Source organism: Curvibacter cyanobacteriorum (genome assembly GCF_028649475.1).
Taxonomy (GTDB): Bacteria; Pseudomonadota; Gammaproteobacteria; order Burkholderiales; family Burkholderiaceae_C; genus Curvibacter; species Curvibacter cyanobacteriorum.
This window is the reverse complement of record NZ_JAQSIP010000001.1, coordinates 55,303-167,908: the sequence shown is the minus strand read 5'-3', so window position 1 is coordinate 167,908 and position 112,606 is coordinate 55,303. Positions and strand designations below refer to the sequence as shown.

Annotated in this window: 101 protein-coding genes and 1 tRNA gene (2 of these 102 running past the window's edge); 47 read left to right on the top strand and 55 right to left on the bottom strand. The window is 67.2% G+C overall.

All coding sequences use genetic code 11. The annotated features are described in order from the left end of the window. Positions 1–343, top strand: the 3' end of a protein-coding gene (locus PSQ40_RS00760; RefSeq protein ID WP_273947945.1) for a LysR family transcriptional regulator. 557 nt of this gene lie to the left of the window's left edge; the window shows 343 of its 900 coding nt (coding positions 558–900); its start codon lies beyond the left edge, outside the window; the stop codon is at positions 341–343. 295 nt (positions 344–638) lie between these two features. Here PSQ40_RS00760 and PSQ40_RS00755 read toward each other — a convergent pair. The 7 genes from PSQ40_RS00755 to cysS form a co-directional block, all read right to left on the bottom strand. Beyond that, a tRNA-Ser gene (locus PSQ40_RS00755) sits at positions 639–731 on the bottom strand. A gap of 37 nt (positions 732–768) precedes the next feature. Next, a complete protein-coding gene (locus PSQ40_RS00750) occupies positions 769–2,037 on the bottom strand; it encodes an aspartate kinase (protein WP_273947938.1) in 1,269 nt (422 codons plus the stop codon). Positions 2,038–2,136: 99 nt separating this feature from the next. Further along, positions 2,137–3,084 carry a tRNA lysidine(34) synthetase TilS gene (gene tilS / locus PSQ40_RS00745; protein ID WP_273947935.1) on the bottom strand — a complete coding sequence of 316 codons (948 nt, stop codon included), beginning with the start codon at positions 3,082–3,084 and terminating at the stop codon, positions 2,137–2,139. 71 nt (positions 3,085–3,155) lie between these two features. After that, positions 3,156–5,015, bottom strand: a complete 1,860-nt coding sequence (locus PSQ40_RS00740; RefSeq protein ID WP_273947933.1) for a methyl-accepting chemotaxis protein — start codon at positions 5,013–5,015, stop codon at positions 3,156–3,158. Between the two features lie 161 nt (positions 5,016–5,176). Further along, a complete protein-coding gene (locus PSQ40_RS00735; protein ID WP_273948813.1) occupies positions 5,177–6,154 on the bottom strand; it encodes an acetyl-CoA carboxylase carboxyltransferase subunit alpha in 978 nt (325 codons plus the stop codon). A gap of 93 nt (positions 6,155–6,247) precedes the next feature. Continuing rightward, a complete protein-coding gene (locus tag PSQ40_RS00730; RefSeq protein ID WP_273947932.1) occupies positions 6,248–6,940 on the bottom strand; it encodes a DNA-3-methyladenine glycosylase family protein in 693 nt (230 codons plus the stop codon). Positions 6,941–7,011: 71 nt separating this feature from the next. Next, on the bottom strand, positions 7,012–8,391 hold the full coding sequence (gene cysS, locus PSQ40_RS00725; protein ID WP_273947931.1) for a cysteine--tRNA ligase: 1,380 nt from the start codon (positions 8,389–8,391) through the stop codon (positions 7,012–7,014). Between the two features lie 184 nt (positions 8,392–8,575). On the opposite strand from cysS, the gene PSQ40_RS00720 reads away from it, so the two are divergent. The 6 genes from PSQ40_RS00720 to PSQ40_RS00695 all read left to right on the top strand — a co-directional run bounded on the left by PSQ40_RS00720 (position 8,576) and on the right by PSQ40_RS00695 (position 13,903). Then, positions 8,576–9,694 carry a nuclear transport factor 2 family protein gene (locus PSQ40_RS00720; protein WP_273947930.1) on the top strand — a complete coding sequence of 373 codons (1,119 nt, stop codon included), beginning with the start codon at positions 8,576–8,578 and terminating at the stop codon, positions 9,692–9,694. 88 nt (positions 9,695–9,782) lie between these two features. Then, positions 9,783–11,048 (top strand): L,D-transpeptidase family protein, encoded by a 1,266-nt coding sequence (locus tag PSQ40_RS00715; protein WP_273947929.1) that lies wholly within the window; start codon positions 9,783–9,785, stop codon positions 11,046–11,048. After that, complete coding sequence (locus tag PSQ40_RS00710) at positions 11,045–11,638, top strand: peptidylprolyl isomerase (protein ID WP_273947928.1); 594 nt, start codon at positions 11,045–11,047, stop codon at positions 11,636–11,638. The genes PSQ40_RS00715 and PSQ40_RS00710 overlap by 4 nt, the downstream gene beginning before the upstream one ends. Positions 11,639–11,656: 18 nt before the next feature. After that, positions 11,657–12,163 (top strand): peptidylprolyl isomerase, encoded by a 507-nt coding sequence (locus PSQ40_RS00705; protein ID WP_273947927.1) that lies wholly within the window; start codon positions 11,657–11,659, stop codon positions 12,161–12,163. A gap of 19 nt (positions 12,164–12,182) precedes the next feature. Next, complete coding sequence (locus PSQ40_RS00700) at positions 12,183–13,013, top strand: UDP-2,3-diacylglucosamine diphosphatase (RefSeq protein WP_273947923.1); 831 nt, start codon at positions 12,183–12,185, stop codon at positions 13,011–13,013. Further along, positions 13,010–13,903 (top strand): M90 family metallopeptidase, encoded by an 894-nt coding sequence (locus PSQ40_RS00695; protein WP_273947921.1) that lies wholly within the window; start codon positions 13,010–13,012, stop codon positions 13,901–13,903. Before PSQ40_RS00700 ends, PSQ40_RS00695 begins: the two co-directional genes overlap by 4 nt. Positions 13,904–13,932: 29 nt before the next feature. On the opposite strand, the gene PSQ40_RS00690 is transcribed toward PSQ40_RS00695, so the two are convergent. Together PSQ40_RS00690 and PSQ40_RS00685 are read right to left on the bottom strand one after the other, a co-directional pair. Further along, complete coding sequence (locus PSQ40_RS00690) at positions 13,933–14,616, bottom strand: alpha/beta hydrolase (protein WP_273947920.1); 684 nt, start codon at positions 14,614–14,616, stop codon at positions 13,933–13,935. Next, a complete protein-coding gene (locus PSQ40_RS00685; protein WP_273947918.1) occupies positions 14,609–15,433 on the bottom strand; it encodes a dioxygenase family protein in 825 nt (274 codons plus the stop codon). The genes PSQ40_RS00690 and PSQ40_RS00685 overlap by 8 nt, the downstream gene beginning before the upstream one ends. A 113-nt stretch (positions 15,434–15,546) precedes the next feature. On the opposite strand from PSQ40_RS00685, the gene PSQ40_RS00680 reads away from it, so the two are divergent. Next, positions 15,547–16,446, top strand: a complete 900-nt coding sequence (locus tag PSQ40_RS00680) for a LysR family transcriptional regulator (protein ID WP_273947917.1) — start codon at positions 15,547–15,549, stop codon at positions 16,444–16,446. Positions 16,447–16,473: 27 nt separating this feature from the next. Here the strand turns inward: PSQ40_RS00680 and PSQ40_RS00675 are convergent, their stop codons facing one another. The 3 genes from PSQ40_RS00675 to PSQ40_RS00665 all read right to left on the bottom strand — a co-directional run bounded on the left by PSQ40_RS00675 (position 16,474) and on the right by PSQ40_RS00665 (position 18,487). Beyond that, positions 16,474–17,358 carry an alpha/beta fold hydrolase gene (locus PSQ40_RS00675; protein ID WP_409338529.1) on the bottom strand — a complete coding sequence of 295 codons (885 nt, stop codon included), beginning with the start codon at positions 17,356–17,358 and terminating at the stop codon, positions 16,474–16,476. Between the two features lie 84 nt (positions 17,359–17,442). Continuing rightward, complete coding sequence (gene aroQ, locus PSQ40_RS00670) at positions 17,443–17,943, bottom strand: type II 3-dehydroquinate dehydratase (protein WP_273947916.1); 501 nt, start codon at positions 17,941–17,943, stop codon at positions 17,443–17,445. A gap of 154 nt (positions 17,944–18,097) precedes the next feature. Next, a complete protein-coding gene (locus PSQ40_RS00665; protein ID WP_273947915.1) occupies positions 18,098–18,487 on the bottom strand; it encodes a hypothetical protein in 390 nt (129 codons plus the stop codon). 149 nt (positions 18,488–18,636) lie between these two features. Here PSQ40_RS00665 and PSQ40_RS00660 point away from each other — a divergent pair, with 149 nt between their 5' ends. The 3 genes from PSQ40_RS00660 (at position 18,637) to PSQ40_RS00650 (ending at position 21,164) form a co-directional block, all read left to right on the top strand. Further along, a complete protein-coding gene (locus tag PSQ40_RS00660; protein ID WP_273947912.1) occupies positions 18,637–20,442 on the top strand; it encodes a glutamine--tRNA ligase/YqeY domain fusion protein in 1,806 nt (601 codons plus the stop codon). 116 nt (positions 20,443–20,558) lie between these two features. Beyond that, positions 20,559–20,933, top strand: coding sequence for a hypothetical protein (locus PSQ40_RS00655; protein WP_273947911.1), 375 nt, complete (start codon positions 20,559–20,561; stop codon positions 20,931–20,933). A gap of 84 nt (positions 20,934–21,017) precedes the next feature. Continuing rightward, entirely contained in the window at positions 21,018–21,164 is a 147-nt protein-coding gene (locus PSQ40_RS00650) for a hypothetical protein (protein WP_273947909.1), read from the top strand. 62 nt (positions 21,165–21,226) lie between these two features. On the opposite strand, the gene ylqF is transcribed toward PSQ40_RS00650, so the two are convergent. Both ylqF and gshA read right to left on the bottom strand, forming a co-directional pair. Then, positions 21,227–22,189, bottom strand: a complete 963-nt coding sequence (ylqF, locus tag PSQ40_RS00645; RefSeq protein ID WP_273947908.1) for a ribosome biogenesis GTPase YlqF — start codon at positions 22,187–22,189, stop codon at positions 21,227–21,229. Between the two features lie 129 nt (positions 22,190–22,318). Further along, positions 22,319–23,872, bottom strand: a complete 1,554-nt coding sequence (gene gshA, locus PSQ40_RS00640) for a glutamate--cysteine ligase (RefSeq protein WP_273947906.1) — start codon at positions 23,870–23,872, stop codon at positions 22,319–22,321. Between the two features lie 299 nt (positions 23,873–24,171). Here gshA and PSQ40_RS00635 point away from each other — a divergent pair, with 299 nt between their 5' ends. Then, complete coding sequence (locus PSQ40_RS00635) at positions 24,172–24,984, top strand: TIGR00266 family protein (protein ID WP_273947904.1); 813 nt, start codon at positions 24,172–24,174, stop codon at positions 24,982–24,984. 179 nt (positions 24,985–25,163) lie between these two features. On the opposite strand, the gene PSQ40_RS00630 is transcribed toward PSQ40_RS00635, so the two are convergent. Further along, positions 25,164–26,075, bottom strand: a complete 912-nt coding sequence (locus PSQ40_RS00630; protein ID WP_273947902.1) for an SDR family NAD(P)-dependent oxidoreductase — start codon at positions 26,073–26,075, stop codon at positions 25,164–25,166. A 148-nt stretch (positions 26,076–26,223) separates the two neighbouring features. On the opposite strand from PSQ40_RS00630, the gene PSQ40_RS00625 reads away from it, so the two are divergent. From PSQ40_RS00625 to PSQ40_RS00610, 4 genes are all read left to right on the top strand, one after another. After that, positions 26,224–26,490, top strand: coding sequence for a hypothetical protein (locus tag PSQ40_RS00625; RefSeq protein ID WP_273947901.1), 267 nt, complete (start codon positions 26,224–26,226; stop codon positions 26,488–26,490). A gap of 24 nt (positions 26,491–26,514) precedes the next feature. After that, positions 26,515–26,823, top strand: coding sequence for an ArsR/SmtB family transcription factor (locus PSQ40_RS00620; RefSeq protein ID WP_273947900.1), 309 nt, complete (start codon positions 26,515–26,517; stop codon positions 26,821–26,823). 93 nt (positions 26,824–26,916) lie between these two features. Continuing rightward, the gene (locus PSQ40_RS00615) at positions 26,917–27,195 is read left to right on the top strand and encodes a DUF427 domain-containing protein (protein WP_273947898.1); all 279 of its coding nucleotides are present in this window, start codon (positions 26,917–26,919) and stop codon (positions 27,193–27,195) included. Positions 27,196–27,452: 257 nt separating this feature from the next. Further along, positions 27,453–28,637, top strand: a complete 1,185-nt coding sequence (locus tag PSQ40_RS00610) for a GGDEF domain-containing protein (RefSeq protein ID WP_273947897.1) — start codon at positions 27,453–27,455, stop codon at positions 28,635–28,637. An 81-nt stretch (positions 28,638–28,718) separates the two neighbouring features. Here the strand turns inward: PSQ40_RS00610 and PSQ40_RS00605 are convergent, their stop codons facing one another. The 9 genes from PSQ40_RS00605 to PSQ40_RS00565 form a co-directional block, all read right to left on the bottom strand. Then, a complete protein-coding gene (locus PSQ40_RS00605; protein WP_409338527.1) occupies positions 28,719–29,735 on the bottom strand; it encodes a 2-hydroxyacid dehydrogenase in 1,017 nt (338 codons plus the stop codon). Then, the gene (locus PSQ40_RS00600; RefSeq protein WP_273947896.1) at positions 29,732–30,703 is read right to left on the bottom strand and encodes a sugar kinase; all 972 of its coding nucleotides are present in this window, start codon (positions 30,701–30,703) and stop codon (positions 29,732–29,734) included. Before PSQ40_RS00600 ends, PSQ40_RS00605 begins: the two co-directional genes overlap by 4 nt. Positions 30,704–30,784: 81 nt before the next feature. Continuing rightward, a complete protein-coding gene (locus PSQ40_RS00595; RefSeq protein ID WP_273947895.1) occupies positions 30,785–31,612 on the bottom strand; it encodes a sugar phosphate isomerase/epimerase family protein in 828 nt (275 codons plus the stop codon). Then, positions 31,609–32,394 (bottom strand): amino acid ABC transporter ATP-binding protein, encoded by a 786-nt coding sequence (locus PSQ40_RS00590; protein ID WP_273947894.1) that lies wholly within the window; start codon positions 32,392–32,394, stop codon positions 31,609–31,611. The genes PSQ40_RS00595 and PSQ40_RS00590 overlap by 4 nt, the downstream gene beginning before the upstream one ends. Before the next feature lie 50 nt (positions 32,395–32,444). Further along, positions 32,445–33,263, bottom strand: a complete 819-nt coding sequence (locus PSQ40_RS00585; RefSeq protein WP_273947893.1) for a transporter substrate-binding domain-containing protein — start codon at positions 33,261–33,263, stop codon at positions 32,445–32,447. Between the two features lie 56 nt (positions 33,264–33,319). Further along, on the bottom strand, positions 33,320–33,973 hold the full coding sequence (locus PSQ40_RS00580; RefSeq protein WP_273947892.1) for an amino acid ABC transporter permease: 654 nt from the start codon (positions 33,971–33,973) through the stop codon (positions 33,320–33,322). A 49-nt stretch (positions 33,974–34,022) separates the two neighbouring features. After that, entirely contained in the window at positions 34,023–34,694 is a 672-nt protein-coding gene (locus PSQ40_RS00575; RefSeq protein WP_273947891.1) for an amino acid ABC transporter permease, read from the bottom strand. Positions 34,695–35,161: 467 nt separating this feature from the next. Next, positions 35,162–36,307 (bottom strand): LacI family DNA-binding transcriptional regulator, encoded by a 1,146-nt coding sequence (locus PSQ40_RS00570; RefSeq protein ID WP_273947889.1) that lies wholly within the window; start codon positions 36,305–36,307, stop codon positions 35,162–35,164. Positions 36,308–36,520: 213 nt separating this feature from the next. Further along, on the bottom strand, positions 36,521–37,696 hold the full coding sequence (locus tag PSQ40_RS00565; RefSeq protein ID WP_273947887.1) for a class I SAM-dependent methyltransferase: 1,176 nt from the start codon (positions 37,694–37,696) through the stop codon (positions 36,521–36,523). Between the two features lie 333 nt (positions 37,697–38,029). Between PSQ40_RS00565 and PSQ40_RS00560 the strand changes: the two genes are divergently transcribed. Further along, positions 38,030–39,784 (top strand): methyl-accepting chemotaxis protein, encoded by a 1,755-nt coding sequence (locus tag PSQ40_RS00560; RefSeq protein ID WP_273947886.1) that lies wholly within the window; start codon positions 38,030–38,032, stop codon positions 39,782–39,784. A gap of 388 nt (positions 39,785–40,172) precedes the next feature. Here PSQ40_RS00560 and PSQ40_RS00555 read toward each other — a convergent pair whose 3' ends face one another. From PSQ40_RS00555 to PSQ40_RS00520, 8 genes are all read right to left on the bottom strand, one after another. Beyond that, a complete protein-coding gene (locus PSQ40_RS00555; RefSeq protein ID WP_409242066.1) occupies positions 40,173–40,703 on the bottom strand; it encodes a GNAT family N-acetyltransferase in 531 nt (176 codons plus the stop codon). A 257-nt stretch (positions 40,704–40,960) separates the two neighbouring features. After that, the gene (locus tag PSQ40_RS00550; protein WP_273948810.1) at positions 40,961–41,866 is read right to left on the bottom strand and encodes an AraC family transcriptional regulator; all 906 of its coding nucleotides are present in this window, start codon (positions 41,864–41,866) and stop codon (positions 40,961–40,963) included. Positions 41,867–42,081: 215 nt separating this feature from the next. After that, positions 42,082–42,516, bottom strand: coding sequence for a type IV pilin protein (locus tag PSQ40_RS00545; RefSeq protein ID WP_273947885.1), 435 nt, complete (start codon positions 42,514–42,516; stop codon positions 42,082–42,084). After that, a complete protein-coding gene (locus tag PSQ40_RS00540) occupies positions 42,513–45,566 on the bottom strand; it encodes a pilus assembly protein (protein ID WP_273947884.1) in 3,054 nt (1,017 codons plus the stop codon). Before PSQ40_RS00540 ends, PSQ40_RS00545 begins: the two co-directional genes overlap by 4 nt. A gap of 208 nt (positions 45,567–45,774) precedes the next feature. After that, positions 45,775–46,536 carry a hypothetical protein gene (locus tag PSQ40_RS00535; RefSeq protein ID WP_273947883.1) on the bottom strand — a complete coding sequence of 254 codons (762 nt, stop codon included), beginning with the start codon at positions 46,534–46,536 and terminating at the stop codon, positions 45,775–45,777. Continuing rightward, a complete protein-coding gene (locus PSQ40_RS00530) occupies positions 46,533–47,318 on the bottom strand; it encodes a hypothetical protein (protein WP_273947882.1) in 786 nt (261 codons plus the stop codon). Before PSQ40_RS00530 ends, PSQ40_RS00535 begins: the two co-directional genes overlap by 4 nt. A 281-nt stretch (positions 47,319–47,599) precedes the next feature. Continuing rightward, complete coding sequence (locus PSQ40_RS00525; protein ID WP_273947879.1) at positions 47,600–48,226, bottom strand: hypothetical protein; 627 nt, start codon at positions 48,224–48,226, stop codon at positions 47,600–47,602. Continuing rightward, positions 48,223–48,798, bottom strand: a complete 576-nt coding sequence (locus PSQ40_RS00520) for a GspH/FimT family protein (RefSeq protein WP_273947878.1) — start codon at positions 48,796–48,798, stop codon at positions 48,223–48,225. The genes PSQ40_RS00525 and PSQ40_RS00520 overlap by 4 nt, the downstream gene beginning before the upstream one ends. Positions 48,799–48,908: 110 nt before the next feature. Between PSQ40_RS00520 and ribD the strand changes: the two genes are divergently transcribed. From ribD to trhP, 12 genes are all read left to right on the top strand, one after another. Further along, positions 48,909–50,033: a bifunctional diaminohydroxyphosphoribosylaminopyrimidine deaminase/5-amino-6-(5-phosphoribosylamino)uracil reductase RibD gene (gene ribD / locus PSQ40_RS00515; RefSeq protein WP_273947877.1), complete on the top strand. Its 1,125-nt coding sequence runs from the start codon at positions 48,909–48,911 to the stop codon at positions 50,031–50,033. Between the two features lie 30 nt (positions 50,034–50,063). Beyond that, a complete protein-coding gene (locus PSQ40_RS00510; protein WP_273947875.1) occupies positions 50,064–50,687 on the top strand; it encodes a riboflavin synthase in 624 nt (207 codons plus the stop codon). A gap of 223 nt (positions 50,688–50,910) precedes the next feature. Then, complete coding sequence (locus PSQ40_RS00505) at positions 50,911–51,351, top strand: hypothetical protein (RefSeq protein WP_273947873.1); 441 nt, start codon at positions 50,911–50,913, stop codon at positions 51,349–51,351. 539 nt (positions 51,352–51,890) lie between these two features. Continuing rightward, positions 51,891–53,015 (top strand): bifunctional 3,4-dihydroxy-2-butanone-4-phosphate synthase/GTP cyclohydrolase II, encoded by a 1,125-nt coding sequence (gene ribBA, locus PSQ40_RS00500; protein ID WP_273947871.1) that lies wholly within the window; start codon positions 51,891–51,893, stop codon positions 53,013–53,015. Positions 53,016–53,020: 5 nt separating this feature from the next. Continuing rightward, entirely contained in the window at positions 53,021–53,485 is a 465-nt protein-coding gene (ribH, locus tag PSQ40_RS00495) for a 6,7-dimethyl-8-ribityllumazine synthase (RefSeq protein WP_273947870.1), read from the top strand. Further along, positions 53,482–54,075 (top strand): transcription antitermination factor NusB, encoded by a 594-nt coding sequence (gene nusB, locus PSQ40_RS00490; protein ID WP_273947868.1) that lies wholly within the window; start codon positions 53,482–53,484, stop codon positions 54,073–54,075. The genes ribH and nusB overlap by 4 nt, the downstream gene beginning before the upstream one ends. Positions 54,076–54,095: 20 nt before the next feature. Further along, positions 54,096–55,280: a pyridoxal phosphate-dependent aminotransferase gene (locus tag PSQ40_RS00485; RefSeq protein WP_273947867.1), complete on the top strand. Its 1,185-nt coding sequence runs from the start codon at positions 54,096–54,098 to the stop codon at positions 55,278–55,280. Continuing rightward, positions 55,277–55,723 (top strand): tol-pal system-associated acyl-CoA thioesterase, encoded by a 447-nt coding sequence (gene ybgC, locus PSQ40_RS00480; RefSeq protein WP_273947866.1) that lies wholly within the window; start codon positions 55,277–55,279, stop codon positions 55,721–55,723. The genes PSQ40_RS00485 and ybgC overlap by 4 nt, the downstream gene beginning before the upstream one ends. After that, positions 55,720–56,427: a protein TolQ gene (tolQ, locus tag PSQ40_RS00475; protein ID WP_273947865.1), complete on the top strand. Its 708-nt coding sequence runs from the start codon at positions 55,720–55,722 to the stop codon at positions 56,425–56,427. Before ybgC ends, tolQ begins: the two co-directional genes overlap by 4 nt. Positions 56,428–56,448: 21 nt before the next feature. After that, the gene (gene tolR / locus PSQ40_RS00470; protein ID WP_273947863.1) at positions 56,449–56,877 is read left to right on the top strand and encodes a protein TolR; all 429 of its coding nucleotides are present in this window, start codon (positions 56,449–56,451) and stop codon (positions 56,875–56,877) included. Between the two features lie 17 nt (positions 56,878–56,894). Further along, the gene (gene tolA, locus PSQ40_RS00465; RefSeq protein WP_273947861.1) at positions 56,895–57,914 is read left to right on the top strand and encodes a cell envelope integrity protein TolA; all 1,020 of its coding nucleotides are present in this window, start codon (positions 56,895–56,897) and stop codon (positions 57,912–57,914) included. Positions 57,915–58,009: 95 nt separating this feature from the next. After that, positions 58,010–59,410 (top strand): prephenate-dependent tRNA uridine(34) hydroxylase TrhP, encoded by a 1,401-nt coding sequence (gene trhP, locus PSQ40_RS00460; RefSeq protein ID WP_273947859.1) that lies wholly within the window; start codon positions 58,010–58,012, stop codon positions 59,408–59,410. A gap of 262 nt (positions 59,411–59,672) precedes the next feature. Here the strand turns inward: trhP and PSQ40_RS00455 are convergent, their stop codons facing one another. Further along, a complete protein-coding gene (locus PSQ40_RS00455; protein ID WP_273947857.1) occupies positions 59,673–60,230 on the bottom strand; it encodes a hypothetical protein in 558 nt (185 codons plus the stop codon). A 561-nt stretch (positions 60,231–60,791) separates the two neighbouring features. On the opposite strand from PSQ40_RS00455, the gene PSQ40_RS00450 reads away from it, so the two are divergent. Further along, positions 60,792–63,065, top strand: coding sequence for a molybdopterin-dependent oxidoreductase (locus PSQ40_RS00450; protein WP_273947856.1), 2,274 nt, complete (start codon positions 60,792–60,794; stop codon positions 63,063–63,065). A gap of 395 nt (positions 63,066–63,460) precedes the next feature. Here the strand turns inward: PSQ40_RS00450 and acnB are convergent, their stop codons facing one another. From acnB to PSQ40_RS00430, 4 genes are read right to left on the bottom strand one after another with little or no spacing between them, the layout of a single operon-like run. Then, entirely contained in the window at positions 63,461–66,052 is a 2,592-nt protein-coding gene (acnB, locus tag PSQ40_RS00445; RefSeq protein ID WP_273947855.1) for a bifunctional aconitate hydratase 2/2-methylisocitrate dehydratase, read from the bottom strand. 45 nt (positions 66,053–66,097) lie between these two features. After that, complete coding sequence (locus tag PSQ40_RS00440; protein WP_273947854.1) at positions 66,098–66,670, bottom strand: hypothetical protein; 573 nt, start codon at positions 66,668–66,670, stop codon at positions 66,098–66,100. 19 nt (positions 66,671–66,689) lie between these two features. Next, positions 66,690–67,679, bottom strand: coding sequence for an HpcH/HpaI aldolase/citrate lyase family protein (locus tag PSQ40_RS00435; RefSeq protein WP_273947852.1), 990 nt, complete (start codon positions 67,677–67,679; stop codon positions 66,690–66,692). A 17-nt stretch (positions 67,680–67,696) separates the two neighbouring features. Further along, positions 67,697–68,683, bottom strand: a complete 987-nt coding sequence (locus PSQ40_RS00430; RefSeq protein WP_273947850.1) for a malate dehydrogenase — start codon at positions 68,681–68,683, stop codon at positions 67,697–67,699. Positions 68,684–68,901: 218 nt separating this feature from the next. On the opposite strand from PSQ40_RS00430, the gene PSQ40_RS00425 reads away from it, so the two are divergent. The 7 genes from PSQ40_RS00425 to PSQ40_RS00395 all read left to right on the top strand — a co-directional run bounded on the left by PSQ40_RS00425 (position 68,902) and on the right by PSQ40_RS00395 (position 74,892). Further along, positions 68,902–69,687, top strand: coding sequence for a GntR family transcriptional regulator (locus tag PSQ40_RS00425; RefSeq protein WP_273947849.1), 786 nt, complete (start codon positions 68,902–68,904; stop codon positions 69,685–69,687). Positions 69,688–69,827: 140 nt separating this feature from the next. Beyond that, positions 69,828–70,259: a succinate dehydrogenase, cytochrome b556 subunit gene (sdhC, locus tag PSQ40_RS00420; protein ID WP_273947848.1), complete on the top strand. Its 432-nt coding sequence runs from the start codon at positions 69,828–69,830 to the stop codon at positions 70,257–70,259. 15 nt (positions 70,260–70,274) lie between these two features. Continuing rightward, positions 70,275–70,640 carry a succinate dehydrogenase, hydrophobic membrane anchor protein gene (gene sdhD, locus PSQ40_RS00415; RefSeq protein WP_273947846.1) on the top strand — a complete coding sequence of 122 codons (366 nt, stop codon included), beginning with the start codon at positions 70,275–70,277 and terminating at the stop codon, positions 70,638–70,640. Positions 70,641–70,643: 3 nt separating this feature from the next. Further along, on the top strand, positions 70,644–72,452 hold the full coding sequence (gene sdhA / locus PSQ40_RS00410) for a succinate dehydrogenase flavoprotein subunit (protein WP_273947845.1): 1,809 nt from the start codon (positions 70,644–70,646) through the stop codon (positions 72,450–72,452). Between the two features lie 26 nt (positions 72,453–72,478). Continuing rightward, positions 72,479–73,183 (top strand): succinate dehydrogenase iron-sulfur subunit, encoded by a 705-nt coding sequence (locus PSQ40_RS00405; RefSeq protein ID WP_273947843.1) that lies wholly within the window; start codon positions 72,479–72,481, stop codon positions 73,181–73,183. Positions 73,184–73,195: 12 nt separating this feature from the next. Then, entirely contained in the window at positions 73,196–73,513 is a 318-nt protein-coding gene (locus PSQ40_RS00400; protein WP_273947842.1) for an FAD assembly factor SdhE, read from the top strand. A gap of 68 nt (positions 73,514–73,581) precedes the next feature. Next, a complete protein-coding gene (locus tag PSQ40_RS00395; RefSeq protein WP_273947841.1) occupies positions 73,582–74,892 on the top strand; it encodes a citrate synthase in 1,311 nt (436 codons plus the stop codon). A 110-nt stretch (positions 74,893–75,002) separates the two neighbouring features. Here PSQ40_RS00395 and PSQ40_RS00390 read toward each other — a convergent pair whose 3' ends face one another. Continuing rightward, positions 75,003–76,022, bottom strand: coding sequence for a GlxA family transcriptional regulator (locus PSQ40_RS00390; RefSeq protein ID WP_273947840.1), 1,020 nt, complete (start codon positions 76,020–76,022; stop codon positions 75,003–75,005). A 185-nt stretch (positions 76,023–76,207) separates the two neighbouring features. Between PSQ40_RS00390 and PSQ40_RS00385 the strand changes: the two genes are divergently transcribed. Together PSQ40_RS00385 and fghA are read left to right on the top strand one after the other, a co-directional pair. Further along, the gene (locus tag PSQ40_RS00385; protein ID WP_273929631.1) at positions 76,208–77,314 is read left to right on the top strand and encodes an S-(hydroxymethyl)glutathione dehydrogenase/class III alcohol dehydrogenase; all 1,107 of its coding nucleotides are present in this window, start codon (positions 76,208–76,210) and stop codon (positions 77,312–77,314) included. Positions 77,315–77,340: 26 nt separating this feature from the next. Then, the gene (gene fghA / locus PSQ40_RS00380; protein WP_273947839.1) at positions 77,341–78,186 is read left to right on the top strand and encodes an S-formylglutathione hydrolase; all 846 of its coding nucleotides are present in this window, start codon (positions 77,341–77,343) and stop codon (positions 78,184–78,186) included. A gap of 19 nt (positions 78,187–78,205) precedes the next feature. Here fghA and PSQ40_RS00375 read toward each other — a convergent pair whose 3' ends face one another. From PSQ40_RS00375 to PSQ40_RS00335, 9 genes are all read right to left on the bottom strand, one after another. Next, complete coding sequence (locus tag PSQ40_RS00375) at positions 78,206–79,396, bottom strand: PA0069 family radical SAM protein (protein ID WP_273947838.1); 1,191 nt, start codon at positions 79,394–79,396, stop codon at positions 78,206–78,208. A gap of 174 nt (positions 79,397–79,570) precedes the next feature. Then, a complete protein-coding gene (locus tag PSQ40_RS00370; RefSeq protein WP_273947836.1) occupies positions 79,571–80,524 on the bottom strand; it encodes an NAD(P)H-dependent flavin oxidoreductase in 954 nt (317 codons plus the stop codon). Positions 80,525–80,612: 88 nt separating this feature from the next. Continuing rightward, entirely contained in the window at positions 80,613–82,403 is a 1,791-nt protein-coding gene (locus PSQ40_RS00365; RefSeq protein ID WP_273947834.1) for an acyl-CoA dehydrogenase, read from the bottom strand. An 82-nt stretch (positions 82,404–82,485) separates the two neighbouring features. After that, positions 82,486–83,418 (bottom strand): electron transfer flavoprotein subunit alpha/FixB family protein, encoded by a 933-nt coding sequence (locus tag PSQ40_RS00360; protein ID WP_273947833.1) that lies wholly within the window; start codon positions 83,416–83,418, stop codon positions 82,486–82,488. A gap of 2 nt (positions 83,419–83,420) precedes the next feature. Then, on the bottom strand, positions 83,421–84,170 hold the full coding sequence (locus PSQ40_RS00355) for an electron transfer flavoprotein subunit beta/FixA family protein (protein WP_273947831.1): 750 nt from the start codon (positions 84,168–84,170) through the stop codon (positions 83,421–83,423). A 329-nt stretch (positions 84,171–84,499) separates the two neighbouring features. Further along, positions 84,500–84,820, bottom strand: coding sequence for an XRE family transcriptional regulator (locus tag PSQ40_RS00350; RefSeq protein ID WP_273947830.1), 321 nt, complete (start codon positions 84,818–84,820; stop codon positions 84,500–84,502). A gap of 47 nt (positions 84,821–84,867) precedes the next feature. Beyond that, a complete protein-coding gene (locus PSQ40_RS00345) occupies positions 84,868–86,190 on the bottom strand; it encodes a mechanosensitive ion channel family protein (protein ID WP_273947829.1) in 1,323 nt (440 codons plus the stop codon). Between the two features lie 7 nt (positions 86,191–86,197). Beyond that, positions 86,198–87,007 (bottom strand): enoyl-CoA hydratase, encoded by an 810-nt coding sequence (locus PSQ40_RS00340; RefSeq protein ID WP_273947828.1) that lies wholly within the window; start codon positions 87,005–87,007, stop codon positions 86,198–86,200. 29 nt (positions 87,008–87,036) lie between these two features. Next, complete coding sequence (locus PSQ40_RS00335) at positions 87,037–87,990, bottom strand: histone deacetylase family protein (RefSeq protein ID WP_273948809.1); 954 nt, start codon at positions 87,988–87,990, stop codon at positions 87,037–87,039. A 43-nt stretch (positions 87,991–88,033) separates the two neighbouring features. Between PSQ40_RS00335 and PSQ40_RS00330 the strand changes: the two genes are divergently transcribed. The 4 genes from PSQ40_RS00330 to mltB are packed head-to-tail and all read left to right on the top strand — an operon-like array spanning position 88,034 to position 93,132. Next, positions 88,034–88,954: an AAA family ATPase gene (locus PSQ40_RS00330; RefSeq protein ID WP_273947826.1), complete on the top strand. Its 921-nt coding sequence runs from the start codon at positions 88,034–88,036 to the stop codon at positions 88,952–88,954. Continuing rightward, positions 88,951–89,952, top strand: coding sequence for a DUF58 domain-containing protein (locus PSQ40_RS00325; protein WP_273947825.1), 1,002 nt, complete (start codon positions 88,951–88,953; stop codon positions 89,950–89,952). The genes PSQ40_RS00330 and PSQ40_RS00325 overlap by 4 nt, the downstream gene beginning before the upstream one ends. Next, the gene (locus PSQ40_RS00320; RefSeq protein WP_273947824.1) at positions 89,946–91,988 is read left to right on the top strand and encodes a transglutaminase family protein; all 2,043 of its coding nucleotides are present in this window, start codon (positions 89,946–89,948) and stop codon (positions 91,986–91,988) included. The genes PSQ40_RS00325 and PSQ40_RS00320 overlap by 7 nt, the downstream gene beginning before the upstream one ends. Before the next feature lie 19 nt (positions 91,989–92,007). Continuing rightward, the gene (gene mltB / locus PSQ40_RS00315) at positions 92,008–93,132 is read left to right on the top strand and encodes a lytic murein transglycosylase B (RefSeq protein WP_273947822.1); all 1,125 of its coding nucleotides are present in this window, start codon (positions 92,008–92,010) and stop codon (positions 93,130–93,132) included. 108 nt (positions 93,133–93,240) lie between these two features. Here mltB and PSQ40_RS00310 read toward each other — a convergent pair whose 3' ends face one another. The 7 genes from PSQ40_RS00310 to PSQ40_RS00285 all read right to left on the bottom strand — a co-directional run bounded on the left by PSQ40_RS00310 (position 93,241) and on the right by PSQ40_RS00285 (position 103,974). Continuing rightward, positions 93,241–94,125 (bottom strand): pirin family protein, encoded by an 885-nt coding sequence (locus PSQ40_RS00310; protein ID WP_273947820.1) that lies wholly within the window; start codon positions 94,123–94,125, stop codon positions 93,241–93,243. A gap of 93 nt (positions 94,126–94,218) precedes the next feature. Further along, a complete protein-coding gene (locus PSQ40_RS00305) occupies positions 94,219–94,848 on the bottom strand; it encodes an isochorismatase family protein (RefSeq protein ID WP_273947818.1) in 630 nt (209 codons plus the stop codon). A 547-nt stretch (positions 94,849–95,395) separates the two neighbouring features. Then, positions 95,396–98,623 carry an EAL domain-containing protein gene (locus PSQ40_RS00300; RefSeq protein WP_273947817.1) on the bottom strand — a complete coding sequence of 1,076 codons (3,228 nt, stop codon included), beginning with the start codon at positions 98,621–98,623 and terminating at the stop codon, positions 95,396–95,398. Positions 98,624–98,724: 101 nt separating this feature from the next. Beyond that, a complete protein-coding gene (locus PSQ40_RS00295) occupies positions 98,725–99,684 on the bottom strand; it encodes an alpha-E domain-containing protein (protein ID WP_273947815.1) in 960 nt (319 codons plus the stop codon). 17 nt (positions 99,685–99,701) lie between these two features. Continuing rightward, complete coding sequence (locus tag PSQ40_RS21355) at positions 99,702–99,824, bottom strand: alpha-E domain-containing protein (RefSeq protein ID WP_409338525.1); 123 nt, start codon at positions 99,822–99,824, stop codon at positions 99,702–99,704. A 14-nt stretch (positions 99,825–99,838) separates the two neighbouring features. Next, the gene (locus tag PSQ40_RS00290) at positions 99,839–101,284 is read right to left on the bottom strand and encodes a circularly permuted type 2 ATP-grasp protein (RefSeq protein WP_273947814.1); all 1,446 of its coding nucleotides are present in this window, start codon (positions 101,282–101,284) and stop codon (positions 99,839–99,841) included. A gap of 98 nt (positions 101,285–101,382) precedes the next feature. Further along, complete coding sequence (locus PSQ40_RS00285) at positions 101,383–103,974, bottom strand: DNA internalization-related competence protein ComEC/Rec2 (protein WP_273947813.1); 2,592 nt, start codon at positions 103,972–103,974, stop codon at positions 101,383–101,385. A 154-nt stretch (positions 103,975–104,128) separates the two neighbouring features. Between PSQ40_RS00285 and PSQ40_RS00280 the strand changes: the two genes are divergently transcribed. From PSQ40_RS00280 to PSQ40_RS00265, 4 genes are all read left to right on the top strand, one after another. Continuing rightward, positions 104,129–107,650, top strand: coding sequence for a transglutaminase family protein (locus PSQ40_RS00280; protein WP_273947811.1), 3,522 nt, complete (start codon positions 104,129–104,131; stop codon positions 107,648–107,650). A gap of 137 nt (positions 107,651–107,787) precedes the next feature. After that, a complete protein-coding gene (locus PSQ40_RS00275) occupies positions 107,788–110,355 on the top strand; it encodes a circularly permuted type 2 ATP-grasp protein (protein WP_273947810.1) in 2,568 nt (855 codons plus the stop codon). Positions 110,356–110,359: 4 nt separating this feature from the next. Continuing rightward, entirely contained in the window at positions 110,360–111,262 is a 903-nt protein-coding gene (locus tag PSQ40_RS00270; RefSeq protein WP_273947808.1) for a transglutaminase family protein, read from the top strand. Between the two features lie 92 nt (positions 111,263–111,354). Next, entirely contained in the window at positions 111,355–111,813 is a 459-nt protein-coding gene (locus PSQ40_RS00265) for a RidA family protein (RefSeq protein WP_273947806.1), read from the top strand. 173 nt (positions 111,814–111,986) lie between these two features. On the opposite strand, the gene PSQ40_RS00260 is transcribed toward PSQ40_RS00265, so the two are convergent. Then, positions 111,987–112,606 carry the 3' portion of a methyl-accepting chemotaxis protein gene (locus PSQ40_RS00260; protein WP_273947804.1) on the bottom strand. 1,156 nt of this gene lie beyond the right edge of the window, so 620 of the gene's 1,776 nt are visible here — the last part of the coding sequence; its start codon lies beyond the right edge, outside the window — the gene reads right to left on this strand; it ends in the stop codon at positions 111,987–111,989.

Genomic DNA, 112,606 nt, shown 5'->3' with positions numbered 1-112,606 from the left:
GTGGCGCACCCTGCTCAAAGAACCCCTGATTGCGGTGTCCAGCAGCAGCGGCAACCGCCTGTTGATCGACAGCGCCATCGCCCGCACCGGCATGCGCCCCAGCATCGGCTACGAGGTCAACCACGTCACCGGTGCGCTGAGCCTGGTGTCCGCAGGCCTGGGCGCGGCCGTCTTGCCCGCCCTCGCCCTGCAAGGCCCGCTCGAGTCAGGGCTCAAGGGCCTGCCCCTGACCGACCCCAAGGTGTCCCGCACATTGGGCCTGATCGTGCACAAGGGGGCCAGGCTGCACCCGGAAGCCCAGGCTCTGGCAGATTTGCTGGTGCAGGCGATTCGGGCGGTGTGAGGGGTGAGCGTTCGAGGCCAAATCAACACAGAACAACGGGGGTCAGGCACCTGGGCGGACAGCGCAAACCGAGTTCCCAGTTGGTGGGCTTGAGGGGGCGCAGTGCGGAAGTGCCTTCTTGGCCGCCCCACAAAAACTCGGCGTTACCTGGCGCCCCTCATGCCCACTCTGATGAGAAACGAAGGGATGAAATGAAGCCCCCCGGTACCAACAGTCAACCATGCACTTTTTGGTGGCAGAGATGTTGAAGGGCACCAACGAAAAACGGACCCGAAGGTCCGTCTTTGAAAGTTGCTGGCGGAAACGGAGGGATTCGAACCCTCGATGAGGCTCTACACCCCATACTCCCTTAGCAGGGGAGCACCTTCGGCCACTCGGTCACGTTTCCAGCACTTCCGCTATTATGCCCTAATTTTCAGGGCGTTTTAGGAAACTGGCTGATCCAGATCGAAAGCCTTGTGCAGGGCACGGACGGCCAGCTCCATGTACTTCTCGTCGATCACGACCGAGGTCTTGATTTCGGAGGTGGAGATCATCTGGATGTTGATGCCCTCTTCCGACAGGCTGCGGAACATCTTGCTGGCCACACCGACGTGGCTGCGCATGCCGATACCGACGATGCTGACCTTGCAGATCTTGGTGTCGCCCACCACTTCAGCGGCGCCCAGGCTGGGCAGCACCTTGGTGTTCAGCAGCTCAACGGTGCGGGCGTATTCGCCACGGTGCACGGTGAAGCTGAAGTCGGTCTTGCCGTCTTTGCTGATGTTCTGGATGATCACGTCGACTTCGATGTTGGCATCGGCCACAGCGCCCAGGATGTGGTACGCGATGCCCGGCTTGTCGGGCACGCCCAGCACAGAAACCTTGGCTTCGTCACGGTTGAACGCGATGCCGGATACGACGGCTTGTTCCATTTTTTCGTCTTCCTCAAAAGTGATCAACGTGCCGGACTTGGCTTCTTCGTTGATGTCAATGTCCCACGGGGTGAAGCTCGACAGCACGCGCAGCGGCACCTTGTATTTGCCGGCGAATTCGACCGAGCGAATCTGCAGCACCTTGGAGCCCAGCGAGGCCATCTCGAGCATTTCTTCAAAGCTCACGGTGTGCAGGCGACGGGCTTCGGGCACCACGCGCGGATCGGTGGTGTACACGCCGTCCACATCGGTGTAGATCAGGCATTCCGACGCCTTCATGGCCGCGGCCACGGCCACGGCCGAGGTGTCGCTGCCGCCACGGCCCAGGGTCGTGACGTTGGCTTCTTCGTCCACACCCTGGAAGCCGGTGATGACCACCACCTTGCCTGCAGCCAGGTCGGCGCGCACGCGGTCGTCGTCAATGGATTCGATGCGGGCTTTGGTGAAAGCGCTGTTGGTCTTGATGGGCACCTGCCAGCCAGCGTAGCTGACCGACTCCATGCCTTCGGCTTGCAGCGCAATGGCCAGCAAGGCCGACGAGGCTTGCTCGCCGGTGGCGGCCAGCATGTCCAACTCGCGGTTGTAGGCGGCCGAAGACTTGGACGGAGCCAGCTCTTTGGCCAAGGCCAGCAAGCGGTTGGTTTCGCCGCTCATGGCGCTCGGAACCACCACCATCTGGTGGCCGGCGCGGGCCCATTTGGCGACGCGCTTGGCCACGTTGCGGATGCGCTCGGGCGAGCCCATGGACGTGCCGCCGTATTTGTGAACGATCAATGCCATTGGTGTGTCGGGGTACGAAACTCGGAATCAGCGGCGCAGGTTGCAAAGTCGTTTTGGTGCGCCGCCCGTTTTCGTGCAAAAAGTGGGAACCAAAACCTGCTAATTGTACCAACCGAGCACGCCCCCCTCGCGCAGCACCTGGCCGCGCCCAACTTTGAGCTCGATGCGGTGCCCGCGCGTGGTGCAGGCCTGCACCTGGCGCAGCAGTTCCTTGAGCTGCACCTCACTGGGCATGCAGCCATGCGCCTGGCGCAACCAATGGCGCAGCACATTGGCCTGGCGCGCCGCGCTGAGACCTTGCAGCAAGGCAATGGCGGGGGGATGGCCCACGCGCTTCAAATCCTCCTCGGCCAGCTCCAGCAGCAGGCCCTGCGCTTGGGCCGCGTGGCGCGCGCTGCGTGCCAGCGTGTCGCGGTGCTGCGGGAACACCGCCTGCAGGGCGGGCAGCAACTGATGGCGGATGCGGTTGCGCGTGTAGCGCAGGTCTTGGTTGCTGGGGTCTTCGATCCAGATTTCGCCCTGTGCCTGCAGCCAGTCGCGCAACACCTGGCCGGGCAGGCCCAGCAAGGGACGCTCAAAAGTCACCCCACTGCGCTGCCAGCGCGCCGGCATGGCGGCCAGGCCAGGCAAGCCCGCGCCGCGGGACAGGGCCAGCAGCAGGGTCTCGACCTGGTCATCGGCATGCTGGGCCAGGGCCACGGTGCGGATGCCCAAGGCCTGCCACTCCTGCTGCAGCACTTCATCAAAGACACGGTAGCGGGCTTGGCGGGCCGCGTCCTCGGGGCTGTCACCCGGGGCATGGCGGGCGTCCACGCGGCGCTGCACCAGGGGCACTTGCCAACGCGCGCACACCGCGGCGCAGTGGGCGGCAAAGTCATCACCCGCGGCCTGCAACCCATGGTGCACATGCACGGCGTGCACCTGGCCCGGCCAGCGCCGGGCACAGGCCAGCAACAGGGCACTGGAGTCCGCGCCGCCGCTGAAGGCCACGCCAAGCGGCAAGGTGGGCGAAAAAGCCGCGACAGCGGCATCGAATGGGTGGGTCATGGGCAGGGGTTTATAGCAGCCCTGGCCCCGCCCGGGCGCCCCCTGTCAAGGTGACGCGCGCCAGACCACCGTCAACGCTGCGCGCTGAGCTGTAGCTGGGGGGCCGCGCGCAGGGCTTCATCGTGCTGGGCCAGCTTGAACTCGCCCACCACGCTGGACAGGCGCACCGACTGGTCCTTGAGGCTGGACGCCGCAGCCGCACTTTGCTCGACCAGGGCCGCGTTTTGCTGGGTCATCTGGTCGAGGTGGTTCACGGCCTGGCTGATCTCGCCAATGCTGTTGCTCTGCTCGCTGGTGGCGCTCTGGATCTCAGCCATGATGCGGGCCACGCGCTGCACCGCGGTGACGATGTCATGCATGGTGCTGCCCGCGTTTTGCACCAGACGGGCCCCCTCGTCGACCCGGTCCACCGAGGTGGAGATCAGGTCCTTGATCTCGCGTGCGGCCTGGGCACTGCGTTGGGCCAGCAGGCGCACCTCGCCGGCCACCACGGCAAAGCCGCGCCCTTGTTCGCCGGCGCGCGCAGCCTCAACGGCGGCGTTCAAGGCCAGGATGTTGGTCTGGAAGGCGATGCCGTCGATGACGCCGATGATGTCGGCAATCTTCTTCGAGGCGGCATTGATCTGCTCCATGGTCTGCACCACCTGGCCGACCACCGAACCGCCCTGCTCCGCCACCGTCGACGCCTGCGCCACCAGTTGGTTGGCCTGCAAGGTGGCCTCGGCATTGCCGCGCACCGTGTCGGTCAACTGCTGCATGGAGCTGGAGGTTTCTTCGAGGCTCGAAGCGGTCAACTCGGTGCGGCTGCTCAGGTCTTGGTTGCCTGTGGCGATCTCCTCGGCCGCCAGACGCACCGATCCGCTGGCGTCACGGATCTGCGCCAGCACCACCGACAACTTGCCCGCAAAGCTGTTGAAGCTGGTGGCGATGTCGGCCAGCTCATCGTGGCCCGAGGTGTCGATGCGGCGCGACAGATCGCCATCGCCCGAGCTGACTTCGCGCATCGCGTCGCGCAACTGACTCAGACGCGCCAGGCGGCTGGACAGGCGCCAGCCCAGCAAGAGGGTGGCCGCCACCAGCACCACGGCACTGGCCAGCAGCGACGAGGTCAACAGGCTGCGGCTGGCGGCCATGGCTTCGGACTCGTCCAGCGCCAACACCAGCCGCCACGACGTGCCCGCCACCGGGGCCACAGTCAGCAGTCGGTCGCGCCCACCGATGGACACCGGCAGCAGTTCCCGAGCCCCCAGCGCCTTCTGCAGCACCTCGCCCGACAGGCCCGACGCGATGTCCGAGACCGGTTTGAGGGTCAGGCCTGCATCGGGGTGGGCCATGACCTTGCCATCGGCACTGGCCAAAAAGGCGAAGCTCGACGGGGTGGGTTTGATCGACCGCACATTGGCCACCACGGCCTGCATGGACACGTCGCCAGCGGCCACGGCCTTGAGCTTGCCGCCCGCCAGGATGGGCTCGGCAAAGGTCACCACCAGCTGCTGGTCGGACGCGGACACGTAGGGCGGCGTGACCACCGCCTTGCCCGCCTCGGCCGCCTGCTGGTACCAGGGCCGCGCCGTCGGGTCGTAACCTGGCGGCAAGTTGGCAGGCTTGCCGAACACGTAGTGCTTGTCGGCAAAACCCAGGTAGGCATCGGCAAACTCACCGGCGTTCTGGATCAGCAGCAAGGATTTGGCAGGCTCTGGCTCGTCAACCAGGGCCGCAGAGGCCTTCACCAACAGGGCCCGGGCCTTGACCCACTCCTCGATGGTCTGCGCGTGACTTCGGACCGTCGTCTGACTGTCCTCCGTCAGGGTGGCCAGGACCCGGCTGCGGGTCGTGAAGTAATTGGCCAGGGTCAGGGCCAGCAAACCGACCACCAAGCTGCCGACCGATGCCAGCAAGATTTGTCCGCGCAGCGTTTTCAGGAGGGCCATGTCGTTCCTCGTTGTGGGGATGAAGCGGGCTACACGCAAGCGTTATGCCGAGATTGAAACAAAACGTCAACCCAGGCATGGCGAAACCCCAAAGAAAAACGCCTGCCAAAGTTTGGCAGGCGTTGTGCGGCGGGCACCAACCCGGCGACCGGGCTGGCGGATCAGCGGCTGTCCGCCTTGGTGTCGGAGAAGCGGCCGTAGCTTTGCAGGCGCTCGTAGCGGCGGTCCAGCAGCTCGGGGGTCTTGAGGTCGGCCAGTTGACGCCAGGCGTCGTTGAGGGCGCGCTTCAAGAAGGCCGCCATCTGCTTGGGGTCGCGGTGGGCGCCGCCCACGGGCTCGCTGACAATCTTGTCCACCAGGCCCAGGGCCTTGAGGCGGTGTGCGGTGATGCCCAGCGCGTCGGCCGCATCTTGCGCACGCTCGCTGGTCTTCCAGAGGATGGAGGCACAGCCTTCGGGGCTGATGACCGAATACACCGAGTACTGCAGCATCAGCACCTGGTCCGCCACCGAGATGGCCAGGGCGCCACCGGAGCCCCCTTCACCGATGATGGTGGTGATGATCGGCACCTCCAACTGGGCCATCTCAAAGATGTTGCGGCCAATGGCTTCGGACTGGCCACGCTCCTCGGCGTCGATGCCAGGGTAGGCGCCGGGGGTGTCCACAAAGGTGAACACCGGCAGCTTGAACTTCTCGGCCGTTTTCATGAGGCGCAGGGCCTTGCGGTACCCCTCGGGCTTGCTCATGCCAAAGTTGCGCAGACCGCGCTCCTTGGTGTCACGGCCCTTTTGCTGGCCGATCACCATGCAGGCGTGGCCATTGAAACGGGCCAGGCCGCCCACGATGCTCAGGTCGTCGGCAAAGTGACGGTCGCCGTGCATCTCGATGAAGTCGGTGAACAGTTCACGCACGTAGTCGAGCGTGTAGGGGCGCTCGGGGTGGCGCGCGATCTTGGTGATCTGCCAGGGCGACAGGTCGCTGTAGATGTCCTTGGTGAGCTGTTGGCTCTTTTTGCTGAGCTGGTCGATTTCTTCCGAAATGTCGACCGCCGACTCGTTTTGCACGTAGCGCAGTTCTTCAATTTTGGTTTCGAGTTCGGCAATCGGGTGCTCGAAATCAAGAAAGGTCTTTTTCGCCAACGTCATTCTCCTGTTGTTTCCACCGCCGGCCCCTGTGGCTTGTGCGGTACGGCGGCCCACCCGAAAGTGGTCCGCAAGGCCCCTGCGCTGTGGTCAGACAGCCACCGGCAGGGGGTCCAGCGAGCGCCAAATATACCAAGTTGCCACGCTGCAATACGGCGCCCACGCCGCGGCGACCTCGCGCGCATCGCTGCGGCTCACAGGATCGCCTGAAAAATAGTTGTCGCTGATGCCCTTGATCAAGCCCACGTCATCGAGCGGCAACACATTGGGCCGCATCAGGTGAAAGATCAAGAACATCTCGGCGGTCCAGCGGCCAATGCCTCGGATCGCGATCAGCTCGGCGATGATGTCCTCGTCGGGCATGTCTTCCCAGGCTTTGACGTGCACCGTCCCGGCCTCGAAATTGAGCGCTAGGTCGACCAGGTACTCCACCTTGCGCGCGCTCAGGCCCGCCGCGCGCATGTCGTCCACCTTGAGCTTGAGCACATTGGCGGGGGTCATGCTGCTGGGCAGCGCCGTCAGGCGGGTCCACAGGGCCTGCGCCGACTTGACGGAGATCTGCTGCCCCACGATGCTGCGCGCCAGCGTGGTGAAGGCGTCTCCCCGGGTTTGCAGGCAGGCGTTGCCAAACTGGGGGATCAGGCGCTTCATGACCCGGTCCTTCTTGACCAGGTGCTTGCAGGCGTCTTGCCAGTAATCGGGGGTGAAAACCTCAGCGGCCAGCGCGCCAGAGGCCAGCTGCGCGGCGGCGGGCGGCGCTGCTTTTTTGGAAGTGGACGGCATGGCTCAGGCGTTCCCTGCTTTGGACAGCGCTAACCCAATCGCCCCACGGCGCGTGACAGAGCGATGCGCCATCACGAGGCCATCTCCCAACGCGTGCCGTCCGGACCATCCTTGAGCACGATGCCCTGCGCCAGCAGGTCCTGGCGAATGCGGTCGGCCTCGGCGAAGTTCTTGGCCTTCTTGGCCTCGGCCCGTTGCAGGATCAACTGCTGGATGGCCGCGTCATCCAAGCTGGCGCCAGCTTGCAGGAAGGCCTTGGGGTCGCCTTGCAGCAAGCCCAAGCAACCGCCCAGCGCGCGCAACAGCGCCGCCAATTCGGCCGAGCGGCTCTTGTTGACTTCGGTGGCCAGGTCAAACAACACTGCCACGGCTTCGGGGGTGCCAAAGTCCTCGTCCATGGCGGCCTTGAAACGCGCCGCGTACGGACCGCTCCAGTCGATGGCCGACGCCGGCGCCGCGGCCACTGCGTCCAGCGCGGTGTACAGGCGACGCAGCGCATTGCGCGCGTCTTGCAGGTGGGCATCGCTGTAGTTCAGCGGGCTGCGGTAATGCGAGCGCACCACAAAGAAACGCACCGTCTCGGCGTCAAACGCCTTCAGCACATCGCGGATCGTGAAGAAGTTGCCCAGGCTCTTGGACATCTTCTCGTTGTCGATGTTGATGAAACCGTTGTGCATCCAGGTGTTGACGAAGGTCTTGCCGCTGGCACCTTCGCTCTGGGCGATCTCGGTTTCATGGTGCGGAAACTGCAGGTCGGCACCGCCGCCATGGATGTCAAACGTCTCACCCAACAGGTCGCAGGCCATGGCCGAGCACTCGATGTGCCAGCCCGGTCGGCCTGCACCGTAGTCGCTGTCCCACTTGGCGTCCTCGGGCTCGGAGGCCTTGGCGCTCTTCCAGAGCACCGGGTCCAGCGGGTCGTCCTTGCCGTCGTTGACGGCCACGCGCTCGCCGGCCCGCAGTTCGTCAAGCGACTTGCCGCTGAGGCGGCCGTAGTGGGGGAACTTGCGCACCGCGTAGTTCACATCCCCCTGAGCCGACCGGTAGGCCAGGCCCTTGGCCTCCAGGCGCGAGATCATGCTCAGCATCTGGGGCACGTACTCGGTGGCGCGGGGCTCGTGGGTGGGGCGCTCCACCCCCAGGGCGTCGGCGTCCTGGTGCAGGGCATCGATCATGCGGTCGGTCAGCGACCGGATGGTTTCGCCGTTCTCGACCGCGCGGCGGATGATTTTGTCGTCAATGTCCGTGATGTTTCGCACATAAGTGACGCGAAACCCAGAAGTGCGCAACCAGCGCTGAACGACGTCAAAAGCCACCATGGAACGGGCGTGCCCGAGGTGGCAGAGGTCGTACACGGTCATGCCGCAGACGTACATGCGAACATGCCCAGGCTCGATCGGGGAAAACGCTTGCAGATCACGCGTCAGCGTGTTGTAAATGCGCAGGCTCATTGACTTTTTTGACAGACAGCGCTGCCTCGACCCGAGGGGCCGGACAAGCTCAGAAAAACAGGAAGAAGGGGGTGGTGCAGCGCCGCAGATCGCGATACAAATCGGCTGTACCCCTCGGCTACAATCCGCTCCAGTATAAGCGCCCCTGTCCGCGCTTGCCATCGCGCAAACCCCACGAGGCTCCATGACCCTAGCTCGCTGCACCGTTCCCGCCCGACTTCGAATGTTGGCTTTGGCCGCCCTGATGGGGGCCTCCTTCGGGGTTCACGCCGACGACTACGGTGACGTGACCCAGCTGCTGCGGGCCGGCAAGACCTCCGAGGCCCTGGCCCGTGCCGACCAGTACCTGGCCGGCAAGCCCAAAGACCCCCAGATGCGCTTCATCAAGGGTGTGATCCAGTCGGAGGCAGGCAAGCCCAACGACGCCATCAACACCTTCACGGCGCTGACGCAAGAGTTCCCCGAGCTGCCCGAGCCTTACAACAACCTGGCCGTGCTCTACGCCAGCCAGAACCAGTACGACAAGGCGCGCACCGCCCTCGAGATGGCGATCCGCACCAACCCGAGCTACGCCACCGCCCACGAGAACCTGGGCGACGTGTACGCCAAGCTCGCCAGCCAGGCCTACAGCAAGGCCTTGCAGCTCGACAGCTCCAACACCGCGGCCATCCAACCCAAGCTGGCGCTGATCCGCGACCTGTTCACGCCGACCGGCAAACCGGGCGCCAAGCCCGCCACACCGACCCCAGCGCCGGCGCCGGCCCCTGTGGCCGCAGCGCCGAAGCCCGCACCAGCACCAGCACCGGCCCCCACACCCGCGCCGGCCCCGGCTGCGGCGGCCCCCAGCCCGGCCCCCGCTCCGAGCGCGGCGCCGGCCGCCGCCCCGACGCCCGCGCCGGCCCCTGCTGCCACCGCGGCCCCGGCCCCCGCGCCCGCGGCACCCGCCGCCAGCGGGGCCAGCGGCGCCGAAAAAGACGTTGAAGCCGCCGTGCGCCACTGGGCCACGGTGTGGTCGGCCCGCGATGTGTCGGCCTACTTGGCGGCCTACGGCAAGGACTTTGATCCGCCGGGCAAGATGAACCGCAAGGCCTGGGAAGAGGAGCGCCGGGCCCGCATCCTGGGCAAGGCCCGCATCAGCGTCAAGCTGCAAGACCTGTCGGTCAGCGTCTCCGGGGGCAAGGCCACGGCCCGATTTCGCCAAGAGTACAGCGCTGACACCCTCAACGTGGCCAGCCGCAAGACCCTGGACCTCGTGAAGGCCGGGGACCGCTGGGTGATCGTGCGCGAGTCCACCGGCGGCTGATCGACCTTCGGGCCCTGGTGACGTCTGCGCCCGCCTCCTGCCGCTTGCAGGGCTGTCGGCCCGGGCGGCGTGGGCCCGGCTTGCAACCATGAATCGATCTCTCTCAGCTCCCCACTGGCTGCTCCGAATCGCTGGCGGCTTGCTGCTCGGCGGGGGCCTGCTCGGCCTGCCGGCCCAGGCGGCCCAACCGCGTGCCAAAGCCGCTGCGCCCCACCAGGCGGCCCAGCCCAACGGCACACTGCGTGACGGGCAAGCCGAGGCGCGCCTGATTGAAATCTACCGCTTGATCGGCGCGGCACGCACCCGCGAGGCGCTGCGCCTGGCCGACGCCCTGGTGCGCGAGCACCCCAACTTCCAGCTGGCCCAACTGGTGCATGGCGACCTGCTGTCGGCGCAAACCCGCCCCGTGCGGGCCGCCGGTGACGTGCCCGACACCCTGGCACGCGCTGCCGAAGCCCAGCTCAAGGACCTGCGTGACGAAGCCCGTCTGCGCCTCAAGGCCCTCAGCGAGCGCCCGCCCGCGCAGACCGTGCCAAGCCAGTTTGTCTCGCTGTCGGCCCGCCAGCGCCACGCAATCGCGGTGGACACGTCGCGTGCCCGCCTGTACCTGTTTGAGAACGGCCCGCAGGGCATGAAACTGGTCGCCGACTACTACATCTCCGTCGGCAAGCTGGGCATCGAGAAAGGCGCTGAAGGCGACCAGCGCACCCCGCTCGGGGTCTACTTCATCACCAGCAACCTGGACCCACGCACGCTGAAAGACTTCTACGGCGCGGGCGCCCTGCCGATCAACTACCCCAACCCGTATGACAGCCGACGCGGCAAGACCGGCAGCGGCATCTGGCTGCACGGCACGCCGCCGTCGCAGTTCGCGCGCGCACCGCAGTCCACCGACGGCTGCGTGGTCATGGCCAACCCCGACCTGCAGCGCCTGCTCACCACGGTGGAGGTGCGCAGCACGCCGGTGGTGATCGCGTCCAGCCTGCAGTGGGTGCCGCAGGCGCAGGCGCGCAGCGCCAGCAAGGGCTTTGAAGACGCCTTCAATGCCTGGCAAGCGGCCAAGGCGGCCGGCGATGTGCCGCGTTTGCTGGGCTACTACACGCCCGACTTCAACAGCTACGGCAAGAGCCTGGCCGAATGGACACCGTCGCTGCAGCAGGAAATCAAACAAGCCGCGGGTCGCAGCCTGGAGATCAAAGACCTGTCGCTGCTGCGCTGGTCCGACAGCGCCGAGACCATGGTGGTAACCTTCGGCGAACTGGTGGCTGGCAGCAAGCGCGGCACCACCAAGCGCCAGTATTGGCTACGCCAAGGCCAGCAATGGCGAATCTTTTTTGAAGGAGTGATTGGATGAAGCTGAGCCCCCTTTGGCCTGCCCGCCGTGCCCTGATCGGCTCGGCCCTGGCAAGCGCCCTGGCCCTGAGCGTGGGTCTGGCCCAAGCCCAGACGGCCCCCCAGGTCAAGCTGAGCACCAGTGCTGGCGACATCGTGCTGGAGCTGTACCCCGACAAGGCCCCCAAGACGGTCGACAACTTCCTGCAGTACGTCAAGGACAAGCACTACGAAGGCACGGTGTTCCACCGCGTCATGGGCAACTTCATGATCCAGGGCGGTGGCTTCACGGCCGACATGACCCAGAAGGCGACCCGCAGCCCGATCCCGCTCGAGACCTCGGGCGGCCTCAAGAATGACCGGGGCACCATTGCCATGGCCCGCACCGGCAACCCGAACTCGGCCACGGCCCAGTTCTTCATCAACGTGGTGGACAACCCCATGCTCAACGCCCCCAACCCGGACGGCTACGGCTATGCCGTGTTCGGCAAGGTGGTCAGTGGCATGGATGTGGTCGACAAGATCAAGGCTGTGCCCACCGGCAACAAGGGCCCGCACCAAAACGTGCCCGTGAGTGCCGTCACCATCACCGCCGCCACCCAGATCAAGTAAACCCAAGCAAGGATTTTTATGAGCAACCCCCAAGTCGAACTGCACATCGTGGACTACGGCGTCATCACGCTGGAACTGGACGCCGAAAAGGCCCCCAAGTCGGTTGAGAACTTCCTCAACTACGTCAAAAAGGGCCACTACGACAAGACCATCTTCCACCGCGTGATCCCCGGCTTCATGATCCAGGGCGGCGGCTTCGCCCCCGGCATGGAACAAAAGCCCACCGACGCCCCGATCGACAACGAAGCCAACAACGGCCTGAAGAACGCCAACTACACCGTGGCCATGGCGCGCACCAACGCACCGCACTCGGCCACCGCTCAGTTCTTCATCAACGTGGCCGACAACGGCTTCCTGAACCACACCGCCCCCACCGCTTCGGGCTGGGGCTATGCCGTGTTCGGCAAGGTGGTCAGCGGCACCGACGTGGTGGACAAGATCAAGGCTGTCAAGACCGGCCGCAAGGGCTTCCACGACGACGTGCCGAAGGACGACGTGGTGATCGAAAAGGCTGTGGCGCTGTAAGCGCCGGCTCGCCCTGACCATGACCGCGACCGTGCCCCGGCCTGTGGTGCTTGACGCACCCTCGGGCTGGCGCACGGTCGATTTCATCTCGGACCTGCACCTGCACGTCAGCGAACCCGTGACCTTCGAGGCCTGGCGGCACTGCCTGCTGCACACCTCGGCCGATGCGGTGCTGTTGCTGGGCGACATCTTTGAGGTGTGGGTGGGCGACGATGCGGTGACCCCAGGCAGCTTCGAGGCCCATTGCCAGGCTGTGCTGCAGCAGGCCAGCCAGCGCCGACCGGTGTACTTCATGGCCGGCAACCGCGACTTTCTGGTCGGCTCCCGCTTTTTGGCGGCCTGCGGCCTGCACCCGCTGAGCGACCCCACCTGCCTGCGCAGCCCCAGCGGTGCCGCCTGGTTGCTGAGCCACGGCGACGCGCTGTGCCTCGACGACCACGACTACCTCCGTTTTCGGGCCCAGGTCCGCCGCCATGACTGGCAGCAGGCGTTTCTGCACCGCCCACTGGCCGAGCGCCAGGCCTTTGCGCGCCAACTGCGGCAAGACAGCGAGGCCCGCAAGCGATCGGGCGCGGTCTATGCCGATCTGGATGCCGCCGCCTGCCGCCAATGGCTGCACAGGGCCGAGGCGCCCACGCTGATCCACGGCCACACGCACCGCCCACGCAACCACGATCTGGGCCAGGGCCTGCAACGCGTGGTGCTCAGCGACTGGGCGCTGGACCAGGCCCCGGCGCGCGCCGAAGTGCTGCGCCTGGACCTGTCGAGCGGGGCCTTCCAGCGCCTGAGCCCGGCCGCGGCCACCGACGCGGCCGTGGCAACGGCCCCACCGGCCCACGCCGCCCCATGAACGCGGCCCCGCCCCCGCCCCCAGCCCCTCACGGGCTCTGGGCCCGGTTGCGGCGCTGGTGGGGCCAAGCCCCGACCGCCGCCCGCCGCCCCTTCGAGCCCCCGCCCCTGCCCGATGCGCTCTGGCAGAGCGTCTGGGACTCGCATGGCTTTCTGCACGGCCTGAACCCGGCCGAACAGCAGCGCCTGCGCCAGCACTGCGGCCAGTTCTTGCACCAGAAAGAATTCCATGGTGCCCACGGCCTGGTGGTGGACGACACCATGGCTCTGGCCGTGGCACAGCAGGCCTGCCTGCCCCTGCTGCACCTGGGCCCCGCACAACCCGAGCCGGTGCAAGCCTGGTACGGTGACTTTGTCGGCATCGTGCTGCACCCGGGCGTGGCCCTGGCGCAGCGTGAGCATGTTGACGAGGATGGGGTGGTGCACGAATGGCACGAGGAACTGGCCGGCGAAGCCATGCACGGTGGCCCGGTGATGCTGTCCTGGCCCGATGTGGCCGAGGCCCCGCACTCCGCCGAGCAAGGCTACAACGTGGTGATCCATGAGTTCCTGCACAAGATCGACCTGGCCGATGGGGAGGCCGATGGCTGCCCGCCCCTGCCCGCGGGTTTTTTGGGCCACCGCAGCGCCCGGGCGGCACGGGCCGCCTGGTTTGACGTCCTGACCCCCGCCTGGCAGGACTTTCGCGAGCAGGTGATCCGGGCCGAACGCTTCGGCCAGGCCGAGCCCTGGCTGGACCCTTACGCGGCCGAGGCACTGGACGAGTTCTATGCCGTGGCTGGCGAGGCCTATTTTGTGAACCGGGCGCGCTTTTCCGAGGCGTTCCCGACCGTGCTGCGGCTGTACGACGCGTTCTTCAGGCGCGAAGCGATTCCCGATCACCGCGCCTGAACGGCGCTCAACGACGGTCGCCTTGGACCTCAGGCCGGCGCCTGGCTCAAGGCCGCCAGCCAACCGGACACCGCGTCCAGTTCGGGGCGGCTCAGGGTGTGACCGCCGGGGAAGCCAGCCCCCTGCAAGTCGATCGGCAAGGCCCGCACATGGTTCACGATGGCCTGGGTGTGCGAAGGCGGCAGCACCTCGTCCTCGGTGCCGTAGCTGAGCCAGAGGCTGCGCCCGGCCAGGGACTCGGCGGGCGCTTGCAAGGCCACCGCCTCGGGCAGCAAGCGGCTGTGCATCACCAGGGCCGCGCGCAGGTCTTGGGGTCGGGTCAGCAGCAGGCTCAGGCCCATGATGCCGCCCTGGCTGAAGCCCCCCACCACCACGCGCTCGGCCGGCAGTTGCAACTGGTGGGCCGCCTGGGCCAACACCTCCGCCAGCTGGGCCCGGCTGTGGGCCTCCTGGTCGGCCTGGATCTGACGCTGGCCGTTGGGCAGGACATCAAACTGGAACCAGGCAAAGGACTGCGGCCCCAGCGGGAACGGTGCGCGCAGGCTCAGCAGGTGGAAGTTCGGCGGCACCCAGGGCGCCAGCGCAAACAAGTCAGCCTCGTGGCTGCCCACGCCATGCATCAACACCAGCAACCAGGGCTGGGCCGTGCCCGCGGCGGCGGGGCGGTAGAGGGCCTTCAGGCCCAGGGTGTTCAGATCCAAGGCCTCAGACATGGGTGGGCTCCTGCAGGGTCATGGCGTCCATCGCCAGCATGCTGTACATGACTTCGCGGCTCACGTAGTCGGGTCGGGCGTCGGGCCCGGCCGCCCCCAGGGCAAAGAACAGCGGCAAAAAGTGGTCCTCGCTGGGGTGGGCCCGCTCGGCGTGCGGGGCCCGGCGGCGGTAGTCGAGCAACGCGGGCACATCGCCCCGGCTCAGCGCGTCCTCGATCCAGCGCGCAAACGCCAGCACATAGGGCGCCGGCTCGCGCGCACCGCCAAAGAACTCGCTGAGGTTGTGGGTCATGCTGCCCGAGCCCAGCACCAGGATGCCCTCGTCACGCAACGGTGCCAGCGCGGCCCCCAGGGCCAACACCTCGGCCGGCCCCGCGTCGGCCGGCAGCGCCACTTGCACCACAGGCAGGTTGGCCTCCGGAAACAGGTGCATCAGCGGCACCCAGGCCCCATGGTCAAACGGCCGCTTGGCATCGCCCTGGGCCGGCAGCCCCGCAGCCTTGAACAGGCCGAGCACGCGTTCGGCCAAGGCCGGGTCGCCCGGTGCCGGGTATTGCAGCGCATACAGCGGCCTCGGGAAGCCGCCAAAGTCGTGCCAGGTGGCGGGCTGGGCGGCGGTCATGACCTGCACGCCGTGGGCCATCCAGTGCGGCGACATCACCACCACGCCCTGCAGGCCCGCCTGGGCGCGCAGGCGCTGCCCCAACTGCTGCAGAGCGGGGCCGGTTTCGCCGGGCTCCAGGGCAAACAAGGGGGCACCGTGCGAGACAAACAAGGCGGGCAGGCGCGCCGCGGTCGAAGGGACTTGGACAGACATGATTTCAACTCCTGGGAACTACTTTAGGCCGAACGGGATCGGAAACCAATCGCCCTTAAAACAATTGATTGTTCTTGATATAAAGACAATCACCTTTTGAACCGACCCTTGTCATGGACCAACTCCGACAAATTGAAGCCTTCACCGCCGTGGTCCAGCATGGCAGCTTTGTCAAAGCCGCCGACCGACTGAACCTGTCCAAGGCGGTGATCTCGCGCCTGGTGCTCGAGTTGGAAAGCCAGTTGGGCACCCGCCTGCTGAACCGCACCACCCGACGCCTGTCGCTGACGGACTCCGGTGCCTCGTACTTTGAGCGTTGCAAGCAGATCCTCGACGACCTGGCCGAAGCCAATGCCGAAGCCAGCGCCACCTCGGCCAAACCCACCGGCCGCTTGCGCATCAACGCCCCGCTGAGCTTCGGCAACCTGCACCTGGCGCCGCTGTGGGGCGAGTTCCTCAAACTCTACCCCGAGGTGGAGCTGGACATCACCCTGAACGACCGCATGGTCGACCTGGTCGATGAGGGCTATGACCTGGCGGTGCGCATTGGCCGCCTGCAGGTCACCTCGATGGTGTCGCGGCGGCTGGCCAGCGACCGCATGGTGCTGTGTGCATCGCCCGGTTACCTGGCCCGTGCCGAGCCCATCCGCAGCCTGCAAGACCTGGCCCAGCACAGCGTGATGGCGTACTCCTACGCCTCCTGGGGCGACACCTGGACATTTGAAACCGCCGACGGCGTCAGTGAAACGGTCACCGTCAAACCCCGCTTCTGGGCCAACAGCGGTGACACCTGCCGCGCGGCAGCGCTGGCGGACCAGGGCATCATCCTGCAGCCGGCGTTCTTGGTCGGTGAGGACGTGCGCCAAGGTCATCTGGTGCCCGTGCTGCCGCAGTACCAGCGCCCGCCCCTGGACATCCACGTGGTCTACCCAAGCCGCAAACACCTGTCGGGCAAGGTGCGCGCCATGGTTGACTTCCTGGCGCAGGCCTTCCAGCAACCCGGCTGGGCCTGAGGCCAGGCGGTTGAGGCAAGGGGGCGCTCAGGCCAGCGCGGCCAGCACCGCCGCGTGGAAGGCCTCCGGGCGCTCGAACTGCACCCAGTGGCCTGCGTCGGGAATCAAGGTCAGCCCCCGAAAATCACGCGCACTGGCCTCAAACGCCGACGCCAACTGCGTGATCCAGCTTTTGTACAAGGCATCGTGTGCGCCGTAGATGGCCCACACCGGGCAATCCACCTGCGGCAACGAACGCGCCAGGATGTCGGTGTGCGCGAGGCGTCGACGCGGCAAGCGGTCGCGCACCACATTGGCTGCGTGCACCTGCAGGGCCAGGCCCTCGATCTGGGCCGGGTCATGCAGCATCAGCGCGGCCAGGTTGTAGCGGTGCACCTCGGCCTGCGCTTCGGGGGTGGGCAGGTGGCGCCAGGCCTTGAGCTCAAACTGGCGCTGCGGCACCACGCCCATGGCAGGAGCCCCGACCAAGATCAGGCGCGACGCCAGCTCGGGGTGGGCGGCCAGCAGCAAACCGGCGGTCATGCCGCCAAATGAGAAGCCCAGCAACTCACAGGGGCGCGGTCCCAGCAGTTGCCGCAGGCCCTCGCACAAGGGCGCGACCAGGGCGTCGGCATCCCCCCCCAAGGGCGAGACCGCCGAATCGCCAAACCCGGGCAGGTCGGGCACCCACAGTTCGCGCCCAGCCGCCACCAGGGCCTCGATGTTGCGCACAAAGTGGGTCCAGCTGCCGCTGCCGCCATGGAACAGCACCAGGGGCGGCACGCCGTCGCGGGCCTGGCCCCAGACGTGCCAGACCACCTCGCCCTCGCCACACGGCGTGGTGAGGCGACGGGCCCGACGGGCCAGCGCGTCCACAGACTCGGGCAAGGTGAGGTTCAAGCCACTCGGCTTGGGAAACAGGGAATCCATCATGGCCAAAATCTCCAGCCCGCCAGCAGGCGGGCGTCGCCAGCGCCCCAGGCCGGCAAGCCGGGGGGCGGCTGGGGTGCAATCAGATCAGATGCGCGCGAGCGCCTCGATGGCCAAGGGGTAACCCGCCACGCCCAGGCCACAGATCACGCCACGGGCGGCCGGCGCCAGGTAGGAGTGGTGGCGGAAAGCCTCCCGCGCATGCACATTGCTGATGTGCAGTTCGATCAGGGTGATGCCGGTCCCCTTGGTCGCGTCGTGCAAGGCCACGCTGGTGTGGGTGTAGGCCCCCGCGTTGAAGACCACGCCCGCCAGGCTGCCCTGGGCATGCAGGCGACCGGCTTCGTGCAGCCAGTCGACCAACTCACCTTCGTGGTTGCTTTGGCGAAACACCAACTGGTAGTTCAGGCGCTCGCAGGCTTCGCGGCACAGTTGCTCCACATCAGCCAGGGTCTGAGCCCCGTAAACGGCGGGTTCGCGGGTGCCCAGCAGGTTGAGGTTGGGGCCGTTCAGGACAAAAACAGTTTTCAAGGGAATCACTCCGGCAGGTCTGGGCGCCCAGCGCCGCCACAAGCGCAGTGGCAGCATCAAAGCCAGGCTCAGCCGACAGGAATCTGCGACCTGTCAGCGCCCGAACCCTCTATTTTGCCGGTGAATGCCCCGCCGCACGGCGGGCTCCCTGCGCAGCTTCGACCGCCCCGCCATGCCCGGGCCGGCCATGCGGAGCGAGGCGCCTCAGAACTCAACGCCAGTGAGGGTGCCGATGACCACCATGGTGATGGTGGTGGCGGTGATGGGGGTGGCCATGGCCCCGCGGACCTTCACCATGCACCAACACGGGTCGACCGTGCACGGGCACCGGGTAAACGTAGCCAGGTGCCACGCCATACACCTGAGGCGCGGGCAGGTAATGCACCGGGGCTGGGGCGTAGCGCACCGGCGGCGGCGCATAGACCGGTTGCGCCGCCACATACACCGGGCCCGGCGACACCAGGCCCACGCTGACGCCCGGAAAACCGATCCCCATGGACCACGACACGCCACTCCCCGCTTGAGCGGCCCCCATCAGCCCAGCCGACAGGCCAAGCAGCACCGTGGCACGGCCCAAAATTCGAAGCAGTTGCATCCGCATGTTCATCTCCTTGAGAAAGGATGGACGGTAAAAAATCGCCTTCCTGTGGCCCGTAACGCTGCGGATCCCGCATCGGTTGTCCTTGGCGACCACGGACTTGTTTCAACGCGTAACCAAACCCCGAACGCCCGCCCCTCTAAAATGGCCGGATGAGTTCGAACACCCCAACACCAGACAACAAAGACGCCGTCAAGCCCAGCAACTTCCTGCGCCAGATCATCGAAAGCGACCTGACGCACCATGTTCATGCGAACCGTCATTGGGGAGGCACGCCGGGCGATGCCGCCCACCACGCTGCCGGGTCGCTTGACCCGGCCCCTGTGCGCCTGCGCTTCCCGCCGGAGCCCAATGGCTACCTGCACATCGGCCACGCCAAGAGCATCTGCCTGAACTTCGGCCTGGCGCGCGACTACGGTGGCGTCTGCCACATGCGCTTTGACGACACCAACCCCGAAAAAGAAGACCAGGAATACGTCGACTCGATCCTGGACGCCGTGCAGTGGCTCGGCTTCCATTGGGACAGCCATTTCAACGGCCAGAAGACCTCGCACCTGTACCAGGCCAGCGACTACTTCGGCTTCATGTACCGCGCAGCCGAGTACCTGATCGAGGCCGGCCACGCCTATGTGGACGAGCAAAGCGCTGAAGACATGCGCGCCAACCGTGGCGACTTCAGCAAGCCCGGCGTGAACAGCCCGTTCCGCGACCGCAGCGCCGCCGAGAACCTGGCGCGCTTTCGGGCCATGCGTGACGGCCAATTGCCCGATGGCGCCGCCGTGCTGCGCGCGAAGATCGACATGGCCTCGCCCAACATCAACCTGCGCGACCCGGCCATCTACCGCATCAAGCACGCCGAACACCACAACACCGGCAACACCTGGTGCATCTACCCGATGTACACCTTCGCGCACCCGATCGAAGACGCGCTGGAAAACATCACCCACAGCATCTGCACCCTCGAGTTCGAAGACCAACGCCCGTTCTACGACTGGCTGATGGAGCGCTTGATCGAAGGGGGCTTGCTGGCCTCGCCGCCGCCCAAGCAGTACGAGTTCTCGCGCCTGAACCTGACCTACGTGATCACCAGCAAGCGCAAGCTCGCGCAACTGGTCAACGAAGGGCACGTGCAAGGCTGGGATGACCCCCGCATGCCGACCATCGTGGGCCTGCGCCGTCGCGGCTACAGCCCCGAGGCCCTGCAGTTGTTCTGCGAGCGCATCGGCGTCACCAAGGACTACAGCTGGATCGACTACAGCACGCTGGAAGGCGCGCTGCGCGACGACCTCGACAGCAAGGCCGGCCGTGCCATGGCCGTGCTGGACCCGGTCAAGCTGGTCATCACCAACTGGGACGAGGTGATGGGCGCCGGCACGCTGGACCTCTGCGGCGCCCCGGTGCACCCGCACCACCCCGAACTGGGTCGCCGCAGCTTCCAGTTTGGCAAAGAACTCTGGATCGAACGCAGCGACTACGAAGACGTGCCGCCCAAGGGCTACCACCGCCTATACCCGGGCAACAAGGTGCGCCTGAAGTATGGCCATGTGATCGAATGCCAGGGCGCCGTGCGCGACGCCAACGGCCAGATCACCGAGGTGCAGGCCTTGCTGGTGCCCGACACCAAGAGTGGCACGCCGGGTGCGGACGCCATCAAGGTCAAGGGCGTGATCACCTGGGTCGGTGCCGCCGACGGCGTGCCAGCGGAAGTACGCCTGTACGACCGACTGTTCTCTGAGGCGCAGCCGGACGCCGGCGGCAAGGACTTCCTGGCCAGCCTGAACCCGAACAGCCTGAGCGTCGTCCAGGCCTACGTGGAACCGGCCCTGGCCAGCTGCGCCGCAGGCACCCAGTTCCAGTTTGAGCGCCATGGCTACTTTGTGGCCGACCGGGTCGACCACCAGGCGGGTCGGCCGGTGTTCAACCGGGCCGTGGGCCTCAAGGACAGCTGGGGCAAGTGAGCCTCAGGGCGGCCCCCAGCCGGGGCTGCCCGCACCCACTGTTGCGCAAATGCCATGGACGACGGCATCGTCTTGGGCGATCATTGCGTCTGTAAGAAACTGTAACTACAACGAACATGATTTCCTCGTTCAAATCCCTCGCACTGTCTGGCCTGCTGCTGGCCGCCACGGCTTTTTCGTCGACCGCCCAAGCAGGCGCGGCCGATTTCACACTGATCAACCGCACCGGCTATTCGATCTCTGAGGTCTACATCTCGGCTGCCAACCGCGACGCCTGGGGCAAGGACCGCCTCGGTGACGGCACGCTGGGCAACGGCAAGCAACGCCTGTTCAAGTTCTCTGACTCGGCCAACTGCATGCAAGACATCAAGGTGGTGTTTGAGGACGACGGCTCGGAAGTGGTCTGGGAAGACTTCGACCTGTGCGAAGTCCACAAGATCACCCTGCGCTACAACCGCAAGACCCGTCAAGTCTCGGCCGAATCCGAATAAGCAGGCCTGAAGGCGGGGCGCCTGCCCCGCCATGCCTTACCATGCAGGCTCAGGCACCGCGTCGGGGCCTGCCACGGAGGCACCATGGCCAAAGGCGAGCAACGCAGCAACAAAATGGCCAAGAAGCCCAAAAAGGATTCTTCGGTCGCCACCAACAAACCTTCGGTCTCCGACCGCCCCATGCCCCCGGTGACCGCCGTCATCCCGCGCGGCAAGGTGAAGGACAAATAAGCCCCCGTTTCGCCCCCCGCCCTGGCCGCGGCGCGGGCATGCCCCGACGCTGCGTCAGCGCCTCACCAGCGCGCGTTGCGTGACTTGCGTCCCGGCGCCTTGCGCGCCTCGTTGAACGCTTCTTTGCGCGCCGCGCGCTCGGCGTCGAGCTTCTTGCCCTCGCTGAGCCAACGGGCGTATTCCTCGGGCGTTTCCAAGCTGATGCGGCCCAGGATGCCGGTGCGGAAATCGGTGATCACGATCTCCGCCGCCTTTTGCTCGTTGATGCGCCCACCGGCCAACAGGGCCCCCCGCTTGCGGCCGATGGCCTCCAGCAGTTCCTCATCGGGCAGGTCGGCCACCGCCCCGGGTGGCAGACCGAGCTTGTAGCGCGCTTCCAGTTCCGGCACGTAGTGCTGTTTGAGGTAGTTCAGCAACTCCAGTGCCACCTCAGCGTCGTCAAAGGCGTTGCGTCCCACCGCGCCGCTGGCGGCCAGGTTGTAACCGCTCTGGGCCACGATGATGCGCGGCCACAGCACACCCGGGGTGTCGTAGAGGTAGAAGCCGTCCTCGAGCACGTAGCGCTGCTCGTTCTTGGTCACCCCGGCCTCGTCGGCCGCCTTGGCCGACTTCTTGCCGACCAGGGTGTTGATGAGGGTCGATTTGCCGACGTTGGGGATGCCGCAGATCAGCACGCGCATCGGCTTGGCCAGGCTGATGCCACGGGTGGGCGCCATGGCGCGGCAGGCCTCGACCAGGGCGTGGGCCGGGGCCTTGTTGTCGATGCCCAGGGCGATCGCACGGGTGCCGGGTTGGGCGTTGTAATGCGCCAGCCAGGCCTCGGTGTGGACGGGGTTGGCCAGGTCCTGCTTGTTGAGTACCTTGAGGGCGGGTTTGACGGCCGTCAGGTCCACCAGCATGGGGTTGGCGCTGGAGCCCGGCAGGCGGGCATCCAGCATTTCAATCACCACATCGATTTCCTTGAGGCGTTCACCGATCGCCTTGCGCGTCAGGTGCATGTGACCGGGAAACCATTGGATGGCCATGCGTCAATCTCTTTCTGTCGGGGGGCGTGGCCGGACCCGCAGGGGCCCGACTGCAGGGGCTGAGCCCAGGTGGGTCAGCGCAAACGGACGCGCAGACCAGGCCCGTGGCCCGCTGCGCAAACCCCGATTTTACCCAAGCACTGGCGTGCTCGGCAGCTGCAGGCCCAGTCGATCGGCCGACACGTACTGCGCCCGGTAGGCTTCAAACGGCAGGGTGTCCGCGACTTCGATGGCCCGTTGATCGGCCACTGACTTCTGGCTCAGCGCCAGGAAGCGGGCTTGCTGCTCCAGCGACCAGGGCTGCGCGAGCAAGGCGTTGCGGGTCTGTTCGGACTGCGCGCGCACAAAGCGCACAAAGCTGTTGTCATGTTCGGCCGCCATGGCCGCCAACACGCGCGCCGACGGCGTCTGCTCGGGCGCGGCCAGCAGGCGGCGCGCTTCGGCCACGGCTTGGCTGTAGTCACTGCTGCGGTGGGCCGCGTCGAGGGCGGCGGCGATCGGCTCGCACTGGTCGAGGATGTCGCGCCCCCAGTCCACCAGCGGCACCTGGGCCCCGGCACGGCGCAGGGTCAGGCCCGGCTCGCGCCCCCGCGCCGCGGTGTGGTGCTGGTTGTGCTTGAGCTCATCGATCTCGGCCGGCGAATCGGGGGGGCTGTCGGCCAGCAGGCACTGCAACAGGAACACATCGAGGAAGCGCATGGTCTGCGCCGTGATGCCGACGGGCACAAAGGGGTCCAGGTCCATCAGACGCACTTCAACGTACTCGACACCCCGTTCGCGCAGGGCGTGCAGCGGGCGCTCGCCGGGGAAGATGGTGCGCTTGGGGCGGATGGTGCCGTAGAACTCGTTTTCGATCTGCAGCAGGGTGGTGGCGAGTTGGTTGTAGTCGCCGCCCGGGTTGCGCACGCCCAGGGTTTCGTAGGCAGGGTACGGCCGGGTCAAGGCGTCGTGCAGCGAGGCGGCATAGCCTTCCAGGCTGTTGTAGCTGACCGCCAGCGTGGCCTGCGCGTCGCTCTGGTAGCCCAGCCGGCCCATGCGCAAGGAGGTGCCATGGGGCATGAACAGCGCCCCCTCGCTGAGGGTTTGCAGTTCGTGCTCGCGGCCCGCCACAAAAGTGGGGCACAGGGCAGGCGAAGCGCCAAACAGGTACAGCAGCAAGAACGCCTGGCGGCGGAAGTTGCGGATCAACGCAAAGTACTGCTCGCTGCTGACGCCAGGCAGGGACCAGTTGTAGTGAATGCCCGAAATGGTCTGCATGCGGCGCCCGTAGCGGTGGCCCAGGCCCATGCGGTAAACGCTCTTGGCCCGGCCCACATTCGACGAACCGTACCGCGCCAGCGGGATGGTTTCGTCGGTGGGCAAACCGCAGGGCATGCTGGACACCCAGAGCATCTCGTCGCCCTGCTCGCGCAACACGCGGTAAACGAACTGGTGGATCTCGGTCAGCTCGGCCAGCGCGTCCTCAACCCCCGCTTGTGCACTGGTGATCAACTCCACCTGCGACTCGCTGTAGTCGGTGGTGATGCTGGGGTGGGTCAAGGCCGACCCCAGGGCCAGCGGGTGCGGCGTCAGGGCCAGGCCGCCACCGGGCAGGGCACGCAGGCTTTCCTTTTCGATCCCGCGTCGGATCCCCCCCAGTCGGGCGGGTGTCAGGGCATGGAGGCGAGACTGCAAAGGGGTCATGGTGTTTGGAACCTTGTATTTTTGGTGCGCGGAAGTTAGCACGGACTGGCTGGGCCCGCTGCAGCCCGCTTGTAGCAGCCCTGAGCAAACCAGCCTTTCCCCTCTCGACCGAGCAAAGCCGGGCATTTTGGGGTGAATGTATCGCCAATCGGTGGCGTGCGCCTGACAAGGTGGCGGCTGGCGCGATGCCGCAACAGCCACACGGCCGCGACCTGCAATTTGGTTACGATACGGCCGCCCGCCTTGGCGCTGCCGGACGGGGCCCCTTGATTGATGAATTCCCCAACGGAGATCTGGCCATGGCCATGGACGAAATCGATTACGAAATTCGCGGCTCGGAAATGCAGTTTGTGGAGGTCGAACTCGACCCCGGCGAGGCCGCCATCGGCGAAGCCGGCAGCATGATGTTCATGGACGCGGGCATCGCCATGGACACCGTGTTTGGCGACGGCAGCGCCCAGCAAGGCGGCTTCTTCGGCAAGCTGCTGGGTGCGGGCAAGCGCCTGGTGACGGGCGAATCGCTGTTCACCACGGTCTACACCAACAACGCTGCGGGCAAGCAGCGGGTGGCCTTTGCTGCGCCCTACCCCGGCAAGATCCTGCCCATGAACCTGCGCCAGCTCGGCGGCACCCTGATCTGCCAGAAGGACGCCTTCCTGTGTGCCGCCCGCGGCGTGTCGCTGGGCATCGCGGTGCAACAGAAACTCAGCACCGGCTTCTTTGGTGGCGAAGGCTTCATCATGCAGCGCCTCGAGGGCGACGGCCTGGCCTTTGTGCACGCCGGCGGCACCGTGGTGAAGCGGGAATTGCAGCCGGGTCAGACCGTGCTGGTGGACACCGGCTGCGTGGTGGCCTACACCCCCGGCGTGGACTTTGAGATCCAGTACGTGGGCAAGATCAAGACCGCCTTGTTTGGCGGCGAAGGCCTGTTCCTGGCCAAGCTCTCGGGCCCAGGCACCGTGTGGCTGCAAAGCCTGCCGTTCTCGCGCCTGGCCTCGCGCATCTTTGCGGCGGCCCCGCAACGTGGAGGCGCCAAGGAGGAAGGCTCGCTGCTCGGCGGCCTGGCCGGCGGCAGCGTGCTGGGCGGCTTGATCGGCGGCGACGACGACTGAGGCCGCGGCGCCCCAGAGGGCACGGCACCCGCCGGGAGGCCAGGCCCCTGCTGGGGGGCCTGCAGAGGATCCCGCACGGGCCCCCTAGAGCCCTCGCAGACGCCCATCACTGGCCCCGCCCCAAAGACTCACCAACTCGCCAGGGTGCCCAGGCACCGAGCCCGTGGAGAGCGCGGACCTCAGCGCTTGGCCGCGAAGGCCTTGCCGACCTCGTTGGTGCCTTGGGCGGCACCGCTTTGCGGCACTTGCTCCCCCTGGCGATCGGTGACCTCGGCCAGGCGCGCCGCCAGGCGTTCCGGGGTGTCGTCGGTGAGGCCCAGGTGCACGCCCTCGGTCAGGGTGATGTGAGCGGCCTCGTAGGTGCCGGCGCCAGCACACAGGATGGTGCGGGTGGGGGCGTTTTCGGCCGCCAGCACCAGCATCGCAGGCACCACCGCCTCGGGTTGCAGCGCGGCCAGCACGTCGGCCGGCATCAGGCCTTCGGTCATGCGCGTGGCCGCGGTCGGGGCCAGGCAGTTGACGTGGATGTTGTTCTTGGCGCCTTCGAGGCTCAGGGTCTGCATCAAGCCAACCAGGGCCATCTTGGCGGCCCCATAGTTGCTCTGGCCAAAATTGCCGTACAGGCCACTGGACGAGGTGGTCATGACAATGCGGCCGTACTTCTGGGCGTTCATGTGCGGCCACACGGCCTTGGTGCAATGGACGGCGCCCATCAGGTGCACATCGACCACCAGGCGGAAGTCGCTGAGGTCCATCTTGGTGAAGCTCTTGTCGCGCAGGATGCCGGCGTTGTTGACCAGGATGTCGACCCGGCCCCAGGCGTCGATGGCCTGCTGCACCATGGCCTCGACCGCGGCGACATCGGTCACCGAGGCGCCATTGGCCAGCGCCTCCCCGCCGGCGGCCCGGATCTCGTCCACCACCGCCTGCGCGGCGCCGACCGATCCCCCCGCCCCATCCACCGCACCGCCGAGGTCATTGACCAACACCTTGGCGCCACGCCGCGCCAGGGCCAGGGCGTGTTGCTTGCCCAGGCCGCCGCCGGCCCCTGTGACGATGGCCACCCGGCCGGTGAAATCGAGCTTGCTCATGAGGTGTCTTCCTTGTGTTGCTTTGGGTCGGAGTCGCTGTTGAAGCGGGTCGGCCAAGCCGCCCCGGCGCACGAGTTTAGAAGCCCGGGCGCGGCCGAGTCGCGCACGTTCGTGACAGCGGCTCGGATGCCGCACAATTCAGCCTGCCATGTCCAAGAAATCCAAGAACCCCAAGTCCTTCGAGCGCCCGCCTGAGGCGCCCCTCCGCCGACCCCGTGTCAACAACGCGCTGCTGCACAAAGGCGTGCTGTGCGCCCTGATCGGCTTGGCGGTGCTGATCTCGCCCCAGTTCATCCAGTCGCCGGCGCTGCAGCAGGCCGTGGGCGGCTCGAGCCTGGTGGGGTGGTTCAGCCTGGTGCTGGGTCTGGCGTTTGTGGGCCAGTACGCCTGGCAACGCCATCGCGCGCAGCGTTGACACTGGCTTGCCACCGGCCCTGTCATGCATGCCGACACCCGCAGCCTGGCCCTGCACTTTGACCAGACCACCGCCCTCTTGCAGGCCTTGAGCGAGGCCCCGCGCCAGCAGATCCTGATGCTGCTCAGCGAAGCCCAGGGCCTCAACGTGGGGCAGATCGCGGCCCTGTTGCCACTGAGCCGCCCCGCCATCTCCCACCACCTCAAGGTCTTGCGTGAGGCCGGTCTGGTGGTGGCCGAAAAGCGCGGCACCGAAAACCTGTACGCCCTGTCCTTGCAAGACGGGGTGCAACGCCTGGGCGCGCTGCTGCAGCAACTGGCGGTCTTCGCCTGAAAGCCCGGGGCTGGCTTCCCCAGCCACCACGCCCAGCCCCAGCCCCTGCCAAAGCCGCCCCTCCGAGTTCTTCACTCCCCAAGAAAGTCACCCATGAAAGCCATTTGGAACGGCGTGGTCATCGCCGAAAGCGACGACACCGTGCTGGTCGAAGGTAACCATTACTTCCCCGCCTCGGCCCTGAACCCGCAGTACGTCACCTTCAGCAACCACCGCAGCAGCTGCGCCTGGAAAGGCCAGGCCCACTACCACTCCCTGATCGTGAACGGCGAACTGCTGGCCGATGCCGCCTGGTACTACCCCGATCCCCTGCCCGAAGCCGAAGCGGTGCGGGGCCGGGTGGCGTTCTGGAAGGACGTCAAAGTCACCTGAGCGCCATTCCAAATTGAACATTTCGGACTAAGCTCAGGCTCAGTTAGGCTCGGATTTGACGCCAATTCTTGTGAAATTGAGCGACTTCCATCAGCTTTACCGGAATCAAAGCCCCGTAGGCACTTGGCCACAACGGAACTATCATTTCTCAACTGTGATCACACGAGCCCCAATCCCTTGACTGACTGACCTGCCACCGGGTGCTGTCTTGCCGCGCGGCTGTGCGCTGGACCCTGCCCTCACCCTGACCAGTTGCCATGCCCTTTCTTGATCGCCCCACCCTGTCGCTGTTGATGGTGCTGGCTGCGGCCATGTCGGCACTGCTGCTGACCACCATCTGGCGCATCAACCGCCAGTTGCCAGGTCTGGCCTGGTGGACGGGTGCGGCGGGGCTGGGTTGCCTGGGCTTTGCGTTCATGGCCGTGGCCAGCCCTTACGTGGCCTCGGCCGGGGTGGCCACGCTGCTGAGCAGCAGTCTGCTGTTTGCCGCCTTGCTGTTGATTTTGGAGGGCTCCCTGCGCTTCATGCGGCGCGACACCCCGCGCCGGTGGTGGTCGGGCTTGGTGCTGCTGCCGGTGTTCATGGGGCTGACCTGGGGGTGCCTCGACGAGGTGGTGATCCGGCGCGTCTTCCACGACAGCGTCTACGCCGTGCTGCTGCTGGGCTGCGCCCTGGCCATGCTGAGCCGGGTCAACCCCGAGGAGCGACTGGTCAACACCCTGTCAGCGCTGTTCATGCTGGGCATGGCCCTGGTGATGGCCTTGCGGGCTGTCATCAGCAGCCAGATCCCCCACGATGGCGCGCTCGACCAGCACCCGATCCATGCGGTGGTCTACCTGCTGCTGATGTTGTTCGTCATGGGCTGGACCTACTGCGTGCACATGGCCTGCTACCTGCGCTCGCAGGCGGCCGCGCGCCAGATGCAACGCGAGGATTTCGTCACCACCTTGCCAGGCCCGCACGCCCTGGACGACGCGCTGCGACAAGAAATCGCGCGCAGCCAGCGTACCGGCCTGCGCTTCAGCTACCTGCTGATCGAGGTGGCCGAACCCGGCCAGACCAGCGACGCCCCGCCGCCCGCCCTGCCCCCCGAGGTGCTGCGCGCCTTCGGCCAGCGGCTGCGCCAGTTCGCGCGCGATGCGGACTTCGCCTGCCACCTCGGCGACGGCCGATTTGTCGTGCTGTTGCACCACACCCCCAGCCAGGAACACCTGCGCGGCGCCATCGCCCGGCTGCGTCACAGCCTGCTGGCCCCCATCCAGGACCGCGCCGCCCAGGCCCCTCTGGACGTGAACATCGGCATGGCCATGTGGCCGCTGGACGGCCCCGACACGGCGGCCCTGGGCCACACGGCGCTGCAACGCATGCAAGCCGAAAAGTTCTCGATGTTCAAGCCCTTTCTGGACGACGCCAACCCGGCACCGCACGTGGCCAGCACCTGAGTCCAGGGCGATCAGGCCGCCCACAGCGGGGTGAAGCCTGGCCAAGTCCCAGGGCGCCCCCCACATGGGGCGCCTCGGCCCTCACAGGCCGACGGACGACTCGGTGTAGAGCGCCTCGGGGGTCTCCCCGGCCAGCGCCTGCAGCAGGTTGCGGGTGGCCAGCGCGGCCATGGCGTAGCGGGTTTCGTGGGTGGCCGAGCCAATGTGGGGCAAGGCCGTGACCCGGGGATGGGTCCGCAGCGGCGACGCCTGCGGCAGCGGTTCGGTGGCAAACACATCAAGCCCCGCGGCGCTCAAGGTGCCGTGGTCCAGCGCCTGCAGCAGCGCCGCCTCATCCACGATCGCACCGCGCGCGCCATTGACGAAGATGGCTCCGGGCTTCATGCGTGCAAACGCGGCCGCGTCCATCAGCCCCCGGGTGGCGGGGGTCAGGGGCAGCACCGCGGCCACGATGTCCGACGCGGCCAGCACCTCGTCGAGCGGCCGGTGTGCCACACGCCCCTGCAACTCGGGCGCATGCCGGGCCAGGTCCACGGCACGCCGGGCGTGGTAGAGCACCGGCATGTTGAAGCCCAGCGCGGCGCGCCGCGCCAGGGCCTGACCGATGCGGCCAAAGCCAAGGATGCCCAGCGTCTTGCCATGCACATCGCGGCCAAACAGGGACTCATCAATGTTGCGTTGCCAGCGCCCTTCACGCACATGCAGGGCCAGTTCCACCAAGCGGCGGCTGCTGGCCATGATGAGCGCAAACACCGTGTCGGCCGTGGTCTCGGTCAGCACCCCTGGCGTGTGGCACAGCGCGATGCCGCGCGCCCGCAAGGCCGCCAACGGGTAGTTGTCCACCCCCACCGAAATGCTGGAGATCACCCGCAACCGCGGTGCCCGGTCCAGCATCGCCTCGGTGATGGACACACTGGCGCCGATCAGGGCTTCGGCGTCGGGCCAAGCGGCGTCGAAGGCCGCGCGCTGCTCGGGCACGCGCGGGTTGGCGACCGTGACCTCGTGCTGCGCCTGCAACTGCGCCAGCAGATCGGGTGGCAGCTCGCGGAACACCAGCACCCGGCGGCGTGTCCCCTCCAGCGGACGGGCGGCCGTCACAGCCCGGCCTCCTGCAACTGAGCCCGGGTGGGCAGGCCTTCGGTGTCGCCCAAGACCTGCACCGCGCGCGCGCCGATCCAGGCACCGCGCTGCACGGCCTGCGGCACCGTCAGCCCCTCGAGCAACGCACTGACCACGCCCACCGCAAAGCCATCGCCCGCGCCCACGGTGTCGATCACCTCGGCCACCGGGAAGCCCTCGACATGGCCCGACACGGCCTCGCCTTGGTGGTGTCCCTGGTAGTAGGCCCCTGCCGCACCGAGCTTGACCACCACCAGGCGCGCGCCCTGCGCCAGGTAGAACTGCGCGATGTCCTGCGGGCTGTGCAAGCCTGTGAGCAAGCGGCCTTCCTCGATGCCCGGCAGCACCCAGTCGGCGAGGCTGGCGAGTTGGTTGATCTCGCGCCGCATCAGCTCGGCACTGCCCCACAGCGTGGGCCGCAGGTTGGTGTCAAACGACACGCTGCGGCCGGCGGCGCGCATCAGCGCCATGCTGTGCCGCGCCGCCGGCAAGGTGGTGGCCGACACCGCAGCGAACACCCCGGTGGCGTGCAGGTGGCGCGCCGCCAGCAACCAGGGCTCGTCGATGTCGGCCAGGCCCATCTGGCTGGCCGCCGAACCCCGGCGGTGGTATTCCACCGGCGGGTCGCTGCCGTCGGTGACGCGGCCCTTGAACTGGAAGCCGGTGCGTTGCATTGGGTCGCAAACCACATGCGAACAGTCGATGCCCTCGGCCTGCATGGCCGCCAGCAGGTAGCGGCCCATCGAGTCGGTGCCCAGGCGGCTGGCCCACCCCACGCGCAGGCCCAAACGGGCCAGACCGATGGCGACATTGGTTTCGGCCCCGGCCGTGCGCTTGAAAAACGCTTGCGCGTCTTCCAGCGGGCCAGGCCGGTCGGCGACCAGCAGCATCATGGCCTCACCGAACGTGATCACGTCCAGTCCGGACGGGGAAGTGGCAACCTGCATGAACACACCTTCTTCAAAAATAGAGGCCGGGCCTTGCACACGCCCAGCCGTTCAGCCCGGGCCCACGGCCCCCCAACGCCCTCATGCCGCTTCGCACCAGGCGCTTGATTCGTGCACAGCGCGGACCCGCTGGGCCTCCGCGCGCAGCAGGGCCAACTCGCCACGCGTGGTGGCCAACAGGTCATCGCCCTGCAGCGGGTATTCGATGGCCCACGGCCTGTCGGCGGGCAGCGCACGCAACACCGCGCGCCAAGGGGCCTGCGACTGCGCCAGGGGCACCGCCACCCAGCGCTGCGGCTGGCGCAGCACCCCCTTGCAGTGCACATAGCGGACCCGCGGGGCCAGCGCCTGCGCCGCCTGCAAGGGGCACTCCCCCGTCCAATGCCAGTTGCCCATGTCAAAGGTCAGGCCCAGGGACACCCCCGCCTGGTCACAGGCGGCCGTGAACCGCTGCAAGGCCCCCAGGGTGCCGGCACTGGCGGTCTGGTCGTTCTCGATCACCAAGTCCAGGCCAGGGGTTTGCGCCAGGGTGGCTTGCAAGGTCGACAAGGTGCGGCACGAGGCGGTCGAGAACCCGCCGATGGCCATCTTCAAACGGGGCGCCCCCAAGGCCTGCGCGGTTTGCAGGCCGTCGGCCAGGGCCGCATGGTCCAGCGCCCCGTCGTCCTGCCACAGGCCTTGGGGGCTGGAATAGACGCGCTGCAGGCCCAGCGCCGCCAGGGCCTGGGCCAGGTCCTGCCGCTCGGCGGCCCCACCGCGCCACAACTCGCCGCGCACCTCCACCCCATCGGCGCCGGCCGCGTGGGCCAGCTCGGAGAAATGCAGCTGCCCCAGGCGCAGCACGTCGCTGGCCCCGAAGGCGGTGAGCGAGATCAGGGCCGCAAACGCCCCCGCGTCGGCGCCGCTCATGCGGTCGCCTGGTGCGACGACAAGATCTGCCCCAGAAATTGGCGCGTCTTAGCGTGCTGGGGTTGGCCAAAAAACTCGGCCGGGGGCGCCTGCTCGATGATGCGGCCATCGGCCATGAAGATCACCCGGTCGGCCACGCTGCGGGCGAAGCCCATCTCATGGGTCACACACAGCATGGTCATGCCATCGTCGGCCAGGCTGATCATGGTGTCCAACACCTCTTTGACCATCTCGGGGTCGAGCGCCGAGGTCGGCTCGTCGAACAGCATCACCTTGGGCGTCATGCACAGGGCACGCGCGATCGCCACGCGCTGCTGCTGCCCGCCAGAGAGCTGGCTGGGGTACTTGTGGGCCTGGTCCGGGATGCGCACCCGGGTCAGGTACTTCATGGCCACCGCCTCGGCCTCCGGTGCGCTCATGCCGCGCGAGCGCATCGGCGCCAGCGTGCAGTTCTGCAGGATGGTCAGGTGCGGGAACAGGTTGAACTGCTGGAACACCATGCCCACCTCTTGCCGCACCGCGTCCACATTGCGCCCGCCCGCCGTGAGGTCGATGCCATCGACCTCGATGCGCCCCTGCTGCACGGTCTCGAGCCGGTTGATGCAGCGGATCAGGGTCGACTTGCCCGAGCCCGACGGGCCGCAGATCACGATGCGCTCGCCAGCCTGCACGCTGAGGCTGATGTCCGTGAGCACCTGGAACTGGCCGTACCACTTGGACACCTGCTCAAGGCGGATGATGGGGTCGGCTGGGCGGGGGCTGGCGGGGGCGATGGAGGTCATGGCGGGGCAAGGGTCGGTTGGACGGCGGGTGGTGCGCGGTGGAAATCGGCTCAGGACAGCTTGGGCAGGTCGGTCTCCAGCCACTTGCGGTAGAGCTTGTTCAGCTCGCCGTTCGCGGTGTTGCGGGCGACAAATTCATTGACCACCTTGAGCAGCTCGGCTTGGTTGGGGCGCATCGCCATGCCCATGGCCTGCTGCAGCAGGTTGAACTTGACGTCAAAGGCTCCCGCCGGGGCCCGCTTGTTGATCTGCGCGGCCACGGTGACCGAGCAGCCGATCGCGTCCACCTGACCCGACAGCAGGGCCTGCATGGCCGATGCGTCGTCGTCAAAACGGCGGATCTCGGTGCCCTCGGGCGCGGCCTTGGTGACCGCCACGTCCTGGGTGCTGGCCCGCGCCACGCCCACGCGCAGGCCCTTCAGGTCCGCGGCGCTCTTGATGGGGGTCTTGGCAGCGCCGAACAACACAATGGTGGCAGCCGCATAAGGGGTGGAGAACTGCACCTGCTTGGCCCGCTCGGGCGTGATGGCCAGCGAGGCCACCAGCAAGTCGAGCTTGTTGGTCAGCAAGAAAGGAATGCGGTTGGGGCCGGTCACCGGCACCAGGTTGACCTTCAGGCCCAGGTCCTTGCCCAGCAGCTTGGCGACATCGGCGTCGTAGCCGTCAGGCTGGTTCTGCGCGTTGGTGGTGCCGTAGGGCGGAAAGTCCACCAGCAGGCCGATGGTGATTTCGCCCTTCTTCTTGAGTTCTTCCAGGGTCTGCGCCGAGCCAACGCCGGGCAGCAAGGAGCCCAGGGCCGTGGCGACCAGGCCAGCGGTCAGGGTGCGGCGGCTCAGGCCGGACGAGAGCGGGTTCGCGGAACGGGTCATGGCAGTCTCCAGTTGAAATGAAAGTTGAGGGGGCACAGCAAAACAAACAGGGCGGCTCAGCGCGCCTGCGCCGCGGCCAGGCGCCGCTCCATGCGCGCAGCCAGCAGGGACAGGGGCCAGCACAGCACGAAGTACAGCGCCGCCACCACGCTGAACACCAGCAGCGGCTGGAAGGTGGCGTTGTTGATGATCTGACCAGCGCGGGTGATCTCGGTGAAGCCGATGATGGCCGCCAGCGAGGTGCCCTTGATGATCTGCACGCCATAGCCCACGGTGGGCGGCACGGCGATGCGCCAGGCCTGGGGCAGCACCACGTCGCGCAGGCGGCTGATGTACGACAGGCCCAGCGCGTGGGCGGCTTCACTCTGGCCGCGCGGCACGGCCTGAATGCAGCCGCGCCAGATCTCACCGAGGAAGGCCCCGCTGTTCAGGATCAGCGCCAGCCCGGCCGCCACCCAGGGGTTGATGTCCAGGCCCAGCACCGGTGCGCCGAAAAAGATCAGGAACAACTGCAGCAGCAGCGGCGTGCCCTGAAACACCTGGATGAACAAGCCCGCGGCGCCCTGCGCCCAGCGCGACTCCGAGCTGCGCGCCAGGGCCACCATCAGGCCCACCAGCGCGCCGCCGACGAAGGCCAGCAGGGACAAGGCCAGCGTCCAGCGGGCGGCCTCCACAATGAACATGAACTCAGACAAACCAAAGCTGCGCATGGGTCAAATCTCCTGGTACCCGTGAATCAAGGGGGCTGGGCGGTGCGCCTCAGCGCCGGTCGGGGTAGTTCAGTCCCCACTGGTAGATCAGCTTGAACAGGGCCGAGAACAGCATCGACAGCCCCAGGTATATCAAGGCCACCACGATGTAGATCTCAAAGCTGCGGAAGGTCTGCGATTGCAGGTTGGCGGCCACCGAGGTCAGGTCGTCGGCCGAGATCACCGAGACCACGGCCGAGCTCAGCATCAGCAAGATGAACTGGCTGGTCAGCGCCGGGTAGATGGCCTTGAGCGCGGGCTTGAGGATGATGAAGCGGAAGATCTCCCAACGCTTGAGGTTGAGCGCCAGCCCCGCCTCGATCTGCCCCTTGGGAATGGCCTCGATCCCGGCGCGGATGATCTCGGTGGCATAGGCCCCCAGGTTGATCACCATCGCCGTCAAGGCCGCGGTGTAAGCGCTCCAGCGCAGGCCGATCGCCGGCAAGGCGAAAAAGAAGAAGAACAGCTGGACCAGGAACGGCGTGTTGCGGATCAGCTCGATGTAGGCCTGGATCACCCAGCGCAGCGGCTTGGGGCCCGCCGTCTTGCCCCAGGCGCACAGGATCGCCACGCACAAGCCCAGGACCGTGGCCAACAAGGACAGCTGCACCGTGATCCAGGTGCCCTTGAGCAACAGCGGCCATGCGGCCAGCACCTCTTCAAATTGAAAGCTGTAGTTCACGTTGTGTTCCGCTGAAGCCTGCGCCGCGCCGAAGCGCCGAGCCACAAACCCGTTTGAGCCCCATTCCAGACCGACACTGCGTCATGCTGAAACCGATTTCATAAGTTTAAGAAACCGGTTTCATCTTGGAATCAGAAGAAACCCTGAGGGGTGCCTCCCGGGCCCTGGACGCCGATGTGCCGATGTGCCGATGTGCCGATGTGCCGATGTGCCGATGTGCCGATGTGCCGATGTGCAGGAGCACGTGCCACCGCCGTGGACGGCCGCGAATCTGGAAGCCCCCTCAGAGCGTCGCCCTCCCCTTCCAGAACAGCGGCGACCTCGGGGAGTCCACGCTGCCCCGTCAGGACCGAGTCGCCCACCGGCTGCTACCGGCTCGCATGAACGCAGGATCGAGTGAACGCAGGGTTGAATGGCCCCAGGCTGAGGGCCCCGAGGGCCCGACGGGTGGAGGGCGCTCAGGGCGCTCAGGGCGGGGTCGGCTCCTGGCGCAGGGCCTCGGGGTTGGCAGGGGCTCGCGACGAGCCCCGGGCCACCAGGGTGCCGGGCAAGAGGATCTGACGCGGCGCCAGTGACAAGCCCCGCAGGCGCTCCAACAGGCAGTTGGCTGCCAGCCGCCCCAGGTCATGGGTGGGTTGGGCGATGGTGCTGATGCCCGGCCCCACATGGGGGGCCCAGTCGGTGTCGTCAAAGCCCACCAGGCCCAGCTCGCGCCCCCACTGCCAACCGAGGCGGGCCATCGCCGCGCTCAGGCGCAAGGTGACCACCGAGTTGCTGGACAAGACCGCAGCGGGTCGCCCCGCGGCGCGCTCGCGCAAGGCCTGCAGCGCCGCCATCAGCGCCAGCACGGGGGCGTCGGGCGCCTCGGGCCGGGCCTCCTGGCTCTCGAAGGTCTGGCCACTCAAGGCCGCCCTCCCCTCGCCCTGCTGCGATGGGTGGCAGCCCGCGCGAAAGGCCGCCTCACGCTCGGTGCGGGAACTGACGCCGCGCACCGGCTCGGTCACGTAAAGCAGCTCCCGCCAACCCTGGGCCTGCAGGTGGGTCAAGGCCATTTGCACGGCCTGGGCGTTGTCCAGCGAAACAAAGTCCGCCTGCATGCCGCTGTGGCGGCGGTCCACCAGCACCACGGGCCGGCCCTGGCGGGTGGCCTCGGCCGCGGCCTCGGGGTCGCGCCCCAGGGTGTTGAGGATGAAACCCTCCACCTGGTAGGACGCCAGCGCCGCCATCGCCTCGCGCTCGCGCCCGCTGTCGTTGCCCAGGTTGAACAACATGACCAGGTAGCCCGCCTCCTGGCAGACTTGCTCGGCCCCGCGCAGCACGGCCACCGAGTAGGGGTTGGTGACATCGGCCACCACCAGCCCGATCAGGCGGCTGCGGCCGCGCTTGAGCGCCTGCGCCATGGGACTGGGCGAGTAGCCCAGGGCGCTGACGGCGCGCTCGACCCGGGCCGCGATGTCGGGCGTGAGCAGGGTGTCGCGGTGGTTCAGGAAGCGCGACACGGTGGCCTTGGACACCCCCGCCTCGCGGGCCACATCGGCGATGGTGGCGCGGGCCGGACTGGCCGTGGCGGGCGCCGAAGGGGTTGAAGCGCGGGGTGATTTGGGAGCGGGCACAGGTGAAAGCAGTGGAAATCGGGGCGCGTTGGCGAGCGTGCGGCCGGCCTCAAGCCCGGTCAACGGTCAGCCTGAAACCAGTTTCATAACGTCGGCATGTTAGCGCCGCGAGCGCGCGGCCCAGCCCGGGACAAACCCGGTCACACCGCGGTCCACAGGCGGCACAGCGCCCGGCCAGCGCCCTCAAACCGCCTCCAGCAGCCTCACACCGCTTCAAACGGCCACGGCCGCCGCATGCCCCAGGCGCCACAAGGAGGTGACCTCCGCGGCGCGGGCCCGGTGCAGGGGGTCGCCCGGGTCGCTGGCCTTGGGGTGCTGCGGCCGCGCATCAAGCCGGCCCAGCACCTGCAGGCCCGCGTCGGCGATCCAGCCCATCAGCTGTCGGCGCGAGCGCAGGCCCAGGTGCTCCGCCAGGTCGGACAGGATCAGCCACCCCTCCCCTTGGGGCACCAGGTGGGCCGCCAGACCGGCCAAAAAGCCCCGCAACATGCGGCTGTCAGGGTCGTACACCGCGTGTTCGATGGGCGAGCTGGGCCGGGCGGGCAGCCACGGCGGGTTGCACACCACCAGCGCGGCCTGCCCTGCGGGAAACAGGTCCTGCTGCACCAGCTGTACCGCGTTCGCCACCCCCAACTGACGCAGGTTGGCCTCGGCACAGGCCAGCGCGCGCGGGTCCTGGTCGGTGGCGACCACCTGCCGCGCCCCACGGCGCGCCAGCAAGGCCGACAGCACGCCCGTGCCCGCGCCGATGTCAAAGGCCCGGGCCTCGGGACCCCAGGCAGCGGGCCAGGGCGCCTGGCGCACCAGTTCCACGTACTCACCCCGCACGGGCGAGAACACGCCGTAGTGAGGGTGGATGCGGTTGCGCGGGGCGGGGCCGAGGGCCGGGATCTCAACGCCCTTCTTGCGCCATTCGTGGGCGCCAATCAGGCCCTGCAGTTCGCGCAAGGTCAACAGCGAGGGTTGGCCATCGGGGGCCCCCCAGACCTCGGTCAGGGCCTGGCGCACCTCGGGCGCGCGGCGCAGCGGCACGCTGTAATCCGGCGCCACCGGGATCAGCAGCATGCCCAGCAAACGGGCGCGCTGGGCCTGCCCCTGCCGGTGCTGGTGAAACGCTTCTGCCATCTGGGTGGCTGGGGCCTTGAGCTTGCGGGGCTTGCGATCGATGCGGCGTGCCAGCGCTTGCAACAACTGGCGTGCATTCTGGAAGTCGCCCTGCCAGATCAGCGCCGTGCCTTCGCAGACCCAGCGGTAGGCGGTGTTCGCATTCAGGGTGTCGTCGGCCAGCGCCCATTTGTGGGGCGCCGACACCGCCGCCTCGGAACGCCAGCGCGCCGTTTGGGCCTGGCCGGACGCGTCGGTCCAGGAAACGCTTGAAATGTCAGTCATGCCCCGATTGTGGCCGCTGACCACCGTACCAGCGGAAGCCAGCCCGAGAAAACAAGCCACCCAGCCGACGGCCTCCCCCGTCACCGCCCTGTTGCAACCGCCCTCCGCCAACCGAGGCGCCACACCGGCGAGGTCAAGGCCAAAGAGGCCTTCAGGGCTAGGGACTTTCACCATCTCTCTTGGCTCATTTTTCTCAGATCATTGCTCAACAACAGTGACATTCCTCACATTTGATAGGCTAATTTCACCAAGACGCCCAAAAATATGATTTTGTGATATCATTTCTACAGAAAATTTAACCTTTCTGATAACTTACAACCCCTCGAGAAGCCCATGCAATTCCTCCGAAACTTCAAGATTGGTACCCGACTCGGCTTGGGCTTCGGCCTGATGTTGCTGTTGCTGATGCTCGTCGGGGGCGCCGGGATGCTTGAGATCCGCAAGGTCAATGCCAATGCGAATGAGTTGGGTACCAATTGGCTGCCGAGCATCAAAGCCCTGGGTGAGGTTCGCACGGCCATCAACGAGGTCCGCCGCGTCACTTTGCGCCATGTGCTCGAGGACACCCCCGAGCTCAAAAAGAGCCAGATGGAGCGCCATGATCGCGTGCTGGCCACCCGTATCCCCGAAGCCTTTGCCAGCTACGAAAAGCTGATCTCCTCGCCCGAAGAGCGCCAGATGTGGAACACCGTCAAGGAACGCTGGAACGCCTATGTGGAGATCGACAAGAAAGTGCTCAGCCTGTCGGCCAGCGGTGACGCGGGAGAACGCGAGGCGCGCAAGATCTCGACCACCGACGCAGGCCGGGCCTTCCTCAGCACCGATGAAGCCTTGCAAAAGAGCATCGCCCTGAACAGTGACGGCGCCGTTCAATCGACTCAGCAAGCCGCGGCGGACTACCTGCGCTCCGTCCAGATGACCATGGTCTTGATCGGTCTGGCCCTGGTGGTGGGCGCTGCACTGGCCGTGGTCCTGACCCGTTCGATCACCAGCCCAATCGACGAAGCGGTGCAAGTGGCCGAAACTGTGGCCGCGGGCGACCTGACCTCCACCATCCACATCGATGGCCGCGACGAGGCCGCCACCCTGCTGCTGGCCCTGCAACACATGAACGACCGCCTGGTCGACGTGGTCAGCCAGGTGCGCCACAGCAGCGACAGCATCGCCACCGGCTCGGCCGAGATTGCCACCGGCAACGCCGACCTGAGCCAACGCACGGAATCCCAAGCCAGCAACCTGCAGCAGACCGCAGCCTCGATGGAAGAGCTGACCAGCACCGTCAAAACCAACGCCGACACGGCCCAGCAAGCCAACCGCCTCGCCACCGAGGCCTCGCATGCGGCCGAAAAAGGCGGCGAGGTGGTGGGCCAGGTGGTGCAGACCATGCAAGAGATTTCGGCCGCCTCCAACAAGATCAGCGACATCATCGGCACCATTGATGGCATTGCTTTCCAGACCAACATACTGGCTTTGAACGCTGCAGTCGAAGCCGCGCGGGCCGGGGAGCAAGGTCGAGGCTTTGCAGTGGTGGCGAGCGAAGTGCGTTCGCTGGCCCAACGCTCGGCCGAAGCCGCCAAGGAGATCAAGACCCTGATCGGTGGCAGCGTCGAGAAGGTGGAAGCCGGTACCCGCCTGGTGGACGAGGCCGGCCAGAGCATGACCGAGATCGTGACCCAGGTGAAGCGCGTGGGCTCGCTGATCAGCGAAATCTCCAACGCCTCGCACGAACAGTCCAGCGGCATTGCCCAGGTTGGTGACGCCGTGAACCAGCTCGACCAGGTGACCCAACAAAATGCGGCCCTGGTCGAAGAAAGCGCGGCCGCGGCCGACAGCCTGCGTAACCAGGCGGCCCGCCTGGCCGAGGTGGTCAGCGCCTTCAAGCTGGCCGCCGGGGCTGGCCTGACCGTGGCAGAACCCCTGCGCCGCCCCCCCATGACGGCCAGTGCACCACGCCCGGCCCCCTCTGCGCCCAAACCCAAACTGAGCAGCGCACCGGCCAAAACCAAGGCCCCCGCGCTGGCCGCCGCGCCCAAGCCCGCCGCCAGCAGCGCCCAAGCGGGCGCAGCCGACGACTGGGAAAGCTTCTGACGCTGGCCTGAGACGCGGCGAGGCCCTCGCGGCCGAGCCTGCGGCTCAGCGCTGAGGCCTCACCGCCCTCTTGGAAGCCCTGACACGCCTCAGCCCATCGAAGGTTGGCGCCTGAGGCGAGGCGCGAAGCCGCAGGCCGCACAAGCGGCACAACGAGGCAAGCCACGGCCGTCCCAAGGCTTGGGTCAGTGGTTCTTGGGCAAGCCCCAAGGCCCAGCCGGCCCACCTGCCAAACGCCCCCAACCCGCCACGCCCAGACTGAACCTGAGTCAGACTGGGCGTTTTGCTGAGGCACCTGGGCACGCAAAAAAGGCCACCGTCTTGCGACCGTGGCCTGTTGGCTTGCCAGCCCTTCACTGACCTGCCCGGCAAGGCCGAGCCGCTGACCTCAGTTCAGGTCAGCGCGCTTGAGGCGAATTTCCTCGAGCTTGATGGCGCCCATGGGCGTGGTCTTGGCGGTGGTCAGCTCGCGCTTGAAACCGGCCAATTCGAGGAAGCGCATGGCGCGCTCGTTGCGCAGCGGCACCCAGGCCGTCACGTTGGTGCAGCCTTCTTCGGAGAGGCCATCGCGAGCGGCATCCCACAGGGCCAAGCCCACGCCCTTGTCCCAATGCGAGGGCAGGACGTACAGGGCCCAGATTTCGCCCGTGGTCGGACGGGACTTCGGATCGCGCGAACGATCGAAGCCGACAAAGCCGACCACTTTGCCTTCGTCCATGGCCACTTGGACCTGGGGTTCACAGTACTCAATGGCTTCGCGCCACTGGGCGACACGCTTCTCGGTCGAAGAAGACTTCAGGTATTCGTCGGGAACAATTCCTTTATAGGCGGCCTGTGAGGCCACAGTGTGGATTTCGGCTACGGTTTTGGCATCTCGCAAGGTGGCAGGACGGATCTCAACGGTGGTCAGAGTGCTCATTTAGAAAGTTATTCTTCGGACGGTCAAAATTTTCGGGAGGCGAGATTGTCGCAGATAGGCCAAAACTTGCCTCGGCTTTACCCTGATGACCCAGTCGCCCAAGGCTTGCCAAGCCCGAAATTTCAGGTTCCGAACGCCCCAGAGCGCCTTGGATTTCGCCCGATCAGGCACCAACGGTCGTTCTTTTAAGACCAACGGAAAGCCAAACCGCCCGCATCGGCGCGCAGGCAACAAATTGACGCAATTCAGTCCCGCACTCACGCCTCGGGACCAGGCTGCGGGGCCGGGGGGGCCCACTTTTGCCGAACTTGCTCGCGCCACACTCGGGGGCTCAAGCCCACGCTCTGCCGAAAGCGGCGGGTGAAGTAGGACTCGTCGGCAAAACCCACCGCATGGGCCACCTGCATGACGCGCTGTGAGCTGTGCGCCAGCAGCTCCTGCGCGCGTTCAATGCGGCGCTCGGTCAACAGCTCAGTGAAGGTCTTGCCGGTTTCTTTCTTCAGCAGGTTGGCCAGGTAGTTGGGCGACAGGAAGGCCGCCGCCGCGGCATCGCTGAGGGTCAGCGATTCGGCCAGGTGCTCACGCATGAAACGCGCAACCCGCTGCAAGGCCTCATGCTGGCTGGCCTGCTGGGTGCGGGCGGCCGTGAGGCGCAGCAGATCGGTCTCGAATTGGCGGCAACTCAGGCCCAACAGTTGCAAGAGCAGGCCCCTGAGCAGGGTCAAGGAGCCAAGGCGGCGCTGCGCGTTCTCGAGCAACATCTGATCGACCAGGCGCCGCACCTCGGTGAAGGCGTCGGGCGGGAAACAAAAGTCGGTGTACTCCTGGAACAGGAACAGGCCCAGCTCCGGCACCTGGCTCAGGGGCACGTCCTCGAGGTCGAGCGCATCGACTTGCAGGTCGGGGCGCCAGAAGGCCTGCGAGAAATTGATGATCACGTAGCGAGACCCGGGGGGATGCGACACCACATGCACGCGGTAGGGCAAGACAAAGCTCAGCGTGCCGCTGGCAAAAGGGCGCACGCTGGCCCCCACCGTGTGCTCTGCCTCGCCTTCCAAGCTGACCTGGATCTGAAAGTAGGCGTGCCGATGGGGCGTCAGCAACGGCGACCGTTCGGACGAGTCGCGGATGTCGAAGTCGAGGTGCTTGGCACGCTCGGACATGCCGTAGGTTTTGATCTCTCGGGGGCTCAAGGGCGTCAGGGGGTCAAAGTCGCAAAAAATCCGGCGCCACCCCAAACAGGCTACACCGCGGGCACATGTTAGCGACTGAATCCGCCCCCGCGAAGCCAGCGCCGCAGAAAGTCACACGCCCCCACCCTCAGCCCCCAAGGCCCTTCCGGGCGCCAGCGCCCTGAGCGAGCGCTGGCCGCGTGGGGTCAGCGGCCCCAGCAGGCCCGGATCAGGGCAGGGCTGGCCCCGTCGGCCAAGCGGCGCTCACCAGCCTGGTCCAGCACCCAGGTCCCGCAGGGGTCCGATTGCTGGGGCCCCGGCTCGGGCGTGGCACTGAGGGTGTAGGCACTGCGGTCCTCACTGGGTGCGTAGCGCAGGCGGTACAAACCCGTCGCGCTGAGTTGCAGGTGCACAGGCCAGTCGGGTGCCGCGGGGTAGCGACCTTGCACGGTGGCCATGCGGCCCAACCACAAGGCCCCCGACACCAGGGCCTGACGGGCCTCGGTGCGCCGCGCCCGCTGCATCTGGGCCTGGTAAGCCGGCCAGGCCAGCCCCCACAGCAGCGCCACCAGGGCCAAGGTGATCAGGACCTCGATCAAGGTCAGGCCCAGGGCGCTTGGGCGAACCGGTGTCGACGTCATCGCAGCCGCCGCCAGCCCAGCCGGGCCGAGGGCGAGCCTGTGCCCCGCACCCGCCACGTCACCGGCGGGCCCTCCGCGGTCTGGGTACTGCGGCCTTGCCATTCGCCCAGGCCCTGTGGCCGCCAGGCACGTGGGCCGGCCTCCGTCCGCCAAGCGCTGAAGCCGGCGCTGGCGGCCCACTGCGGCTGCCCCTGCCCATCGATCAGCGCGAAGCTGCCCTCGGCCGCTGCGGTGCCATTGAAGACGTCCAACACGTAGTCGCGGCCTTGGGCGGGCCACCAAGCCTCATCGCAGGGCCCGCGCCCGGCCACCGGCTGGGCCGGCACCTCGGTGTGGGCCCAGAACAGGCGTTGCAGCGCACGGCCGGGCTCGAGCACCCGCTGGCCCGCCGGCAAGTCCATGAACCAGCCGCGCACAACGGAGGGGCTGCCGTAGACCACGGGGTGGCGGCTCGACCGGTACAGCGTGGCGGCCCCCACCGCTTCGGCAGCGCCCAGCTGCTGCGCCACCAGGACGGGCGTCGGCGCCTGGCGCCAGCGCGTGGGCAGCGGCTGGCTCGCCCCCCACCGGACACCGGGGCGGGTCGCCACGATGGGCGTGTTGTCCCACACCGAGTACAGGCTCTGGGTGGCGGTGCCCAGCAAATCGGCCTCGGTCAGGGCCCGGCCGGTGCCCCAGCTCAACATCAGGCCGCCCAGCGGGTGGGGGGTCCACATCGGTGCCACAGTGATGGGCTGGGGCTGGCCTTCGGCGTCGCGTGCCACCAAGAGGGGGCGCCCCTCCCAGGCGACCTGCCAGCGCGTGGCCTGCGTGGCACTGAGGTCGAACTTCCACATCTGCCCCAGCAGGTCGCCCGCGTAAGCGACGTCGGCACGGCCATCCCCGTCCAGGTCGATCAGCTGCGGGCTGGACAGACCGTTGCCCTGGCCGCCCAACCCGTCGGTGGGCAGCTTGAGCCGCTCGCGCGCCCCATCGAGGTACTGGACCAGCAACACCGCCTGTTCAGAGGCGCTGTTGAGGCCGTTGCCCAGCACCACCGCCCAGCGCCCGTCATTGAGCTGGGTGATCTGAACCGCCCGATCGGGCTGCGACGGGTGCGGGGCCGGGGCCAACCACTGCTGCCCCAGATCAGGGTCTGGGTCGTCGGTGGCGTCCAGCCAGACCCCTGGGCGATGCTGGGGATTCACCCAGTCGGTGGGGTCGGTGACGTCGAGCACAAAATACCCGCGCCCACCGCGCCCCAGGCCCCCGACCAGGGCCGTGCGCCAGACCTGGCCATCCCAGAAGTCGCCGCCCCAAGGCGGGCCATCCACGGTGTAGGGGCGGGCTCCGGCGGGATCCGCCAAAGTGCGCAAGGCGGCCAGCGTCCCCCGCGGAAAGTAGGCCATCCGCTCGCGGCCCGAGGCGGCATCAAAGGCATGCAGAGCCCCCCCGTTGGCGGCCACAAAGACCAGTCCCGGTCGCTGACTCAGCCGGTCGGCAAACTCGGCATGGCCCGGCCAGGGCAAGCTGGGGTCGGGCGGGCGAAGTCGCCAGGGCGCCGCGTGGTGGACCGCGCCCAGCACCCCGCGGCGGTTGCGCCAGGGGCCGCCCCATCGCATTTCCTGCTGCCGATCGCCAATCGCATGTCGCCACACCGATTGCCCGACGGCCGCTTGGGCCGGCAACAGCGGCTCGGACGCCGTCACGCCTGCCAACGCGGCTTGCTGGGCTGGCGCCAGCGCGGCCCACTCGAAGCGAATGCCTTGTTGGCCGTCGTGGCTCCAGAGCGTGCGCTGCTCGGGGGCCAGGGCCTCCAGCTGGGTGGCGGCGTCCCAGCTTGGGCTCAGCGCAGTCCCCACCGCGCCCTGCCAAGCCCCGGCCGTCAGCGTGCCGCGCCAGGACTGCGCCTCAAAACCCGCTTGAACTTCGCCCTGCGCGTCGGCCAGCCGCTGGGTCGTCAGCTGCTGTGGTTCCGGCGGCAACATGGCGTCCTGGATCACCTGGGCCAACAGGCTGTCCAGCCCTTGTTGCCAGGCCCAGGGGGCAGTCGCCGCCACCAGGCGGCCACGGCCATTGAGGGCCATGTGCCACAGGTCCTGCGCGCGCGCATCGGCCAGCGTGCCACAGCGCTGGGGCGGCGTGGGCCCATCGGCGCCCGAAGGCCTGGACAACGGCGAGCACCAGCCCACCGTGCCCGCGGTCAGGGCGATGAAATCGCCCGCCCGGTCGTGCCCAAGCCAGGCAGGCCGGGGTGCGTCGGGCCAAGCGGCGTTGGGCCAGCGCGCGGTGGTGCCGGACACCAGGCCATGGGTGATCGCGTGCTGCCACACCGCGGGGTCATTGCGTGGATTCCAGTACGGCGTGAGGCCCGCGGGGCCGACCGTGGGCTCATGCCAGAGGGGGCGCACCAGGTCAGGCAAATCCAGCTGGGCATCGTCGGCCCAGAGCTGGAACGCCAGGTCGGCCAGGGTGCCCTGGCCGGGCCCGGCGTCGGCGCTGCGCGCATGGGCGAAGGCGTCGCGGTACACGCGGGTCTGGGTTGCTGTGGCGCCATAGGGATCAAACCACTGGCCATCGGGCAAAGCGCGGCGCTGGCCGTCCTCCGAGGCCTGCGGTTCCAGGCCCGGCTCAGCGGACGCCAGACCGTTCCAGGCGTCGGCGCTGATCAGCAGGTGGGTCGATCGCCGGCACGCAACCGCCGGGGCCTCTTGGGTCCCGGGCTGGGCCGCGTAAGGCCCTTCCGGGCCCTGGCGGCCCAACAGCCGTGCCACGGCCACCATCAGGTCGTGGGCCGACAGCGACGGTCCCGCCTGCAAGGCCTGCAACCCCTCACGCCATGCCTGGCGACTGCCAGGGCCCAACGGCCGCAACGTCAGTGGGGGACAGGAGGCCGCGGTCCCAGCGGATGCGGTCGCCCTGCGGCAGCCACTCAAGGCCTGAAAAGCCAGGTGCAGACGCCCGTCCGGCACCGCCGCCAGGGCTGAGACCAACCCGGTCTGCCAGGTTTGCAGGTCGGCGGGGCTCAGGTCCTGCCCGTCGGCCACCGAGACGATGAGGTTGGGCACCACGCCGCGAAAGCTGCCCCAGGGCCGCTCCGGCCAGACCCAGGGTGCAGCCCCCGCCAGGGGCCCCAGGCCCACCAACACCAGCCCGGCGAGGCCGGGGCACCAGCCACGCCCAGCCCGCGAGACCCTGGGTCCAGCCGGGTCGAGGCCAGGCCGGCGTGTCATGAGCGCCCCCCTGCCAGAGGACCGCCTGGGGCCACGGCGCAGGCACTCACACGCCCCCCAAGGCCTGGCGCACCAGCACCGTCTGCAACACCACCAGGGCTGGTGGAAACCGCCCCTGCACCACCGCGGTGACCCGGTACACATAGGGGTGGGCGGGCAAGGGGGTCAGCGGCGCCCGCGCCGCAGCCGCAGCGTTGCTGGCCTGAAGCGCCACCTGTCCCACCTGGTAGGGCAACACTTCGACCCAGTACCAAGCGCCGCGCTGTGGGGTGATCTGCAACAGATCATCGGCGGCGCCGAACGCGTGGGCCGCCGACGGCCGTGACTGCGCGCCGGTGTAACGCCCATAGGGCACGCCACCGCCCGCCTGCACCCAGGCCTGGAGCAAGGCGGGCTGTCGCCAGAAGCTGGCGGCATCACCGGCGACCCGGTCGCCCAGGCCCAGGCAAATGCCCTGCTCACACGGCGGGTTGCGCGCCAGCAAGCGGGACACCAAGAGCGCAAAGGCCGCGCCATCGACCGGGAACGCCGGCCCTGCCGCAGGGTCGCGGCAGGACGCCACCCCGGCTGGGGTTTGGCAAGGCGAGCCGTCCGTTCGCAGGCCCAGCACGTCGCGCTCGGCATCGCGCAGCAAAGCCTGCGCCGCCGCCACGGCCAGGGCGTCGTCCACCTCGTGCCCCACCAAGGCCTCGCTGAGCCCGGCATGCCCCGCCGCAATCCAAGCGAGCAACGAACACAACAGCACCATCACCAACACCACCATCAGCGTGATGCCACCTCGGACCAGCGCCCGCCGAGCCCGGCTCACAGCAACCGCCCCAAGCCGTGCAGGAACACCGTGCGGCGCTGGGTCACCCGCAGGCGCCCATCGCGCGGCCAAGCCACACCTTGGCAATCGCGGGGACCAGCTGTCGCGTCCAGCGCCGCCCCAGACCAAGCCAGGGCAGCGTCGCTGGCCCGCGCATCAGAAACCAACTGCAGGCACAAAACCACCGCCACCACCTGCGACCAGCGCCCCTGCAGTTGGTCGGCACGCAGCAATTGATGCCGCTGGGCCGCACCACGGCCCTCGCGGGCCCAATACTGGACTTGGAAATCCTCGACCTGGTTGCTCAAGGGCTGGCCAGAGGCATTGCCCGAACCTTGGCAACGCAAGACCCCCGCACTGACCCAGAAGCGGCTGTCGACGCGGCCCAGCCCGGCGACCGTGGCCGCGCCCAGGCAGTCCGGGGTGGTACCGGCGGAGCGGTGCTCCTGGCTGACCGTGAAGCTGTCTGGTCGGCGGCCGCCCTCCTCGCCCCAGACAGCCACGCCATCCCGCAGTCCGTCCCCCTGCACGTCCAACCCCTCCCAGGCCTCGCTCAAGACCACCGACTGCAGCGCGGGGGATGCGCCCTCCGGCGAGGCGCGCAGTTCAACGGCACCGGCCTGTTGCAGCTGCTGGGTCATGACCCCCAAGGCCTGGTGCGCCTGACCTTGCAGGGTGGTGATGCCGACCAGGGTGTCCGTGCTGCGGCGGGTGCTGGACCACAAGGCCATGGCCGCGAGCACCACCACCGCACTGAGCACCAGGCCGATCAGCAACTCCACCAGGGACAGCCCCGAGGACAAGGGGCGCAGCCCCCGCGCGGCCCCAGTCGCCGGCCGAGGGCGCGGCGGCGCTCGCCAGAGCGCCCCCCGCCCCACCGCCCTGCCGCGCGCCAGCCCACGCCACCGTGGGCGCACCCGATGATTCGGCCGGAGGCTCGCCCGGGCAGGCCCTGGGGGCATGGGCCTGCGGCCCGATGGCACGGGGCCGGACGCCACCGGACGCCTGGCGCTGTGGTTGGGATTGGGCGGTCGGGGTGGGCCCAACCCTCGGGAGCAGCGCCTCATGGGGCCCGCCAATGCAAAGCGCACAACTGCGCCTCGGGACACGCCATCACGGCCCCAGCCGCCAGCGCGGCCGGGTTCAGCGCAGCCCGCGCTGTGGCGTCGGCGGCCCGGTCTTGCCAGTGCAGCGCCACGCCCAGGGCCACCGAGGGCGAGTCTCCCAGCCAGAGCCCTGCGCCCCCCTGCGGCAGCTGCCCATGGGACCATTGCTGCCAGTCGGCTTGCTGCCAACGCAGCAAGCTGGCTGGGTCACAACCCTGTGCGTCGCAAGCCTGCGGTGCCTCCACCGGGGTCCAGCCCGACGCGACACCGCCCTGCGCGGGCACGGTGCTGGCGTGCAGTGACAGACGCTCCAACCAGTCGGTGGCCAGCACTTGTGCCTGCCAGCGGCTGGCCGCGCCGTGTTGGTGAAGCAAGCTGCGCAGCTGGGTGAGCAGCAGGGCTTGGGAGGCAAATGCCAGCGCAGCGCACGCGAGCAAAACCTCGATCAGCAGGCCGCCACGGCCGCATGGACCGGTCGGCGGCATGGGCCCGGCGCGGTAGGCCAGCAGGGCGCTGGCCGGTGGCGCCGCCGGTGCGGTGCACTCGACGGCGCTCGCATGGGGCCGCACGGCCCAGGGGGTCAAGCGGCATCGCATCGGGTGGCACCGGTGATTTTGCGCAAGCGGCCCCCACTGGAGCCACACAGCTGGATGGACGAAGCCAAGTCCCCCGAGGGCGGGACAAAAGTGAAGCTGAACACCAGGCCCACCCACTGCCCCCATCGGTTCACGCTGACACTGCCGGCGTTGACCGAGCGTCGCACCTGGGTTTGGTCTTGCAGGGGGAAATGCTGCAGCGCCAGTTCACCCGGGCTCCAACGGCGGTCCCCATCGTCATCGACAAACAAGACCCAGCCGCAAGACCAGTCGGACAGCGCCATGCTGGCACAGTCGGGCGGGGTCAGGCGGGCCAGCACCACCCCACCGTCGCGCCGAAGCCCCTCGATGCGGGCCCGTTGCAGGGCCGCCACCATCTGCTGCGCGGCGGCTTCAACCCGCTGGCGGGCCACCCAGTCGCGCACGCTGGGCCAGGCCGCCATGGACAGGACCGCCAGCAACACCAGGGTCAGCAACAACTCTGGCAAGGTCAATCCCCGCGACGGGCAAACGGTTTGCCCAAGGCGTAAACTCCGCGGCAAGAATTTGAGCGAGGCCATGCCCTGAAACTTAGCGTGGCATGCGGCCTTGGCGCCCGGCAACCGCGCGGTGGCCCACCCGCGTGGACCAACGGCCCGCTCCCGTCGCCTCTCGTCTGTTTTTCTGACCCATGACCCCACACGCCCTCCAAGAAGCCCTGGCCTTGGCCCACCAGGCTCGGCTGATCTGCCCCCCAAACCCGGCGGTGGGTGCGGTCCTGGTCAGCCCTGACGGCACCGTCATTGGCCGGGGTCACACCCAGCAGCGCGGCGGCCCCCATGCCGAGATCATGGCCCTGCGCGATGCCGAAGCCCGCGGGCTGAGCCCGCGGGGGGCGACAGCCTATGTGACCCTGGAACCCTGCTCACACCATGGGCGCACCGGGCCCTGCTGTGATGCGCTGATCCGCGCCGGTGTGGCCAAGGTGGTGGCTTCGCTGGGCGACCCCAACCCCCTCGTCAGCGGGCAGGGGTTTGAGCGCCTGAGGGCCGCCGGCATCGAGGTGGAGGTGGGCCCTGGCGCCGCCGAGGCGGAAGCCCTGAACATCGGATTCTTCACCCGCATGCGGCACCAACGGCCCTGGGTGCGCAGCAAGATCGCGGGCTCCCTGGACGGCCGCACGGCCCTGCCCAATGGCGTGAGCCAGTGGATCACGTCGCCCGAGGCCCGCACCGACGGCCAGGCCTGGCGGGCCCGTGCCTGCGCCGTGCTGACCGGCGTCGGCACCGTGCTGGCAGATGACCCGCAGCTCAACGTGCGCGATGTGGCCACACCGCGGCAACCCCATCTGGTGGTGGTCGACAGCCGCTTGCGCACCCCCACCAGGGCCAAGCTGCTGGGCCCAGGTCGCGAGGTGTGGATCGCCACCGCGGTGCAAGACCCCAGCCGGCACCAAGCCTGGCTCGACCTGGGGGTGCAGCTGCTGGTGCTGCCCGACGCCGGTGGTCAGGTCGACCTGGTGGCCTTGATGGCCGAGTTGGCGCGGCGCGAGGTCAACGAACTCCACGTCGAAGCGGGCCCCACCCTCAACGGCGCGCTGTTGGAGGCCGATCTGATCGACGAATGGCTGCTCTACATCGCACCCAAACTGCTGGGCCCGGGGCGCCCGCTGGCCACCTTGACGGAGCGCAGCGCACTGTCGCAGACCACCGCGCTGCACTTCACCGACATGCGTGCGGTGGGACCGGACCTGCGCCTGCTGGCTCGCCGCGCTGAGGCGTCCCCCGCCAGCCCCAACGACTCAAGCACGGCTTGACCCGCTTTTTCAACCCCGACCGGAAACGTCATGTTCACTGGAATCATCACTGGCATCGGCCACATCGTGGCCCTGAACGACCTTGGCGAAAGCCAGCAACACGGCAAGCGCCTGACCATCGAAACCCCACCCGGCTACCTGGACGATGTGGGCCTGGGTGACAGCATTGCGCTCAATGGCGCCTGCATGACCGTCACCACCCTGCAGTCGGAACAGCGCCGATTCACGATCGACATCTCCGCCGAATCGCTGGACAAGACCAGTGGTCTCAGCCAGCCCGGCCCGGTCAATTTGGAAAAGGCCCTGCGTGCCAACGACCGCCTGGGCGGGCACATTGTTTCAGGGCATGTCGACGGCGTGGGCACCGTGGCCTCGTTTGGTCCGGTCGGCGAAAGCTGGGCGCTCTGCGTCACCGCCCCGCGCACGCTGGGCCGCTTCCTGGCCTACAAGGGCTCGATCACGATCAATGGGGTCAGCCTGACCGTTAACAGCGTCACGGATACCGATCAGGGCACCGACATCAGCATCAACCTGATTCCGCACACGGTGGAAAACACGACCCTCCAATACCTCAAATCGGGTGATCGCATCAACCTGGAAATAGATACCGTGGCGCGTTACGTGGAACGAATGATGACAGCACCACGTAATTGAAACGCAAAAATATCATCAAAATGCTTCCATGGCGGATTGTTTGTAACATTAAAGATCAATTTGATCAAAATGAATAATTGATTCTCCTAAAGTTCAAGACGTTGAGCACCCCCGTCGCATGTTGAGTCAGAGGGGAGCCCGGTGACCCTGGCAGTCGGGTCGCTGGGCGTGGGCCCCGGCCCGGGTGGTGACAACACCTTCTTGACATGAATTGGAGCAATCAATGAAAAAACTGACACTGTCCCTGGGTTTCACCGTGGCTTCCCTGTTCGCCTTGAACGCCCTCGCTGCGGACACCCCCGGCGAAGCCGCCGCCAAGGCATCGGCCCGCGCCGAAGGCGGCAACGCCGATGTGCAAGGCTATGACCGCCCGCTGCAGGTCAAACCGGCCACGCAGCAAGAGAAAGAGGCTGCGCGGGCCAAGCGCCTGGCCGCCGGCGAAGCCGCTGCCAAGGCCTCGGCCAAGGCCGAAAGCGGCAATGCCAACGTGCAGGGCTATGACCGTCCGCTGCAAGTCCAGTCGGCGACGCAACAAGAAAAAGAGGCAGCCCGAGCCAAGCGCAAGGCCGCCGGCGAGGCAGCGGCCAAGGCTTCGGCCAAGGCCGAAAGCGGCAACGCCGACGTTCAAGGCTACGACCGCGCCTTGACGCCGCCGAGCAAGTAAGGACGCACAGACGTCTCAGTCACCCTCCAAGGTCACCGCTGACGGGCCCCGACGGTTCATGGAACCTCGGGGCTTTTTCACGCTGGCCCACTCTGCAGCGACTTTTTCGCTGCCAAGCGCCCAAGCGCAAGCCGCCACGCCAGCGCAGCAGCGGCCACTGCCCTTCAGCCCACGGGCCACCGGTCACGGTCTCCCAGTTCCCGCATCCGCCGGCGAACTGGCACATCGGCTTCGGCCGCCCCAGAAGACGCCAAGCCCGGCGGCCGCCGCGCCGGCATCGGCCCACAAGCGCCGACCAAGACCGGCCTTTGGGGCGATAATCGGGGGATAACGAGGACAAACCCTTTGCGGGGAGGCCGACCCGCCTCCTGTGTCCCCGACAAAATGGCGGCTCACCGCCCAGTTTCGGCCCCCGGCCGGAGCGGGCCAGCGGCCGACGCCAGCAACCGCAGATCAACCATGTACCACTCGCCCCTTCCTCGCACCGGCCTCCAGGCCATGCAGGACGGCGCGTGGTCTCTGCATTCCAACCAAGAACCATGACTAGCAAACAACTCACGCCTGTGGCCATTTCTCCGGTCGAGGACATCGTGGCCGACATGCGCGCCGGCCGCATGGTGATCCTGGTCGACGAAGAAGACCGTGAAAACGAAGGGGACCTGGTGCTGGCGGCAGACCACGTCACGCCCGAGTACATCAACTTCATGGCCCGCTACGCGCGGGGCCTGATCTGCCTGACCCTGTCGCGCGAGATGTGCGAACGCCTGAACCTGCCGCCCATGGTCAGCAACAACGGCGCCAAGCACTCGACCGCTTTCACCGTCTCGATTGAAGCCGCCGAGGGCGTCACCACCGGCATCTCGGCCGCAGACCGCGCCCGCACGGTGCAGGCCGCTGTGGCCAAGAATGCCCAAGCCAGCGACCTGGTGCAGCCGGGCCACATCTTCCCGCTGCAAGCGGTCGAAGGCGGCGTGCTGATGCGCGCGGGCCACACCGAAGCTGGTTGTGACCTGGCCACCATGGCCGGCTGCAGCCCTTCGTCCGTCATCTGCGAGGTGATGAACGAAGACGGCACCATGGCCCGCCTGCCGGACCTGCAGTTGTTTGCCGCCGAACACGGCCTGAAGATCGGCACCATCGCCGACCTGATCGAATACCGCAGCCGCACCGAATCGCTGGTGGAGAAGCTGGGCAGCCGCACCATCAAGACCGCTTACGGCGAGTTCACCGCCCACGCTTTCCGCGACAAGCCCAGCCAGGGCGTGCACATCGCGCTGGTCAAAGGCCAATGGCAAGCCGACGAAGTGGTCGATGCACGCGTGCACGAGCCGCTGTCGGTGCTGGATGCGCTCGAGATCAACCGCAGCATGCACTCCTGGGGCCTGGACGCGAGCCTGGCCCACTTTGCCGCCACCGGCAAGGGCGTGGCCGTGCTGCTGAACTGCGGCGAAGGCGCGGACGAGTTGCTGGCCCAGTTCGAAGGCCGGGCCCGGGCCGCCCAAGCCCCAGAGCGCGGTCGCATGGACCTGCGCACCTATGGCATTGGCGCCCAGATCCTGCGCGCCTGCGGCGTGCACCGCATGCGCCTGATGGGCAACCCGCGCCGCATGCCCAGCATGACCGGCTACGGTCTCGAAATCACCGGCTACCTCACCAAGGAGTAAGACTCATGTTTGGCGCAGAAAAAGGCACCTCCGACAAACTGGACGGCCGCAAACTCCACATCGGCATCGTGCAGGCCCGCTTCAACGAAAGCATCACCAACGCACTGGCAGAGGCCTGCAAGGCCGAACTGCTGCAACTGGGCGTGGCCGAGAAGCACATCAAGCACGTGTTCGTACCTGGCGCCCTCGAGGTGCCAGTCGCCCTGCAAGCGCTGGCCGAGAAGGACGAATTCGACGCCCTGATCGCCCTGGGCTGCATCATCCGCGGCGAAACCTACCACTTTGAGCTGGTCGCCAACGAATCGGGCGCAGGGGTCACCCGCCTGTCGCTGGACTACCAGATCCCGATCGCCAACGCGATCATCACCACCGAAAACCTCGAGCAGGCCGTGGCCCGCCAGACCGACAAGGGCCGCGATGCTGCCCGCGTGGCGGTCGAGATGGCCAACCTGCTGGAAGACCTGTCATGAGCGATACCCCCCAATCCAACGCGCGCCCGCCGCGCCAGCCCCGCAAGGGCACCACCAGCACGGGCGCGCGCAAAGCGGCCTCCAAGTCCGACCGCAGCCGTGCCCGCGAGTTTGCGCTGCAAGCGCTCTACCAGTTCCTGGTCGGCAAGAACGACGCCACGGCGATCGACCATTTCACGCGCGACCTGTCGGGTTTCCACAAGGCCGACGCGGCCCACTACAACACGCTGCTGCATGGCTGCGTGTCGATTGCCGAAGAGCTGGACGCGCGCATCACCCCGCTGCTGGACCGCAAGCTGGCCGAGATCTCGCCGATCGAACACGCCGTCATGTGGATCGGCGCCTATGAGCTGCAGTTCTGCCCCGATGTGCCCTGGCGCGTGGTGCTCAACGAATGCATCGAACTGACCAAGGAGTTTGGCGGCACCGATGGCCACAAGTACGTGAACGCCGTGCTCAATGGCCTGGCGCCGCAACTGCGCGCTGAAGAAGTCGCCAACGACAAGCAGGCGCAGAGCGCCAAGGCCAGCCCGGCACCGACCGACACCCCGGCCGCCGAAGGTGTCAACGACCCGACTTCCGCCCCCTGAACCGCGCCCGATCCGCACGCATGAAAATCTCCACCCGCGCTGGGCGCATCGAGCCCTTTTACGTGATGGAGGTGGCCAAGGCCGCCTCGCAGCTGGCCCGCGAAGTGGCCCACAGCAGCCGCCCGATGATCTTCCTGAACATCGGCGAGCCTGACTTCACCGCCCCCGAGGCGGTGCAGGAAGCGGCGCACAAAGCCATCCGTGACGGGGCCACGCAGTACACCCAGGCGACCGGTCTGGAGCCCCTGCGCGAGCGCATCAGCCAGTGGTATGCCGATCGATTTGGGGCCCAGGTGCCGGCGCGACGCATCGTCATCACGGCGGGTGCCTCGGCGGCCTTGCAGCTGGCCTGCCTGGCCCTGATCGATGCGGGTGACGAGGTGCTGATGCCCGACCCGAGCTACCCCTGCAACCGCCACTTTGTCAGCGCCGCCGAAGGCCAGGCCGTGCTGTTGCCGACCACGGCCAAGGATCGCTTTCAGCTCAGCGCCGAGCAGGTGCAGGCCGCCTGGAACCCGCGCACCCGCGGAGTGTTGCTGGCCTCGCCCTCCAACCCCACGGGCACTTCGATCCACCCCGATGAACTGCGCCGCATCCACCAGGTGGTGCAGTCCAACGGCGGGGTCACGCTGGTCGACGAGATCTACCTCGGCCTGAGCTACGACGACACCTTTGGCCACACCGGCCTGGCGATCGACGACCAGGTCATCAGCATCAACAGCTTCAGCAAGTACTTCAACATGACGGGCTGGCGCCTGGGCTGGCTGGTGGTGCCCGATGCGCTGGTGCCGGTGGTCGAGCGCCTGGCGCAAAACCTGTTCATCTGCGCCAGCACAGTGGCCCAGCATGCCGCGCTGGCCTGCTTCGAGCCCGAATCGCTGGCCCTCTACGAACAGCGCCGCGCTGAGTTCAAGGCCCGCCGCGACTACTTCTCGCCCGCCCTCGAGCAACTGGGCCTGAGCGTGCCGGTTCAGGCCGACGGTGCCTTCTATGCCTGGGCCGACTGCCGTGAATGGTGTGCCCGCCTGGGCGTCAAAGACAGCTGGGACCTGGCCTTCACCCTCATGAAGGAAAGCCACCTCGCGGTCACGCCGGGGCGCGACTTCGGCACGGCCCAGACCGCGGACTTCCTGCGTTTTTCCACTGCCAGTTCGATGGCCCACCTGCAGGAAGCGGTCGCCCGCCTGAAAGCCCTGGCCGGATGAGCCCCAGCGACACCCCCTCCTCCCCGGCGCAGGCCGCGTACCGGCACCCGGTGCGCGTGTACTGGGAAGACACCGATGCCGGCGGCATCGTCTTCTACGCCAACTACCTCAAGTTTTTTGAGCGGGCACGGACCGAGTGGCTGCGCAGCCTGGGCATTGGACAGCAGGCGCTGCGCGACAGCACCGGCGGCATGTTCGTGGTCAGTGAAACCAGCGTACGCTACCACCGGCCCGCACGCCTCGATGACCTGTTGCAGGTCACGGCCGCCCTGCACAGCGGGGGACGGGCCTCGCTGGTGATCGCTCAGCAGGCCTGGCGCCTCGACGCCGAAGGCCAGGCGACGGAACTTCTGTGCGAAGGCACGATCCGCATTGGTTGGGTCGACGCGAGCAGCCTGCGCCCCTCCCGCATTCCCTCGAACATCCTGGAATCCCTCTCATGAACTCACAAGATCTGTCCATCATCAACCTGGTGCTGCACGCCAGCGTGGTGGTCCAAGGGGTCATGCTGCTGCTGGTCGGCATCTCGATTGCCAGCTGGGCGGCCATCTTCCGCAAACTGTTCTCGTTGAAACGGGTCAAGTCGCTCAACGAAGCATTCGAGCGGGAGTTCTGGTCCGGCACCAGCCTCAACGACCTGTTCGCAGCCGCCGCCCAGAACGCGCGCCAGTCGGGCCCGATGGAGCGCATCTTCGCCAGCGGCATGCGCGAGTTCCAGAAACTGCGCGAGCGCCGCATCACCGATGCCGGCACCCTGATGGACGGCGCACGCCGTGCCATGCGCGCCAGCTTCCAACGCGAGATGGACGTGATCGAATCCAACCTGTCCTTCCTGGCTTCGGTCGGTTCAGTGTCGCCTTACGTGGGCCTGTTCGGCACGGTGTGGGGCATCATGCACGCCTTCACGGGCCTGGCGGGCTTGCAGCAGGTCACCCTGGCCACCGTGGCGCCCGGCATCGCCGAAGCCCTGGTGGCGACCGCCATCGGCCTGTTCTCGGCCATCCCGGCCGTGGTGGCCTACAACCGGTTTGCGCGCGACATCGACCGCGTGGCCATCCACCAGGAGACCTTCATCGAAGAGTTCTCCAACATCCTGCAGCGCAACCTGGGTGCCCAGGCCGCTGCCGCCTCGGCCACCGGCCGCTGAGCCCGCCGCGAGGAGAACCGCATGCCCGCCATGGTTTCACGCGGCCGCGGCCGCCGCACCATCAACGAGATCAACATGGTGCCCTTCATCGATGTGATGTTGGTGCTGTTGATCATCTTCATGGTGACGGCGCCGCTGATCACGCCCAGCAACATCGACCTGCCCAGCGTGGGCAAGGCCTCCAAGCAGCCCGACCGGGTGGTCCAGGTGGTCATTGGCAAAGACGAGAAGCTCGAACTGCGCAGCCCGGGCAAGCCCGAAAGAACCCAGTCCATCAGCGCCAAGCAGTTGGTGGCCGCGGTGCGCGAAGCCCAGGACGGTGACGACAACAACCCGGTCGTGATCAGCGCCGACCGCAACGTCAAGTACGAATCGGTGGTCAAGGTCATGGATGCGCTGCAACGCGCGGGCATCAAGCGCGTGGGCCTGTCGGTCCAGCTGAGCAACTGAGGCGCCCGCTGTCCGACATGTCGACGACTGCCCTGCACCGCTCCGAATTTGCCCCACCGCCCCAGGGTGGCCTGGGCTCGTCCGTGGTGATGGCCCTGTTGGCCCACGGCCTGCTGTTGCTGGCCCTGAGCTTCAGCGTGCAATGGAAACGCGATGCCGTGGACGTGGCGGTGGAAGCCGAACTCTGGTCGGCGCTCCCGCAGGAGGCGGCGCCCCGCGCGGTCGAGCCCCCGCCCCCGCCCCCGCCCGAGATCGAACCGCCCAAGCCAGCCCCAGCCCCCCCACCGCAGCCGGCCGTGAAGCCGCCTCCGGCCCCCGACACCGCGCTCAAGGACGCGCAGATCGCGCTCGAGAAAGAGCGCAAGCGCAAGGAACTGGAGCAAAAGGAGCGCGAGCACCAGCGCGAGCTCGAGAAGAAAGAACAGGAAAAGAAGGAACGCGACAAGCGCGAGAAGCTCGAGAAGGCCGAGCGCGAGAAGCAGGAGCGCGAGAAGGCCCTGCAGCAAAAGCGCGAGGCCGACAAAGCGGCAGAGAAGAAGCGCCAGGAACAACTGCAGCGCGAGAAAGAGCAAGAGCGCAAGAAGCAAGAAGCCGAGGCCGAGAAGCGCAAAGCCGCCGAAGCCGAGGCCAAACGCAAAAAGGACGCCGAAGCCGCCGAGGCCAAGCGCCTGGAAGCCCAGCGTGCCGACAACCTCAAGCGCATGGCCGGCCTGGCAGGCGCTTCGGGTGGGGCCAACGCGACGGGCTCGGCGATGCAGTCGTCAGGGCCCTCGGCCAGCTACGGTGGGCGCATCAAGGCACGCGTCAAACCCAACATCGTGTTCAGTGACGACATCGCAGGCAACCCGGTGGCCGAGGTCGAAGTGCGGGCAGCGCCAGACGGCACCATCATCGGCCGCAAGCTCAGCAAGTCCAGTGGCGTCCCGGCCTGGGATGAGGCAGTGCTCAAGGCGATCGACAAGACCGAAGTGCTGCCCCGCGACACCGATGGCCGGGTACCCAGCAGCCTGATCATTTCGTTCCGACCCAAAGACTGACCTAGAACCACAGCAGGCCACCCGCCTGCCCCCTTGACCCGCAGGCGCGCCCGCGCGCCTGCCCCTTCACCGGCGATCCCGGGGAGAATTCAGCCATGACCCTCAAAGCCCCCGAACTGCTTTTGCCTGCTGGCTCGCTCGAGAAGATGCGTGCCGCCTATGACTTTGGCGCCGACGCCATCTACGCGGGCCAGCCGCGCTACTCGCTGCGCGCACGCAACAACGAGTTCCGCCTGGAGCAGATCGGCCAGGGCATCGCCGAGGCGCACGCACGGGGCAAGAAGTTCTTTGTCACCAGCAACCTGCTGCCGCACAACGACAAAGTGCGCACTTACCTGCGCGACATCGAACCCGTGATTCAGATGAAGCCCGACGGGCTGATCATGGCCGACCCGGGCCTGATCATGATGGTGCGCGAACGCATGGACACCGGCAACTACCCCGACGTGCCCATCCACCTCTCGGTGCAGGCCAACACGGTCAACTACATGGCGGTGAAGTTCTGGCAAAAGGTGGGGGTGACCCGCATCATCCTGTCGCGTGAGCTGAGCCTGGACGAGATCGAGAAGATCCGCCAGGAATGCCCCGACATGGAGCTGGAGGTGTTTGTGCACGGCGCGCTGTGCATCGCGTATTCGGGCCGCTGCCTGCTGTCGGGCTACTTCAACCGGCGTGACCCCAACCAGGGCACCTGCACCAATGCCTGCCGCTGGAGCTACAGCACCACCCCCACGGTGGTCGACCCGAACACGGGCGAAGCCATGGCCGTGCCCATGGACAAGGGCTTTGACTTCGCACGTGCCCAGCAGGAAGCGGAAACCACGTTCTCGGCCTGTGGCGATGGTCAACGCCACCCGGCGGCCGACCAGGTCTACCTGCTCGAAGAAGCCGATCGCCCAGGCCAGTTCATGCCGATCATGGAAGACGAGCATGGCACCTACATCCTCAACTCCAAGGACCTGCGTGCCGTCGAGTACGTGGAGCGCCTGACCCAGATCGGGGTCGATTCGCTGAAGATCGAGGGACGCACCAAGTCGCTGTACTACGTGTCGCGCACGGCCCAGGTGTACCGCCGCGCCATCGACGACGCGGTGGCGGGTCGCCCGTTCAACCCCCAGCTGATCACCGAACTCGAAGGCCTGGCCAACCGCGGCTACACCACCGGGCTGCTGGACCGCCGCCCGGCCAACGACTACCAAAACTACGAGACCGGCCACTCGGTGGCCCACCGCAGCCAGTTTGTGGGCGAGGTGCGCCAGGTGGTCGATGGCTGGGCCGAGGTCGAAACCAAGAACCGCTTTGCGGTCGGCGACACGCTGGAGGTGGTGCACCCCAGTGGCAACCAACTGGTGAAGCTGACGCAGATGCGCAACCCCGAAGGCCAGGCCATCGAAGTGGCTCAGGGCAACCCCGTCAAAGTGCAGATTCCACTCGAGGCCCGCTTTGCCGGCGCCTTGCTGGCCCGGGTGTTCGAGCCGGTGGCCAGCGCGGCCTGAAGCGGGCCCGGCCAGGGCCTGCAGGGCCAGGCCGGCGCACCGGCTTGGCGGTTTTCAGGCGCGGCTTGTACCGCGCCCACCCCTCGCCCCCACCCCTCGCCCCCGTCCCTTGCCATGCCGAGCGCCGACGTGGCCTCCAGCCTCACGCGGAGTGACACCGGTGGGGTTGACCACGTCGACCGCATCGAGCGGCGTCGCTCCACCCTGGGGCCGCCGGCTCAACCGCGCCGGCGGTCAACGGCGGCAGGCCTGGGGTCAGCGATCAGGGCTTGGCTTGCAGACCGGCGACCTCCACCACTGTCAGGACGGCGCGGACCTGGTCACCGACCTTGACGTCCTTCATGACGTCGGGGCTGCGCACTTTCAGCCAGGCCATCCGGTGGTAGGCATCGCTGAGGCGGATGCGGCCCTGGTTGGCGTCCACCGCCACGACGTTGTAGATGTGGTCGATGCGCAGACCCTCGAGCGAACCGTCCGGCGCTTCGACGACACTGGTTTCGCTCTTGCTGATGCCGTCACCCTTGCGCAAGGCCAGCACTTCACGCACCACCATCATGGCGTCGATGTCGTCGCCCACCTTGATCTTGTCGATCGGCACGCCGGCGCGCACCCGGATCTTGAACGTCAACTCGCCGGTCTTCAGTTGCAACTGGCGTTTGGCCACATCCACGGCCAGCACCTTGAAACGACTGAGGATCTGATCCTCCATCACGATCGCGTCCTTCAGGACCGGGGCGTTCGGCTTGGCCGCCGTCTGAGCCTGGGCTGCGACAGCGGCCCCCAACATCAACGCGACCGCAGCCCATTTCATCTTGTTCATCTCAGCTCACCTCATGTGTAGTAAACAATCCATCCAAGGCAGACCCACTGACTTGGCCGGGCCAGTTTAGAAGTCGCCTCAGCCTCGCCGCGAGGCAAAAGCAAGGCAATGCAAGTTGCTGCGGTCAGGCCTTACATGCACCGTCCAGCGCCGATCCCCTGGCGCCCGACCCGGGCAGCGCGGAGGGCCCTTGTGCGGGGCGGCGCAGGCCGCTGGAGGCCCGGGGAGGCGCCGGACGCGGGGCACTTTTACTCACACATCTTGCGGGCCAGAAGCCGCGCACCGCCCCCCTCGCTGCTGGCATTTCACAGCCCGCTCTGGCCAAATGAGCGCATTTTTGGGGATCAGGGTAAACCCTGCACAAAGAAGAGGCAGGGTGTTGAAACCCTTGCCAGCATTGGCTTTTGAGCCCCCATCCCAACGTCACCCACACAGTTGTCCACAGAAGTTGTGGACGAGATTGCTCCTTCCTGGCCCTGGGGCTTGTCACGCGTGTGATCGCGCCCGGCCAGCCGCCTGCGGCACCATGCAGCCACCCCGCCACTGCCGCCAGGACTGCCCATGAGCGATACCCACAGCGCCTCCACGACCCGCACCCACCACCGCATCTGCCCCTTGTGCGAGGCCTGTTGCGGGCTGGAGATCAAGGTGCAATCCGGCCGGGTGATCAGCATCCGGGGTCACGAAGCCGACGTCCTCAGTCGCGGCTACATCTGCCCCAAAGGCGTGGCCTTGAAGGACCTGCACGAGGACCCGGACCGCTTGCGCCAACCGCTGATCAAGCGCCACGGCGTGTTCGAGCCAGCCAGCTGGGAGGAAGCCTATGCCGAGATCGAACGCCGCCTGCCCGCCGTGCAGGCCGCCCACGGGGCCCACAGCGTGGCGGTGGTGGCGGGCAACCCCACCTCGCACAAGCTGGGTCTGATGCTGTACTACCCCCGGCTGCTCAAGGCCTTGGGCACCCGGCACATCTACAGCGCCGCCACCCTGGACCAGATGCCGCGCCATGTGGTCAGTGGCTTGCTTTACGGTCACTGGATGAGCGTGCCGGTGCCCGACATCGCCCACAGCGACTGGCTGCTGGTGCTGGGCGCCAACCCGGTGGCCAGCAACGGCAGCATGTGGACCGTGCCCGACTTCCGTGGCCAGGCCAAGGCCATGCAAGGCCGAGGTGGCAAACTGGTGGTGATCGACCCACGCCAAACCGAGACCGCGCAACTCGCCGACGAACACCACTTCATCCGCCCCGGTGGCGATGTGTTCTTGTTGTTGGGCCTGTTGAACAGCCTGTTCGACCAAGGCCTGGTGCAGCTGGGCGCTGCCGCCCCGTGGCTGGATGGACTGGAGGCCGTGCGCGAGGCGGTGCGCCCCTTCACGCCGCAGCGCATGAGCGAACGCTGCGCCATCCCGGCCGCAACCATTGAACGCCTGGCGCGTGAACTGGCCCAGACGCCCCGCGCCGCGGTGTATGGCCGCATCGGCACCTGCACCCAGGCCTACGGCACCCTCAACACCTGGTTGATTGACCTGCTGAACCTGCTCAGCGGCCACATGGACCAGGTCGGGGGCACGATGTTCCCGCGCGCTGCGGCCTTCGCGGCCAACACCCAAGGCCCCCCAGGCCAGGGGCGTGGCATCGTCATGGGGCGCCACCACAGCCGGGTCAGCGGGGCCCCCGAGGTGATGGGCGAACTGCCCCTGACCTGCCTGGCTGAGGAGATGGAAACCCCCGGCGAAGGCCAGGTGCGCGCCGTGATCACGCTGGCCACCAACCCGGTGCTGTCCGCCCCCAACGGCGCCCGCCTCGCGCAAGGCTTCGAGGGCCTGGATTTCATGCTCAGCCTGGACATCTACCTCAACGAGACCAGCCGCCACGCCGACGTCATCCTGCCCGGCCCCTCGCCGCTGGAGGACCTGCACTACGACGTGCCCTACCCGCAGATGTCCTGGCGCAACCACGCGCGCTACAGTGACCCGGTGCTGCCACGCCCCGAAGGCCAACCCGAGGAATGGGAAACCCTGCTGCGCCTGGCCGCGATCGTGCAGGGCGCCCGTGGCCCCCAAGACCCGCGCGCCCTGGACGAGCGGCTGTTTCAAACCGACCTCGCTCGCCTGCCGCCCGAACAGGCCCAGGCCGTGTCCGAAGCCACCGCCGGCCTGCACGGCCCGCAACGCCTGTTGGCGCAGGCGCTTGACCAAGGCCCTTACCGCCTGCGCTTCGCCGATGTGCAGGCTACGCCCGCCGGGCTGGACCTGGGCCCCTTGCAACCCCGCCTGCCCGAACTGCTGCGCACCACAACAGGGCGCATCGACCTGGCCCCGCCCGCCTTGCTCAAAGACTTGGAACGGGTGCCCCTGAACGCGCCAGCAGCCCCAGCGGCCTTGCTGCTGATCGGTCGGCGCGACAGCCGCTCCAACAACAGCTGGATGCACAACCTGCCCACCCTGGCCAAAGGCCCCCACCGGTGCACGCTTTTGGTTCACCCCGAGGACGCGCAGACCCTGCTGCTCCAAGATGGTGCCATGGCGTGGTTGACGGCCGACGACCCGAGCGCTGACGATGCGGCCGATCGCCCGGGCCTGTCGGTGCAGGTCGAGTTCAGCGACCGCATGATGCGCGGCGTGGTCAGCCTGCCCCACGGCTGGGGCCACGATCTGGCCGGGGCCCGGCTGGGGCTCGCCGCGCAGCGGCCCGGGGTCAACCTCAATGCCCTGCTGTCCGACCGGGCCCGCGACCCCCTGTCGGGTAACGCGGTGCTCAGCGGTGTGCCGGTCCAACTGCGTCCGGCGCCCGCCATGGCCCCTCAGGCCGCCCCCGCCACCCAGGACAGCTGAAACGGCTGGGGCCAGGAACCGAGGCAGGCCTGAGGTGGGGCCTGAAGTGGGACCTGCGCCAGGGTCTGAAGTGAGACTCGAGGTGGCCTGGCCATGGGCTGGCAGGAGGTCGGCGGCGGTGCTGCCGCCTGCCGCTGGTCGGCTTTTGCACACTGCCTGTTGAACAGGCAATCTGTGCCAGGCCTTGTGGCGCCTGGCTTTCGGGCCACTGCCCGCACCTCTTCCCCAGACTTATCCACAGAAGTTGGGGATGAGGCCGGGCGTGCCGCCCGCAGCCGCTGCGCCAACGGCAGGCGAAAAAAAACCCACCAGCGCACGCTGGTGGGTGGCAGGCGAAGCCTGGGGTTTCAGCGGGGACACGGGCACAGCCCGGCCCCCTCTGTGGCGCCCCTGGATCAGGCGCTCACGCCCTTGGCGATGTCCGCGTACTCTTCGATCTGGTTGAAGTTCAGGTACTTGTAGATCGAAGCGCCGTCCTTGTTCACCACGCCCATGGCTTCGTGGTACTCGGCCACGGTGGGCAGCTTGCCCAGCTTGGACGCGATGGCGGCCAGCTCGGCCGAGCCCAGGAACACGTTGGTGTTCTTGCCCAGGCGGTTCGGGAAGTTGCGGGTCGAGGTGGAGATCACGGTGGCCCCTTCGCGCACTTGGGCTTGGTTGCCCATGCACAGCGAGCAGCCCGGCATTTCGGTGCGGGCACCGGCGGTACCGAAGGCGGCGTAGTGACCTTCCTTGATCAGCTCGCTCTGGTCCATCTTGGTCGGCGGGGCCACCCACAGCTTGACGGGGATGTCACGCTGGCCGCCCAGCAGCTTGGCAGCGGCACGGAAATGGCCGATGTTGGTCATGCAAGAACCGATGAAGGACTCGTCGATCTTGGTGCCAGCGACTTCGGACAGGAACTTGGCGTCGTCCGGGTCGTTCGGGCAGCAGACGATGGGTTCCTTGATGTCGGCCAGATCGATCTCGATCACGGCAGCGTACTCGGCGTCCTTGTCGGCTTCGAGCAGGTTGGGGTTGGCCAACCAGGCTTCAACCTTCTCGATGCGGCGTTGCAGGGTGCGGGCATCGGCGTAACCGTCGGCAATCATGTTCTTCATCAGCACGACGTTGCTGGTGAGGTATTCCTTGATCGGCTCGGGGTTCAGCTTGATGGTGCAACCGGCGGCCGAACGTTCGGCCGAGGCGTCCGAGAGTTCAAACGCTTGCTCAACCTTCAGGTCCGGCAGGCCTTCGATTTCGAGGATGCGGCCCGAGAACACGTTCTTCTTGCCGGCCTTGGCCACGGTCAGCAGACCAGCCTTGATGGCGTACAGCGGAATGGCGTGCACCAGGTCGCGCAGGGTCACGCCCGGCTGCATTTCGCCCTTGAAGCGCACCAGCACCGACTCAGGCATGTCCAGCGGCATGACGCCGGTGGCGGCACCGAAGGCCACCAGACCGGAACCGGCCGGGAACGAGATGCCGATCGGGAAACGGGTGTGGCTGTCGCCACCGGTGCCGACGGTGTCCGGCAGCAGCAGGCGGTTCAGCCAGCTGTGGATCACGCCGTCGCCCGGACGCAGGGCCACGCCGCCGCGGTTGCTGATGAAGGCGGGCAGTTCGCGGTGGGTCTTGACGTCGACCGGCTTCGGGTAAGCCGCGGTGTGGCAGAAGGACTGCATCACCAGGTCGGCGCTGAAGCCCAGGCAAGCCAGGTCCTTCAGTTCGTCGCGGGTCATCGGGCCGGTGGTGTCTTGCGAACCCACGGTGGTCATCTTCGGCTCGCAGTAGGTGCCCGGGCGCACGCCTTGGCCTTCGGGCAGACCGACCGCGCGGCCAACCATCTTCTGGGCCAGCGTGAAGCCGGCCTGGGTGGCGGCGGGGGCTTGCGGCAGGCGGAACAGGGTCGAGGCCGGCAGGCCCAGGAATTCGCGGGCCTTGGCGGTCAGCGAACGGCCAATGATCAGGTTGATGCGGCCGCCAGCGCGCACTTCGTCAAACAGCACATCGCTCTTGAGCTTGAACTCGGCCACGGTGTCGCCGTTCTTCACGATCTTGCCGTCGTAGGGCAGGATGTCGACCACATCGCCCATTTCGAGCTTGGAGACATCGACTTCGATCGGCAGCGAGCCCGAGTCTTCCTGGGTGTTGAAGAAGATCGGAGCGATCTTGCCGCCCAGGGTCACACCACCAAAGCGCTTGTTCGGCACGAAAGGGATGTCCTGGCCGGTGGCCCAGATCACGCTGTTGGTGGCCGACTTGCGGCTCGAGCCGGTGCCGACCACGTCGCCGACGTAGGCCACCAGGTGGCCCTTCTTCTTGAGGTCTTCGATGAACTGCATCGGACCGCGCTTGCCGTCTTCTTCCGGCTTGAAGGCCGCGCCTTCGCGGGTGTTCTTCAGCATGGCCAGGTAGTGCAGCGGGATGTCCGGGCGGCTCCAGGCGTCCGGGGCGGGCGACAGGTCGTCGGTGTTGGTTTCGCCGGGCACCTTGAACACGGTGACGGTGATCTTCTTCTCGACTTCGGGGCGGCTGGTGAACCACTCGGCCTCGGCCCAGCTCTGGATCACTTCCTTGGCCTTGGCGTTGCCCGCCTTGGCCTTCTCGGCGACGTCGTTGAAGAAGTCGAACATCAGCAGGGTCTTCTTGAGACCTTCAGCAGCCACACCGGCGACTTCGGCGTCGTCCAGCAGTTCGATCAGGGGGTGCACGTTGTAGCCACCCACCATGGTGCCCAGCAACTCGGTGGCCTTGGCCTTGGAGATCAGGCCAACGCTCAGTTCGCCGTGGGCCACAGCGGCCAGGAAGCTGGCCTTGACCTTGGCGGCATCGTCCACGCCCGGGGGCACGCGGTGCGTCAGCAGGTCGAGCAGGAAGGCTTCTTCGCCAGCGGGCGGGTTCTTGATCAGTTCGATCAACTCGGCCACTTGCTTGGCTTCCAGCGGCAGGGGCGGAATGCCCAGGGCTGCGCGTTCGGCAGTGTGTTGGCGATAGGCTTGCAACATGTCGTTCTCCTGTCAGTTCACTAATGGGGCGGTTTTTGGAAAAATTTACTTGGCGGACGCAGAAGCCGTGCCAGGCGCATCGAGCAGACCCGGCACCGGGTTCTTGCGCAGGGCTTCGGCCACGATGGCCTGCTCGGGGCTCATGCATTCGTCAGCCTGACGCTGACCAATCTTTTGGTTCATGAGCATGGATTTGTTGGCCAGCTGGATCCAGACTGCACCGGCTTTCTCGTCCTCAAGGCGCAGCGCGCCCGTGCGGCTGGCCACCGGGACCATGCGGTACTTGAAGCCTTTGCCCGTCACTTCAAAGTGACCCGGGGCTTTGTCGTCGGCCTTGACGTTGACCACAGCGCCCAGTTCACAGGCCATGCGGCCGGTGTGCACCAGCTCGGCCAGGGCCAGTTCGTCGGGCGTCAGCGCGGCCTCGGCGGCCTCCACCCCGGCGGCCATGTTCTTGGCGGTGGTCTTGATTTCAGTGCGGCTGGCACTGGGCTTGGGTTTGGCCGGCTTGGCCTTGTTGTCGGAGGCTGCCTTGTGGTGTGCGTCCTGGGCGGTCGACTGGGCCGACACCAAAGACGCGGCGCCCAACATCAGGGCGGCGATGAGCAGAGATTTCATGAGGGGGTCCTCCAGGGAGTCAGGGATGCGCTGGCGCGAAATACGCCCGCGCTTCAGTGGGCAAAGGTCGCCCAGTTTGGTGTGCACGCTCCAGCACCTGCCAGAAATACCGGTAACTGGCGCGGTCGTGCAATTGACCCCCATGGCTGATGGGGGCCCACTCGGCCGCCTGGGCCGAGGTGATGATTCGGGTGGCGAGTTCGATCTCGCGCTCCTCGGGCGCAAAGGCATCGAGGATGGGTTGGATTTGGGCCGGGTGGATGCTCCACATCCGGGCGTAGCCAAACTCGCGTGCGGCTTTGAGCGCAGCGGCTTGCAAGGCGGGCAGGTCGTTGAATTCGGTCACCACGCAGTGCGAAGGCACTTTGCCATGTGCATGGGCAGCCGAGGCGATGTCGAGCTTGGCGCGCACCACCAAAGGGTGCGTGAACTGGCCCGTCGCGCCCATGCCCGCCGAGGGAATGGCGCCCGCGTGGGCCGAAACAAAGTCCATCAAGCCAAAGCTCAGCGACTGCACCTGGGGGCAGGCCGCGATGTCAAATGCCCGGTGCACCGCGCCCGGGGACTCGATCAGCACATGCAGGGGCAGGTCCGGGTGGCCGGCCGCCGCCAGGGCACGCGCGGCACGCTCGACGTCCTGCACGGTCTCCACCTTGGGCACCATCACATGGCACAGGCGGTTGCCGGCTCGACCCACGATGGTCTGAACGTCAGCGTCAAAAGAGGGGTGGTCGACCGGGTGCACCCGGGCCGCCACGCGGGCCCCGGGCGCAGCGCCCAAAGCCAGCTCGGCGACCAGGGCGGCGTGTTCCGCCTCGGCACCGGCCGGGGCACCGTCTTCGCAGTCAAGGGTGACGTCGAAGACGCAGGTGCCCAGGCGCTCGGTCATTTCAGCCTGCAATTGCAGGCTTTTGCGCATCCGCAGCTCGACGCCGCTGTAGTGATCACAGACTGGCAGCAAGCCCTGTTGGGCCTGCGCTTCGAGCAAGACCTCGCGCGGATGCTTCATGGACACAGCCTGGCCGATCAGAGCAGGTGGGCCACGCCAGCTTGCTCGTCGGTCAGTTCCTTGAGCGTCTTGTTGATGCACTCTTGCGAGAAAGCGTCGATGTCCAGACCTTGGACGATCTTGTATTCGCCGTTTTCGCAGGTGACCGGGAAGCCGAACATGACGTCCTTGGGGATGCCGTAGGAGCCATCCGACGGGATGCCCATGGTGACCCACTTGCCGTTGGTGCCCAGGGCCCAGTCGCGCATGTGGTCGATGGCCGCGTTGGCAGCCGAAGCAGCCGACGACAGACCACGGGCGGCGATGATCGCGGCACCACGCTTGCCCACGGTGGGCAGGAAGGTTTCGCGGTTCCAGGTTTCGTCGTTGATCAGGGCCTTGACCGATTCGCCGCCGATGGTGGCAAAGCGGTAGTCAGCGTACATGGTGGGCGAGTGGTTGCCCCAGACGGTCAGCTTCTCGATGTCCGACACGGCCTTGCCGGTCTTGGCAGCCAATTGCGAAGCGGCACGGTTATGGTCCAGGCGCAGCATGGCGGTGAAGTTCTTGGCCGGCAGGTCCGGAGCCGACTTCATGGCGATGTAGGCGTTGGTGTTGGCGGGGTTGCCGACCACCAGCACCTTGACGTCACGCGAAGCGACGGCGTTCAGGGCCTTGCCCTGGCCGATGAAGATGGCGCCGTTGACGGCCAGCAGTTCGGCACGCTCCATGCCCGGGCCGCGCGGACGCGAGCCCACCAGCAGAGCGTAGTCGGTGTCCTTGAAGGCGGTCATCGGGTCGCTGTGGGCTTCGATGCCAGCCAGCAGCGGGAAAGCGCAGTCTTCGAGCTCCATGATCACGCCCTTGAGCGCGTTCTGAGCCTTTTCATCGGGGATTTCGAGCAATTGCAGGATCACGGGCTGATCCTTGCCCAGCATTTCGCCGGAGGCGATGCGGAACAGCAGGGCGTAACCGATTTGGCCAGCGGCGCCGGTAACGGCAACACGAACGGGCTTTTTGCTCATGAGGAACTCCAGGAGGTTGTGTAAAACGGGTGTCGCCACAGTGCTGGACCTGTTTCAGGAACCATAGGCCCAAGCCCTGCGAAACAGCCAAGGAGTGTACTCGGGTTACGAGCCTCCGGTCAATTTGTCTTATGTCTTATATAAGATATGATGCGAATCCGCGCCCAGCGTCAAAATTGCTGCGCCGACCCAGCCCCTCCCAGTTCCAACCTCATACCATGCCGCCGCCCAACCCCAGCTCCAACGATGTCGCTGCGATCGACGACGTCGGCGTGGTGACGCCGGCTTTCAGCCCGCTGTACCAACAGATCAAGGGCCTGATCCTGCAGAGCCTGCAGGCGGGTGACTGGAAGCCCGGCGAGGCCATCCCCAGCGAGATGGAGCTGGCCGCCCGCTACCGGGTCAGCCAGGGCACGGTGCGCAAGGCCATCGACGAGCTGGCCGCCGACAACCTCGTGGTGCGCCGCCAGGGCAAAGGCACCTTCGTCGCCACCCACGCGGAACAACACGTCCAGTACCGCTTCCTGAAACTGATCCCCGACACCGGCGACAGCAGTGCCGAAGGCCCCGCCCAGCGCACCGTGATCGAGTGCAAGCGCAGCCGCGCCAGCGCCGAAGTGGCGCGCCTGCTGGCCTTGCGCAGCGGCGACTCGGTGCTGCAGGTGCGCCGCATCCTGTCCTTCAGTGGCACCCCCACCATCCTCGAGGACCTGTGGTTGCCCGGGCAGGCTTTCAAGGGCCTGACAGCCGAGCAAATGGCTCAGTATCACGGCGCGACCTACGCCATGTTCGAACTTGATTTTGGCGTGCGCATGGTGCGCGCCGAAGAGAAGCTCAAAGCCGTCCTGCCTGACGAAACCCAGGCCGCTTTGTTACAAGTCACCCCCCAAACGCCCCTGTTGAGCGTGGAACGGGTGGCCTACACCTACAACGACACCCCCATGGAGCTCAGGCGAGGCCTCTACCGCACGGACACACATCACTACAGAAACGAACTCAACTAAAGCCCCCTGGGCGAGCAAAGCCAACAGAAACGTCGAAAATAGGCAACGACCCGAGTCCCCTTTGCTGCATTGCAATAGAATTTTGGGTTGTTTGCATTTACGAAATTACCGAGCAGTTACATCCACGAAAGCACCTACCCATGTCTGAACTCGCAAAAAAGCGGCCTGAGTTCCGCAACATCAATGCATTCAAGGATTTGACCACCTACCGCCTGCCTGCGGCCGGCTGGGTGTCGATCCTGCATCGCGTCAGCGGTCTCATCATGTTCCTGTTGATGCCTTTCATCATCTGGATGTTTGACGTTTCCGTCTCCTCCGAAATTTCGTTCTCGAAGTTCAAGGCCGCTTTCAACAGCGGCCTTGGTTTTGTGCCGGGTGCCTTCATCAAGCTGGTGGCACTGGCCCTGATCTGGGCCTACCTGCACCACTTCATCGCCGGTCTGCGCCACCTCTGGATGGACGTGAACCACGCCGTGAGCAAAGAGTTCGGCAAGAGCTCGGCCCTCGTCACCCTGGTGTTGAGCCTCGGCCTGACCGCCGTGCTGGGCGCCAAGCTGTTTGGTCTGTACTGATTGAAGGAGCAACCCATGTCTGTTAACTACGGCTCCAAGCGCATCGTTGTCGGTGCCCACTACGGTCTGCGCGACTGGCTCGCGCAACGCGTCACGGCTGGCCTGATGGCCCTGTTCACCGTGATCCTGCTGGCGCAGGTCATCCTGTCGTCGGGCCCCATCGGCTACGACAAATGGGCGGGCATCTTCTCGTCCCAGTGGATGAAGGCCCTGACCTTCGCTGTGATCATCGCCCTGCTCTACCACGTCTGGATTGGCGTGCGAGACATCTGGATGGACTACGTCAAGCCCGTCGCCCTTCGTCTTTCCCTGCAAATCTTCTCCATTGTGTGGCTCGTCGCTTGCGCTGGCTGGGCGATTCAAGTTCTGTGGAGACTCTAAAAAATGACTTACTCCAAATCTGGCATCACCACCCGCAAGTTTGACGTCGTCATCGTGGGGGCCGGCGGCTCCGGCATGCGCGCATCGCTGCAACTGGCCCGCGCGGGCCTGAACGTGGCCGTCCTGTCCAAGGTGTTCCCGACCCGCTCGCACACGGTGGCAGCACAGGGCGGTATCGGCGCCTCGCTGGGCAACATGTCCGAAGACAACTGGCACTACCACTTCTACGACACCGTCAAGGGCTCCGACTGGCTCGGCGACCAAGACGCGATCGAATTCATGTGCCAGGAAGCGCCCAAGGTCGTGTACGACCTCGAGCACATGGGCATGCCGTTCGACCGCAACCCCGACGGCACCATCTACCAGCGTCCGTTCGGCGGCCACACCGCCAACTACGGCGAAAAGCCGGTGCAACGCGCTTGCGCTGCCGCTGACCGCACCGGTCACGCCATGCTGCACACGCTGTACCAGCAGAACGTCAAGGCCAAGACCAGCTTCTTCGTCGAGTGGATGGCCCTGGACCTGATCCGCGACGCTGAAGGCGACGTGGTCGGTGTCACCGCCCTCGAAATGGAAACCGGCGACCTGCACATCCTGCACGCCAAGACCGTGCTGCTGGCCACCGGCGGCGCCGGCCGCATCTTTGCCGCTTCGACCAACGCCTTCATCAACACCGGTGACGGCCTGGGCATGGCGGCTCGCGCTGGCATCGCGCTGCAAGACATGGAGTTCTGGCAGTTCCACCCCACCGGCGTGGCCGGTGCCGGCGTGCTGCTGACCGAAGGCTGCCGCGGCGAAGGCGCCATTCTGCTGAACAGCAACGGCGAACGCTTCATGGAGCGCTATGCGCCCACCCTGAAGGACCTGGCCCCGCGTGACTTCGTGTCGCGCTCGATGGACCAGGAAATCAAGGAAGGCCGTGGCTGCGGTCCCAACAAGGACTACATCCTGCTGAAGCTGGATCACCTGGGTGCCGACACCATCCACAAGCGCCTGCCCTCGGTGTACGAAATCGGCGTCAACTTCGCCAACGTCGACATCACCCGCGAGCCGATCCCGGTCGTGCCCACCATCCACTACCAAATGGGCGGTATCTCGACCAACATCAACGGCCAAGTCGTGGTGCAAAACGGCGACGTGCACAACCAAGTGGTCAACGGCCTGTACGCAGTGGGCGAATGCTCCTGCGTGTCGGTGCACGGCGCCAACCGCCTGGGCACCAACTCGCTGCTCGACCTGCTGGTGTTCGGCCGTGCCGCCGGCAACCACATCGTCGAGTTCGCCAGCAAGACCAAGTCGCACAAGCCGCTGCCGGCCGATGCCGCTGACTTCACGCTGTCGCGCCTGAACCGCCTGGACAACGCCAAGGGTGGCGAGTACGCCCAGAACGTGGCCAACGACATCCGCTCGACCATGCAGCAACACGCCGGTGTGTTCCGCACCCAGGCCAGCATGGACCAGGGTGTGGTCAAGATCGCCGAACTGCGCGAACGCGCCAAGGCCGTGGGCCTGGCCGACAACTCGAAGGTGTTCAACACCGCGCGCATCGAAGCGCTCGAAGTCGACAACCTGATCGAAGCCGCTCAAGCGACCATGGTTTCGGCTGCCGCTCGTCGTGAATGCCGTGGCGCCCACACCGTGGACGACTACGAACATCCGGCCGATCACCCGACCGCTCCGCTGGGCCGCGACGATGCCAACTGGATGAAGCACACCCTGTGGCACAGCGCTGGCAACAACCTGACCTACAAGCCTGTGAACCTGAAGCCGCGCTCGGTTGAGTCCGTGCCGCCCAAGGTCCGCACGTTCTGATTCCGTCCTGCACGAAAGCCCACGATATGACGAAACGTACTTTTCAGATCTACCGCTACGACCCGGACAAGGACGCCAAGCCCTACATGCAGACCATCGAGATCGAACTCGACGGTCACGAACGCATGCTGCTGGACGCCCTGATCAAGCTCAAGGCGCAGGACCCGACCATCTCCTTCCGCCGCTCCTGCCGCGAAGGCGTGTGCGGTTCGGACGCCATGAACATCAATGGCAAGAACGGTCTGGCCTGCCTGACCAACATGAACACGCTCAAGGGCACCATCGTCCTGAAGCCGCTGCCAGGCCTGCCGGTCATCCGCGACCTGATCGTGGACATGACCCAGTTCTTCAAGCAGTACAACTCGATCAAGCCGTACCTCATCAACGACAACGTGCCGCCCGAAAAGGAACGCCTGCAGTCGCCCGAGGAACGTGACGAGCTGAACGGCCTGTACGAGTGCATCTTGTGCGCCAGCTGCTCCACCAGCTGCCCCAGCTTCTGGTGGAACCCCGACAAGTTCGTCGGTCCCGCTGGCCTGCTGCAAGCCTACCGTTTCATCGCGGACAGCCGCGACGAAGCCACCGGCGCGCGCCTGGACAACCTGGAAGACCCGTACCGTCTGTTCCGCTGCCACACCATCATGAATTGCGTCGACGTCTGCCCCAAGGGCCTGAACCCGACCAAGGCGATTGGCAAGATCAAGGAACTGATGGTCCGTCGGGCCGTTTGATTGATTACTGGCATGAAACTTGATCTGCCAAGCCATCTGGGAGACGACGGTGAGCTCGTCGGCCGCGCTGCAGGAGAGCCCCTGGACGCGCGTGCCTACAGCAAGCTGCAGTGGCGTTGCCGCCGCGGCCTGCTGGAGAACGACCTGTTCATCGAGAAGTTCTTTGCCCGGCACGGCCAACACCTCACGGTGGGCCATGCCCGGGGAATGTACGCGCTGATGGATTTGGCAGACAACGACCTCCTTGACCTGCTGTTGCGCCGCAAGCAGCCGGAAGGACCGTTGGACACGCAAGAAGTTCGTGAGGTTCTGGCCCTGCTGGTGCCCTGAGATCCCTCAGGCACCGACCGACCAGCGCCCCACCGGAAGATGGGCAAATTACCATAGGAAAAGTGAATATGAAGCTAGCTGACAATAAAGCCACCCTGTCGTTCAGCAACGGCAGCCCCAGCGTCGACCTGCCGGTTTACCACGGCAACATTGGCCCGGACGTCATCGACATCCGCAAGCTGTACGCGCAAACGGGCATGTTCACTTATGACCCCGGCTTCCTGTCGACGGCCTCGTGCCAATCGGCCATCACCTACATCGACGGTGACAAGGGCGAGTTGCTGTACCGCGGCTACCCCATCGAGCAACTCGCCGTGAACTGCGACTTCCTCGAAACCTGCCACCTGCTGCTGTACGGTGAACTGCCGAACGCCAGCCAAAAGGCTGACTTCACGAACCGCGTGACCCAGCACACCATGGTGAACGAGCAGATGCAGTTCTTCCTGCGTGGCTTCCGCCGTGACGCGCACCCGATGGCTGTGCTGACGGGTCTGGTGGGTGGTCTGTCGGCCTTCTACCACGACAGCACCGACATCAACAACCCGGAACACCGTGAAATCGCGGCCATCCGCTTGATCGCCAAGCTGCCGACCCTGGTCGCCATGGCCTACAAGTACAGCATTGGCCAACCCTTCATGTACCCGAAGAACTCGCTGAGCTACGCCGGCAACTTCCTGCACATGATGTTCGCCACGCCCTGCGAAGAGTACAAGGTCAACCCGGTCATCGAAAAGGCCCTGGACCGCATCTTCATCCTGCACGCTGACCACGAGCAAAACGCCTCCACCTCGACCGTGCGCCTGTGCGGTTCGTCGGGCACCAACCCGTTCGCCGCCATCGCTGCGGGCGTGGCCTGCCTGTGGGGCCCCGCTCACGGTGGCGCCAACGAAGCCTGCCTGAACATGCTGGAAGAAATCCAAGCCATGGGCGGTGTGGCCAAGGTCGGCGAGTTCATGGAAAAGGTCAAGGACAAGAACTCGGGCGTGCGCCTGATGGGCTTTGGCCACCGCGTCTACAAGAACTACGACCCACGCGCCAAGCTGATGCAGGAAACCTGCAACGAAGTGCTGCAAGCCCTGGGCCTGGAAAACGACCCGCTGTTCAAGCTGGCCAAGGAACTCGAGCGCATCGCGCTGGAAGACGACTACTTCGTGTCGCGCAAGCTGTACCCGAACGTCGACTTCTACTCGGGCATCGTGCAACGCGCCATCGGCATCCCGGTCAGCCTGTTCACCGCGATCTTCGCGCTGGCCCGCACCGTGGGCTGGATTGCCCAACTGAACGAAATGATCGGCGACCCCGAGTACAAGATCGGCCGTCCGCGTCAGCTGTTCACCGGCTCGCCGCGCCGCGACGTCAAGCCCCTGGGCCAACGTTGATCCTGGCCCTGCACTGAGCGCGCCCGCGCGGCTCAGTGCCCTGGCCCCAAGCCCGCCTCTGGCGGGCTTTTTTCATGGTGCGGCGCGGGTGCCCCGCGCGCCCTCCCGGTTCAGGTCCGGCCAGGCTCGGCGGCCGCGCCGCCGAAGCGCTCGCGGTAGGCCTGAGGGGTGATGCCCAGGCGGCGCAGAAACAGGTGCCGCAAGGCCTGCTCCGACTGAAAGCCGACCTGGGCCGCGATGGTCTTGAGCGGCAGGTTGTTGGCCTCTTCGAGGCGACGGCGCGCGCCTTCCAGGCGGGCTGTCTCGATGAACTCGGACGGGCTGCTGCCGCACTCCTGCAAGAACACGCGGCGGAAATTGCGTTCGCTCATGGCCGCCCGGGAGGCCAGTTCCCCCAGGCTGATGGCTTGGTCCAAGTGCGACAGGATCCAGGTCTGCACTTCGCGGATGCCCGGGTGGCGGGTGGCCTGGCTGGCCAGGTGCATGCTGAACTGCGACTGCCCGCCGGGGCGCTTGAGGTACATCACCAGGTCGCGCGCCACCTCCAGCGCCAGGGTGCGGCCGAAATCCTCCTCCACCAAAGCCAGCGCCAGGTCGATGCCGGCGGTCACGCCGGCCGAGGTCCAGAACTTGCCGCTGTGCACGTAGATCGCATCGGGGTCCACCTGCACCGCAGGGTAACGCTGCTGTAACAGGTCGGTAACGCTCCAATGGGTGGCGGCGGCGCGGCCGTCCAGCAGGCCCGCGGCGGCCAAGAAAAAGCTGCCAGAACACAGGGCCACCAGGCGTTTGAGCTGGGGCGCCACCGTCTGCGCCCAGTGCACCAGGCCCGGTGAGGCGGCCAAGGCGCGCTCGATCTCGCGCGAGCCCACGATCAGCGCCGTGTCCGGAGCCGCCCCCTGCCCCACCACCTGGGTCGCCTCCAAGGACATGGCCGTGTCCGATCGCACCAGGCCCAGCGCCTCGGCAGCCACCGAGACCACATAACCAGGCCCCTGCCCGCGGCGCGCGAGGTGCACGTTGGCGTAGTCAAACACCGACAGCGGGCCCACGGCCTCCAAAGCCTTGAAGCCGGGGTAGACCACGATCTGGACGGTCTGCGGGGGGAGCGAAACGGGGGACGAAGTCATGTCGGGGCAAAGCATCAAACAAGGCAGGCGGTCACAGCGAATGTCAGCGGCCAATCTGGCGCCGCCAACGGCCAAATTGTGAGGCACAGCCGACCCCTTGGTTTCCAAGGCCTTGTCACTCCGCTAGAGTGCGCGCCAAGGCATCCGATCTGCGATGCCAGCAACTTCCGCAGAAAGCACTCCCCATGAAAACCCGCGCCGCCGTCGCCTGGCAAGCAGGCCAACCCCTGACCATTGAAACCGTGGACCTGCAAGGCCCAAAGTTCGGTGAAGTCCTGGTCGAGATCAAGGCCACGGGCATCTGCCACACCGACTACTACACCCTGTCGGGTGCCGACCCGGAAGGCATCTTCCCGGCCATCCTGGGCCACGAGGGCGCCGGTGTGGTGGTTGACGTCGGCCCCGGGGTCACCACGCTCAAGAAGGGCGACCATGTGATCCCGCTCTACACCCCCGAATGCCGCCAGTGCAAGTTCTGCCTGAGCCGCAAGACCAACCTGTGCCAGCTCATCCGCGGCACCCAGGGCAAGGGCCTGATGCCCGACGCCACCAGCCGCTTCAGCCTGGACGGCAAGCCGATCTTCCACTACATGGGCACCAGCACCTTCAGCAACTACACCGTGGCCCCTGAGATCTCGCTGGCCAAGATCCGCGAGGACGCCCCCTTCGACAAGGTCTGCTACATCGGCTGCGGCGTCACCACCGGCATCGGGGCGGTGCTGTTCACCGCCAAGGTGGAAGCCGGCGCCAACGTGGTGGTGTTTGGTCTTGGCGGCATCGGCCTGAACGTGATCCAGGGCGCCAAGATGGTCGGGGCGGACAAGATCATCGGGGTCGACATCAACCCGGCCCGCCAGGAAATGGCGCGTCAGTTCGGCATGACCCACTTCATCAACCCCAAGGAAGTGCCCAATGTGGTGGACGCCATCGTGCAACTCACCGACGGCGGCGCCGACTACAGCTTCGAGTGCATTGGCAACACCAAGGTGATGCGCGACGCGCTCGAGTGCACCCACAAGGGCTGGGGCCGCAGCATCATCATCGGCGTGGCCGAGGCCGGCGCCGAGATCAGCACCCGCCCCTTCCAGCTGGTGACGGGCCGCAAGTGGGAAGGCTCGGCCTTTGGCGGCGCGCGCGGCCGCACCGACGTGCCCAAGATCGTCGACTGGTACATGGAAGGCAAGATCAACATCGACGACCTGATCACCCACACCATGCCGCTCGAGGACATCAACAAGGGCTTTGACCTGATGAAGCGCGGCGAGTCGATCCGCGGCGTCGTCATCTACTGAGCCCGACCGCGACCATGAGCCAGCCCATGCCCCTTCAAGTCCTGAGCCAGCACGCCTGCTTTGGCGGCACCCAAACCTTCTACCAGCACGCCTCGACCGAAATCGGTTTGCCGATGCGCGTGGGGGTCTACCTGCCGCCCCAGGCCCAGCAGGGCCCGGTGCCCGCGCTGCTGTACCTGGCGGGCCTGACCTGCACCGAAGAAACCTTTGCCATCAAGGCCGGGGCGCAACGGGTGGCGGCCGAACTGGGCCTGGCCCTGATCAGCCCCGACACCAGCCCGCGCGGGGCTGGGGTGCCGGGCGAATCGGATGCCTGGGACCTGGGCGTGGGCGCAGGCTTCTACCTCGATGCCACCGAGGCCCCGTGGGCCCCGCACTGGCGCATGGAAAGCTACCTGCTGCGCGAGCTGTTGCCCCTGCTGAGCCAGCACCTGCCCATCGACGGGCAACGCCTGGGCATCACGGGCCACTCGATGGGCGGCCACGGCGCGCTGACCTTGGCGCTGCGCCACCCGGGACGCTTCAAGTCGCTGTCGGCGCTGGCGCCCATCTGCGCGCCCACGCGCTGCCCCTGGGGCGAAAAGGCCTTCACGGCCTACCTGGGCAGCCACCGCAGCGCCTGGGTCGGTCATGACGCCTGTGAGCTGCTGGCCACGCGCGGCGAAGCCCTGCTGAACCAGCCGATCCTGGTGGACCAAGGCCTTCATGACAAATTCCTCGAAGAGCAATTGCACCCGCACCTGCTCGAGGCCGCATGCGCTCAGGTGGGCCAGGCCCTGACCCTGCGCCGCCACGCGGGCTACGACCACGGCTACTACTTTGTGGCCAGCGTGATCGAAGACCACCTGCGCCACCACGCGGCGCAACTCTGAGACCCGCCTCGGCCCGGGCTCAGCCCGCGCGCAGCGGCAGGGCAGGCGCGGCCAGGCTGGGGGCCAAAGGCCCTTTGGCCTCGGCGGTCTGCGGCACGTCATCGAACAAACCCGGCTGTCGCTGGGCCGCGTCGGGGTCGTGCACAAACTGACTCAGGTCGAGGGCGTGCCGCTCCAGGTTCAAGCCCAGGCGCGCACAGGCCTTGTGAAAGCGCTGGCTCAGCAGATCAGCCCACAGCCCCTGCCCCTTCATGCGGGTCTTGAAGTCGCTGCGGTAGTCCTGCCCGCCCCGAAAATCACGCACCCGCGCCATGACCCGTTCAGCCCGATCCGGGTAATGTTGCTGCAACCACTGCTGGAACAGCGGACTCAGCTCCCAGGGCAGGCGCAGCACGGTGTAGAAGGCCGACCGGGCCCCCACCGCGGCGGCCGCGGCCAACACCTGCTCCATGTCCTCGTTGAGGAATGGAATCTGCGGCGCCACACTCACCCCCACCGGAATGCCCGCCTCGGCCAGGGTCTGCAGGGTGCGCAGTCGCCGCTGCGGCGAAGCCGCACGCGGCTCCATGCGGCGCGCCAGGTCGCGGTCCAGGGTGGTGATGGTGATGTACACCGCCACCAGCCCTTGCCGGGCCAACGGCACCAACAGATCGAGGTCGCGCTCGACCAGGCTGGATTTGGTGATGATCGAAAACGGGTGGCGGTGGCGTTGGAACACCTCGATCAGGCGTCGCGTCAATTGCAGTTCACGCTCGACCGGCTGGTAGCAGTCGGTGGCGGAGCCCACATTCGTCAGTCGCGGTACATAGCTGGGGCGCGACAGGGCTTGCGCCAGCAAGCCGGGCAGCTGGTGCTTGGCCACGATCTGGGTCTCAAAGTCCAATCCCGGCGACAAACCCAGGTAGCTGTGGCTGGGGCGGGCGTAGCAGTAGCTGCAGCCGTGCTCGCAGCCCCGGTAGGGGTTGATGGCCTGGTCAAAGGCGATGTCGGGTGAGTCGTTGCGGGTCAGCGCGCTGCGCGTGGTCTCGGTCAGGATGCGCGTCGGCACGGCGCGTGGGGCCGGGGCCTCGGCCTCGTCGCCGGGCCAGCCGTCGTCCACCGCCTCGCGCTGATCGCGCTCAAAGCGGTGGGCCATGCCTTCGGCAGCGCCCCGCCCTTTGGGCGCGGCGGGCGGACGCGACACCCACACCGGCGCACTGAACTCTTCCATGGCCATCTCGAAACTGTATATTCATACAGTTTACTGAAAAGCCCCAGGGGCCGCAAACGCCCACCGGCGGGCCCACAGCACAACGCCCACCCGGCCGCTGGGCCAGGTGGGCGTTGAGGTCAACACAATCCGGCGAGGCCGGTGCGCAGGGGTGCGCCGTCGGACAGCCGCTGATCAGCCCAGCAGACGGGCCTTGGCTTCGGCGTATTCGCGCTTGAGCTGGGCCACCAGTTCGGCGGTGGTCTGCACCTTGTTGATGGCACCAATGCCCTGGCCGCAGCCCCAGATGTCCTTCCAGGCCTTCTTGGCGTCACCGCCGAAGTTCATCTTGCTGGGGTCGCTTTCGGGCAGGTTGTCCGGGTCCAGGCCCGCAGCACGGATGCTGGGCTTGAGGTAGTTGCCGTGCACGCCGGTGAACAGGTTGCTGTAGACGATGTCGTCCGAGTTGCATTCGACGATGGCCTGCTTGTAGGCATCGGCCGCGCGGGCTTCTTCGGTCGCGATGAAGGCCGAGCCCATGTAGGCGAAGTCGGCGCCCATGGCCTGGGCCGCCAGGATGGCACCGCCCGAGGCGATCGAACCCGACAGCGCCAGCGGGCCGTCGAACCATTGGCGGATCTCCTGGATCAGCGCAAACGGGCTCTTGGTGCCCGCATGGCCACCAGCCCCTGCGGCCACCGCGATCAGGCCGTCAGCGCCCTTTTCGATGGCCTTGTGGGCGAAGGCGTTGTTGATGATGTCGTGCAGCACCACACCGCCGTAGCTGTGGATGGCGTCGTTGACGTCGGTGCGGGCGCCCAGCGAGGTGATGATCACCGGCACCTTGTACTTGACGGCCATTTCAATGTCGTGCTCGAGGCGGTCATTGCTCTTGTGCACGATCTGGTTGATGGCAAAGGGCGCGGCAGGGTTGTCGGGGTTGGCCTGGTTGTAGGCGGCCAGGGTCTCGGTGATCTCGGCCAGCCACTCGTCCAACTGGGCGGCGGGGCGGGCGTTGAGCGCCGGCATGGAGCCGATCACGCCGGCCTTGCATTGCTCGATGACGAGCTTGGGGTTGCTGATGATGAACAGCGGCGAGCCGATGACCGGGAAGGACCGGTTGGCCAGCGCTGGGGGCAATTTCGACATGGTGTCTCCTCGATGGGTTTGAGGTTGATTTTTGTTCAGATGCCGCCCCGAGCCCTGTCCATCCCGGGACAGCGCTCGGAGCGCCCGGTCAGAAAGCCTCTGCGGCCAGGGCGTTGACGCTGTCCGCACCTTCCACGATGCTGTCGCGCAGACCCGGGGCCTTGCTCAGCAGGTGGTCGGCGTAGAAGCGCGCGGTGGCGATCTTGCTGCGCATGAAAGCCTCGTCCTGGCCCTGCGCGAGTTGGTCCTGCGCCACCAGCAAGGCACGGCCCAGCTGCCAGCCCGCGACCAGGTTGCCCGCCAGCATCAGGTAAGGCACCGAACCGGCAAACACCGCGTTCGGCGAAGCCTTGGTGTTGCCCGCCACGAAATCAACCACGTCGATGAAGGCCAGGCGAGCGGCCTGCAGGCGCTTGGCCACCGCCACCGCGGTGTCGCTGCCGCTGGCACGCAAGGCGGCCTCGGTCTGCTCGACCTGGGCCGCGATGGCCTTGGCGGTCTGACCACCGTCGCGGGCGGTCTTGCGACCCACCAGGTCATTGGCCTGGATGGCGGTGGTGCCTTCGTAGATGGTCAGGATCTTGGCATCGCGGTAGTACTGGGCGGCACCGGTTTCTTCGATGAAGCCCATGCCGCCGTGCACCTGCACGCCCAGCGACGTCACCTCGAGGCTCATCTCGGTGCTGTAGCCCTTGACCAGGGGCACCATGAACTCATAGAAGGCAGCGTTCTGCTTGCGCGTGTCGGCGTCGGGGTGGTGGTGGGCCGCGTCATAGGCGGCCGCGGCCACGCTGGCCATGGCACGGCAGCCTTCGGTGTAGGCGCGCATCGTCATCAGCATGCGCTTGACGTCGGGGTGGTGAATGATGGGCGCACTGGCGTTGATGCTGCCGTCCACCGGGCGGCTTTGCACGCGGTCCTTGGCGTACTGCACGGCCTTCTGATAGGCGCGTTCGGCCACCGCAATGCCTTGCACGCCCACGGCGTAGCGGGCGGCGTTCATCATGATGAACATGTACTCCAGGCCCCGGTTCTCCTGGCCCACGAGGTAGCCCACGGCGCCGCCATGGTCGCCGAACTGCAGCACCGCCGTGGGGCTGGCCTTGATGCCCATCTTGTGCTCGATGCTCACGCAGTGCACGTCGTTGCGCGCACCCAGGCTGCCATCGGCATTGACCAGGAACTTCGGCACCACGAACAGGCTGATGCCCTTCACGCCCTCGGGCGCGCCCTGCACGCGGGCCAGCACCAGGTGCACGATGTTCTCGGCCATGTCGTGCTCACCGTAGGTGATGAAGATCTTGGTGCCAAAGACCTTGTAGCTGCCGTCGGCCTGGGGCTCGGCGCGGGTGCGCACCAGGGCCAGGTCGGAGCCCGCTTGCGGCTCGGTCAGGTTCATGGTGCCGGTCCATTGGCCCGAGACCAGCTTTTCAAGGTAGATGGCCTTGAGCTCGTCGCTGCCCGCGGTCAGCAGGGCCTCGATGGCGCCGTCGGTGAGCAGCGGGCACAGTGCAAAGCTCATGTTGGCCGAGTTGAGGATTTCGGTGCAGGCCGCGCCGATGGTCTTGGGCAGGCCCTGGCCGCCAAAGTCCACCGGGTGCTGCAGGCCTTGCCAGCCGCCTTCGGCGTACTGCTTGAAGGCTTCCTTGAAACCCGGGGTGGTGGTGACCACGCCGTCTTTCCAGCTTGACGGGTTCTTGTCGCCTTCCCAGTTCAGCGGCGCGATCACGCCCTCGTTGAGCTTGGCGCATTCCTCGAGCACCGCCTGGGCGGTCTCCAGACCCGCGTCCTCAAAACCGGGGATGCTCGCCACCTGGTCGATGCCAGCCAGGTGCTCGATGTTGAACAGCATGTCCTTCAGGGGGGCCGTGTAACTCATGTTGATGTCTCCAGATATGAAAAAGGCATCGCGAACGATGCCCAAGTGCCTGCTACTTTGTTCAGCGGGTCACGCCCGTGCTTTACAGCGCGGCCACCAGTTCCGGCACCGCCACGAACAGGTCCGCCTCCAGACCGTAGTCGGCCACGCTGAAGATCGGGGCTTCCGGGTCCTTGTTGATCGCCACGATCACCTTGCTGTCCTTCATCCCCGCCAAGTGCTGGATCGCCCCCGAGATGCCGCAGGCGATGTACAGGCTCGGCGCCACGATCTTGCCCGTCTGCCCCACCTGCAGGTCGTTGGCCGCGTAGCCCGCGTCCACCGCCGCACGGCTGGCCCCGATGGCCGCGCCCAGCTTGTCGGCCAGCGGCGTCATCACTTCGTTGAACTTCTCGCTGCTGCCCAGCGCCCGGCCGCCCGACACAATGATCTTGGCTGCCGTCAGTTCGGGGCGGTCGCTCTTGGCGATCTCGCTGCCCACGAAGGCGCTCTTGCCGCTGTCGGCCGCGGCCGCGATGGTCTCGATGGCCGCGCTGCCGCCGGTGGCCGCTGCCGCGTCAAAGCCCGTGCCGCGCACCGTGATCACCTTGGTGGCGTCCGTGCTTTGCACCGTAGCGATCGCGTTGCCTGCGTAGATCGGGCGCTCGAAGGTGTCGGCGCTGATGACCTTGCTGATTTCGCTGACCTGCGCCACGTCCAGCTTGGCGGCCACGCGCGGCGCGGCGTTCTTGCCCCCGGCGGTGGCCGGGAACAGGATGTGGCTGTAGTTGGCGGCAATCGCCAGCACCTGGGCGGCCACGTTCTCGGCCAGGCCGTGGCCCAGGGCTTCGCTGTCGGCGTGGATCACCTTGCTGACGCCTGCGATCTGCGCGGCTTGGGCCGCAGCAGCAGCGGCGTTGTGGCCGGCCACCAGCACGTGCACGTCGCCACCGGCTTGCAGCGCGGCGGTGACGGTGTTCAGGGTCGCGCCCTTGATGCTTTGGTTGTCGTGTTCGGCAATAACAAGTGCGGTCATGGTCAGATCACCTTGGCTTCAGTTTTCAGTTTGTTCACGAGGGTGGCCACGTCGGGCACCTTGATGCCAGCGCCGCGCTTCGGCGGCTCGCTGACCTTGAGGGTCTTCAGTCGCGGGCTGACGTCCACACCCAGGTCCTCGGGCTTGACGGTCTCCAGCGGCTTCTTCTTGGCCTTCATGATGTTGGGCAGCGTCACGTAGCGCGGCTCGTTCAGGCGCAGGTCGGTGGTGATGACGGCCGGGATCGACAGGCTCAGGGTTTCCAGGCCGCCGTCGATTTCACGCGTGACGTTGACCTTGTCGCCGGCCACTTCGACCTTGCTGGCGAAGGTGGCCTGGGGCAGGTCGGCCAGGGCCGCCAGCATCTGGCCGGTCTGGTTGGCGTCGTCGTCAATGGCTTGCTTGCCCAGGATCACCAGGCCCGGTTGCTCCTTGGCCACCAGGGCGTTCAAGAGCTTGGCCACGGCCAGGGGCTGCAGTTCAGCGTCGGTCTCGACCAGGATGGCGCGGTCGGCACCGATGGCCATGGCCGTGCGCAGGGTCTCCTGGCACTGGGTCACGCCGCAGCTCACCGCGATCACCTCGGTGGCCACGCCTTTTTCCTTCAGGCGCACCGCTTCTTCGACGGCGATCTCGTCAAAGGGGTTCATGCTCATCTTGACGTTGGCGATGTCCACACCCGTGTTGTCCGACTTGACCCGGACCTTCACGTTGTAGTCCACCACACGTTTGACGGGGACCAAAACCTTCATTGCTGCGGCTCCAAAATTGGTTAATTGAATTGACGTGCACGTAAACCAAATGATTCTATGCGCCCCAGCGCCACGCTGCCAACAACCCTTCCGAAGGGCTCGTGTCAGGGGCTTGGATCCAGCCTAGAATTCAAAAAAGTACGACCGTGCTTTTTTCTGATTATAAGGGACGCTCGGGCCGGTTCGTCAAAAGATCACCCACCCATCTGGAAGGCCATTCGGCGCGCCTGCGGCCGTCGCAGGCGCGACGGCACGGGGCCCTCCCCCGCAGGGCCCTGACGGGCGCGATGGCGCGCCGGGAAACGATGAAGAAAGGGACCCGGGCCGGCTCAGGCGCGGGCTTGCGCTTGCTGCGCGGCGGCTTCGATGGCCGCTCGACCGGGTTCGTCGGTGGAGTCGAACAGACTCAACAGGCGCAGGTGGCGCGCCGACAGGCCCGCCGCACTGAGGGCGCGCTGACCGGTGACCACATAGAGCACGTCCAGACCCGAACCGGCCCACACCGCGAGGGCGTCCGAGGCCACCTGCCCGGCGCCGGATTCCCAGTTGAACATGGTCTTGCGCGTGACCGGGACCAAGGCGGCAAAGTCACTCTGGCTGAACCCGAGGCGCTCACGCTCCTGACGCAATCTGATGCCTGCACCCACCATGATGGACCTCCCGATCTGTCGTTCAATCTCGTCACCGAGCACCGCCCTCAGGCCGGGCTGCTGGCTGGCTTCTGGGCCCCCGCGGCCGGTGCTGCCGGCGCAACAGGGACTGGCGGCAGCACGGCGCCGCCCCCTTGCACATGCAAAACCCGCTGAGGGAACGGCAACTCCACCCCCGCAGCGCGCAACCCCGCCAGCACCGCAAGGTTCACATCCGAGCGGATGTTGAATTGCCCCTTGGAGGGGTCGGCAATCCAGAAGTGCAGGCTGAACTCCAGCCCATCGGCAGCAAAGTTGAGCAGGTAGGCGATGGGCGCCGGGTCCTTGAGCACCCGCTCCTGGGCCAGGGCCGCGTCGCGCATGACCTGCTGCACCAGCTGCACATCGCTGTGGTACGCCACCACCACATTGGTGCTCATGTTGAAGCGCTGATCGTAGGCGGAGAGGTTCTCCACCCGCTGCGCCACCATGGTCTCGTTGGGCACGATGGATTCTTTGCCGTTCGGGGCCCGGAGCAAGGTGTAGCGGGTCTTGATGTCGGTGATCTGCCCTTCAAAGTTGTCCACCCGCACGTTGTCGCCGATGCGCAGCGAGCGCTCGAGCAAGATCACAAAGCCGCTGACGTAATTGGCTGCGAGCTTTTGCAAACCGAAGCCCAGCCCCACCCCGACGGCCCCGCCCAGGACCGACAGCGCGGTCAGGTCCACCCCCACCGCAGACAGGCCAAACAACAGGCCCAGCAACAGCAGGGCGGCGCGCATGGCGTTGACCGCCACGCGCCGCATTGACAGGTCGGAGATCGAGGGCATCAGTACCTGGCGCTCCAGCGTCGACGACACCCACAAGGCGACCACCAGCACCAGACCCGAAGACAGCACGCCCTCGATCAAGGTGCGCAGCGTCACCGTGGTCTTGCCAAAGGTGAGGTGGATGCTTTCCAGCTCGGCCAACACCGAGGGCAGCAAGCCAGTGATCCACAGCACCGCCACCCCCCAGGCCAGCCAGGACACCAGGCGCTCGAGCAGGCGCATGGGCCCGGAACTGGGAAAGGCCGCGGACAGCACGCGTGCGAAGAACCGGATCACCGCCAGCGACACCAGGATCGGGATCGCGGCCTTGAGGATGAACACCGGCTGGTGGTGCCCCACCACGACCCGGGCCGCGTACACCAGCGCCAGTGACAGCAGCGGGAACATCAAACCATCGAAGGTGCTGCGGCCAAACCAGACCGATTCGGGCTTGGCGCCCGCTCGGCGCCCGACCCACACGGTGCTGCCGTAAGCCACCGCCAGGCTGACGAGCACGCAGATCAGCTCAATCCAGGCGGCCGAGTCGCGGAACTCCGCCTGCAAATTCTCCAAAAACTCCATGAACAGTTCACTCTCCACTGAGGGGCCACACCGGAGCCCGCTTTTCCAAAAAAGCCAGCGCCCCCTCTTGGGCCGCTGGGTCCATCATGTTGACAGCCATGGTCTGCGTCGCCATCTGGTAGGCCGCCGCCTGGCCCGCCTCGCGCTGCCGGTAGAACAAGGCCTTGCCCCAGGCCAAAGCCGCGCGGGGCTTGTCGAGCAGGCTGTTGAGCAGAGTCGCCAGCACGGCATCAAGTTCCTCGGGTGCCGCCACCCGGTTCACCAGGCCACTGGCCAGGGCCTCCTCGGCGCCGATGAAATCGCCCGTGAACAGCATCTCCAGGGCCTTCTTGGCCGGCAGGTTGCGTGACAGGGGCACGGCCGGCGTGGCGCAAAACAGGCCATAGCGGATGCCGCTGGTGGCAAAGCGCGCCTCGGTGCTGGCCACCGCAAGGTCACACTGGGCCACCAACTGGCAGCCCGCGGCCGTGGCCAGGCCCTGCACCCGGGCCACGACGGGCACGGGCAAGGCCTGCAAACGGTTCATGAACCGCGTGCACTGGTCGAACAGCGCCTGGTGGTCCGCCTGGGTCAGCCCGGGCTGGGCCATGGCTTTGAGGTCATGGCCTGCACAAAAGGCCGGGCCTTCGGCGGCCAAGACCAAGACGCGCAGGCCCGGGTCCTGCTCGGCCTGGTCCAGCGCCCTCTGCAGCGCCTGCAGCATGTCGGCACTCAGCACATTGAAGCGCGTGGCTTGTTGCAGCGTCAGGGTCAGCACCCCGCGCGCGTCGCGGTCCACGCGCAGCAGGTTGGAGGGGTCGGTTTGGCGGGGGTCCATGGCCCTATTTGACACCATGCCCCGGGCGATCACACGTCGGCCAGCACCCGCAGGTGGGCTTCCACGCTGCGCGCCAACGCCTGCGGGTTGTAGCCACCCTCGAGGCAGGACACGATGCGACCGTTCGAGAAGCGCCGTGCGATGTCCTTGATGCGGTAGGTGATCCAGGCAAAGTCCTGCTCGGTCAGGCCCATCTGGCCCATGTCGTCCTCGCGGTGGGCGTCAAAGCCGGCACTGACAAAGATCATCTCGGGCTTGAAGGCCTCGAGCCGCGGCATCCACATCATCTCGATGATCTCGCGCAGCTCCATGCCCCGGGTGTAGGCCGGCACAGGCACGTTGAGCATGTTGGCCGCCGGGCTCTGGTCGCCCGAATACGGGTAGAACGGGTGCTGGAAAAAGCTCACCATCAGGGCCCGAGGGTCGCCGCTGAGGATGTTCTCGGTGCCATTGCCGTGGTGCACGTCGAAGTCGACCACCGCCACCCGCTTCAGGCGGTAGCGCTCCAGCGCGTAGCGCGCCGCCACCGCCACGTTGTTGAAAAAGCAAAAGCCCATGGCCTTGTCACGGCAGGCGTGGTGGCCTGGCGGGCGCACGGCGCAAAAGGCGTTCTCGAGTTCGCCGGCCATCACGGCATCGGTGGCCGCCAGCGCGGCCCCCGCCGCGCGCAAGGCGGCTTGCCAGGTGTGGGCGTTGATGGCGGTGTCCTGGTCGAGCTGGGCGTGCTCAGGGCCGCCCGCCGCGATCTCGTCAACCAGTCGGTCGGTCAGCCCCCGCAGGGCCGCGATGTGCATGCGGTCGTGGGCCAGTTCGATGTCGGCCAGGGCGGCGGTGGGGGCTTCACGGCGCTCCAGGGCGTCGCTGACCCCGGTCATCAAAAGGCGGTCCTCGATGGCGTCCAGCCGGGCGGGGCATTCGGGGTGGTCGTGTCCCATGTCGTGCTTCCAACAGTCACGATGGGTGTAGTAACCGGTTTTATTCACAGTGGCTCTCATGTCTCTCGTTTTTCGGCTAACGTCTCGGCCCATGCACACACCACAAAAACTCAAGGCCTTGCTGGATCAGCTTAACACGGTGATTGCGGGCAAGGCCCAGCAGGTTCAAGACAGTGTGGCCTGCCTGCTGGCAGGCGGTCACCTGCTGATCGAGGATGTGCCCGGGGTCGGCAAAACCACCTTGGCCCACGCCCTGGCGCGCAGCTTTGGCTTGCAGTTCTCGCGCGTGCAGTTCACCGCCGACCTCATGCCCAGCGACCTCACCGGGGTCTCGGTGTACGAGCGGGCCAGCGAGTCGTTTGTGTTCCACCCCGGTCCGGTGTTTGCGCAGGTGCTGTTGGCTGACGAGATCAACCGCGCCAGCCCCAAGACCCAGAGCGCCCTGCTCGAAGCCATGGAAGAACGCCAGGTCACGGTGGAGGGCGCCACGCGCGCCCTGCCCGAGCCGTTTTTTGTGATCGCCACCCAAAACCCGCTCGACCAGCTGGGCACTTTTGCCCTGCCCGAGTCCCAGCTGGACCGGTTCCTGATGCGCATCTCGCTGGGTTACCCCGACCGCCCCGCCGAACGCGCCCTGCTGGCTGGCCAGGACCGGCGCGACCTGCTCGACCAACTGCCGGCCCAGCTCAGCCTGGCCGAGCTGCGGCAACTGCAGCAACAGGTGCTGGCGGTGCACGCCTCAGAGCCCTTGCTGGATTACCTGCAAGACCTGCTGGCGGCCACCCGCAACGGGCGCTGGTTTGTGCAGGGGCTGTCGCCCCGCGCCGGCATTGCGATCCTGCGCGCAGCCAAAGCCCAGGCCTTGCTGGCCGGCCGCGACTACGTGGCGCCCGACGATGTTCAGGCCATCCTGCCGCAAGCCGCGGCCCACCGGCTGGTGCCCACCCAGCACGCGGGCCGGGGCGCGCTGGACCAGGTGCGGGCCCTGCTGGAGGCGGTGCCCCTGCCATGAGCCCCGCGCCCGCCGAGCCCGCCTCCCGCCACCCGCTGCGGCGCCTGCGCGAGCGCATGCGCCAGTGGTGGCACAGCCGGCTGCCGCGCAGCGACCACCTCACGCTGACCCAACGCAACGTCTACATCCTGCCCACCCGACCGGGGCTGATGCTGGCCACCACGCTGCTGGTGCTGCTGGTGGCGTCGATCAACTACCAGCTCAACCTGGGCTACCTGCTGACCTTCCTGCTGGCCGGTTGTGCCTTGGCGGGCATGCACATTGGGCATGCCACGCTGCGCGGCCTGCAACTGCAGTTGCTGCCGCCCAGCGCGCAGTTCTGCGGCCAGGCGCTGCGCCTGGACGTGCTGCTGAACAACCCGCGGCGAGCGCCCCGCCACGGCCTCGGCATGCGCCTGGCCGGGCAGCAGGACTGGGTCTGGACCGACGTGCCGGGCCAAGGCCAAGCCCCCCTGCAACTGGCTTTCCTGCCCACCCGGCGGGGTCTGCAAAACGTCCCGGTGCTGAACATCGAAACCCGCTTCCCGCTGGGCACCTTCCGGGTCTGGGCGATCTGGCGGCCGGCCGCCCAGGTGCTGATCTACCCCCAGCCCGAAGCCCACCCGCCCCCGCTGCCGCCCGGCGAACCGCGCTCGGGCCCGCCGGGCCATGCCACCCAGGCCGGCCGGGGACAGGACTTTGAAGGCGTTCGCCCCTACCGGCGCGGCGACAGCCTCAAACAAGTGGTCTGGAAGAAAACCGCCACCGCGCTGGCCACCGGCTCCAGCGCCCTGGTCAGCCGCGACAGCGAACACCAACAACCCGCCGAGTTGTGGCTGGACCAGCGCCCCCTGGTGTCGCTGGCGCCCGAAGCCCAGTTGTCACGGCTGTGCGCCTGGGTCCTGCAGGCCGAGCAGCAGGGCCTGGACTATGGCCTGCGCCTGCTGGGCCAGGAGATTGCCCCCGGCCAAGGCGCGGCCCACCAACAACGCTGCCTGGAGGCCCTGGCGCTGTGCTGACCCCCTGGAACACCCTGCCGCGCGAGAGCCGCGACACCCTCTTCCTGCTGGCCGTGGTGGGCTGGGTGATCCTGCCCCATGTCGGCCACCTGCCCTGGTGGACCCCCTGGCTGGCGGCCGCGGCCCTGGGCTGGCGGGGCTGGCTGGCCTGGCACAGCCGGCCCCTGCCCTCGCAGCGCTGGCGCATCGGTTTGCTGCTGCTGGTCATGGGAGGCACCTGGTTCAGCCACCAGACCTTGCTGGGGCGCGACGCCGGCGTGACGCTGGTGGTCGCCCTGCTGACCCTCAAGACACTGGAGTTGCGGGCGCGGCGCGACGCGTTTGTGGTGTTCTTCCTGAGCTTCTTCACGATGCTCACGCACTTCTTTTTCTCGCAATCGCTGCCCATCGCCGCGGCCATGCTCGTTGGCCTGCTGGGTTTGCTGACCGCGCTGATCAACGCCCACCTGCCCGTGGGCCGCCCCTCGCTGGCCACCGCGGCGGGCCTGGCGCTGCGCATGAGCCTGCTCGGCGCGCCGGTGATGGTCGCGCTGTTCCTGTTGTTTCCCCGCATGGCGCCGCTGTGGGGCCTGCCCTCGGATGCCTTGAGCGGCCGCAGCGGGCTGTCGAACCGGCTCGAGGTCGGCAAGCTCAACAACCTGGCGCTGGACGACAGCATTGCACTGCGGGTGCGCTTCGACAGCCCGCCGCTGCAAGGTGACCTGTACTTCCGGGGCCCGGTGTTCATCGACTTCGACGGCCGCGAATGGAAGCCCAGCGCCCCCGACAACCTGAGCAGTCAGGTGCTGCGCCGGCAAGCCCCCAGCAACCTGCAGGTCAGTGGCCCGGCGCTGAACTACGAGGTCACGCTGCAACCCCACAACCGCCCCTGGCTGCTGACCCTGGACGCCACCCCCGCCGCCCCCAAGGCCGGTGACCACGAGGCCTACATCACGCAGGAGCTGCAATGGATCACCCCGCGCCCGGTCAGCGACTTGCTGCGCTACCAGGCGGTGGCGTACCCGCAGTACCGCTACGGCCTCCAGGAGGGCCTGCTGCAGCGCGAGGTGGCCACCCGCTTGCCCACCGGGAAAAACCCACGCACCCTGCAACTGGCGATGGACATGCGGCGCGACCCGCGCTGGGCCCAGGCCGATGCGCTGACGCTCAGCCAGGCGGTGCTGCAGCGGCTGTCCCAAGGCGGCTACACCTACACCCTCGAGCCCGGCGAGTACGGCCAGCACACCGCCGATGAGTTCTGGTTCGACCGCAAGCAAGGCTTTTGCGAGCACATTGCCTCGGCCTATGTGGTGCTGATGCGGGCGCTCGACGTGCCCGCCCGCCTGGTCACCGGCTACCAGGGCGGCGAGCGCAACACCCTCGATGGCTATTGGGTGGTGCGGCAAAGCGACGCCCACGCCTGGGCCGAGATCTGGCAGGCCGGACAAGGCTGGGTGCGGGTCGACCCGACGGGCGCGGTGATGCCGTCGCGCGTTGGCAGCCTGCAGCGCCTGCCCGCGCCGCGCAGCCTGGTCGGCACCGCCCTGGGCCAGGTCAGCCCGGGCCTGCTGCAGACCCTGCGCAGCGTCTGGGATGCCGGCAACAACCGATGGAACCAGTGGGTGCTGGGCTACACCCAAAGCCGCCAGTTGGACCTGCTCAAGCACCTGGGCTTCGAGTCCCCGAGCTGGCAAGACCTGATCCTGCTGCTGGGCGGTGGGCTCAGCGTGTCGGCCCTGGCAGGCCTGGCCTGGATAGGCTGGCAACGCCAACACCAAGACCCCTGGCTGGGGCTGCTGCACCGGGTCACGGAAGCCTTGCGCCAGCAGGGCCTGGCGCTGCCCCCTCAGATACCGCCCCGCGCGCTGGCCCGGGCCGTGCTGGCGGCACGGGGCGAAGCCGGCCGGCCCCTGCACGATTGGCTGCTGCAATTGGAGGCCCTGCGCTATGCCGCACCGGCCGCTGCAGCGCCACCCAGCACCGCGTCGCCAACCAGCGCGTCGCTGCGCGACCTCAGGCGCCGCCTGGGCCCCCTGTTACGCTCGCCAGCCCGCTGACAGCGGCGACAATCTCCCCATGCAAGCCTTGATCCGAATGGCCCCCCTTTGGTTGGCCGCCTGCCTTCTGCCCGGCCTGGCCGGGGCCAACAACGCGCCGAGCCCGCCCAAGAAGAAAGCCGCGGCCTCGGCCCGTCCGGCCGCCAAGAAGCCAGCCCCCAAAACCGCAGCCACCGTGCAAGGCACCCAGTCCTATGCGCAGCGCGCCGACGCGATGACCTTCGCCGATGACCTGGCCGAACGCCGCCAGCTCGACCGCGACGGGCTGCGCCAGACCCTGAGCCAGGCCCGCCTGTTGCCCGGTGTGCCCAAGCTCATGCTGCCCCCGAGCCACCCGAGCGCCAAGAACTGGCAGGCCTACCGGGCACGCTTTGTGGAGCCGATCCGCATCGGTGCGGGCCTGCGCTTTTGGCAACAGCACCGCGCCAGCCTGGAGCGCGCGGAACAAACCTTTGGCGTGCCCGCGGCCATCATCGTCGGCATCCTGGGCGTGGAGACCATTTACGGCCAGCACATGGGCAACTACCGCGTGCTCGACGCGCTGGCCACGCTGGCCTTCGACTTCCCGGCCGCGCACCCCCGGGCGGCCGAACGTCAGGCCTATTTCCGCTCGGAGCTGGAGCACTTTCTGGCGCAGCACCAGCGCGCGGGCACCGACCCGCTGCGCCCCCGGGGCAGCTACGCGGGCGCCATGGGGCAGCCGCAGTTCATGCCCAGCAGTTGGGCGCGTTACGCCATCGACTTCGACGGCGACGGCCGCATCGACCTGTTCAACAGCGCCGACGACGCCATTGGCTCGGTGGCCAATTACTTCAAGGGCTATGGCTGGCAAACCGGACTGCCCACGCATTACCCGGTGCGGCTCGACGGCTCGGCCCAGGACAAGGAAGCCCTGCTGTTGCCCGACATCCTGCCCACCTTCAGTGTGACCAGCTTCACCGCCCGGGGCGCCGTGCTCAACGAAGCCGGCCAACGCCACCCCGGCGCACTGGCCCTGATTGAATTGCAGAACGGCGGTGCCGAGCCGAGCTACGTCGCGGGCACCGAAAACTTCTACGTCATCACGCGCTACAACTGGTCCAGCTACTACGCCATGGCCGTGATCGAGCTGGGCGAGGCCGTGGCCCAGGCCCTGCCCCGCTGACGCGGACCGGGCCACAGCGGCGCCGGACGCGCCAGGCGGCGTGGCCACAGGGCCACAGGGCCACAGGGCCACTGGGCCACTGGGCCGCGTGCCCGCGGGGCCCCCGGCTCAGCGGGGCCAGCGCAGGGTGCCGAAGCGACCCTGCTGGTAATCGCTGATGGCCTGCTGCATCTGCTCGCCCGTGTTCATGACGAACGGGCCCTGCTTGACCAGGGGCTCGCGCAACTGCAGGCCACCGAGCCAAATCAGGCGCGCCGGCCCGGCTGCACCGACCTGCAAGCACAAAGGCAACTCGGGCACCGAGGCCTCGGCGGACAAGGAAGCCCCCATCGCCTGGCCCGCATGCAGGGTCCAGGCGTGGTCGCCTTGCAGCACCGCCACCTCACCCGTCATCACATACAACATGCCGCCCCAGGCGGCTGGCAGCGCCAGGTTGAATCGGCTGCCCGCAGCCAGGGCCACGTCCAGCAGGCAAAACGGCTGGGGCAAGGCGGCCGTGGCGGGCGAGCTCAGGCCAAAGGCATCGCCCAGCACCACGCGCACGCGCTGGCCCGGCGCCTCGTACACCGGCACGTCCTCGGGTTCCAGGTGCACCACGCGCGGGGCCATGCGCTTCAGGCGGGCCGGCAGGTTGACAAAGATTTGCAGCGCGTGGACGTGGGGTGCCTCGCCCTCGGGCTGCTCGGTGTGGATGGCCCCGCGGCCCGCGGCCAGCCAATGCAGGGCCCCAGGGCGGATCGGTCCCTCGTGCCCCAGGGAGTCGTAGTTGACATGGGGCGAGGCGGATTCTTCCAGCACATACGTCACCGCCGACAGCCCCGCGTGCGGGTGTGGCGCGAAGGTGGGCTGGGTCATGTGGAAGTGGTCCAGCATCACCACCGGGTCTGCCCGCCCGCCAAACTGGCTTTCATCAAAATTCAAGGCCGTGAAACCCGTGCCGATGTGCAGCGGGCGCCCGTCCACCACGGGGGACAGGCTGAGTTCGTTCTTCATGCCGATTTCCTGCGGCCCGGCCGGGCCGCTGCAAAGTGAAATGCGCGATGCGCACCGCCAGACCTGTGGCGGGGCGCATCGCGCGGGATCCGCTTATTTGCGGGCGCCTTCGGTGACCTGCCACACCAAGGTGGCGAACGGCATGTCGAGTGCACCGTACACCTCATTGGCCTTGGGGTCCGCGTTGTCGGCCAGCATTTCCACCGCCGCGCTGGCGTAATCCATCACCGGCACGCCAGCCCCGGCCAGGCGGGCCAGCCCTGCCAGGCGCTTGTCGGCGGTGAAGGTGCCCGACGCATCGAGGATGACCCGCGCGTCGTACCCGGCCACCTTGGCGGACAAGGCTGGGTAGCAAGCGCAGATCTCCAGCGAGACCCCGGCCACCAGCAGCTGGCGGCGGCCGGTCTTGGCGATGGCGGCCGGGATGCGGGGGTCGTCCCAGGCGTTGATGGTGGTGCGCACGATCGGCTGCACACCCGGCACGGCGGCCAGCAGCTCCGGGATCACCGGGCCCCACATGCCATCGGTCATGGTGCCGGTGAGGATCACGGGCACCCCCAGGATGCGCGCGGCCTTGGCCAGCGCGACCACATTGTGTTTGAGCTCGCCCACCGTGATGTCGCGCACCCCGGTGTAGAGGCCCACCTGGTGGTCGGTCAGTAATAACACGGTGTTGTCGCGCTTGAGCATGCTCAGGAAGGCGTTGGATGGGGAAGAGGTCATGGCAGGGGATTCCGATTTGGGAGAGGCCGCGGAGACCGGGCCAGACAAAGCGGCAGACGCCAAGCCTGCCGCCATCGGGGCGAGCACGGCCGCACTGACCGCGCCGGTCCCTAGGAAGTGGCGTCGGCCCAAAGCGTTTTCTTGCATAGCGGTGTCCAGTCAGGTTACTAATGGTCAAACATGAAATATTTAGCAAATATTCCACATCAATCTATTTAAATTAATAGAAAGCACACTATGCGACCAAAATCGCATCCCCAGACGAACCAAAATCGCAAGCAACTGTTGCAAGCGCTGAACAATGTACGAATGGGCAGCGGCCCCAAACGGCCCAGACCGCCCTGAACAGCAGCGACCCGGGGCGGGTCGGGCGCCAGCAGCGGGCGGCCGCCAGGGCAGAACTGACGAGGCGCCCGCCAGTCCCACCGGGACGCCCCCCAGGGGACGGTGCAAGGCACCGCGTGAGGCAGGGATTGACTTTGGGGGCCGGCGCTGGGGGCTCCGCCGCCCGCCTGGGGGCGGCGACAGGCGAGGCTCGCGCGGTCGATCAGCGGCTGCTGGCGAGGTTGCGGCGCCGCTCCAGCGGGGCCTGGCGCTCGCGCAACCAGGGCTCCAACTGGGCCGCCGGCATGGGCCGGGCGAAGTAGAAGCCTTGCAGTTCGTCACAACCCAGGGCCTTGAGTTGCTCGCTGGCCTCGGCGGTTTCCACCCCCTCGGCCACCACCCCCAAGCCCAGGTTGTGGCCCAGGGCGATGATGGCGCGGGTGATCGACAGGTCCGCCGGGTCGCTGAGCAGGTCGCGCACAAACGATTGATCGATCTTCAGCTTGTCGATCGGGAAGCGCTTCAGGTAGGCCAGGCTCGAATACCCGGTGCCGAAATCATCGATCGACAACTGCACCCCCAGGGCCTTGAAGGCCTGCAGCAGCTCGCCCGAGGCGGCCGCGTTGTCCATGATTTGCGACTCGGTGATCTCTAGCTCCAGGCTTGCAGGCTCGATGCGGTTGGCCCGCAGGCAAGACTGCAGGTGGCCCACCAGGCCGGGGTCGTTCATCTGGGCCGCGGACAGGTTGACCGACACCACCATCGGCGGCAGGCCTGCGCGCCGCCAGCGGTCGATCTGCTCACAGGCCTGCTGGATCACCCACTGGCCGATCGGGTGGATCAGGCCGGTTTCCTCGGCCACCGGGATGAACCGCGCGGGTGACACCGCCCCCAGCACCGGGTGGTGCCAGCGCAGCAAGGCCTCCAGACCGACCACATTGAGGCTGCGCGCGTCGACCCGCGGCTGGTAGTGGACTGACATTTCCTGGTTCGCCAGGGCCAGGCGCAGGTACTGCTCGATCACCTGGCGCTCGCGCGTGTGCAGGTCGATCTCGGGCGTGAAAAAGCGCGCCGTGTCGCGACCGGCCGACTTGGCCTCGTACATGGCGGCGTCGGCTTGGCGCATCAGCTCGTCCAGGTCGGTGCTGTCGTCGGGGTACACCGCCACCCCCACACTGCAGGACACCTGCAGGTTGTGGCCCTCGATGTAATGGGCCTGGCGGATCTGTGGGATCAGGCGCCGCTCGACCACCCCACGCACCTCGTCGGGGTCACTGACCTTGCGCATGATGATCACGAACTCATCGCCGCCCAGGCGGCTGACGGTGTCGCCAACACGCACCGACTGGTTGAGTCGGTTGGCCACCGAGCGCAGCAGGCCGTCACCGATGTGGTGGCCCAGCGAGTCGTTGATGTTCTTGAAGCGGTCCAAGTCAATGAACAGCACCGCCACCCGCTCCCCCGTGGTCTGGGCGCTGGCCATGGCCTCGCGCAGGCGGGTCACGCACAGCGAGCGGTTGGGCAGCTCGGTCAGCACATCGTGCTCGGCCAGGAACTGAACCCGTGCCTCGGTGCGCTTGCGGTCGGTGATGTCCACCGAAATGCCGATGTAATGCGACACCTCGCCCTGGTGGGTGGCATCGCGCACCGACGAGATCATCAGCCAGGCGGGGTAGCTTTCGCCCGAGCGCTTGCGGAAGTGAACCTCGCCCTGCCACGACTCGCGCTCACCCAGGGCGGTGGCCAGCGACGGCGGCACGTTGGCGCTTTCTTCCAGCGCCAGCAGCAGGCCCAGCTGCTCGCCAATGACCTCGTAGTAGTCGTAGGAGGTGCTGCGACAGAAGGCGCGGTTGACACTGAGGATGCGCTGGTTCGCATCCATGATGAGGATGCCCTCGGACGAGGCCTCGAACACCTTGGCCCACAGCTCCAGCCGCTGCTCCATGAGCTTGAGCATGTTGATCGGGGTGAACGAGGTCAGCACCGCGTCCTGCCCCTGGAACTGCAGGCGGCGCGCCGACAGCACGGCCCAGGACGGGGCCTCACCGCCCTGCCAGCGCACCTCGAACTCATCGACCGCACCTTGGTCAGCCAGGCGCTGGAAGAAGCGGGCCCGCACGCCGGGCTCCAGCCCGCTGCGCCAGGGGTCGGCGGTGCGCCCGGCCAGCCAGGGCAAGGCCGGGGCATTGGCGTGCAGCACCTGGTGCTCGGGCACCGAGGTCACCACCATGGCGATCGGGATCGCCTCCACCATCTCCAGCTGGGTTTGCGCGGCCCGCGCACTGGCGGCCAGCTCTTGCTGGGTCAGGCGCTCACGGTCCAACTGGGCCAGCATGCCGTTGAAGGCCGTGACCAGTTGGCCAATTTCATCGCGGCTTTCCCACTGGGCGCGCCGGGTGTGGTCGCCTGTGCGCCGCACCTCGTCTGCCACCTGGGCCAGACCGCGCAAGGGCCGCGCGATCAGCTGCGCCACGGCGTAGACCAGGCTCAGGATGCAACCCAGCAGCAGCAGGGCGGTGCCCAGGTGCAGCCACATGCGGAAGTACAGGTTCTCGACCCGCAGCAAGAGTAGCCCGTTGAGGCTTTCCAGCACCTGGCGCCAAGCCACATCCAGCTCCTGGAAGGCCAGGCCGTGGGCCTGCTGGAAAGTCGCCAGCGTCAGACCCGACGCGCCCTCTTCGGACAGGCTGCGCACCGACGCCAGCAAACTGAGCAGGCTGTCGTTGAGCGCCTTTTTGCCGGGTCGCAGGGCATCGTTGAGCGGGGCCTTGCCCGCGGCCAGGGCTTGCTGGTAGTCCGAGTCGATGCCCAGGATGAGCGCGTCGATGCGCCCGGCCAGGATCAGCAGCTCGGTGCGTCGACCGCCCTGGCGCAAGGCCTCGGGCGACATGCCGTCCAGTGTGCGCGCCGTGTCGTGCAACACCTCCAGCAACTCCGGAAACCGCAGCACCCCCAGCGACATGGCGTAGTAACTGTCCAGGTCGGGGTCGAGGATGAGGTTGGACTGGTTGCCCACCGTGGTCAGCAACTCGCGCCCCTGGCGCGCCAGCCTGGACAAGGTGGCCTGGCGCTCCGGGCCCGCCGGCATCGCCTGCAACTGCCCCAGGGTTGTCATCCACGCCGCGCTGGCCTCGGTGGCCGCCAGGTCCTCGTCATGCTGCTGGCGCGTCGCCTCCATGCGCTGCCAGGCGTCCTGCGGGGGCGTCACGAGCGAGGCGCTGGCCCGGAACGGCGGCAGGAACAGGTCATGCACCCGGGTGCTGTACTGCACACCCACGATCTCCTTGCGCGTGAAGTCGATCGCCAGGTACTTTTCGTGGATCAGGATGCCGGACACATAGATCACGGCGGTCAGGTCCAGCAGGTAAATCAGCGTGAGCTTGCGCCCGACGCTCAGGCGCCCTAACCAGGCAATCAAGGGGCTGAACCAGCGCCAGGGTGAGGAGGTCATGATCAAGTGGGTTCAACCCCGTGGACCCACCCGCACGGCACCGGCACGCCCCCGGTCAGGGGGGCGTGGAGCGCGCTCAAGGGGGGAGGTCGGTCCGGCACTCAGGCGGCTGCCGGGATCAGGAAGTCGCGGCTGATGCGCGCCCCCAGTTCATTGACGCGGTCGAGGAACTGCGTCAGGAAGGCATGCAGGCCCGTGGCCAGGATCTCGTCAATGCGGGCGTACTGCAGGTCGGCCCGCAGCTTGCCGGCACGGCGACGGGTTTCGTCGGACTGGTCGTTGGCCACCATCTCGAGGTTCTGCACCACCTCGTTGAGGCTGGCGTGCAGCGAACGCGGCATGTCGGCCCGCAGGATCAGCAGCTCGGCCACGCGCTCGGGCGTGATGACGTCGCGGTAGACCTTGCGGTAAATCTCGAACGCCGACACGCTGCGCAGGATCGCACTCCAGTGGTAGAAGTCGTACTCCTGGTCCTTCTGGCTGGCCGCGCCAAAGAAATCGCTCTGCACGGCGTGGAACTTCACATCCACCAGGCGGGCCGTGTTGTCGGCCCGTTCCAGGAAGGTGCCCAGGCGCATGAAATGCAGGGCCTCGTCCATCAGCATGGTGCCCACAGTGACGCCGCGCGACAGGTGCGAGCGGAACTTCACCCACTCAAAAAACTGGCCCGGATCGCGCTCGAAGTCGCCCTGGCGCAGCATGCGGTTGACCTCCAGCCAGGTCTGGTTCTGGATTTCCCAGGCCTCGGTGGTCAGCGAGCCCCGCACGGCGCGAGCGTTCTCACGCGCGGCACGCAGGCAGGACATGATCGACGACGGGTTGTCCTCGTCCTTGACCATGAACTCGAGCACGCGCTCGGGCGTCACCTCACCATGCAGGGCCTGGTAGGACGGCAGCAGCTCGCTGATGGACAGCAAGCCTTGCCAGCCCACCTGGGCCACGGCAGCCGACTGGGGCAGCAGGGAGGTCTGGTAATTCACATCCAGCATCCTGGCGGTGTTTTCGGCCCGCTCGGTGTAGCGGGACATCCAGAACAAATGATCAGCAGTTCTCGACAACATTCAGTGACTCCTAAGCCTCAAACCCCGCAGGCGCTGCGCGCCCGGCCGTTTTTTGTACCAAGCTGGCCTGCGGCCAGCTTGTCGGCCCGCTCGGTGTAGCGGGACATCCAGAACAAATGATCAGCAGTTCTCGACAACATCAAAAAGTCTCCCCTCAAACTTCCAGAATCCAGGTGTCCTTGGTGCCGCCGCCCTGCGACGAATTCACCACCAGCGAGCCCTCCTTGAGGGCCACGCGGGTCAGGCCGCCCGGCACCATCTGCACCGTCTTGCCCGACAGCACAAAGGGTCGCAGGTCGATGTGGCGCGGCGCGATGCCGGACTCCACAAAGGTCGGGCAGCTCGACAGGCTCAGCGTGGGCTGGGCGATGTAGCCGCTGGGGTTGGCCAGCACGGCGGCGCGGAACTCTTCGATCTCGGCCTTCGTCGAGGCCGGGCCCACCAACATGCCGTAGCCACCCGCGCCGTGGACTTCCTTGACCACCAGGTCCTTGAGGTTGTCCAGCGTGTACTGCAACTCGTCCTGGTTGCGGCACATGTAGGTGGGCACGTTGTTGAGGATCGGCTTCTCGCCCAGGTAGAACTCGATCATCTTGGGCACATAGGGGTAGATCGACTTGTCGTCGGCCACGCCCGTGCCCACGGCGTTGCAGATCGCCACATTGCCGGCGCGGTAGGCGCTCATGAGGCCCGCGCAGCCCAGCGTGGAATTGGGTCGGAACACTTGCGGGTCGAGGAAGTCGTCGTCGACCCGGCGGTAAATCACGTCGACCCGCTTCAGGCCGCGCGTGGTGCGCATCCAGACGAAGTCATCCTTGACCACCAGGTCCTGGCCTTCGACCAGTTCGACCCCCATTTGCTGTGCCAGGAAGGCGTGCTCGAAGTAGGCGCTGTTGTACATGCCCGGGGTCAGCACCACCACGGTGGGCTCGGCAGTGGCCGGCGGCGCCGAGGCGCGCAGGGTTTCCAGCAGCAGGTCGGGGTAATGCGCCACCGGGGCCACGCGGTGCTGGCTGAACAGGTCGGGGAACAGGCGCATCATCATCTTGCGGTCTTCGAGCATGTAGCTCACGCCGCTGGGCACGCGCAGGTTGTCTTCGAGCACGTAGTACTCGCCCTCGCCGGACGCGTTCGGGGCCCGCACGATGTCGATGCCCGCGATCTGCGAGTAAATGTTGTTGGGCACATCCACGCCCATCATCACACTGCGGAATTGCGCGTTGTTGAGGATCTGCTCGGCCGGGATCACGCCGGCGCGGATGATGTCCTGGCCGTGGTAGACGTCGTGGATGAAACGGTTCAGCGCGGTGACGCGTTGCACCAGGCCTTTTTCCATGGTCTGCCACTCATGGGCCGGGATGATGCGGGGGATCAAGTCGAACGGGATCAAACGCTCGGTGCCGGAACCATCCTCATCCTTGGCGCCATAAACCGCAAAGGTGATGCCCACACGGCGGAAGATCATTTCAGCTTCTTCGCGCCGGGCCTTCATGACATCGGCCGGCTGACGTGCCAGCCAACGCGCGTAGGCCTCGTAGTGGGCTCGCACAGGACTGCCCTCAAGGGGCAAACGGGTGTACATCTCGTCAAATTTCAGCATGTGCCATCTCCTGACTCCAGCATAGCAATTTCCGGGCCCACCACGCACCGGTTTTGGGCATGGAATGCAAATTCAGCGACCAGCGCCTGTGCCGAAATTCACGGCTGCAAAGGCCAGTGCCAGTAGCGGGACCGGCGTTCACGCTCGCACACGACCGTGTCAGGCTGCTGACTGCGCCACAGCGCCGCGCCACAGATGGGGGTCTCGACCCACTGCAGATCGCGCGCCAGGTAGCGGTCGCGCACGGCGTCTGCCGGGTGGCCAAACCGGTTGCGGTAGCCGGCCTGCACCACCGCCACCCGAGGCGACACCGCGGCCACAAACGGCAGGCTGGACGAGGTCCGGCTGCCGTGATGCGGCACCAGCAGCCAGTCTGCGGCCAACGGCTGGCCCTGCGCCAGCAACGCGGCCTCTTGCGCTTGCTCGATGTCCCCGGGCAGCAGCGCGCTGACGCCCAGGGCGTCCTGCACCCGCAGCACGCAGCTGCGGGCATTCGGGCGTAGCGTGGGCGCGGGCGGCTCGGGCCCGGGGTGCAGGAACTCAAAACGCACCCCGTCCCAGGTCCAGGCCTGCCCAGCGCGGCAGGCGGTGTGGCGCCGCCCCGACAGCAAGGGGTGCTCCGGCTCGAGCGAGGTCCACAGCGCCAGCGCCGGATACGCCGCCAACAGCGCCGCCGCGCCGCCAGTGTGATCGGTGTCGCGGTGGCTCAGCACCAGGCGCTCGGGCACCTCGCCCGCGCCCCGCAGCAAGGGCAGCAGCACGCGGTCACCGGCATCGCTGTCGGGGGTGTAACGGGGCCCGGCGTCGTACACCAGGGTGTGCCGGGCGGTGCGCACGATGACGGCATTGCCCTGCCCCACGTCGGCCGCCAGCAGCTCGAAGCGGCCGGGGTCGGGCCGCTCGGCTTGCCACAGCAAGACCGGTAACAAACAGGGCCAGCCCAGGCAACGCCAGCGCAGCGGCCAGGGCCCCACACACAGCAAGCCCCCCACCAGGCCCGCGACCGCGGCCCACACCGGGGGCAGCGCCACCGACCAGGTGGCCAGGGGCCAGGTCGACAAGCCGCCAAGCACCCCCAACAAGCCCTGCACCGCCCAGGCCGACACGGTCCACAGCGGCGGACACAGGCACCCCAGCAAGGCCAGCGGAGTGACCACCCCGGTCACCCAGGGGATGGCCAGCAGGTTGGCCAGCAAGCCCACCAACGACAACTGGCCGAACAGACACAGCGACAACGGCGCCAGCGCCAGGGTCAACACGCCCTGCTCACGCCACAGACCCCAGACCGACCGGCCCAGGCGCCTGAACGCCGCCCGGGGGGCCTGCCCCTCGGACGCCAGCGCTGGCGCCTCCGAGGCGCCCACGCCCAGGCCGGCATCGGTGGCAAACAGCACGCCCACGGCGACAAAGCTCAACCAGAAGCCCGGCTGCAACCAGGCCCAGGGGTCCCACAACAGGACCACCGCGGCCATCAGCAGCCACACCGCGGACCACGGCCAGCGGCGGCCCGACCACTGCAGCCCGGTCAGCACCAGCAACATGCCCACGGTGCGCTGGGCAGGCACCCCCCAACCGCAAAACACCGAGTACGCCAGCGCCACCGCCAGACCGCCCGCGCTGGCCACCCGAGGCGCAGGCCAGTGCAGGCAGGCCCGCCCAAGGCGCCCGGAGCCCCGCGCGGTCTGACGCCACAGCGTCCCCAGGGCCCGGCGCGCCAGCCAAGCCAACAGGGTGATGTGCAGGCCCGAAATGCTCATCAGGTGGGCCACGCCGGTGGCGCGGAACACGCTCCAGTCATGGCGCTCGATGGCGCGCTGGTCGCCCGTCACCAAGGCCACCACCACACCGGCCTGGCGCGCGGCAGCGGCCTCCGGGGGGCCCGCCAGCAGGCGCTGCCAGATCGCCTCGCGCACGGCCTGGCGCCAGCGCTCGACAGGGTAGGCCGCGCTGGGCGCCAGCCGCTCGGGTGCGGCGCCGTCAACCCCACCACGCACCGACCCCGTGGCCAGCACGCCCTGCTCCCACAGCCACAACTCCTGGTCAAAGCCGCCTGGGTTGAGGGCGCCATGCACACGGCGCAAACGCAGCGTGAAGCGCCAGCGGTCGCCAGCACGCAGCTCGGGCACCGGCGCGGCGGCTGCACTGAAGCCCCGGGGGACGGCAGCCGGCGCTGACGACGGCACCGCCGCCCCGGCGGGCCCCGACCAACTGAGCCACAGCGGCGACGGCAGCGACACGGATTGCCCCGCCAGGGAGGCTGACTCTGGCACCAGGTAAAAGCGCTGCCCCCAGGCCAGCCGCTGCGGCATGGCGCTGATTTGACCGGTGACCTGCAGATCAACCCCTTCAAGGGCCGCGGGCAAGGCGTTGTCGCGCAACCACAGTGCCCGCAGCCCGACCTGCGCACAGGCCAGGGCCGCGGCCAGCACCAACACGGCGACACCCCAGGCCCCGGAGCGGCTGAAGCCACCACCCGCGCTCGGCCCCCAGCGCCGCCCGGTCAGCCGCAGCGCGATCACCCCGCCCAAGGCCACGGCGGCCAGCCCCAGGTAAGCCGTGGCGGGCCACAGCCGCGCTTGTTGCAACTGCAGCGCGGTGCCCAGCACCACGCCCAGGCTGGCCGCCCACCACCCGCGCCAAGGCAAGCGCCAGGCCGAATCCGGCCCGCCGGCGCCCCGGCGGGTCGACACGGTCACGCTCGGTGAGGGGCCCATCCACGCATGCTAGATCGCCGCAGCTTGCCTTTTGACATACGCTGTGGCGCAGCTCTTGCTAGGATGTTTCACAGGGCTGCTGCCCCCAGCAGCCGTTTGATGGCCTTTTTTTGCCAGAGAGACAAGACGAATGTCGATCCATGCCGCACTGAACCACGTCACCCACTACCGTTATGACCGGCCCGTCAACCTGGGCCCCCAGGTGGTCCGCCTGCGTCCGGCACCGCACTGCCGCAGCAAAGTCATCTCGTATTCGCTGCGCATCGAACCCAGCAACCACTTCATCAACTGGCAACAAGACCCGTTCGCCAACTACCAGGCCCGCCTGGTGTTCCCCAACCCCACCACCGAGTTCAAGGTCACGGTCGACCTGGTGGTCGAGATGGCGGTTTACAACCCTTTCGATTTCTTTCTCGAGCCGGCGGCTGAAAACTTCCCGTTCCAGTACGACAAGCTGGTGCAAGAGGAGCTGGCCCCGTACCTGATCACCGACCCGTTGACCCCGGCCGTCCAGCAGTACCTCCAGCAAATCGACCGCAGCGAATGCCGCACCATCGACTTCCTGGTGCGCCTGAACCAGAAGCTGCAAAACGACATCCGCTACCTGATCCGCATGGAACCTGGCGTGCAGACGCCCGAGGAAACGCTGACCAAGGCCTCGGGCTCGTGCCGCGACTCGGGCTGGCTGCTGGTGCAACTGCTGCGCCACTGCGGCCTGGCCGCGCGCTTTGTGTCGGGCTACCTGATCCAGCTCAAGCCCGACGTCAAGGCCCTGGACGGCCCCAGCGGCACCGAAGTCGACTTCACCGACCTGCACGCCTGGTGCGAGGTCTACCTGCCCGGCGCCGGCTGGATCGGGCTGGACCCGACCTCGGGCCTGCTGGCCGGCGAGGGCCACATCCCGCTGGCCTGCACGCCCCAGCCCTCGGGCGCGGCCCCGGTCGAAGGCGCGGTGGACAAGTGCGAAGTCGAGTTCAGCCACCACATGGCGGTGACCCGCATTCACGAGTCGCCGCGCGTCACCATGCCCTACACCGACGAGCAATGGGCTCAGGTGCTGGCGCTGGGCGAGGCGGTGGACGCTGAACTGGTGGCCGGCGATGTGCGCCTGACCCAGGGTGGCGAGCCCACCTATGTCGCCACCGAAGACCGCGATGGCGCCGAATGGAACACCGACGCCCTGGGCCCCACCAAGCGGGCCTACGCCACCGAGCTGGTGCACAAGCTGCGCGACGAGTACGGCCAGGGCGGCTTCCTGCACTTTGGCCAGGGCAAGTGGTACCCGGGCGAGCAATTGCCGCGCTGGGCCCTGTCGATCTGCTGGCGGGCCGACGGTCAGCCCATCTGGCAAAACCCCGCCCTGTTCGCCGACGAGCGCGTGCCCGCGCACTACACCAGCGCGGACGCCGAGCGCTTCACCCAGACGCTGGCCGGCAAGCTCGGCCTGAGCGATCAGTTCATCGAAGCCGGCTACGAAGACACCTGGTACTACCTGTGGCGCGAGCGCCGGCTGCCGGTCAACGTCGACCCCTTCGACTCCAAGCTCGACGACGAAATGGAACGGGTGCGCCTGCGCCGCGTGTTCGGCCAGAAGCTGGATTCGGTGGTGGGCTATGTGCTGCCGCTGGAGGTCAACCCCGACGCGGGCAACCCGCAGATGGCAGGCACGCTTTGGAGCACCGGCCCCTGGTTCTTCCGTGACGAACGCATGTACCTGATCCCCGGCGATTCGCCGATGGGCTACCGCCTGCCGCTGGATTCCCTGCCCTGGGTCACCAGCGCCGACTACCCCTACATGGTCGAGACCGACCCGATGGCCCCGCGCGGCGCGCTGCCGTCCAGCACCGACTACCTGGCACGCCGCAGCGCCCCGGGCGCCGGCGCCGCCTTTGGCAGCGACCTGCGCGGCGTGCCCTACCTGGCCGGCGCCCAGACCCCGGGCGAAGCCCAGCGCCGGGCCCAGGGCCTGGGCAGTGGCGTGGCCGACAGCGGCGTCGCCGACGCCGCCACCCGCAGCGGCCAACCGCAACCCGGCGCCTGGACCCAGGCCCCAGCGCGTGGCGTGTCGGCGCACTGGATCACCCGCACCGCGCTGTGTGTGGAAGCCCGCAACCCGGCCCGCGCCAATGGCCCCAAGGTCGAGTCCAACAGCCCGAAGTCGAGCCTGCTCTACGTCTTCATGCCGCCACTGTCGCGCCTGGAGGATTACCTGGACCTGCTGAGCGCGGTCGAGGCCACCGCCGCCGAGCTGGGCATGACCATCGTGCTCGAAGGCTACCCGCCGCCGCGCGACCCGCGCCTGAAAGTGCTGCAAGTCACCCCCGACCCAGGCGTGATCGAGGTCAACATCCACCCGGCGCACAACTGGAACGAGCTGGTGCAGCACACCGAGTTCCTGTACCAGGCGGCGTTCGAATCGCGCCTGACGGCCGAGAAGTTCATGACCGATGGCCGTCACACCGGCACCGGGGGCGGCAACCACTTTGTGCTGGGCGGCGCCACCCCGGCCGACAGCCCGTTCCTGCGCCGCCCCGAGCTGTTGGCCAGCCTGATCCTGTACTGGCACAACCACCCCTCGCTGAGCTACCTGTTCTCGGGCATGTTCATCGGCCCGACCAGCCAGGCCCCACGCGTCGACGAAGCACGCAACGACCAGCTCTACGAGCTGGAGATTGCGCTGCGGGAGATCGAGCGCAACCGCCAGACCTACGGCCAGGACATGCCGCCGTGGCTGGTCGATCGCACCCTGCGCAACATCCTGGTCGACGTGACCGGCAACACGCACCGCAGCGAGTTCTGCATCGACAAGCTCTACTCGCCCGACAGCAGCACCGGCCGCCTGGGGCTGCTGGAGCTGCGCGCTTTCGAGATGCCGCCCCACGCCCGCATGAGCATCGCGCAGCAACTGCTGCTGCGGGCCCTGATCGCGCGCTTCTGGAAGCAGCCCTACAAGGCGCCGGTCACCCGCTGGGGCACCCAGTTGCACGACCGCTGCCTGTTGCCGCACTTTGTGCGCCAAGACTTCAACGACGTGATGGCCGAGATGCGCCAGGCTGGCTACGCCTTTGACGACGCCTGGTTCGCGCCGCATTTCGAGTTCCGCTTCCCCCTGGTGGGCAGCGTGCAGTCGATGGGCATCGAGCTCACCCTGCGCAACGCGCTCGAACCCTGGCATGTGATGGGCGAAGAAGGCTCGGCCGGCGGCACGGTGCGCTATGTCGACTCGTCACTGGAGCGCATCGAGGTGCTGGTCAGCGGCTTCAACGAAAGCCGCCACGTGGTCACCGTCAACGGCCGCCCGCTGCCGCTGCAACCCACCGGGGTCGAAGGTGAGTTCGTGGCCGGTGTGCGCTACAAGGCCTGGAACCCGCCGTCGGCGTTGCACCCCAGCATTGGGGTGCACGCGCCGCTGGTGTTCGACATCGTGGACAGCTGGATGAAGCGCTCGGTCGGCGGCTGCCAATACCACGTCGCGCACCCGGGCGGCCGCAACTACGTGACCTTCCCCGTCAACGCCTACGAAGCCGAAAGCCGCCGCCTGGCGCGCTTCTTCCGCATGGGCCACACGCCGGGCACGATGCAGGTGCCGCAAGCCACCGTCGGCGTGCCGGGCAGCCGCGAGTTCCCGTTCACCCTGGACCTGCGGCGCTGAGCCCCGGGGCCTGGTTAGCGGGCCCCGAAGCCGTCATGTCACAAGAACATGACGGCTTCGTGACCCATGTCAACAAATCCGGCCCTCATGGGACAATAGCGCCCGTGGACAAGAACAACACCCTCCCCTCCGATGCCATGAAGACGCCCCGCCCGCCCCGAGCGAGCGACTGGGTCGTGCCCGCCAAAGAGGGGCATTTCGACGAACTCCTGGGCGACCTCGCGGGCCTGGCCAGCCGCCCGGCCGAAGCGCCCTTCACCGGGCCCTGGGCTGAATTTTTCGAGCACCTGGGCCCCGAAGGTCTGAGCGACCTGGACCACCGCTACGCGAGCCTGAAGCGGCAGATCCGCGACAACGGCGTGACCTACAACGTCTACGCCGACGCCTCGGGCCCGCAACGCCCCTGGTCGCTGGACCTGTTCCCGCTGATCCTCAGCCCCAGCACCTGGGCCCACATCGAAACCGGCGTGCTGCAGCGCGTGCGCGTGCTCGACCGCGTGATGAGCGACGTCTACGGCCCGCAGCACCTGCTGGCCAGCGGCCTGCTGCCGGCCGCTCTGGTGCAAGGGCACCCGGGTTACCTGCGTGCCATGAAAGGCATCAAGCCCGTCGGCGGCAACCACCTGCACATCGCGGCCTTTGACATGGCCCGCGGCCCGGACGGCAACTGGTGGGTGTTGTCGCAACGCACCCAGGCCCCCTCCGGCCTGGGCTACCTGCTGGAGAACCGGCTCGCGGTGTCGCGCCAGTTCCCCGAGGCCTTCGAGTCGATGCATGTGCAGCGCCTGGCGGGCACCTACCGGGCCCTGATCGAAGGCCTCAAGGCCATGAGCCCGGCCGGCGCCGACGCCCACATCGCCCTGCTGACGCCGGGGCCGTACAACGAAACCTATTTCGAGCATGCCTACCTGGCACGCTACCTGGGCCTGACCCTGGTCGAGGGCAGCGACCTGACCGTGCGCGACCAGCGCCTGTACCTCAAAACCCTGCAGGGCCTGAAGCCCGTGCACGGCCTGCTCAAGCGCCTGGACGACGAGTTCCTCGACCCGCTCGAACTGCGCCCCGACTCCACCCTGGGCGTGCCCGGCCTGCTGCAGGCGATCCGTGCCGGCCATGTGCTGGTGGCCAACACCCCGGGGTCGGCGTTCCTCGAATCGCCCGCGCTGCTGGGCTTCCTGCCCGCGCTGGCGCGCCACCTGCTCAACGAAGAACTGCTGCTGCCCGCCCTGCCCACCTGGTGGTGCGGCGAGCGCGCGGCGCTCGAAGAAGTGCTGCCCCTGCTGGGTGAGTCGGTCATCAAGCCGACCTACCCGGGCAGCGCGGGCCGCCACACCTTCGAGTCGGTTTCCGGTACCAGCCTGAGCCAACGCGAGATCGACGAATGGGCGGGCCGCATCCTGCGCCAAAGCGACGAGCACACGGTGCAGACGCGCCTGCCCTTGTCGCAGATGCCGGTCTGGCGCCAGCAAGGTGGTGACAGCCAGCTGGCGCGCCGCTCGGTCATCCTGCGGGTGTTCGCGGTGGCGGACGGCCCGGGCTCCTGGCGCGTGCTGCCGGGCGGCATGGCCCGCCTGGCCGGGGCCAACGCCGAAATCGCCTCCATGCAGCGCGGCGGCAGCAGCGCCGACGTCTGGGTGCAGACCCCGGGTCGGGTCGACAGCACCACCCTGCTGCCCACCCATTCCGGCACTGCCGCGGTGGTGCAGCGCAAGCGCATGGTGACCAGCCGCGCGGCCGAGAACCTGTTCTGGCTGGGCCGCTACACCGAGCGCACCGAAAACACCATCCGCCTGGCCCGCGTGGCGCTGGCCAGCCTGAATGGCGACGACCAGTCCGCCCAGCCGCTGCTGGCCTGGCTCAGTGACATGGCCATCCTGGGCGGCCTGGTGCTGCCCAGCGTGCCGCCGGCCACGCAGGCGCGGCGGGTGTTCGAACGATCGCTGATCGACGGCCTCAACAAAACCGGCCACGCCAGCAGCGTGGGCTTCAACCTGCGCGCGCTGCGCCAAGCCGCCTCGGCGGTGCGCGAGCGCCTGTCGCAAGAGCACTGGAACGTCATCGTGCAGGCCGAGGAAGAGTTCTTCGAGCGCCTCAAACACCCCGCCGCGGGCGGCACCCTGAGCACCATCGATGGCATGCAGGCCCTCGAGGTCGCCAGTGGCCACCTGGCCGCCATCACCGGCGGCCAGACCGACCGCATGACGCGCGACGATGGCTGGCGCCTGTTGTCGATTGGGCGCCACATCGAGCGCCTGGCCTTCCTGTCCTCGGCGCTGTCGCTGGGGCTCAAGGCCGGTGCCCTGCACGACGAGGCCGGCTTCGAAGCCACGCTGGCGCTGTTTGACAGCACCATCACCTTCCACGCCCAGTTCCAGCAGAGCCGCGAGCTCGCCGCCCTGCTCGACCTGCTGGTGCTGGACCGCGACAACCCGCGCTCGCTGAGCTGGGTGGCCCAAACCCTGCGCGGACGCCTGGCGCGGCTGGCAGGCAGCGCCCCCGGACAGCTCAGCACCCTGTCGCTGCTGATCCCCAACCCCGACCTGTGGGACCTCGCCAAGCTGTGCAATGCCGAAGGCAGCGACGCCCACCCCTCGCTGAGCGAACTGCTGAGCCTGTGCACCTCGGCGGCCTACAGCATCTCGGACGACATCAGCGCGCTTTACTTCACCCATTCCGGAGACGCCCGGCAAAGCCTGGGCGCTTGAAGCCATGCGATTGGGCATCACCCACGAAACCCATTACGACTACACGCCTCAGGTGGAGACGGCCCAGCACATGGCCCACCTGCGGCCGCTGGAGACGCCCACCCAGACGCTGATCAGCCACCGCCTGAGCATCAGTCCCGAGGTGGCGCAGCAAAGCGAAACCCGCGACGTGTTCGGCAACACCCGGGCCTTCTTCTCGCTGCAGACCCCGCACGATGAACTGCGTGTGCTGGCCCACAGCGTGGTGGACACCCAGACCCCGCCCCAACCAGGCCTGGAGCCCGGCGACAGCCTGCCCTGGGAACAGGTGCGGGAGCGTTTTCGCTACCGCGCCGGCGGCCGCTATGACCCCGCGGCGGAGTTCGTGTTCCCGTCGGTCTATGTGCCGCGGCACGACGACTTTGTGAGCTATGCGCGCGCCAGTTTCGGCCCGGGCGTCAGCGTGCTGGCCGGGGCGCAGTCGCTGATGGAGCGCATCCACAGCGACTTCACCTACCAGTCCAACAGCACCGAGATCAACACCCCGGCGGTCGAAGCCCTGGCGCAAAAGCGCGGGGTGTGCCAAGACTTTGCGCACATCATGATCGCCTGCCTGCGCGGCCTGGGCCTGCCGGCGCGCTACGTCAGCGGCTACCTGCTGACGCTGCCGCCGCCTGGCCAGGAACGCCTGGTGGGCAGCGACGCTTCGCACGCCTGGGTGTCGGTCTACTCGCCGGGCGAAGACGGCGCCCGCGGCGAGTGGTTTGACTTCGACCCGACCAACCGCCGCAGCCCCGGCGAGGACTACGTGACCCTGGCCCTGGGTCGGGACTACGCCGACGTCTCGCCGATGCGCGGGGTGATCCACGGCGGCGCCAACCACAGCCTGAAAGTGGCCGTGACGGTCGAGCCGCTCGAGATTCAATAACTTCTTTTCACGACCGTGAAGCGCGGTCAGCGCCTGAGCCAACGGCACAATGCAGGCGAACCCGCCTGCCCTCAACCTTCGTAGGAACCACCATGAGCATTTACGACAAACTCACCGCCCTGAACATCGAACTGCCGCCCGTGGCCGCCCCGGCCGCCGCCTATGTGCCTTTTGTGCAAACCGGCAAGCTGGTTTTCCTGTCGGGCCACATCGCCAAGAAGGACGGCAAGGTCTGGGTGGGTCAGTTTGGCCGCAACATCAGCACCGAAGAGGGCAAGCTGGCCGCTCGCGCGGTGGCCATCGACCTGATGGGCACGCTGCACGCGGCCGTCGGCGACCTGAACAAGATCAAGCGCATCGTCAAGGTGATGAGCCTGGTCAACTCGACCGGCGACTTCACCGAGCAGCACCTGGTCACCAACGGCGCCAGCGAATTGCTGGGTGAGGTGTTCGGTGCCGAGCGCGGCGCCCACGCCCGCAGCGCCTTTGGCGTGGCGCAGATCCCGCTGGGGGCCTGTGTTGAAATCGAACTGATCGCTGAAGTCGAGTGACCCTGGGCGCCCTCGGGCCCTGGGTCTGAGGCCCGCTGATGCCCCAGGGGCCTGCCGGACTCCCCCCAAAAAAGAAGCCCCGCGGTGTTCTGCACCGCGGGGCTTTTTTGCATGGGGTCCCGCCCGCGGGCGGGGGACGTCAGCGCTGACACCGGTCGTCAGCGCGACCCGGCTCAGAAGCTTTCCCAGTCGTCGTTGTCGGCGGCACTCGATTTGGCGGGCGCCGGGGCCGGTGCAGAGGCCTTGGCTGCCGCCAGCCGAGGGGCCGGGGCCGAAGCGCCGGCACGCGAGGCCGAAGACAGGGCTTTGGCGGCCGGGGCCGCCGCCACCTGGGGCGCCGGCGCCGGGCTGGCTCGGCGCGGTGCCGCCATCGGCACGGCCGAGGCCGAGTGGCGCGCCACGGCACCGCCCAGGTTGAAGGTGGCCACCACACTGGCCAACTGGTCGGCTTGCTCGCGCAGGCTCTGCGCGGCTGCGGCGCTCTGTTCGACCAGCGCGGCGTTCTGTTGCGTCATCTGGTCGAGGCTGGACACGGCTTGGTTGACCTCGGCGATGCCGGCGCTTTGCTCGGTGGCGGCGGCAGTGATCTCGCCAATCATGTCGGTCACGCGGCGCACCGAGGTCACGATGTCGCTCATGGTGTTGCCGGCGTCGGTGACCAGGCGGGTGCCGTTCTCGACCCGCTCCACCGAGGCGTTGATCAGCGACTTGATCTCACGCGCGGCCTCGGCGCTGCGCTGGGCCAGGCTGCGCACCTCGCCCGCCACCACGGCAAAGCCACGGCCTTGCTCGC

What these genes read in the sequence shown, in the direction of transcription:
- PSQ40_RS00700 (WP_273947923.1), top strand. Translation starts at nt 12,183, where the DNA reads ATGACCGCGACCGTGCCCCGGCCTGTGGTGCTTGACGCACCCTCGGGC.
- tolR (WP_273947863.1), top strand. Translation starts at nt 56,449, where the DNA reads ATGCCCGCCATGGTTTCACGCGGCCGCGGCCGCCGCACCATCAACGAG.
- PSQ40_RS00330 (WP_273947826.1), top strand. Translation starts at nt 88,034, where the DNA reads ATGCACACACCACAAAAACTCAAGGCCTTGCTGGATCAGCTTAACACG.
- PSQ40_RS00345 (WP_273947829.1), bottom strand. Translation starts at nt 86,190, where the DNA reads ATGGAGTTTTTGGAGAATTTGCAGGCGGAGTTCCGCGACTCGGCCGCC.
- PSQ40_RS00355 (WP_273947831.1), bottom strand. Translation starts at nt 84,170, where the DNA reads ATGAAGGTTTTGGTCCCCGTCAAACGTGTGGTGGACTACAACGTGAAG.
- nusB (WP_273947868.1), top strand. Translation starts at nt 53,482, where the DNA reads ATGAGCGATACCCCCCAATCCAACGCGCGCCCGCCGCGCCAGCCCCGC.
- PSQ40_RS00555 (WP_409242066.1), bottom strand. Translation starts at nt 40,703, where the DNA reads ATGAGCACTCTGACCACCGTTGAGATCCGTCCTGCCACCTTGCGAGAT.
- ybgC (WP_273947866.1), top strand. Translation starts at nt 55,277, where the DNA reads ATGAGCCCCAGCGACACCCCCTCCTCCCCGGCGCAGGCCGCGTACCGG.
- PSQ40_RS00565 (WP_273947887.1), bottom strand. Translation starts at nt 37,696, where the DNA reads ATGACTGACATTTCAAGCGTTTCCTGGACCGACGCGTCCGGCCAGGCC.
- PSQ40_RS00590 (WP_273947894.1), bottom strand. Translation starts at nt 32,394, where the DNA reads ATGACCTCCATCGCCCCCGCCAGCCCCCGCCCAGCCGACCCCATCATC.
- PSQ40_RS00485 (WP_273947867.1), top strand. Translation starts at nt 54,096, where the DNA reads ATGAAAATCTCCACCCGCGCTGGGCGCATCGAGCCCTTTTACGTGATG.
- PSQ40_RS00685 (WP_273947918.1), bottom strand. Translation starts at nt 15,433, where the DNA reads ATGTCTGTCCAAGTCCCTTCGACCGCGGCGCGCCTGCCCGCCTTGTTT.
- PSQ40_RS00505 (WP_273947873.1), top strand. Translation starts at nt 50,911, where the DNA reads ATGAAAAAACTGACACTGTCCCTGGGTTTCACCGTGGCTTCCCTGTTC.
- trhP (WP_273947859.1), top strand. Translation starts at nt 58,010, where the DNA reads ATGACCCTCAAAGCCCCCGAACTGCTTTTGCCTGCTGGCTCGCTCGAG.
- PSQ40_RS00585 (WP_273947893.1), bottom strand. Translation starts at nt 33,263, where the DNA reads ATGACCCGTTCCGCGAACCCGCTCTCGTCCGGCCTGAGCCGCCGCACC.
- PSQ40_RS00310 (WP_273947820.1), bottom strand. Translation starts at nt 94,125, where the DNA reads ATGAAGAACGAACTCAGCCTGTCCCCCGTGGTGGACGGGCGCCCGCTG.
- PSQ40_RS00440 (WP_273947854.1), bottom strand. Translation starts at nt 66,670, where the DNA reads ATGAAATCTCTGCTCATCGCCGCCCTGATGTTGGGCGCCGCGTCTTTG.
- PSQ40_RS00695 (WP_273947921.1), top strand. Translation starts at nt 13,010, where the DNA reads ATGAACGCGGCCCCGCCCCCGCCCCCAGCCCCTCACGGGCTCTGGGCC.
- gshA (WP_273947906.1), bottom strand. Translation starts at nt 23,872, where the DNA reads ATGACCCCTTTGCAGTCTCGCCTCCATGCCCTGACACCCGCCCGACTG.
- PSQ40_RS00430 (WP_273947850.1), bottom strand. Translation starts at nt 68,683, where the DNA reads ATGAGCAAAAAGCCCGTTCGTGTTGCCGTTACCGGCGCCGCTGGCCAA.
- PSQ40_RS00450 (WP_273947856.1), top strand. Translation starts at nt 60,792, where the DNA reads ATGAGCGATACCCACAGCGCCTCCACGACCCGCACCCACCACCGCATC.
- PSQ40_RS00390 (WP_273947840.1), bottom strand. Translation starts at nt 76,022, where the DNA reads ATGACTTCGTCCCCCGTTTCGCTCCCCCCGCAGACCGTCCAGATCGTG.
- PSQ40_RS00675 (WP_409338529.1), bottom strand. Translation starts at nt 17,358, where the DNA reads ATGATGGATTCCCTGTTTCCCAAGCCGAGTGGCTTGAACCTCACCTTG.
- PSQ40_RS00720 (WP_273947930.1), top strand. Translation starts at nt 8,576, where the DNA reads ATGACCCTAGCTCGCTGCACCGTTCCCGCCCGACTTCGAATGTTGGCT.
- PSQ40_RS00625 (WP_273947901.1), top strand. Translation starts at nt 26,224, where the DNA reads ATGTCCAAGAAATCCAAGAACCCCAAGTCCTTCGAGCGCCCGCCTGAG.
- acnB (WP_273947855.1), bottom strand. Translation starts at nt 66,052, where the DNA reads ATGTTGCAAGCCTATCGCCAACACACTGCCGAACGCGCAGCCCTGGGC.
- tolQ (WP_273947865.1), top strand. Translation starts at nt 55,720, where the DNA reads ATGAACTCACAAGATCTGTCCATCATCAACCTGGTGCTGCACGCCAGC.
- PSQ40_RS00655 (WP_273947911.1), top strand. Translation starts at nt 20,559, where the DNA reads ATGATTTCCTCGTTCAAATCCCTCGCACTGTCTGGCCTGCTGCTGGCC.
- PSQ40_RS00435 (WP_273947852.1), bottom strand. Translation starts at nt 67,679, where the DNA reads ATGAAGCATCCGCGCGAGGTCTTGCTCGAAGCGCAGGCCCAACAGGGC.
- PSQ40_RS00270 (WP_273947808.1), top strand. Translation starts at nt 110,360, where the DNA reads ATGCGATTGGGCATCACCCACGAAACCCATTACGACTACACGCCTCAG.
- ribH (WP_273947870.1), top strand. Translation starts at nt 53,021, where the DNA reads ATGTTTGGCGCAGAAAAAGGCACCTCCGACAAACTGGACGGCCGCAAA.
- cysS (WP_273947931.1), bottom strand. Translation starts at nt 8,391, where the DNA reads ATGAGCCTGCGCATTTACAACACGCTGACGCGTGATCTGCAAGCGTTT.
- PSQ40_RS00630 (WP_273947902.1), bottom strand. Translation starts at nt 26,075, where the DNA reads ATGAGCAAGCTCGATTTCACCGGCCGGGTGGCCATCGTCACAGGGGCC.
- PSQ40_RS00405 (WP_273947843.1), top strand. Translation starts at nt 72,479, where the DNA reads ATGACGAAACGTACTTTTCAGATCTACCGCTACGACCCGGACAAGGAC.
- mltB (WP_273947822.1), top strand. Translation starts at nt 92,008, where the DNA reads ATGCAAGCCTTGATCCGAATGGCCCCCCTTTGGTTGGCCGCCTGCCTT.
- PSQ40_RS00340 (WP_273947828.1), bottom strand. Translation starts at nt 87,007, where the DNA reads ATGGACCCCCGCCAAACCGACCCCTCCAACCTGCTGCGCGTGGACCGC.
- PSQ40_RS00545 (WP_273947885.1), bottom strand. Translation starts at nt 42,516, where the DNA reads ATGACGTCGACACCGGTTCGCCCAAGCGCCCTGGGCCTGACCTTGATC.
- PSQ40_RS00510 (WP_273947875.1), top strand. Translation starts at nt 50,064, where the DNA reads ATGTTCACTGGAATCATCACTGGCATCGGCCACATCGTGGCCCTGAAC.
- PSQ40_RS00365 (WP_273947834.1), bottom strand. Translation starts at nt 82,403, where the DNA reads ATGAGTTACACGGCCCCCCTGAAGGACATGCTGTTCAACATCGAGCAC.
- PSQ40_RS00635 (WP_273947904.1), top strand. Translation starts at nt 24,172, where the DNA reads ATGGCCATGGACGAAATCGATTACGAAATTCGCGGCTCGGAAATGCAG.
- ribD (WP_273947877.1), top strand. Translation starts at nt 48,909, where the DNA reads ATGACCCCACACGCCCTCCAAGAAGCCCTGGCCTTGGCCCACCAGGCT.
- PSQ40_RS00400 (WP_273947842.1), top strand. Translation starts at nt 73,196, where the DNA reads ATGAAACTTGATCTGCCAAGCCATCTGGGAGACGACGGTGAGCTCGTC.
- sdhC (WP_273947848.1), top strand. Translation starts at nt 69,828, where the DNA reads ATGTCTGAACTCGCAAAAAAGCGGCCTGAGTTCCGCAACATCAATGCA.
- PSQ40_RS00710 (WP_273947928.1), top strand. Translation starts at nt 11,045, where the DNA reads ATGAAGCTGAGCCCCCTTTGGCCTGCCCGCCGTGCCCTGATCGGCTCG.
- sdhA (WP_273947845.1), top strand. Translation starts at nt 70,644, where the DNA reads ATGACTTACTCCAAATCTGGCATCACCACCCGCAAGTTTGACGTCGTC.
- PSQ40_RS00705 (WP_273947927.1), top strand. Translation starts at nt 11,657, where the DNA reads ATGAGCAACCCCCAAGTCGAACTGCACATCGTGGACTACGGCGTCATC.
- PSQ40_RS00350 (WP_273947830.1), bottom strand. Translation starts at nt 84,820, where the DNA reads ATGGTGGGTGCAGGCATCAGATTGCGTCAGGAGCGTGAGCGCCTCGGG.
- PSQ40_RS00665 (WP_273947915.1), bottom strand. Translation starts at nt 18,487, where the DNA reads ATGCGGATGCAACTGCTTCGAATTTTGGGCCGTGCCACGGTGCTGCTT.
- ylqF (WP_273947908.1), bottom strand. Translation starts at nt 22,189, where the DNA reads ATGGCCATCCAATGGTTTCCCGGTCACATGCACCTGACGCGCAAGGCG.
- PSQ40_RS00455 (WP_273947857.1), bottom strand. Translation starts at nt 60,230, where the DNA reads ATGAACAAGATGAAATGGGCTGCGGTCGCGTTGATGTTGGGGGCCGCT.
- PSQ40_RS00615 (WP_273947898.1), top strand. Translation starts at nt 26,917, where the DNA reads ATGAAAGCCATTTGGAACGGCGTGGTCATCGCCGAAAGCGACGACACC.
- fghA (WP_273947839.1), top strand. Translation starts at nt 77,341, where the DNA reads ATGCCCCTTCAAGTCCTGAGCCAGCACGCCTGCTTTGGCGGCACCCAA.
- PSQ40_RS21355 (WP_409338525.1), bottom strand. Translation starts at nt 99,824, where the DNA reads ATGTTGTCGAGAACTGCTGATCATTTGTTCTGGATGTCCCGCTACACC.
- PSQ40_RS00275 (WP_273947810.1), top strand. Translation starts at nt 107,788, where the DNA reads ATGAAGACGCCCCGCCCGCCCCGAGCGAGCGACTGGGTCGTGCCCGCC.
- tilS (WP_273947935.1), bottom strand. Translation starts at nt 3,084, where the DNA reads ATGACCCACCCATTCGATGCCGCTGTCGCGGCTTTTTCGCCCACCTTG.
- PSQ40_RS00580 (WP_273947892.1), bottom strand. Translation starts at nt 33,973, where the DNA reads ATGCGCAGCTTTGGTTTGTCTGAGTTCATGTTCATTGTGGAGGCCGCC.
- tolA (WP_273947861.1), top strand. Translation starts at nt 56,895, where the DNA reads ATGTCGACGACTGCCCTGCACCGCTCCGAATTTGCCCCACCGCCCCAG.
- PSQ40_RS00520 (WP_273947878.1), bottom strand. Translation starts at nt 48,798, where the DNA reads ATGGCCTCGCTCAAATTCTTGCCGCGGAGTTTACGCCTTGGGCAAACC.
- PSQ40_RS00740 (WP_273947933.1), bottom strand. Translation starts at nt 5,015, where the DNA reads ATGGCCCTCCTGAAAACGCTGCGCGGACAAATCTTGCTGGCATCGGTC.
- sdhD (WP_273947846.1), top strand. Translation starts at nt 70,275, where the DNA reads ATGTCTGTTAACTACGGCTCCAAGCGCATCGTTGTCGGTGCCCACTAC.
- PSQ40_RS00280 (WP_273947811.1), top strand. Translation starts at nt 104,129, where the DNA reads ATGTCGATCCATGCCGCACTGAACCACGTCACCCACTACCGTTATGAC.
- PSQ40_RS00290 (WP_273947814.1), bottom strand. Translation starts at nt 101,284, where the DNA reads ATGCTGAAATTTGACGAGATGTACACCCGTTTGCCCCTTGAGGGCAGT.
- PSQ40_RS00595 (WP_273947895.1), bottom strand. Translation starts at nt 31,612, where the DNA reads ATGAGCGGCGCCGACGCGGGGGCGTTTGCGGCCCTGATCTCGCTCACC.
- PSQ40_RS00300 (WP_273947817.1), bottom strand. Translation starts at nt 98,623, where the DNA reads ATGACCTCCTCACCCTGGCGCTGGTTCAGCCCCTTGATTGCCTGGTTA.
- PSQ40_RS00620 (WP_273947900.1), top strand. Translation starts at nt 26,515, where the DNA reads ATGCATGCCGACACCCGCAGCCTGGCCCTGCACTTTGACCAGACCACC.
- aroQ (WP_273947916.1), bottom strand. Translation starts at nt 17,943, where the DNA reads ATGCTGCCACTGCGCTTGTGGCGGCGCTGGGCGCCCAGACCTGCCGGA.
- PSQ40_RS00265 (WP_273947806.1), top strand. Translation starts at nt 111,355, where the DNA reads ATGAGCATTTACGACAAACTCACCGCCCTGAACATCGAACTGCCGCCC.
- PSQ40_RS00375 (WP_273947838.1), bottom strand. Translation starts at nt 79,396, where the DNA reads ATGGAAGAGTTCAGTGCGCCGGTGTGGGTGTCGCGTCCGCCCGCCGCG.
- PSQ40_RS00750 (WP_273947938.1), bottom strand. Translation starts at nt 2,037, where the DNA reads ATGGCATTGATCGTTCACAAATACGGCGGCACGTCCATGGGCTCGCCC.
- PSQ40_RS00610 (WP_273947897.1), top strand. Translation starts at nt 27,453, where the DNA reads ATGCCCTTTCTTGATCGCCCCACCCTGTCGCTGTTGATGGTGCTGGCT.
- PSQ40_RS00325 (WP_273947825.1), top strand. Translation starts at nt 88,951, where the DNA reads ATGAGCCCCGCGCCCGCCGAGCCCGCCTCCCGCCACCCGCTGCGGCGC.
- PSQ40_RS00660 (WP_273947912.1), top strand. Translation starts at nt 18,637, where the DNA reads ATGAGTTCGAACACCCCAACACCAGACAACAAAGACGCCGTCAAGCCC.
- PSQ40_RS00600 (WP_273947896.1), bottom strand. Translation starts at nt 30,703, where the DNA reads ATGCAGGTTGCCACTTCCCCGTCCGGACTGGACGTGATCACGTTCGGT.
- PSQ40_RS00370 (WP_273947836.1), bottom strand. Translation starts at nt 80,524, where the DNA reads ATGTCGAAATTGCCCCCAGCGCTGGCCAACCGGTCCTTCCCGGTCATC.
- PSQ40_RS00360 (WP_273947833.1), bottom strand. Translation starts at nt 83,418, where the DNA reads ATGACCGCACTTGTTATTGCCGAACACGACAACCAAAGCATCAAGGGC.
- PSQ40_RS00730 (WP_273947932.1), bottom strand. Translation starts at nt 6,940, where the DNA reads ATGCCGTCCACTTCCAAAAAAGCAGCGCCGCCCGCCGCCGCGCAGCTG.
- PSQ40_RS00395 (WP_273947841.1), top strand. Translation starts at nt 73,582, where the DNA reads ATGAAGCTAGCTGACAATAAAGCCACCCTGTCGTTCAGCAACGGCAGC.
- PSQ40_RS00305 (WP_273947818.1), bottom strand. Translation starts at nt 94,848, where the DNA reads ATGACCTCTTCCCCATCCAACGCCTTCCTGAGCATGCTCAAGCGCGAC.
- PSQ40_RS00550 (WP_273948810.1), bottom strand. Translation starts at nt 41,866, where the DNA reads ATGTCCGAGCGTGCCAAGCACCTCGACTTCGACATCCGCGACTCGTCC.
- PSQ40_RS00680 (WP_273947917.1), top strand. Translation starts at nt 15,547, where the DNA reads ATGGACCAACTCCGACAAATTGAAGCCTTCACCGCCGTGGTCCAGCAT.
- PSQ40_RS00650 (WP_273947909.1), top strand. Translation starts at nt 21,018, where the DNA reads ATGGCCAAAGGCGAGCAACGCAGCAACAAAATGGCCAAGAAGCCCAAA.
- PSQ40_RS00385 (WP_273929631.1), top strand. Translation starts at nt 76,208, where the DNA reads ATGAAAACCCGCGCCGCCGTCGCCTGGCAAGCAGGCCAACCCCTGACC.
- PSQ40_RS00715 (WP_273947929.1), top strand. Translation starts at nt 9,783, where the DNA reads ATGAATCGATCTCTCTCAGCTCCCCACTGGCTGCTCCGAATCGCTGGC.
- PSQ40_RS00560 (WP_273947886.1), top strand. Translation starts at nt 38,030, where the DNA reads ATGCAATTCCTCCGAAACTTCAAGATTGGTACCCGACTCGGCTTGGGC.
- PSQ40_RS00295 (WP_273947815.1), bottom strand. Translation starts at nt 99,684, where the DNA reads ATGTTGTCGAGAACTGCTGATCATTTGTTCTGGATGTCCCGCTACACC.
- ribBA (WP_273947871.1), top strand. Translation starts at nt 51,891, where the DNA reads ATGACTAGCAAACAACTCACGCCTGTGGCCATTTCTCCGGTCGAGGAC.
- PSQ40_RS00690 (WP_273947920.1), bottom strand. Translation starts at nt 14,616, where the DNA reads ATGTCTGAGGCCTTGGATCTGAACACCCTGGGCCTGAAGGCCCTCTAC.
- PSQ40_RS00425 (WP_273947849.1), top strand. Translation starts at nt 68,902, where the DNA reads ATGCCGCCGCCCAACCCCAGCTCCAACGATGTCGCTGCGATCGACGAC.